This is a genomic window from Rhodovulum sp. P5, assembly GCF_002079305.1.
Lineage (GTDB): Bacteria > Pseudomonadota > Alphaproteobacteria > Rhodobacterales > Rhodobacteraceae > Rhodovulum.
The window spans coordinates 1,950,777-2,058,048 of record NZ_CP015039.1; the positions used below are offsets into that span (position 1 = coordinate 1,950,777).

121 protein-coding genes and 5 pseudogenes (2 of these 126 only partly in view) are annotated in these 107,272 nt (G+C 65.2%); 62 read left to right on the plus strand and 64 right to left on the minus strand.

What is annotated here, in order from left to right:
• From bhcC to bhcA, 3 genes are all read right to left on the minus strand, one after another.
• A protein-coding gene (gene bhcC / locus RGUI_RS09455; protein WP_081532827.1) for a 3-hydroxy-D-aspartate aldolase BhcC crosses the window boundary here: on the minus strand, positions 1–616 show its 5' portion. The gene continues 548 nt to the left of window position 1, outside the view; only the first 616 of its 1,164 coding nucleotides appear in the window; it begins with the start codon at positions 614–616; its stop codon lies beyond the left edge, outside the window.
• A gap of 92 nt (positions 617–708) precedes the next feature.
• Complete coding sequence (gene bhcB, locus RGUI_RS09460) at positions 709–1,680, minus strand: beta-hydroxyaspartate dehydratase BhcB (protein ID WP_081532828.1); 972 nt, start codon at positions 1,678–1,680, stop codon at positions 709–711.
• A 13-nt stretch (positions 1,681–1,693) separates the two neighbouring features.
• Complete coding sequence (gene bhcA, locus RGUI_RS09465; RefSeq protein WP_081532829.1) at positions 1,694–2,872, minus strand: L-aspartate--glyoxylate aminotransferase BhcA; 1,179 nt, start codon at positions 2,870–2,872, stop codon at positions 1,694–1,696.
• 185 nt (positions 2,873–3,057) lie between these two features.
• Here bhcA and bhcR point away from each other — a divergent pair, with 185 nt between their 5' ends.
• Together bhcR and RGUI_RS09475 are read left to right on the plus strand one after the other, a co-directional pair.
• A complete protein-coding gene (bhcR, locus tag RGUI_RS09470) occupies positions 3,058–3,873 on the plus strand; it encodes an HTH-type transcriptional regulator BhcR (protein ID WP_081532830.1) in 816 nt (271 codons plus the stop codon).
• Between the two features lie 144 nt (positions 3,874–4,017).
• The gene (locus RGUI_RS09475) at positions 4,018–4,494 is read left to right on the plus strand and encodes an Lrp/AsnC family transcriptional regulator (RefSeq protein ID WP_081532831.1); all 477 of its coding nucleotides are present in this window, start codon (positions 4,018–4,020) and stop codon (positions 4,492–4,494) included.
• Between the two features lie 40 nt (positions 4,495–4,534).
• Here the strand turns inward: RGUI_RS09475 and RGUI_RS09480 are convergent, their stop codons facing one another.
• The 5 genes from RGUI_RS09480 to RGUI_RS09500 all read right to left on the minus strand — a co-directional run bounded on the left by RGUI_RS09480 (position 4,535) and on the right by RGUI_RS09500 (position 7,991).
• Positions 4,535–5,632, minus strand: a complete 1,098-nt coding sequence (locus RGUI_RS09480; RefSeq protein ID WP_081532832.1) for an FAD:protein FMN transferase — start codon at positions 5,630–5,632, stop codon at positions 4,535–4,537.
• Positions 5,629–6,129, minus strand: coding sequence for a SoxR reducing system RseC family protein (locus RGUI_RS09485; protein ID WP_081532833.1), 501 nt, complete (start codon positions 6,127–6,129; stop codon positions 5,629–5,631). The genes RGUI_RS09480 and RGUI_RS09485 overlap by 4 nt, the downstream gene beginning before the upstream one ends.
• An 11-nt stretch (positions 6,130–6,140) precedes the next feature.
• Positions 6,141–6,338, minus strand: coding sequence for a 4Fe-4S binding protein (locus RGUI_RS09490; RefSeq protein WP_081532834.1), 198 nt, complete (start codon positions 6,336–6,338; stop codon positions 6,141–6,143).
• 62 nt (positions 6,339–6,400) lie between these two features.
• Positions 6,401–6,688 carry a 2Fe-2S iron-sulfur cluster-binding protein gene (locus RGUI_RS09495; protein WP_081532835.1) on the minus strand — a complete coding sequence of 96 codons (288 nt, stop codon included), beginning with the start codon at positions 6,686–6,688 and terminating at the stop codon, positions 6,401–6,403.
• Positions 6,689–6,704: 16 nt separating this feature from the next.
• Complete coding sequence (locus RGUI_RS09500) at positions 6,705–7,991, minus strand: FprA family A-type flavoprotein (RefSeq protein ID WP_081532836.1); 1,287 nt, start codon at positions 7,989–7,991, stop codon at positions 6,705–6,707.
• Between the two features lie 455 nt (positions 7,992–8,446).
• On the opposite strand from RGUI_RS09500, the gene rsxA reads away from it, so the two are divergent.
• Genes rsxA through RGUI_RS09540 form a run of 8 tightly spaced genes read left to right on the plus strand, consistent with a single transcriptional unit; the run spans position 8,447 to position 14,932 of the window.
• Entirely contained in the window at positions 8,447–9,028 is a 582-nt protein-coding gene (gene rsxA, locus RGUI_RS09505) for an electron transport complex subunit RsxA (RefSeq protein ID WP_081532837.1), read from the plus strand.
• Positions 9,029–9,047: 19 nt separating this feature from the next.
• Positions 9,048–9,614, plus strand: a complete 567-nt coding sequence (gene rsxB, locus RGUI_RS09510) for an electron transport complex subunit RsxB (protein ID WP_081532838.1) — start codon at positions 9,048–9,050, stop codon at positions 9,612–9,614.
• Positions 9,611–11,152 carry an electron transport complex subunit RsxC gene (gene rsxC, locus RGUI_RS09515; protein ID WP_081532839.1) on the plus strand — a complete coding sequence of 514 codons (1,542 nt, stop codon included), beginning with the start codon at positions 9,611–9,613 and terminating at the stop codon, positions 11,150–11,152. Before rsxB ends, rsxC begins: the two co-directional genes overlap by 4 nt.
• Positions 11,149–12,219, plus strand: a complete 1,071-nt coding sequence (locus RGUI_RS09520) for an RnfABCDGE type electron transport complex subunit D (protein WP_081532840.1) — start codon at positions 11,149–11,151, stop codon at positions 12,217–12,219. The genes rsxC and RGUI_RS09520 overlap by 4 nt, the downstream gene beginning before the upstream one ends.
• The gene (gene rsxG / locus RGUI_RS09525; RefSeq protein WP_081532841.1) at positions 12,216–12,884 is read left to right on the plus strand and encodes an electron transport complex subunit RsxG; all 669 of its coding nucleotides are present in this window, start codon (positions 12,216–12,218) and stop codon (positions 12,882–12,884) included. The genes RGUI_RS09520 and rsxG overlap by 4 nt, the downstream gene beginning before the upstream one ends.
• On the plus strand, positions 12,884–13,618 hold the full coding sequence (locus tag RGUI_RS09530) for an electron transport complex subunit E (protein ID WP_081532842.1): 735 nt from the start codon (positions 12,884–12,886) through the stop codon (positions 13,616–13,618). The genes rsxG and RGUI_RS09530 overlap by 1 nt, the downstream gene beginning before the upstream one ends.
• Entirely contained in the window at positions 13,615–13,869 is a 255-nt protein-coding gene (locus RGUI_RS09535) for an RnfH family protein (RefSeq protein WP_081532843.1), read from the plus strand. The genes RGUI_RS09530 and RGUI_RS09535 overlap by 4 nt, the downstream gene beginning before the upstream one ends.
• A 40-nt stretch (positions 13,870–13,909) precedes the next feature.
• Positions 13,910–14,932 (plus strand): FAD-dependent oxidoreductase, encoded by a 1,023-nt coding sequence (locus RGUI_RS09540; RefSeq protein WP_253799078.1) that lies wholly within the window; start codon positions 13,910–13,912, stop codon positions 14,930–14,932.
• Between the two features lie 48 nt (positions 14,933–14,980).
• On the opposite strand, the gene RGUI_RS09545 is transcribed toward RGUI_RS09540, so the two are convergent.
• The 4 genes from RGUI_RS09545 to RGUI_RS21200 are packed head-to-tail and all read right to left on the minus strand — an operon-like array spanning position 14,981 to position 17,656.
• Complete coding sequence (locus RGUI_RS09545; protein WP_081532844.1) at positions 14,981–15,121, minus strand: entericidin A/B family lipoprotein; 141 nt, start codon at positions 15,119–15,121, stop codon at positions 14,981–14,983.
• A gap of 47 nt (positions 15,122–15,168) precedes the next feature.
• Positions 15,169–16,962, minus strand: a complete 1,794-nt coding sequence (locus tag RGUI_RS09550) for a sensor histidine kinase (protein WP_081532845.1) — start codon at positions 16,960–16,962, stop codon at positions 15,169–15,171.
• Complete coding sequence (locus RGUI_RS09555) at positions 16,959–17,513, minus strand: RNA polymerase sigma factor (RefSeq protein ID WP_081532846.1); 555 nt, start codon at positions 17,511–17,513, stop codon at positions 16,959–16,961. Before RGUI_RS09555 ends, RGUI_RS09550 begins: the two co-directional genes overlap by 4 nt.
• Positions 17,510–17,656: a NepR family anti-sigma factor gene (locus tag RGUI_RS21200; RefSeq protein ID WP_371587390.1), complete on the minus strand. Its 147-nt coding sequence runs from the start codon at positions 17,654–17,656 to the stop codon at positions 17,510–17,512. The genes RGUI_RS09555 and RGUI_RS21200 overlap by 4 nt, the downstream gene beginning before the upstream one ends.
• A gap of 120 nt (positions 17,657–17,776) precedes the next feature.
• Here RGUI_RS21200 and RGUI_RS09560 point away from each other — a divergent pair, with 120 nt between their 5' ends.
• Positions 17,777–18,595 carry a response regulator gene (locus RGUI_RS09560; RefSeq protein ID WP_081532847.1) on the plus strand — a complete coding sequence of 273 codons (819 nt, stop codon included), beginning with the start codon at positions 17,777–17,779 and terminating at the stop codon, positions 18,593–18,595.
• A gap of 100 nt (positions 18,596–18,695) precedes the next feature.
• On the opposite strand, the gene RGUI_RS09565 is transcribed toward RGUI_RS09560, so the two are convergent.
• On the minus strand, positions 18,696–18,866 hold the full coding sequence (locus RGUI_RS09565) for a DUF1328 domain-containing protein (RefSeq protein WP_081532848.1): 171 nt from the start codon (positions 18,864–18,866) through the stop codon (positions 18,696–18,698).
• Positions 18,867–19,022: 156 nt separating this feature from the next.
• Here RGUI_RS09565 and RGUI_RS09570 point away from each other — a divergent pair, with 156 nt between their 5' ends.
• The gene (locus RGUI_RS09570; protein WP_081532849.1) at positions 19,023–19,340 is read left to right on the plus strand and encodes a YqjD family protein; all 318 of its coding nucleotides are present in this window, start codon (positions 19,023–19,025) and stop codon (positions 19,338–19,340) included.
• Positions 19,340–19,699 carry a hypothetical protein gene (locus RGUI_RS09575; protein WP_081532850.1) on the plus strand — a complete coding sequence of 120 codons (360 nt, stop codon included), beginning with the start codon at positions 19,340–19,342 and terminating at the stop codon, positions 19,697–19,699. The genes RGUI_RS09570 and RGUI_RS09575 overlap by 1 nt, the downstream gene beginning before the upstream one ends.
• A 136-nt stretch (positions 19,700–19,835) precedes the next feature.
• Here RGUI_RS09575 and RGUI_RS09580 read toward each other — a convergent pair whose 3' ends face one another.
• Positions 19,836–20,036, minus strand: a complete 201-nt coding sequence (locus tag RGUI_RS09580; RefSeq protein ID WP_081532851.1) for a PqqD family peptide modification chaperone — start codon at positions 20,034–20,036, stop codon at positions 19,836–19,838.
• 104 nt (positions 20,037–20,140) lie between these two features.
• Between RGUI_RS09580 and RGUI_RS09585 the strand changes: the two genes are divergently transcribed.
• The 3 genes from RGUI_RS09585 to RGUI_RS09595 all read left to right on the plus strand — a co-directional run bounded on the left by RGUI_RS09585 (position 20,141) and on the right by RGUI_RS09595 (position 23,229).
• Positions 20,141–21,190: an AI-2E family transporter gene (locus RGUI_RS09585; RefSeq protein WP_253799081.1), complete on the plus strand. Its 1,050-nt coding sequence runs from the start codon at positions 20,141–20,143 to the stop codon at positions 21,188–21,190.
• A 139-nt stretch (positions 21,191–21,329) separates the two neighbouring features.
• Positions 21,330–22,700 carry a glutamate--cysteine ligase gene (locus RGUI_RS09590; RefSeq protein ID WP_081532853.1) on the plus strand — a complete coding sequence of 457 codons (1,371 nt, stop codon included), beginning with the start codon at positions 21,330–21,332 and terminating at the stop codon, positions 22,698–22,700.
• 94 nt (positions 22,701–22,794) lie between these two features.
• Positions 22,795–23,229: a cyclic nucleotide-binding/CBS domain-containing protein gene (locus RGUI_RS09595; RefSeq protein WP_081532854.1), complete on the plus strand. Its 435-nt coding sequence runs from the start codon at positions 22,795–22,797 to the stop codon at positions 23,227–23,229.
• A gap of 115 nt (positions 23,230–23,344) precedes the next feature.
• Here RGUI_RS09595 and RGUI_RS09600 read toward each other — a convergent pair whose 3' ends face one another.
• From RGUI_RS09600 to RGUI_RS09620, 5 genes are all read right to left on the minus strand, one after another.
• A complete protein-coding gene (locus RGUI_RS09600; RefSeq protein WP_081532855.1) occupies positions 23,345–23,671 on the minus strand; it encodes a hypothetical protein in 327 nt (108 codons plus the stop codon).
• A gap of 167 nt (positions 23,672–23,838) precedes the next feature.
• Entirely contained in the window at positions 23,839–24,447 is a 609-nt protein-coding gene (plsY, locus tag RGUI_RS09605; RefSeq protein ID WP_081532856.1) for a glycerol-3-phosphate 1-O-acyltransferase PlsY, read from the minus strand.
• Positions 24,448–24,450: 3 nt separating this feature from the next.
• The gene (pyrC, locus tag RGUI_RS09610) at positions 24,451–25,725 is read right to left on the minus strand and encodes a dihydroorotase (RefSeq protein WP_081532857.1); all 1,275 of its coding nucleotides are present in this window, start codon (positions 25,723–25,725) and stop codon (positions 24,451–24,453) included.
• On the minus strand, positions 25,722–26,156 hold the full coding sequence (locus RGUI_RS09615) for a hypothetical protein (protein ID WP_081532858.1): 435 nt from the start codon (positions 26,154–26,156) through the stop codon (positions 25,722–25,724). Before RGUI_RS09615 ends, pyrC begins: the two co-directional genes overlap by 4 nt.
• Complete coding sequence (locus RGUI_RS09620; protein WP_081532859.1) at positions 26,149–27,108, minus strand: aspartate carbamoyltransferase catalytic subunit; 960 nt, start codon at positions 27,106–27,108, stop codon at positions 26,149–26,151. The genes RGUI_RS09615 and RGUI_RS09620 overlap by 8 nt, the downstream gene beginning before the upstream one ends.
• Positions 27,109–27,211: 103 nt before the next feature.
• Between RGUI_RS09620 and RGUI_RS09625 the strand changes: the two genes are divergently transcribed.
• The 5 genes from RGUI_RS09625 (at position 27,212) to RGUI_RS09645 (ending at position 34,135) form a co-directional block, all read left to right on the plus strand.
• Complete coding sequence (locus tag RGUI_RS09625; RefSeq protein WP_081532860.1) at positions 27,212–28,000, plus strand: uracil-DNA glycosylase family protein; 789 nt, start codon at positions 27,212–27,214, stop codon at positions 27,998–28,000.
• Between the two features lie 3 nt (positions 28,001–28,003).
• A complete protein-coding gene (locus RGUI_RS09630) occupies positions 28,004–28,630 on the plus strand; it encodes a LysE family translocator (protein WP_081532861.1) in 627 nt (208 codons plus the stop codon).
• Positions 28,631–28,632: 2 nt separating this feature from the next.
• Positions 28,633–29,175, plus strand: a complete 543-nt coding sequence (gene moaB, locus RGUI_RS09635; protein ID WP_081532862.1) for a molybdenum cofactor biosynthesis protein B — start codon at positions 28,633–28,635, stop codon at positions 29,173–29,175.
• A 103-nt stretch (positions 29,176–29,278) separates the two neighbouring features.
• Entirely contained in the window at positions 29,279–30,736 is a 1,458-nt protein-coding gene (locus RGUI_RS09640) for an efflux RND transporter periplasmic adaptor subunit (RefSeq protein ID WP_081532863.1), read from the plus strand.
• Between the two features lie 3 nt (positions 30,737–30,739).
• Positions 30,740–34,135: an efflux RND transporter permease subunit gene (locus tag RGUI_RS09645; protein WP_081532864.1), complete on the plus strand. Its 3,396-nt coding sequence runs from the start codon at positions 30,740–30,742 to the stop codon at positions 34,133–34,135.
• A gap of 457 nt (positions 34,136–34,592) precedes the next feature.
• Here the strand turns inward: RGUI_RS09645 and RGUI_RS22510 are convergent.
• A pseudogene (locus tag RGUI_RS22510) lies at positions 34,593–34,991 on the minus strand (protein-disulfide reductase DsbD domain-containing protein); the annotation flags it as partial.
• Between the two features lie 120 nt (positions 34,992–35,111).
• On the opposite strand from RGUI_RS22510, the gene RGUI_RS09655 reads away from it, so the two are divergent.
• On the plus strand, positions 35,112–35,669 hold the full coding sequence (locus tag RGUI_RS09655; RefSeq protein WP_081532865.1) for a YqgE/AlgH family protein: 558 nt from the start codon (positions 35,112–35,114) through the stop codon (positions 35,667–35,669).
• A gap of 3 nt (positions 35,670–35,672) precedes the next feature.
• Here the strand turns inward: RGUI_RS09655 and RGUI_RS09660 are convergent, their stop codons facing one another.
• Positions 35,673–36,632: an L-threonylcarbamoyladenylate synthase gene (locus tag RGUI_RS09660; RefSeq protein WP_253799083.1), complete on the minus strand. Its 960-nt coding sequence runs from the start codon at positions 36,630–36,632 to the stop codon at positions 35,673–35,675.
• Between the two features lie 123 nt (positions 36,633–36,755).
• On the opposite strand from RGUI_RS09660, the gene RGUI_RS09665 reads away from it, so the two are divergent.
• The 3 genes from RGUI_RS09665 to RGUI_RS09675 all read left to right on the plus strand — a co-directional run bounded on the left by RGUI_RS09665 (position 36,756) and on the right by RGUI_RS09675 (position 40,286).
• A complete protein-coding gene (locus tag RGUI_RS09665) occupies positions 36,756–38,471 on the plus strand; it encodes an acyl-CoA dehydrogenase (protein ID WP_081532866.1) in 1,716 nt (571 codons plus the stop codon).
• The gene (locus RGUI_RS09670; RefSeq protein ID WP_371587424.1) at positions 38,471–39,523 is read left to right on the plus strand and encodes an MBL fold metallo-hydrolase; all 1,053 of its coding nucleotides are present in this window, start codon (positions 38,471–38,473) and stop codon (positions 39,521–39,523) included. The genes RGUI_RS09665 and RGUI_RS09670 overlap by 1 nt, the downstream gene beginning before the upstream one ends.
• A 136-nt stretch (positions 39,524–39,659) precedes the next feature.
• Positions 39,660–40,286, plus strand: coding sequence for a hypothetical protein (locus RGUI_RS09675; protein WP_081532868.1), 627 nt, complete (start codon positions 39,660–39,662; stop codon positions 40,284–40,286).
• Here the strand turns inward: RGUI_RS09675 and RGUI_RS09680 are convergent.
• The 8 genes and pseudogenes from RGUI_RS09680 to argH form a co-directional block, all read right to left on the minus strand.
• Complete coding sequence (locus RGUI_RS09680) at positions 40,276–40,605, minus strand: AzlD domain-containing protein (RefSeq protein WP_081532869.1); 330 nt, start codon at positions 40,603–40,605, stop codon at positions 40,276–40,278. The two genes, RGUI_RS09675 and RGUI_RS09680, sit on opposite strands and share 11 nt — an antisense overlap.
• Positions 40,602–41,309 carry an AzlC family ABC transporter permease gene (locus RGUI_RS09685; protein WP_081532870.1) on the minus strand — a complete coding sequence of 236 codons (708 nt, stop codon included), beginning with the start codon at positions 41,307–41,309 and terminating at the stop codon, positions 40,602–40,604. The genes RGUI_RS09680 and RGUI_RS09685 overlap by 4 nt, the downstream gene beginning before the upstream one ends.
• Before the next feature lie 90 nt (positions 41,310–41,399).
• Complete coding sequence (locus RGUI_RS09690; protein ID WP_081532871.1) at positions 41,400–44,000, minus strand: TIGR02302 family protein; 2,601 nt, start codon at positions 43,998–44,000, stop codon at positions 41,400–41,402.
• Between the two features lie 38 nt (positions 44,001–44,038).
• Complete coding sequence (gene lysA / locus RGUI_RS09695; RefSeq protein WP_081532872.1) at positions 44,039–45,304, minus strand: diaminopimelate decarboxylase; 1,266 nt, start codon at positions 45,302–45,304, stop codon at positions 44,039–44,041.
• 12 nt (positions 45,305–45,316) lie between these two features.
• On the minus strand, positions 45,317–45,640 hold the full coding sequence (locus tag RGUI_RS09700) for a DUF2834 domain-containing protein (RefSeq protein WP_081532873.1): 324 nt from the start codon (positions 45,638–45,640) through the stop codon (positions 45,317–45,319).
• Positions 45,637–45,798, minus strand: a complete 162-nt coding sequence (locus tag RGUI_RS22515; RefSeq protein WP_371587426.1) for a lipoprotein — start codon at positions 45,796–45,798, stop codon at positions 45,637–45,639. The genes RGUI_RS09700 and RGUI_RS22515 overlap by 4 nt, the downstream gene beginning before the upstream one ends.
• 1 nt (position 45,799) lies before the next feature.
• On the minus strand, positions 45,800–46,090 hold the full coding sequence (locus RGUI_RS09705) for a hypothetical protein (RefSeq protein WP_081532874.1): 291 nt from the start codon (positions 46,088–46,090) through the stop codon (positions 45,800–45,802).
• A pseudogene (argH, locus tag RGUI_RS09710) lies at positions 46,087–47,477 on the minus strand (argininosuccinate lyase). The gene RGUI_RS09705 and the pseudogene argH overlap by 4 nt, the downstream one beginning before the upstream one ends.
• A 26-nt stretch (positions 47,478–47,503) precedes the next feature.
• Between argH and RGUI_RS09715 the strand changes: the two are divergent.
• The 3 genes from RGUI_RS09715 to RGUI_RS09725 all read left to right on the plus strand — a co-directional run bounded on the left by RGUI_RS09715 (position 47,504) and on the right by RGUI_RS09725 (position 49,510).
• The gene (locus tag RGUI_RS09715) at positions 47,504–48,064 is read left to right on the plus strand and encodes a TlpA disulfide reductase family protein (protein WP_081532875.1); all 561 of its coding nucleotides are present in this window, start codon (positions 47,504–47,506) and stop codon (positions 48,062–48,064) included.
• Positions 48,065–48,123: 59 nt separating this feature from the next.
• A complete protein-coding gene (locus tag RGUI_RS09720; RefSeq protein WP_172841116.1) occupies positions 48,124–48,594 on the plus strand; it encodes a CIA30 family protein in 471 nt (156 codons plus the stop codon).
• Between the two features lie 229 nt (positions 48,595–48,823).
• Entirely contained in the window at positions 48,824–49,510 is a 687-nt protein-coding gene (locus RGUI_RS09725) for a hypothetical protein (protein WP_081532877.1), read from the plus strand.
• Here the strand turns inward: RGUI_RS09725 and RGUI_RS09730 are convergent.
• The 3 genes from RGUI_RS09730 to RGUI_RS09740 form a co-directional block, all read right to left on the minus strand.
• On the minus strand, positions 49,498–50,019 hold the full coding sequence (locus RGUI_RS09730; RefSeq protein WP_156882930.1) for a hypothetical protein: 522 nt from the start codon (positions 50,017–50,019) through the stop codon (positions 49,498–49,500). The genes RGUI_RS09725 and RGUI_RS09730 overlap by 13 nt on opposite strands.
• Before the next feature lie 109 nt (positions 50,020–50,128).
• Positions 50,129–50,746, minus strand: a complete 618-nt coding sequence (locus tag RGUI_RS09735; RefSeq protein WP_172841117.1) for a VPLPA-CTERM sorting domain-containing protein — start codon at positions 50,744–50,746, stop codon at positions 50,129–50,131.
• 126 nt (positions 50,747–50,872) lie between these two features.
• Positions 50,873–51,604: a 16S rRNA (uracil(1498)-N(3))-methyltransferase gene (locus RGUI_RS09740; protein ID WP_081532880.1), complete on the minus strand. Its 732-nt coding sequence runs from the start codon at positions 51,602–51,604 to the stop codon at positions 50,873–50,875.
• A gap of 13 nt (positions 51,605–51,617) precedes the next feature.
• On the opposite strand from RGUI_RS09740, the gene ubiA reads away from it, so the two are divergent.
• The 3 genes and pseudogenes from ubiA (at position 51,618) to RGUI_RS09755 (ending at position 54,895) form a co-directional block, all read left to right on the plus strand.
• A complete protein-coding gene (gene ubiA / locus RGUI_RS09745; RefSeq protein WP_081536043.1) occupies positions 51,618–52,580 on the plus strand; it encodes a 4-hydroxybenzoate octaprenyltransferase in 963 nt (320 codons plus the stop codon).
• A gap of 65 nt (positions 52,581–52,645) precedes the next feature.
• Entirely contained in the window at positions 52,646–54,583 is a 1,938-nt protein-coding gene (locus tag RGUI_RS09750; protein WP_081532881.1) for an OmpA family protein, read from the plus strand.
• Positions 54,570–54,895 (plus strand): annotated as a pseudogene (locus tag RGUI_RS09755) (hypothetical protein). The gene RGUI_RS09750 and the pseudogene RGUI_RS09755 overlap by 14 nt, the downstream one beginning before the upstream one ends.
• Here the strand turns inward: RGUI_RS09755 and RGUI_RS09760 are convergent.
• The 8 genes from RGUI_RS09760 to RGUI_RS09795 form a co-directional block, all read right to left on the minus strand.
• Positions 54,892–55,335 carry a molybdenum cofactor biosynthesis protein MoaE gene (locus tag RGUI_RS09760; protein ID WP_081532882.1) on the minus strand — a complete coding sequence of 148 codons (444 nt, stop codon included), beginning with the start codon at positions 55,333–55,335 and terminating at the stop codon, positions 54,892–54,894. The pseudogene RGUI_RS09755 and the gene RGUI_RS09760 sit on opposite strands and share 4 nt — an antisense overlap.
• A gap of 4 nt (positions 55,336–55,339) precedes the next feature.
• Entirely contained in the window at positions 55,340–55,588 is a 249-nt protein-coding gene (gene moaD, locus RGUI_RS09765; protein ID WP_156882931.1) for a molybdopterin converting factor subunit 1, read from the minus strand.
• Positions 55,585–56,148 carry a CDP-diacylglycerol--glycerol-3-phosphate 3-phosphatidyltransferase gene (pgsA, locus tag RGUI_RS09770; RefSeq protein WP_081532883.1) on the minus strand — a complete coding sequence of 188 codons (564 nt, stop codon included), beginning with the start codon at positions 56,146–56,148 and terminating at the stop codon, positions 55,585–55,587. Before pgsA ends, moaD begins: the two co-directional genes overlap by 4 nt.
• Positions 56,149–56,165: 17 nt before the next feature.
• The gene (uvrC, locus tag RGUI_RS09775; protein WP_081532884.1) at positions 56,166–58,034 is read right to left on the minus strand and encodes an excinuclease ABC subunit UvrC; all 1,869 of its coding nucleotides are present in this window, start codon (positions 58,032–58,034) and stop codon (positions 56,166–56,168) included.
• 302 nt (positions 58,035–58,336) lie between these two features.
• Positions 58,337–59,119 carry an SDR family oxidoreductase gene (locus tag RGUI_RS09780; protein ID WP_081532885.1) on the minus strand — a complete coding sequence of 261 codons (783 nt, stop codon included), beginning with the start codon at positions 59,117–59,119 and terminating at the stop codon, positions 58,337–58,339.
• A complete protein-coding gene (locus RGUI_RS09785) occupies positions 59,116–60,090 on the minus strand; it encodes a calcium/sodium antiporter (RefSeq protein WP_081532886.1) in 975 nt (324 codons plus the stop codon). Before RGUI_RS09785 ends, RGUI_RS09780 begins: the two co-directional genes overlap by 4 nt.
• Positions 60,091–60,096: 6 nt before the next feature.
• Complete coding sequence (locus RGUI_RS22120) at positions 60,097–60,279, minus strand: hypothetical protein (RefSeq protein WP_081532887.1); 183 nt, start codon at positions 60,277–60,279, stop codon at positions 60,097–60,099.
• 3 nt (positions 60,280–60,282) lie between these two features.
• Positions 60,283–61,086 carry a S49 family peptidase gene (locus RGUI_RS09795; protein WP_081532888.1) on the minus strand — a complete coding sequence of 268 codons (804 nt, stop codon included), beginning with the start codon at positions 61,084–61,086 and terminating at the stop codon, positions 60,283–60,285.
• 278 nt (positions 61,087–61,364) lie between these two features.
• On the opposite strand from RGUI_RS09795, the gene rpsD reads away from it, so the two are divergent.
• The 6 genes from rpsD (at position 61,365) to RGUI_RS09820 (ending at position 66,839) form a co-directional block, all read left to right on the plus strand.
• Entirely contained in the window at positions 61,365–61,985 is a 621-nt protein-coding gene (gene rpsD / locus RGUI_RS09800; RefSeq protein ID WP_081532889.1) for a 30S ribosomal protein S4, read from the plus strand.
• Positions 61,986–62,129: 144 nt separating this feature from the next.
• Positions 62,130–62,666: a TIGR00645 family protein gene (locus RGUI_RS09805; RefSeq protein ID WP_081532890.1), complete on the plus strand. Its 537-nt coding sequence runs from the start codon at positions 62,130–62,132 to the stop codon at positions 62,664–62,666.
• 221 nt (positions 62,667–62,887) lie between these two features.
• Positions 62,888–63,064 carry a hypothetical protein gene (locus RGUI_RS21205; RefSeq protein WP_156882932.1) on the plus strand — a complete coding sequence of 59 codons (177 nt, stop codon included), beginning with the start codon at positions 62,888–62,890 and terminating at the stop codon, positions 63,062–63,064.
• 15 nt (positions 63,065–63,079) lie between these two features.
• Positions 63,080–64,606 carry an aldehyde dehydrogenase (NADP(+)) gene (locus RGUI_RS09810; RefSeq protein ID WP_081532891.1) on the plus strand — a complete coding sequence of 509 codons (1,527 nt, stop codon included), beginning with the start codon at positions 63,080–63,082 and terminating at the stop codon, positions 64,604–64,606.
• Complete coding sequence (locus tag RGUI_RS09815) at positions 64,606–65,610, plus strand: aldo/keto reductase (RefSeq protein WP_081536045.1); 1,005 nt, start codon at positions 64,606–64,608, stop codon at positions 65,608–65,610. Before RGUI_RS09810 ends, RGUI_RS09815 begins: the two co-directional genes overlap by 1 nt.
• Positions 65,611–65,798: 188 nt before the next feature.
• Positions 65,799–66,839, plus strand: a complete 1,041-nt coding sequence (locus tag RGUI_RS09820; protein WP_081536046.1) for a DUF475 domain-containing protein — start codon at positions 65,799–65,801, stop codon at positions 66,837–66,839.
• 218 nt (positions 66,840–67,057) lie between these two features.
• Here RGUI_RS09820 and RGUI_RS09825 read toward each other — a convergent pair whose 3' ends face one another.
• From RGUI_RS09825 to parA, 3 genes are all read right to left on the minus strand, one after another.
• Positions 67,058–67,378: an antibiotic biosynthesis monooxygenase gene (locus tag RGUI_RS09825; RefSeq protein ID WP_081532892.1), complete on the minus strand. Its 321-nt coding sequence runs from the start codon at positions 67,376–67,378 to the stop codon at positions 67,058–67,060.
• 139 nt (positions 67,379–67,517) lie between these two features.
• Positions 67,518–67,925, minus strand: coding sequence for a universal stress protein (locus tag RGUI_RS09830; RefSeq protein WP_081532893.1), 408 nt, complete (start codon positions 67,923–67,925; stop codon positions 67,518–67,520).
• A 64-nt stretch (positions 67,926–67,989) separates the two neighbouring features.
• Positions 67,990–68,625 carry a ParA family partition ATPase gene (gene parA / locus RGUI_RS09835; protein ID WP_081532894.1) on the minus strand — a complete coding sequence of 212 codons (636 nt, stop codon included), beginning with the start codon at positions 68,623–68,625 and terminating at the stop codon, positions 67,990–67,992.
• A gap of 211 nt (positions 68,626–68,836) precedes the next feature.
• Between parA and RGUI_RS09840 the strand changes: the two genes are divergently transcribed.
• Positions 68,837–69,553 carry a hypothetical protein gene (locus RGUI_RS09840; protein WP_081532895.1) on the plus strand — a complete coding sequence of 239 codons (717 nt, stop codon included), beginning with the start codon at positions 68,837–68,839 and terminating at the stop codon, positions 69,551–69,553.
• Positions 69,554–69,763: 210 nt separating this feature from the next.
• Positions 69,764–70,555 (plus strand): Hint domain-containing protein, encoded by a 792-nt coding sequence (locus RGUI_RS09845; RefSeq protein WP_081532896.1) that lies wholly within the window; start codon positions 69,764–69,766, stop codon positions 70,553–70,555.
• A gap of 41 nt (positions 70,556–70,596) precedes the next feature.
• Here the strand turns inward: RGUI_RS09845 and RGUI_RS09850 are convergent, their stop codons facing one another.
• On the minus strand, positions 70,597–71,097 hold the full coding sequence (locus RGUI_RS09850; protein WP_081532897.1) for an Lrp/AsnC family transcriptional regulator: 501 nt from the start codon (positions 71,095–71,097) through the stop codon (positions 70,597–70,599).
• A 193-nt stretch (positions 71,098–71,290) separates the two neighbouring features.
• On the opposite strand from RGUI_RS09850, the gene trxB reads away from it, so the two are divergent.
• Positions 71,291–72,232, plus strand: a complete 942-nt coding sequence (trxB, locus tag RGUI_RS09855) for a thioredoxin-disulfide reductase (protein WP_081532898.1) — start codon at positions 71,291–71,293, stop codon at positions 72,230–72,232.
• A gap of 169 nt (positions 72,233–72,401) precedes the next feature.
• Positions 72,402–74,114, plus strand: a complete 1,713-nt coding sequence (locus RGUI_RS09860) for a bifunctional sulfate adenylyltransferase/adenylylsulfate kinase (protein ID WP_081532899.1) — start codon at positions 72,402–72,404, stop codon at positions 74,112–74,114.
• 86 nt (positions 74,115–74,200) lie between these two features.
• Here RGUI_RS09860 and RGUI_RS09865 read toward each other — a convergent pair whose 3' ends face one another.
• From RGUI_RS09865 to RGUI_RS09875, 3 genes are all read right to left on the minus strand, one after another.
• The gene (locus RGUI_RS09865) at positions 74,201–74,779 is read right to left on the minus strand and encodes a DUF302 domain-containing protein (RefSeq protein ID WP_081532900.1); all 579 of its coding nucleotides are present in this window, start codon (positions 74,777–74,779) and stop codon (positions 74,201–74,203) included.
• 125 nt (positions 74,780–74,904) lie between these two features.
• Positions 74,905–75,132: a DUF1150 family protein gene (locus RGUI_RS09870; protein ID WP_081532901.1), complete on the minus strand. Its 228-nt coding sequence runs from the start codon at positions 75,130–75,132 to the stop codon at positions 74,905–74,907.
• Between the two features lie 19 nt (positions 75,133–75,151).
• Entirely contained in the window at positions 75,152–75,565 is a 414-nt protein-coding gene (locus RGUI_RS09875; RefSeq protein ID WP_081532902.1) for an Hsp20 family protein, read from the minus strand.
• A 172-nt stretch (positions 75,566–75,737) separates the two neighbouring features.
• Here RGUI_RS09875 and RGUI_RS09880 point away from each other — a divergent pair, with 172 nt between their 5' ends.
• The 4 genes and pseudogenes from RGUI_RS09880 (at position 75,738) to RGUI_RS09895 (ending at position 78,012) form a co-directional block, all read left to right on the plus strand.
• Positions 75,738–75,956, plus strand: coding sequence for a YdcH family protein (locus RGUI_RS09880; RefSeq protein WP_081532903.1), 219 nt, complete (start codon positions 75,738–75,740; stop codon positions 75,954–75,956).
• 47 nt (positions 75,957–76,003) lie between these two features.
• Positions 76,004–76,491, plus strand: a pseudogene (gene purE, locus RGUI_RS09885) (5-(carboxyamino)imidazole ribonucleotide mutase).
• Complete coding sequence (locus tag RGUI_RS09890) at positions 76,484–77,560, plus strand: 5-(carboxyamino)imidazole ribonucleotide synthase (protein ID WP_081532904.1); 1,077 nt, start codon at positions 76,484–76,486, stop codon at positions 77,558–77,560. The pseudogene purE and the gene RGUI_RS09890 overlap by 8 nt, the downstream one beginning before the upstream one ends.
• Entirely contained in the window at positions 77,557–78,012 is a 456-nt protein-coding gene (locus RGUI_RS09895; protein WP_081532905.1) for an NUDIX domain-containing protein, read from the plus strand. Before RGUI_RS09890 ends, RGUI_RS09895 begins: the two co-directional genes overlap by 4 nt.
• A gap of 15 nt (positions 78,013–78,027) precedes the next feature.
• On the opposite strand, the gene RGUI_RS09900 is transcribed toward RGUI_RS09895, so the two are convergent.
• Entirely contained in the window at positions 78,028–78,498 is a 471-nt protein-coding gene (locus RGUI_RS09900) for a GNAT family N-acetyltransferase (RefSeq protein WP_081532906.1), read from the minus strand.
• A 247-nt stretch (positions 78,499–78,745) separates the two neighbouring features.
• Here RGUI_RS09900 and RGUI_RS09905 point away from each other — a divergent pair, with 247 nt between their 5' ends.
• Positions 78,746–79,516 carry a sugar transferase gene (locus RGUI_RS09905; RefSeq protein WP_081532907.1) on the plus strand — a complete coding sequence of 257 codons (771 nt, stop codon included), beginning with the start codon at positions 78,746–78,748 and terminating at the stop codon, positions 79,514–79,516.
• Between the two features lie 17 nt (positions 79,517–79,533).
• Here RGUI_RS09905 and RGUI_RS09910 read toward each other — a convergent pair whose 3' ends face one another.
• Together RGUI_RS09910 and RGUI_RS09915 are read right to left on the minus strand one after the other, a co-directional pair.
• A complete protein-coding gene (locus RGUI_RS09910; protein ID WP_172841118.1) occupies positions 79,534–80,439 on the minus strand; it encodes a polysaccharide deacetylase family protein in 906 nt (301 codons plus the stop codon).
• A 246-nt stretch (positions 80,440–80,685) separates the two neighbouring features.
• Entirely contained in the window at positions 80,686–81,516 is an 831-nt protein-coding gene (locus RGUI_RS09915; RefSeq protein WP_081532909.1) for a TIGR00730 family Rossman fold protein, read from the minus strand.
• Positions 81,517–81,606: 90 nt separating this feature from the next.
• Between RGUI_RS09915 and dapD the strand changes: the two genes are divergently transcribed.
• The 4 genes from dapD (at position 81,607) to RGUI_RS09935 (ending at position 84,586) form a co-directional block, all read left to right on the plus strand.
• Entirely contained in the window at positions 81,607–82,434 is an 828-nt protein-coding gene (gene dapD, locus RGUI_RS09920; RefSeq protein ID WP_081532910.1) for a 2,3,4,5-tetrahydropyridine-2,6-dicarboxylate N-succinyltransferase, read from the plus strand.
• Positions 82,434–83,066: a LysE family translocator gene (locus RGUI_RS09925; protein ID WP_081532911.1), complete on the plus strand. Its 633-nt coding sequence runs from the start codon at positions 82,434–82,436 to the stop codon at positions 83,064–83,066. Before dapD ends, RGUI_RS09925 begins: the two co-directional genes overlap by 1 nt.
• Positions 83,067–83,076: 10 nt before the next feature.
• Positions 83,077–83,433, plus strand: a complete 357-nt coding sequence (locus RGUI_RS09930; protein ID WP_081532912.1) for a hypothetical protein — start codon at positions 83,077–83,079, stop codon at positions 83,431–83,433.
• 88 nt (positions 83,434–83,521) lie between these two features.
• Complete coding sequence (locus tag RGUI_RS09935) at positions 83,522–84,586, plus strand: glycerophosphodiester phosphodiesterase family protein (protein ID WP_081532913.1); 1,065 nt, start codon at positions 83,522–83,524, stop codon at positions 84,584–84,586.
• An 82-nt stretch (positions 84,587–84,668) separates the two neighbouring features.
• On the opposite strand, the gene RGUI_RS09940 is transcribed toward RGUI_RS09935, so the two are convergent.
• The 4 genes from RGUI_RS09940 to RGUI_RS09955 are packed head-to-tail and all read right to left on the minus strand — an operon-like array spanning position 84,669 to position 87,423.
• Entirely contained in the window at positions 84,669–84,962 is a 294-nt protein-coding gene (locus RGUI_RS09940; protein WP_081532914.1) for a 4a-hydroxytetrahydrobiopterin dehydratase, read from the minus strand.
• Positions 84,959–86,146, minus strand: a complete 1,188-nt coding sequence (locus RGUI_RS09945) for a GNAT family N-acetyltransferase (RefSeq protein WP_081532915.1) — start codon at positions 86,144–86,146, stop codon at positions 84,959–84,961. Before RGUI_RS09945 ends, RGUI_RS09940 begins: the two co-directional genes overlap by 4 nt.
• A 45-nt stretch (positions 86,147–86,191) precedes the next feature.
• Positions 86,192–86,962 (minus strand): glycerophosphodiester phosphodiesterase family protein, encoded by a 771-nt coding sequence (locus RGUI_RS09950; RefSeq protein WP_081532916.1) that lies wholly within the window; start codon positions 86,960–86,962, stop codon positions 86,192–86,194.
• Positions 86,959–87,423, minus strand: a complete 465-nt coding sequence (locus RGUI_RS09955) for a RidA family protein (protein ID WP_081532917.1) — start codon at positions 87,421–87,423, stop codon at positions 86,959–86,961. Before RGUI_RS09955 ends, RGUI_RS09950 begins: the two co-directional genes overlap by 4 nt.
• Before the next feature lie 165 nt (positions 87,424–87,588).
• Here RGUI_RS09955 and RGUI_RS09960 point away from each other — a divergent pair, with 165 nt between their 5' ends.
• From RGUI_RS09960 to RGUI_RS09980, 5 genes are all read left to right on the plus strand, one after another.
• Complete coding sequence (locus RGUI_RS09960) at positions 87,589–88,368, plus strand: VacJ family lipoprotein (RefSeq protein ID WP_081532918.1); 780 nt, start codon at positions 87,589–87,591, stop codon at positions 88,366–88,368.
• A complete protein-coding gene (locus tag RGUI_RS09965; RefSeq protein WP_081532919.1) occupies positions 88,349–88,963 on the plus strand; it encodes a phospholipid-binding protein MlaC in 615 nt (204 codons plus the stop codon). The genes RGUI_RS09960 and RGUI_RS09965 overlap by 20 nt, the downstream gene beginning before the upstream one ends.
• A 186-nt stretch (positions 88,964–89,149) precedes the next feature.
• Positions 89,150–90,079, plus strand: coding sequence for an AEC family transporter (locus RGUI_RS09970; protein WP_081532920.1), 930 nt, complete (start codon positions 89,150–89,152; stop codon positions 90,077–90,079).
• A gap of 62 nt (positions 90,080–90,141) precedes the next feature.
• Entirely contained in the window at positions 90,142–90,972 is an 831-nt protein-coding gene (gene fghA, locus RGUI_RS09975; RefSeq protein ID WP_081532921.1) for an S-formylglutathione hydrolase, read from the plus strand.
• Positions 90,969–91,418, plus strand: a complete 450-nt coding sequence (locus RGUI_RS09980) for a YaiI/YqxD family protein (RefSeq protein WP_081532922.1) — start codon at positions 90,969–90,971, stop codon at positions 91,416–91,418. Before fghA ends, RGUI_RS09980 begins: the two co-directional genes overlap by 4 nt.
• Here RGUI_RS09980 and RGUI_RS09985 read toward each other — a convergent pair.
• Complete coding sequence (locus tag RGUI_RS09985; protein WP_081532923.1) at positions 91,399–91,989, minus strand: hypothetical protein; 591 nt, start codon at positions 91,987–91,989, stop codon at positions 91,399–91,401. The two genes, RGUI_RS09980 and RGUI_RS09985, sit on opposite strands and share 20 nt — an antisense overlap.
• Before the next feature lie 68 nt (positions 91,990–92,057).
• Here RGUI_RS09985 and RGUI_RS09990 point away from each other — a divergent pair, with 68 nt between their 5' ends.
• The 3 genes from RGUI_RS09990 to zapE are packed head-to-tail and all read left to right on the plus strand — an operon-like array spanning position 92,058 to position 94,726.
• On the plus strand, positions 92,058–92,687 hold the full coding sequence (locus RGUI_RS09990) for an HAD-IA family hydrolase (protein WP_081532924.1): 630 nt from the start codon (positions 92,058–92,060) through the stop codon (positions 92,685–92,687).
• On the plus strand, positions 92,680–93,597 hold the full coding sequence (locus RGUI_RS09995; protein ID WP_081532925.1) for an ornithine cyclodeaminase family protein: 918 nt from the start codon (positions 92,680–92,682) through the stop codon (positions 93,595–93,597). The genes RGUI_RS09990 and RGUI_RS09995 overlap by 8 nt, the downstream gene beginning before the upstream one ends.
• A 49-nt stretch (positions 93,598–93,646) precedes the next feature.
• Positions 93,647–94,726 (plus strand): cell division protein ZapE, encoded by a 1,080-nt coding sequence (gene zapE, locus RGUI_RS10000; RefSeq protein WP_081532926.1) that lies wholly within the window; start codon positions 93,647–93,649, stop codon positions 94,724–94,726.
• Between the two features lie 4 nt (positions 94,727–94,730).
• Here zapE and RGUI_RS10005 read toward each other — a convergent pair whose 3' ends face one another.
• The 5 genes from RGUI_RS10005 to RGUI_RS10025 form a co-directional block, all read right to left on the minus strand.
• The gene (locus RGUI_RS10005; protein WP_081532927.1) at positions 94,731–95,471 is read right to left on the minus strand and encodes a hypothetical protein; all 741 of its coding nucleotides are present in this window, start codon (positions 95,469–95,471) and stop codon (positions 94,731–94,733) included.
• 43 nt (positions 95,472–95,514) lie between these two features.
• Positions 95,515–96,750: a folylpolyglutamate synthase/dihydrofolate synthase family protein gene (locus RGUI_RS10010; protein WP_371587428.1), complete on the minus strand. Its 1,236-nt coding sequence runs from the start codon at positions 96,748–96,750 to the stop codon at positions 95,515–95,517.
• Between the two features lie 32 nt (positions 96,751–96,782).
• Positions 96,783–97,784, minus strand: coding sequence for an acetyl-CoA carboxylase, carboxyltransferase subunit beta (accD, locus tag RGUI_RS10015; protein ID WP_081532929.1), 1,002 nt, complete (start codon positions 97,782–97,784; stop codon positions 96,783–96,785).
• A 75-nt stretch (positions 97,785–97,859) separates the two neighbouring features.
• On the minus strand, positions 97,860–98,735 hold the full coding sequence (locus RGUI_RS10020) for a CPBP family intramembrane glutamic endopeptidase (protein WP_172841119.1): 876 nt from the start codon (positions 98,733–98,735) through the stop codon (positions 97,860–97,862).
• 62 nt (positions 98,736–98,797) lie between these two features.
• On the minus strand, positions 98,798–99,682 hold the full coding sequence (locus tag RGUI_RS10025; protein WP_081532931.1) for a CPBP family intramembrane glutamic endopeptidase: 885 nt from the start codon (positions 99,680–99,682) through the stop codon (positions 98,798–98,800).
• 90 nt (positions 99,683–99,772) lie between these two features.
• Here RGUI_RS10025 and ilvD point away from each other — a divergent pair.
• The 4 genes and pseudogenes from ilvD to RGUI_RS10045 all read left to right on the plus strand — a co-directional run bounded on the left by ilvD (position 99,773) and on the right by RGUI_RS10045 (position 105,440).
• A pseudogene (ilvD, locus tag RGUI_RS10030) lies at positions 99,773–101,526 on the plus strand (dihydroxy-acid dehydratase).
• Positions 101,498–102,247, plus strand: a complete 750-nt coding sequence (locus RGUI_RS10035) for a hypothetical protein (RefSeq protein WP_156882933.1) — start codon at positions 101,498–101,500, stop codon at positions 102,245–102,247. Before ilvD ends, RGUI_RS10035 begins: the two are co-directional and overlap by 29 nt.
• A gap of 97 nt (positions 102,248–102,344) precedes the next feature.
• Entirely contained in the window at positions 102,345–104,369 is a 2,025-nt protein-coding gene (locus RGUI_RS10040; protein ID WP_081532933.1) for an NADPH-dependent 2,4-dienoyl-CoA reductase, read from the plus strand.
• Between the two features lie 171 nt (positions 104,370–104,540).
• Positions 104,541–105,440: a LysR family transcriptional regulator gene (locus tag RGUI_RS10045; protein ID WP_081532934.1), complete on the plus strand. Its 900-nt coding sequence runs from the start codon at positions 104,541–104,543 to the stop codon at positions 105,438–105,440.
• Between the two features lie 9 nt (positions 105,441–105,449).
• On the opposite strand, the gene RGUI_RS22125 is transcribed toward RGUI_RS10045, so the two are convergent.
• The 4 genes from RGUI_RS22125 to RGUI_RS10060 all read right to left on the minus strand — a co-directional run.
• Positions 105,450–105,725 (minus strand): OmpA family protein, encoded by a 276-nt coding sequence (locus RGUI_RS22125; protein WP_253799089.1) that lies wholly within the window; start codon positions 105,723–105,725, stop codon positions 105,450–105,452.
• A gap of 80 nt (positions 105,726–105,805) precedes the next feature.
• Positions 105,806–106,393: a hypothetical protein gene (locus tag RGUI_RS22130; protein WP_253799092.1), complete on the minus strand. Its 588-nt coding sequence runs from the start codon at positions 106,391–106,393 to the stop codon at positions 105,806–105,808.
• Positions 106,390–106,965, minus strand: a complete 576-nt coding sequence (locus tag RGUI_RS10055; RefSeq protein WP_081532936.1) for a peroxidase-related enzyme — start codon at positions 106,963–106,965, stop codon at positions 106,390–106,392. The genes RGUI_RS22130 and RGUI_RS10055 overlap by 4 nt, the downstream gene beginning before the upstream one ends.
• Before the next feature lie 3 nt (positions 106,966–106,968).
• Positions 106,969–107,272, minus strand: the 3' end of a protein-coding gene (locus RGUI_RS10060; protein ID WP_081532937.1) for an N-acetyltransferase. It continues 422 nt past the right edge of the window; the window shows 304 of its 726 coding nt (coding positions 423–726); its start codon lies off the right edge, out of view; the stop codon is at positions 106,969–106,971.

Consider the following 107,272-nt stretch of genomic DNA (forward strand, 5'->3'; position numbering starts at 1 on the left):
TGCGGTCCTCGTACTTGTCCATGTGCTGCATCGCGCCCTGATAGGCCTGGATGCCGGCGAATTTCAGCCCCGGCGCGGCGTCGATGGCCTTGGCGATCTTCACCACGTCCTCGGTCGTGGTCACGCCGCAGCGTCCCGCGCCGCAGTCGATCTCGACCAGGCATTCGATCTCGGTCCCGTGTTTCTCAGCCGCCGCCGAAAGGTCCGACACATTGGCGATGTCATCGACACAACACAGCGCGCGTGCCCCCAGCTTCGGCAGGCGGGCCAGCCGGTCGATCTTGGCCGGGTCGCGCACCTGGTTGGAGACCAGCACGTCCTTGATGCCGCCGCGAGCGAACACCTCGGCCTCGCTGACCTTCTGGCAGCAGACACCGCAGGCCCCGCCAAGGCTTTCCTGCAGTTTCGCCACGTCCACCGACTTGTGCATCTTGCCATGCACCCGGTGGCGCATGCCGTGTTCCTTGCACCAGTCGCCCATCTTCTTGATGTTGCGCTCCAGCGCGTCGAGGTCCAGCACAAGGCACGGGGTCTGAATGTCGGCCTCGTCCATGCCGGGCACGGCGGGGATGTCATAGCCCACCTCGAACCCGTCGAAATCGGTCACGTCCTTCATAGGAACTCTCCCTTGATCTCTTGTCCCAATGGCGCGCGCCGTGGCGCGCTGCCGTCGCTTTCAGGTCTTGTGCGGTTCGGGCGTGGCGGCCCTTACCCCTTGATCCATGGCAGGTTGTCGAGATCGACATTGCCGCCGGTGATCACGACACCGACCCGCTTGCCCGCAAAGATCTCCTTGTTTTTCAGGATGGTGGCCAGCGGCACCGCGCTGCTCGGTTCCATCACGATCTTCATCCGCTTCCAGATCAGCTTCATCGCGTCGACGATTTCGTCCTCGCTCGCCGTCAGGATGTCGGTCACGTGGTTGGACACGAAATGCCAGGTCAGGTCCTTCAGCGGCACCTTCAGGCCGTCGGCCACCGTTTCGGGCGCATCATCGGCGATGATGTGCCCCGCCTTGAAACTGCGATAGGCATCGTCCGCCTGTTCGGGTTCGGCGGCATAGATCTTCGTCTCCGGCGCGATGTTGGAGAGGGTCAGACAGGTTCCAGAGACCATGCCGCCGCCGCCGATGGGCGCGATCACCGCGTCCAACCCCGGCACCTGCTCGTTCAACTCACGCGAACAGGTTCCCTGCCCCGCGATCACCCGCGGGTCGTTATAGGGATGGACGAACTCTGCGCCGGTTTCGGCCTGCACCTCGGCGAACACCGACTCTCGCGAACTGGTCGAGGGCTCACATTCCGTGATGATCCCGCCATAGCCGCGCACGGCATCCTTCTTGGCCTGTGGCGCGGTGCGCGGCATCACCACATGACAGGGAATGCCCCGGCGTCCCGCCGCGTAGGACAACGACAGCGCATGGTTGCCGGACGAATGGGTCGCCACGCCCTTCTTCGCGGTCTCGTCATCCAGACCGAAGACCGCGTTGCACGCGCCACGTACCTTGAATGCCCCGGCCTTCTGGAAGTTCTCGCATTTGAAGAACAACTCTGCCCCGGTCAGGTCGTTCAGGAAGGTCGAGGTCAGGACCGGCGTGCGGTGAATATAAGGTGCCGCCCGCTGGTGCGCTGCCACGACATCGTCATAGGTCGGAATAAACATTGCCACTTCGTCTCTCATGGCCGTCCTCCCTTCAGGCCGCCGCCCGGACATGGGCGGGCTTGTTCTTGCGATAATAATCCTGCGCCGCGGCAACCCCGCTGCCGAGCGTCACATCGACGCCCATATCGGCCATCGCCATTTCCGCCGTGGCGATCCCGGCAAGCGCCATTACGTCGGTCATCATTCCCAGATGGCCGATGCGGAACACCTTGCCCGCAACCGCGCCAAGCCCCGCGCCGTAGGCGACGCCATAGGCATCGGCGGCATGCTGGCAAAGGGCGTTTCCGTCGATGCCCTCGGGCAACATGATCGCCGTCACCGTATCAGAGTAGAGCGCGGGCGAGACCGCGCAAGGGGAGAGCCCCCATGCGGCCACCGCCTGGCGCACGCCCTCGGCGATGCGGTGATGGCGTGCGCGCACGTTGTCCATGCCCTCGTCCAGCAGCATGTCGACCGATTTCGCCAATCCGTTCAACAGACCGACCGCGGGCGTATAGGGATAGATGCCCGTCAGCATGTCGCGGAAATCGAAGAAGCAGCGCGGCAGGCCCCCGGTCTCCATCGCCGCCAGCGCCTTGGGGCTGATCCCGACGATCGCCAAGCCGGCCGGCAGCATGAACCCCTTCTGCGAGCCTGCAACGGCCAGGTCGACGCCCCACTCGTCCATCCGGAAATCGAGCGAGCCGATGGAACTGACCCCGTCCACCATCAGAAGCGCCGGGTGCTTCGCCGCGTTCATCGCGGCGCGAACTGCCCCCACATCCGAGGTCACACCCGTGGCGGTTTCGTTATGGGTGACCAGAACCGCCTTGATCGCGTGGCCCGTATCCGCGGCCAGCGTCTGCGCGAACACCTCCACCGGCACACCTGATCCCCAAGGGGCTTCTATCACCTGCACGTCCAGTCCATGGCGCTGGCACAGGTCGATCCATTTCTGCGAAAACATGCCATGACGCGCCGCAAGCACCTTGTCGCCGGGGCTGAGCGTGTTGGTGACAGAGGCTTCCCAACCGCCGGTTCCGGAGGCCGGAAAGATCACCACCTCCCCCTCGGTCATGCCGATCACCTGTTTCACGCCCGACTTGGCGGCCTCGAAAATCGGCGGGAAGGCCGCGGACCGGTGGTCCATCGTGGGGATGTCGCAGGCTTTTCGGATCGCCTCGGGAATGTTGGTCGGGCCCGGGATGAACACGGGATTCTGGTCGGACATGGGCTTGCTCCTCCTCCGTTGGCCGACACCTCTATCGCGAGAGGCCGCCGCCACGCAATTTTTTTGAAAAATACTTCCGTCCAGCGAAAAATCGGTGCAGGAGCTTGTTTTTCAAAGGGAAAGATTATTTCATATGGTGAAATTGGCTTTCACGGATTGCCGATGACAGGAAAAGAGGCCCCCGGATGCCCCCAGCCCGACCCCGCGGACGCCCGCGCGCCTTCCACGACAAGACCGACCAGAACACCGTCCGCTCACTCGACCGGGCGATGGGCCTTCTGGCGGCGCTGAGCGAAACCACCGGCCTGACCCTGACCGAACTGGCAGAGCGGACCGACCAAAGCACGGCGACGGTCTACCGGGTTCTGGTGACGCTGCAGGGCCACGGGATTGTCGAGTTCGAGGACGGCACGCAGCGCTGGCAGGTCGGGCCCGGCGCGTTCCGGATCGGCTCCGGCTTCCTGCGCCGCACGAATGTGACCGAACGTTCGCGCGAAGCGATGCAGGACTTGATGCGCGCCACCGGAGAGACCGCCAATCTGGGGATCGAGAACCGTGACGAGGTTCTGTTCCTGACGCAGGTCGAAACGCATGAGGCGATCCGCGCCTTCTTTCCCCCTGGTACGCGCAGCCCGATGCATGTCTCCGGCATCGGCAAGGCACTTCTGGCCCATTACCCGGAGCCGCGGATTTCCGCCATCGTGGCGGACAAGGGCTTGCCCGGCTTCACCGACTGCTCGATCACAAGCGAGGGCGATCTGAGGGAGGACCTGGCCCGCACCCGGGACCGCGGCTTTGCCATCGACGATCAGGAACGCGCCGACGGCATGCGCTGCATTGCTGCGCCGATCTTCAACGCCCATGGGGAACCGATTGCCGGTCTGTCAGTTTCCGGCCCGGCCTTCCGCGTCTCGTTGCAGCAAGCCGACGGCATCGGCGCAAAGGTGCGACATGCCGCCGACCGCGTGACCACCGCCATAGGCGGCGCGACGCCCATTTGAAGGATTTCCTGAGCTCGATCTTGTTTTAAAAATGGGCTGCGGCAAAACTGACTTGAGCGAGACATTTTTTCGCTTGCGCTGCCCCCACCCGATCTGGAATATAAGCAGAAAGGCATTTCAAAGACGAGAGCAAAGGACATGCTTATGCCCCGCAACGATGCCGGACCGCGCCTTGATGCGCTGGACCGGCGTATCTTGGCCGAGCTTCAGGCGGATGCGAGCCAGTCTCTGGACGAGATCGCAAAGAAGGTGGGCTCGTCCAAGACCCCGGTCTGGAACCGTATCCGAAAGATGCGCGAGGCCGGCGTGATCCGGCGGCAGACGGTCATCGTCGACCCCAAGGCTCTGAACCGGTCCACCTGTTTCTTTGTCCTGATCCGCACCTCCGAACATGACACGGAATGGCAGGAACGTTTCCTGCACGCGGTGCGCGAACGGCCAGAGGTGATGGAAGCGCACCGACTGGCCGGAGAGATCGACTATATCCTGAAGATCTGCGTGCCGGATGCCGAAGCCTATGACAGCTTCTATCAATCGCTGATCGGGGATGTTCGCATCTTCAATGTCAGCGCCCTGCTGTCGATGGAAGCGATCAAGTCAACCACGATCCTGCCCGTCTGACACCTGACCCCAGGGCGCGCCGGGGCCGGACATGCGGGTGCTACTCCCCGCAGGACGGCGCCGGCACCCCGGCCGGCAAGGGCACGACCTCGACGGGGGCTGGAAACGCATCGCCAACGGGTTCCAGCCGCTGCATCATCTGGGGCGTCGCCAGAAGGGCACCGGAGTCGGTGATCATCAGAACCCCCTGCACCCCCATTGCCACCGCGACCTCGGCCCAGCCTTGCGTGCCCGCCACGCTGAGCGCCGTAGCCGCGGCATCCGCCCGGGCCCCGTTCGTATCGAGCACCGAGACCGACACGATTTCGCGAACGGGATAGCCTGTTCGCGGGTCGATGATATGGGCAAAGCGCTCGCCCTCATGCTCGAAATAGCGCTCATAATTGCCCGAGGTATACAGAACCTCGCCCGGCCGCAGCGCTATCGCGGCGACGGCCCCCCAGACAAACGGGTCGCGAATGGCAACGCGCCAGGGGCGGTCCCCATGGGTACCCAGCACATTGACATCGCCACCGGCGTTCAGAACCGCGTTTTCGATACCCATGGCCTGCAACTCGGCGGCCGCAAGGTCCAGCGCCGCCCCCTTGGCAAAGCCGCCAAGGTCAAGTTGCACCGCCGGGTTGGTGGAAGATATCCGGGCGCCATCGATGCGCAGATCGGTCATCCGCGGCCGCGCGGCGACCAGCGCGGCGACCCGGTCGGCGGACGGCGGCGCGCCCGTAGGCGGGGTGTCGGCATGGAACCCCCATAGCCCGATCAGCCCGCCAATCGCCGGATCGAAAAGCCCCCCGCTTTCGCAGGACAGCCGGCGCCCGTCGCGCAGCACCCCGGCCAACCGGTCGTCGACGGTCAGCCCACGGCCTTCGGCAATCGCGGTGTTGAGATCGCCAAGCAGCCCGGGCCGCCACGCGTGCCAGTCTTCGTGCAGGGATTGCAGCAGGCGACCGACTGCGGCGGTTGCTGCCTGTGCGCGGTCGGTGTCCTCACCGCGGATTTCGACCTCGACGAGGGTTCCGAACACGTAAAGCGTTTCGCGATGAACCCGGTCCTGCCGGGATGCGCGCGCGGCCCAAAGCACCGCCAGAACGCAAACCAGAACAAGGCCGAGGGCAACAAGCTTCGGCCGTCGTTCTGTCATGCACCGCCCCGGGGATGCGCCGGGACCACCTCTTCGATGCGCATGGCAGCCGCGATGCGCCCACGGCGATCCGCAAGGCGAAGGGGAAGGAAGGAAAGCGCCAGAACCGGGATACAAGACAGGGCGACGACCAGATCGGACAGGCCGAGGGCCGAGAACAGTCCCGCCGCCAGAACCAGCGCCGCAGGCGGCAAAAGATAGGCAAGCCCCGCCGCGCCGAGGAAGGCATTGCCCGAGAACGATACGATGACCTCATCGCCGGGCGCGACGGCACCGGTTCGCGGCAGCGCGATTTCAAGCAGGCCGCCTCCGGCCATCTCGGCCAGCGCCCCGGTTCCACAGCCGGCACGGGCCGCGCAATGCGCGCAGCCCGCCATTCGGTTCGCTTCCAGCCGAACGACCGCCTCGTCGACATCCGCCACGCGCAGCTTCTGGCGAAGCGCGCGCCCCTCGCCAGGATCGGCCGGGGACAGGCAGGTATCGCGTTCGTCCGACATCGGCTATCCGGTCACTCGGCCGGAACGATGCAGCCGTCTTCCATGCAGGAATTCAGGCATTGCGGCATGTCGTGGTCCGGCTCGCATTCGGTGCATTTGTCCGCAACGATCGTGAAGACGCCCTTGCTGGGAATGATCGCCCCGGTGGGGCAAACGGATTCGCAATCGCCGCAGGCGGTGCACATGTCGGCATTGATCATCATGGCCATGGGTCTTGGTCCTTTCTTTCGGGTATTTGGTGTTCGAATTCAGTTCACGCCGGTCATCTGTCTCAGCCCGGGCGGACCTTCACGGTGCCGCCGAGCACCTGACACTGGCAGGCCAGCCGGTCGTCATGGCCGGCCATGTTGTCCTTGAGCACACGCTCTTCCAACGCAGAGGGTTGCGAGAGGTTTTCCATTCCCTCGACGATCCGTGTGATGCAGGTGCCGCATTCGCCTTCGCGGCAGCCATAGGTGATGCCGGAGCCGATCTTTTCGGATATTTCGATGATCCGCGTGCCAGAGGGCACGTTCACCGTCAATGCGACATCGGCGAAGGTCAGTTTTGCCGTGGCCATTGGGTCTCCTTTCTGCTCAGCCCCCAAGCAGGGCGCTCATGTCGATTTCCCGCTCCATCGGGCGGCCGGCCAGATGGGCGGCCAGTCGTCGGCCGAAGTCGCGGCATTCTTCCAGTTCGTCCGTCGTGGGATGCATCTTGATGCGCAGGCCCTTTTCCGGCACCCGCATCTTCAGCCCCTGCATCCGTCCCTCGACCATGTTCACCGCCTCACCGGTCCAGCCATAGGACCCGAACGCGGCGCCAAGCTTACCCTTGGTCTCGATGTCGACAAGGCTCGACAACATGTCCCAAATGACACGCACCGCGTCGCCGTTGATCGTGGGCGTTCCAAGGACCAACCCGTCGGCCTCTTCGATCAGGTCGATGAAGGGGGTGACATCGCCGCCCTGGATATCGAACAGCGAAACGCGCACATCGTCGCTTTCGGCCGCGCCCTCGGTGATCGCCTCGGCCATCTGGGCCGTCGCACCATAGGCGGAGACGTAGAAGATCAGCAGCGTCTTCAGATCGCCGGTTTCGCTGGCCAACCGCTTGGTGATGAGCCGGCGATACTGGGTGATGTAGTCGCGGGGATGGGCGCGCAGAACGGGGCCGTGCCCCGGGGCGATCATGTCGATATTCAGCGGTTCGATCAGGTCCAGCGCCTCCCCCACATAGCGTTTGAAGGGGCGCATGATGTGGTCGAAATAGTAGTCGAACGAGAACCGGAAATCACCCACCTTGTCGTTGAAGAGCCGCCCGTCGCAATAGTGACAGCCCAGCAGATCGCAGGTGAACAGCAGGTTCTGCTCTTCCAGATAGGTGCATTGCGTGTCGGGCCAGTGCACATAGGGCGTGGTCAGGAACCGCAGCGTCCGGTCACCCAATGACACCGTATCGCCGGTGCGCACGACGGTTACCTTGTAGTCGTCGAACCTGTCCTTCAACAGCGCCTTGAGCACCTGAAGCCCGCGGGGCGAGACGCAGATTTCGACATGCGGCGCACGGCGCAGAAATTCCGGCACCGCGCCGGTGTGGTCAGGCTCCAGATGGTTCAGAACCAGCGTGGTAATCTCGTCATAGCCGGCGACAGCCTCAACCTTCGCCAGGAAATCCACGGTGAATTCCTGCTTGACGGTGTCGATGATCGCCACGCCCTCGCTGCCGCGCACGGCATAGGAGTTGTAGGTCGTGCCATTTGCCGTTTTCAGAATGATGTCGAAAGTGCGCAAATCCGGATCGAGGGCACCAACCCATGTGACACGGTCCGCAACCGCTTCGGGTCCATGAGACCCGGGGCGAGCACGTCCTGCCTGGGGCATGGCGGGGGCTTCTGACGACACTTCCGGCGCTCCTTCTTACTTCGCGTACACGCTACACGAAGCAATCACCATGCCAACCGCCGCCGCCGCACCGCAGCAAAGGGGCGGCAGGTCGGGCAACGGTTTTCACGCCATCAAGAAAGCGGCGATGTCGCAGCCCACGCGACGTTGCGACGGGGCTGTCTGACAAATGTCGGTTTTCCAACATAGCAAACCGAGCGTTACCCGCGGCGACAGGGCACGCGATGACGGGAACGACACAACGCAGACAAACCGTGCAGGCGCAGCAGACTAGACAGGCGCCCCTAAGGCTGCGCCGGCTGTCCGACCGCCTTGCACCGCAGCATGGCACAGTTCTTGCTTCGACAATGGCAAACATCTCTCCCTCCCGCCGGGCGGCGCTGAACGCGCCCCGTTCTGTTCCGGCGGACGCGCAAAGGCGAAGGAGCCCGCACATGTCAGAGTTCTTCATGATCCTGCTTGGCACGGCGCTGGTGAACAACGTGGTTCTGGTCAAGTTTCTCGGCCTCTGCCCGTTCATGGGCGTCTCCCGCAAGATCGACGCGGCCATCGGCATGGGGCTGGCCACGACCTTCGTCCTGACCCTTGCGGCCGCGGCAAGCTGGGTGATCGAGACGCTGATCCTCGTTCCGCTCGACCTGGGCTTCCTGCGCATCCTCAGCTTCATCTTGGTGATCGCGGCCATCGTGCAGTTCACCGAAACCGTGATGCGCAAGGTGTCGCCGGGCCTTTACCGCGCGCTGGGCATCTACCTGCCGCTGATCACCACCAACTGTGCCGTTCTGGGCGTGGCCCTGCTGAACATCCAGGAAGAACACAATTTCGCGGAAAGCCTGCTTTACGGCTTCGGTTCCGCGCTTGGCTTTACCCTCGTGCTCGCGATGTTCGCCGGCATGCGGGAGAAACTCGCGCAGCTTTCCGTTCCGGCGCCGTTTGCCGGGCCGCCCATCGCCTTCCTCTCCGCCGGGCTTCTGTCCATGGCCTTCATGGGCTTCGCCGGCCTCGTGCCCAACTGACCCAAGGGAGAACGCAAGAATGCTCTATGCCGTCGTGTCGATGACTGTCCTTGGAGTGGGGCTTGGGCTCTTGCTGGGGCTCGCCGCCCGCAAGTTCCACGTCGAAACGCCCCCCATCGTGGACGAGATCGAGAGCCTGCTGCCCGGCACCAATTGCGGCAGTTGCGGCTATCCCGGCTGCCGTGGCGCGGCCGAGGCCGTGGCCGGGGGCGAGGCGCCGATCACGATGTGCCCGCCGGGTGGCGCAGAGCTTGTGCTGCAACTTGCCGAGATTACCGGCGCCGATCCCAACGCTGGCGACGCGGGCGGACTGGCAGAGGCCGAGCCGATGGTCGCCTTCATCTTCGAAGATCACTGCACCGGCTGCACCAAGTGCCTGAAGCGCTGCCCGACCGACGCCATCGTCGGCGCGAACAAACAGATCCATACCGTGATCGTCGACGCCTGCATCGGTTGCGATGCCTGCATTGAGGTCTGCCCGACCGAGGCGATCATTCGGCGCAGCAAGCCCAGAACCCTGCGCAACTGGTACTGGGACAAGCCCGACCTCGAACCGGGGGCCGAAGACATGAGGCTGTCAGCATGAGCATCCAATCCCTCGCCGGGCGGATTAATCCGGCACAGCTTTTCTCCTTCAAGGGCGGGGTTCACCCCGAGACGCGCAAGTTCCTGACCGCGGACTGCGAAATCGAGGACATGCCGATCCCCGCGCTGATCCGCGTGCCGCTGCAACAGCATATCGGGGTCGAAGCCGAGGCCATCGTCGAACGTGACGATCACGTGCTGAAAGGCCAACTGATCGGCAAGGCCCGCGGCCCGGTATCGGCCAACATCCATGCGCCGACCTCTGGCCGGGTGATCGCGGTCGGACATTTCACGGCCCCGCACCCATCCGGCCTGCCGGTGCCCACGATCACCATCCGCCCCGACGGCAAGGACACATGGGGCCCACGTCTGGCCCGCCTGCGCCCGGAAAATGCCGAACCGGAAGAGATCGCCGCCAAGGTGGCCGAGGCCGGGATCGTCGGCATGGGCGGCGCGACCTTCCCCTCCGCCGTCAAGCTGAACCTGCGCGCGAAATACGACCTGCACACCCTGGTCATCAACGGCGCGGAATGCGAACCCTACCTGACCTGCGACGACCGCCTGATGCGCGAACGCGCCGAGGAAATCGCCGACGGTATCGGGATCATGGCCAAGGCGCTTGGCGTGGGAAAGGTCATCATCGCGATCGAGGCGAACAAGCCGCAAGCGATCGAGGTGATGTCGCGCCACAACCGCGCGCTTGGCTATACGTTCCAGGTCAAGGCCGTGCCCACCCAGTACCCGATGGGCTCGGAAAAACACCTGGTCAAGTCGCTGACCGGCAAGGAAACCCCGGCACGCGCGCTGACCGCCGAACTTGGCATTGTGGTGCACAACGCCGCCACCGCCCATGCCGTGCACCTTGCCGTGCGCTATGGCGAGCCGTCGATTTCGCGCGTCGTCACCGTTTCGGGGCGCGGCATCAAACGCCCCGCCAATGTGCGCGCGCTGGTCGGCACGCCGGTTACCGAACTGATCGCCCATTGCGGCGGGCTGACGGAAGAACCCGAGCGGTTGCTCTTGGGCGGCCCGATGATGGGCCAGCCGATCCAGAACCCGCGCGTGCCCATCGTGAAGGGCACCAACGGAATCCTCGCGCTGACCCATGGCGAAAGCCGGGACCGGGACGTCATGCCTTGCATCCGCTGCGGGCTGTGCGTGCAGGTCTGCCCGATGGGGCTGACCCCGTTCGAGTTGAACGGCCGCATCGATGCGGGCGATCTGGACGGCGCCGCGAAGGTCGGATTGCTCGACTGCATCAATTGCGGCTGTTGTTCGTTCACCTGTCCGTCGAACCGGCCGCTGGTACAGACCATCCAGTTCGCCAAGGGCAAGCTGGCCGAACAGGACAGCCGGAAGCACCAACAGGAACAGACCAAACGCCTGGCCGAGGCACGCACCGCCCGACTGGAAGCCATCGCCGAGGCCAAGCGCGCGGCCATGGCCAAGCGCAAGGCCGAAATGGAAGCCAAGAAGAAACGCGAGGCCGAAGCGGCGCAGGCCGCCGAGGCATCGCAGACCGGTGAGGCAGTGAAATGACGGCGCCCCTTCTGGCCAGCGGGCCGCACACCCATTCAAAGTTCAACGTCTCGCGCACCATGATCGCGGTGATGGCCTGCCTGAGCCCAGCCACGGCCTTCGGCATGTACCATTTCGGCTGGCCCTCGGTCTTCCTGTTCCTGACGACCGTCGCGGCCGCCCTTGTGTTCGAGGTCCTGTGCCTTGCCATCGCGGGCAAACCGATCTGGCGCTTTGCCACGGACGGGTCGGCCATCCTGACCGGTTGGATCGTGGCGATGTCGCTGCCGCCGCTGGCGCCCTGGTGGATCGGGGTGATCGGCTCTGGCATCGCCATCGTCATCGGCAAGCATGTCTTCGGCGGGCTGGGGCAGAACCTGTTCAACCCCGCCATGGTGGCCCGCGCCATGCTTCTGGTCGCATTGCCGGTGCAAATGACAATGTGGGTCCCGCCGCTTCGGGGCGATACCGGCCCGACCTTCATGCAATCGCTGGGTATCACCTTCGGTGGCAGCCCCGAATTCGACTTCGTCAGCAGCGCCTCTATCCTGAGCCATGTCAAAAGCCAGCTCGACGCCGGGCTGCCCATGGACCGCATCCTGGCCGAGGCCGGCAGCATCCATGACCAGTTCTTCGGCTTCGTCTCCGGCAGTCTTGGGGAGACCAGCGCGGTGCTCCTGCTGGCCGGCGGGGTCTGCCTGATCATGCTGCGCATCATCACCGTCGTCATCCCGCTCAGCATCCTTGGCACGGTCTATGTTCTGGCCGGGACCGCGTGGCTGATCGCGCCCGACCAGTTCCCGCCGCCCTATCTGCATCTGGCGTCCGGGTCGCTGATGTTCTGCGCGTTCTTCATCGCCACGGACTATGTGACCTCTCCGGTCACCGGCTGGGGCAAGCTGATTTACGGCATCGGCATCGGCGCGCTGATCTTCATCATTCGCACCTGGGGGGCCTTCCCGGAGGGCGTGGCCTTCGCCGTGCTGCTGATGAACGCCTGCACGCCGCTGATCGACGAATATGTCCGCCCGCGGATCTTTGGCCGGGGCCGCTCCGGCAAGCCGCTTGCGCTGGGAGCCAAGAAATGACCGACACGTCCCCCGCGGCTGAAAACGGTGCGCCCCGCAACGGCGGCCTGCGCCAGTCACCGGTCTGGCACGGGCTCCTCCTCGGCCTCTTCTCACTGGCGACGGCGCTGATCCTCTCCGCCTCGAACGAGATGACAAGCGGCCCGATCGCCGACCGCGCGACAGAGGATCTGCTGGCCTCGCTGTCGCAGGTCATTCCGGCGGATCTGCACGACAACGACCTTGTGGCCGACATGCGAACGCTGTCGGACGAGGCTGAAGGGTCGGTGCCCGTCTACATCGCCACGGAAGACGGCCAGGTGACCGGCGTGGCCTTCGTCCTGACGGGTTTTGGCTATTCCGGCGCGATCCGGGTGCTGATGGGCGTCGCGCCCGACGGCAGCTTGCTGGGCGTGCGGGTCCTGTCGCATACCGAAACGCCCGGGCTGGGCGACAAGATCGAAATCGCCAAGGACGACTGGGTCGAGGATTTCACCGGCCGGTCGCTGACCAACCCCGGCCCCGAGGGCTGGAAGGTCCAGAAAGACGGCGGCATCTTCGATCAGTTCTCGGGCGCGACGATCACCCCCCGCGCCGTGGTTGGCACCGTCCACCGTGGCCTGTCGCTGTTCGCACGCCATCGCGGCGCCCTGCTGACCGCCACCACTGAGACGGAGGCCGAGTGATGTCCAACACCTATGTCACCATCGCCCGCAACGGGATCTGGGACAACAACGTCGTCTTCGGCCAGCTTCTGGCGCTTTGCCCCCTGCTGGCCGTGACCGGCACGGCCACCAACGGGCTGGGCATGGGGCTGGCCTCGACCGCGGTCATGGTCGGGTCGGGGTTTGCGGTGTCTGTCCTGCGCAAGGTGATTACACCCGAAATTCGCATCCCGGCCTTCGTGCTGCTGATCGCCTGTCTGGTGACCGTCGTTGATATGGCCCTGAACGCCTGGCTGCACGATCTGCACAAGGTGCTGGGCCTGTTCATCCCGCTGATCGTGACCAACTGCGCGATCCTTGGCCGGGCGGAGGCGTTCGCCTCGCGCCAGAACCCGCTGGCGGCAACCTTCGACGGGCTGATGATGGGGATCGGGTTCACCATCGCGCTGGTCGTGCTGGGGGCCGTGCGCGAAATCCTGGGCTCCGGCACGCTCTTTGCCAATGCCTCGCTCCTGCTGGGCAGCCAGTTCGCGTTTCTCGAAATCACGGTCATTCCCGACTATCAGGGCTTCTTGCTGATGATCCTGCCCCCCGGTGGTTTCATCGTTCTGGGCTTCCTCCTGGCGCTGAAATCCGTGGTCGACAGCCGCAGCACGACCGGTCAGGCACGCGTCCAGAACCCGAATGTCGAAAAGGTGTTCACCGCCGCCGGCGTGCTGAGCCGGCAACAGGCCCAGACCGGAGAGCAGCCATGATCGTCAGCGCCACCTTCGCCAAGGCGACAACACAGGTTTGGAAGAACCTCGACGTGCCGGAAGGCGCCACCGTGCGTGACGTGATCGAACGGTCCGGCCTGTTGGACCAGTTTCCCGAAATCGATCTTGAAACCAACAAGGTTGGCATCTTCGGCACGCTCGCCAAGCTCGACAAGCCCGTGAAGGAAGGCGACCGGGTGGAAATCTATCGCCCGATCCATCCCGACGCCGAACTGCTTGAGAAGAAGTGAGCCCGCGCGGATGCCGGGCCAATGCCATGGAGGCACGATAATGCAGACACTCAACCGCCGCCGCTTCGCCCAGTATCTTGTTGCCGGTGCCGCCGTGACCGGCGCCTGCGGGCTGACGGTCTCGCAGGTGCGCGCCGCGACGCAGGTTGTTGTCGTGGGCGGCGGCCCCGCCGGGGCCAGCGCCGCGCTTGCCCTGCGACAGGCGCAGCCCGATACCTCCGTCCTGTTGGTGGAACGCGATCCGCGCCGTCTGGGCCGGGCGCAGGCCGCCGCGTTCGCCAAGCCGGCCGCGGGCCCGAACCTCGATGCCTTGCGCCGGGCGGGTGTCGACGTGGTCCTTGATGACGTTGTCGATCTGGACTGGACGGCGGCCCGCATGAGCCTGTTCAGCGGCCGCACGCTCGCCTTCGACAGGCTTCTGCTGGCCCCCGGTACGGCGCCCGTCGACGAAGCCATCGCCGGGCTCGACGCACGGGCCCGTCATCTCTGGCCCGCGGCATGGGGCAGCGAGCGCGAGGCGCGCCGCCTGACCGCCCAACTGGCCGCCCTGCCACAGAACGGCCATGTGGTTCTGCGGCTGCCAGAGGTGCTCAGCCATCCCGACGCCGCCCTTGACCGCGCGATGAACCTTGCCCGCCTTCTGGACCGCGCGAAGCCCGGCGGCCGGCTGACCATTCTGGACGGGGCGTCGAACACCGATCTGGCCAACCGTTTTCATCAGGGGCGCGATCGCGAAGGTCTGCGCCTCGATGCCGAATGGCGCATGGCCGAAGATGGCGGCACGGTGCTCAGCATCGATCCTGCACAAGGCAGCCTGGAAACGACGGCCGGGCGCCTGCGTGCGGATGTCGTGAATTTCGTCACGCGTCAGGGGGCGGGGCAAATCGCACGGGCCACCGGTCTGGTCGATGCCAGCGACTGGTGCCCGACCGATGCCCATGGCCGCTCCGTTCACCGGCCCCAGGCGATCATTCTCGGGGATGCCCGCAAGGCGGCCCGCCGTACCGTGGCCGATGCCATGCTGTCCGCCAAGGCGGCCGCGGCAGGGTTCGATCACGCCTGAGCGGGCCGGTTACAAGCGAATGGGGCCGGTTCCCCGGCCCCATCTTGTCTATTGCTGCATCTCGCGGGCTTCCTGCGAAATCGCCGAGCCCGCTTGCTGGATATCCTGACCGGCGCCCTCGACCGTTTCACAGGCCGCAAGGCCCAACACGGCGATGATCGCGAATGCGCGAAGTCCTGTCTTGGTCATCGGAAACTCCTTTCAATTGCCATGACATATCAACGCCTTGGGCGCGATCAGGTTCCTGCTGGCATCAGGGTTTCCTCGTCCTCCTCGTCGTCCATCGACAAATCAGCCGGGGCAAAGGTCAGGTGGACTTCATAGCGGTCGGCGGTCTCCTGGATCTCAAGATCGGCGTCCAGTTGCAGGGCGAACGACTGGATCAGTTGCTGCCCCATGCCCGAACTTTCCAGTTCCGGCCGCCCCTCGACCGGACCGGACCCGCGGGAGTTCACGACGCTGAGACAGATGCGCCCGTCGTCCAGCGTCTGAAGCGCGATGGTGATCCAAGCCGATTCACCCCGCGCTGCGCCGCAATACTTCACCGCGTTGATCGCGGCCTCCGTCGCCAGAAGAGACAGGGAAACCGACTGATCGGGCCCGATTTCGACCGGGCTGAACTGCGTGGAGATGCGCACGCGGTTGCCGTCACCCGCATCGCTGACAATGCCCAGCTTGCCGATGATGTCGTCTAGCAATCGGTCTGCCCGCACCACCGACAGCTTCCGCGCCATGTAGAGATACCGGTGGATTGCCGCCAGCGCCATCACCCTGTCCTGCACGCGGCGCAGCAAGGTTTGCGCCTCTGCGCTGCGGGCGCTGCGGATCTGCATGTTCATGATCGAGGTGATCAGTTGCAGGTTGTTCTTCACCCGGTGATGGATTTCCTTCAGGAGGATCGTCTTTTCCGCAAGATCCTCTTCCAATGCCCGGTCCTGCTCCTCCAGTCGCCGGGTCATGCTGCGAAACGCTTCGGCCACGACCTCCAGCTCGTGCGGGGCGTTGTCCAGCCTCGCGGTCTCGAAACAGGTGTGACCGCTTGCATAAAGGCGCATCCAGGATTGCAGCCGTGCGATATGCCGGATCACCAGCCAGTGCACCGCGAAGAACGCAACCAGAACCCCGGCCACCCACATGACCAGCGGGAAATACAGCGCCATGGTCCGCCCGGCTGCCGGCAGGAAACTCCGCCGTTCCGGCACCCAGCTTCCCAGCACGAAGACCCGATCCTCCACCACCGGGACGACCGCGAAATCGCGGATCTCGCCCAGCCGGTTCTGGCCGCGAAAAGATTGCCGACCGACCGCGGCAAGATCCTCCAGCGTCAGGTCCTGGGGCAGGACCTCCTCATAGGTTTCGGGGGCCGCGCTCTCCTCCCGTCCGGCCGCTTCGGCTGTCACGAAATCGCCGTCGTCGTCGAACACCAGAAGGTCAACCGGTTCGCCGTGATCGTCCAGCGTGTAATAGGCCGCCGCATAGGGCAGCGAAATCAGCACGAACCCGGTCAAGACGTCCCCCTCCAAAACCGGCACGCTGACACGCACGACCCGCGGGTTTTGCAGGGAGGGATTCAGCCGCGTATCGACACGGGCGCGGGGATCGCGCAGCAGTTCGAGGAAATAGGCGTCATCGGCCACGCTGATCCGCTCTCCCGACGAGGAACAGGCAATCTGGCCATCGGCGGTGATGTAGCCCGCGAAGATATAGGCCTCGGTCCCTTCGACCAGACGCGCCAGCACCGCGTCGCAGTTCTGACCATCGCCTGCAAACAGCACATTGGCCGCGGCAACCGACCGGGCCGCCCCGAAGGCCGACTGTATCAGCGCCTGCGTTCCCGCCGCGGCCTGCTGCGTCCGGTCCATCAGCGCGACGCCGGACAGACGCTCTGATTCATGCAGGACCTTCGATGTCTGGTAGACCGAGATCAGACCAAGGGGCAGCATCGCCACGGTCAGGGCCCCGACCAGCCAGATGGCAAGGCTGTTCGTCACGCGGCGCGTTCCAAGACGCGCCTTCAACCGGTCCGTCATGCAAGGGGTTTCCCGGTCAAGGCCGCCAGCGTCGTCCGATCGGTCATCTCTAGATCACTGGGGTCCTCCAGATGCATCAACTCGGCCAGACGCGCCCGGGCGCGGTTGACCCGGCTCTTGATCGTGCCGACAGCGCAGCCGCATGTTGCCGCCGCCTCTTCATAGGAAAAGCCCTCGGCCCCGACGAGGATCAGCGCCTCGCGCTGTTCGTCGGGAAGCTTGGCAAACGCCACCTGGAAATCGCCCATCGCCAGACGGCCGTCGTGATGGGGTTTTTCCGACAGGTGCCCTGCCATCACGCCATCGGGGTCCTCGACCTCGCGCCGACGCTTGCGGTGCAGCGAGTAATAGGTGTTCCGCAGGATCGTGAAGAGCCACGCCCGCAGGTTCGTGCCGGGTTCGAACTTGTCGATATTCCCCCACGCCTTGACCACCGCATCCTGAACCAGGTCGTCGGCCGTGGCCGCATTCCGCGTGAGGCTGAGCGCAAAGGCGCGCATCGCCGGCAAGTGCGAGACAAGCTCGTCCCGTGGATCGGGGTGTTCGCTCACTTCTTTGACCCGTCCTTGTCGTCCGGCTTGCCCGCGCCTTGGTTGCGCAATTGATCCAGAAGCTTCAGGAACCGCTCTGGCACCTCTTCCTCGACCGTCTGTGCATAGGCACGACGAAGGTTTTCATCGATCTGTTCTTGCATTTGCCCTTTGTTCACTTTTTTCGGCATTGTGCCCGCCCGCCAAAAATCGATCAGACTTCGGAACCGAACGCGGCTATGACACGTTCGGTTCCAAACAACATCGAGATTTTGAGGACAGCCATGTCGGATATGCACAGCCAAGAAGACCTTTCCATCCTGATCGGGACGGAACTGCCCTATTTGCGGCGCTACGCCCGCGCGTTGACAGGCAGCCAGACAAGCGGCGACACCTATGCCGTCGCGACGTTGGAAGCGATCCTTGCCGATCCGGACATGTTCGAGCGCGGCCTTTCCCCGAAGGTGGCCCTTTTCAAGGTCTTCAACTCGATCTGGATGTCGTCCGGCGCGCCGACGCCGGAACCCGACAGTCTTGACGGGATCGAGGGGCGCGCGCAGGCGCGGATGGCAAATCTCACCGCGAACACCCGCGAAGCACTGCTCTTGCACAGCGTCGAGGGGTTCATGGTCGAGGACGTCGCCGATATCATGGGCGTTTCGGCCGATGAGGCCGAGACGCTGATCCGCATCGCGCGGGAGGAAATGTCGAAATCGATTGCCGGCCGTGTCCTGGTGATCGAGGACGAGGCCATCATTGCCGTCGATATCTCTACCATCGTTCAATCGCTTGGCCATGAGGTGACGGGGGTTGCGCGCACCCGCAGCAATGCGGTCGAACTGGCCGCGAAGAACCCGCCCGATCTGATCCTCGCCGATATCCAGTTGGCTGACCGTTCCTCTGGCATCGATGCGGTCAACGACATTCTTTCGCAGCTGGGCGAGCGGCCGGTCGTCTTCATCACCGCGTTCCCCGAGCGCCTGCTGACCGGGGAACGGCCAGAGCCGGCCTTCCTGATCTCAAAACCCTATACCGAGGATCAGGTCCGCTCTGCCGTGAGCCAGGCCATGTTCTTTGCAAGCACCGAAACGCTGGGCGCCTGACCAAAGTTCAGCACGGTGCAATTTCAAAGCGGCCCCGCCGACATTCCGGCGGGGCCTTTGTGCTTAACTCCGGCTTATACCGTTCAAGGCGCCGCCCCGATCAGGGCGTCCGGCCGCGAAGCGCGCGCGCAACCAGCGCGACGATGAACAGAACGAGGAACACGAAGAACAGAAGCTGCGCGATACCCGCAGAGGCCGAAGCGATCCCCCCAAACCCGAATGCGCCGGCGACGATCGCAACGATCAGAAAAACAAGTGCCCAATACAGCATTTTCAAGCTCCCTTTTCGATAGCTGATGCAATTACAACTTCACCCCCCAACCAAGGTTCCGGAAAATCGTGAATCTTTGCGAAAATTATCTTGGAACCATTTTTAATATCTCGCGTTTCACACCAGAAAATCCATTCACCACGAAAGGAGATAGACATGGGTCAATCAAGTAACGGTGCAGCGCGACGCGACGACCTTGAACGGCAGATCCAAGACTTGCAGGCGGATATTGCGGGGATCTCCCGCACATTGTCCGAAATGGGCGCCGCCAAAGGCGAGGCATTCCGGAACGGTGCCGAACGGCAGGCTGCCGATCTGCGCGCACGTGGGGAAGACGCCCTGTCTGCTCTGCGCGACAGCGGTATCGACCTCGGTCATCAGGCCAGCGATGCCATCCGGGAGAAACCCGCCCGCGCCATGGGCATCGCGGTGGGCGTCGGCTTCCTCGTCGGGTTGCTCGCGGGGCGGCGCTGATGCTGCAGGCGCCTATTCGCGCGGCCGAACGAAAGGTCCAGGCGTTTTCCCGACGCCTGGCGTTCGGCACGGCCGGTTTCGTTTGCATTTCAGCCGGTTCTGCGTTTCTGACGGTGGCCGCTTGGCTGGTGCTCTCCCGAGAGGGGGGAACGATCTTCGCCGCTAGCGTGATCGGAAGCGCCTATGTCGGGGCGGGGCTTGTCCTGTGGGCCATCGCGCTTCTGTCCGACGGCAATAGCGGCAAACAGAACGACGAAGACGATCCCTACGCCCCCTTCATGCATATGGCAGAAGGCTTCGCTGCTGGTCTTGAGGCAGGGCGTGCGGCCCGTGAGGCGGGCGCCTCGCGGCGGGCTTGACGATCTCCCAAATAGAAAAATGCGGCACGCAAAGGCACAGCCGCATAGCCTCTCTAAAACAGATAAAATCACAACCCCCGAAAACAAAACGCCCCGGCCGTTTCAGCCGGGGCGTATTTTGTCCAAGCACGAAGCGTTACGACAGCTTCTTGAGGAAATGGTCCACTTCCTCTTCGGCCACTTCGCGGGCCTTGCCGTACCGTTCCTGGATCAGGCCGACCAGTTGCTCGCGGTCGCCCTCGGTCTTCTGGATTTCATCGTCGGTAAGAACGCCCCACGCTTCGCGGGCACGTCCGGTAAACTGGCTCCATTTGCCTTTCACTTGGTCAAGGTTCATAATTGTTCTCCCTTTTCTCACTACACCGACCCAACGCCGCCTTTTGATAAATGTTCCGACAATTTTTCACGGAACCAAAAAGAGCCCAAGGACGTTTCCACCGCGTGACTGATCAACCTGTACGCCTTGACCCGCTGTCCCGCACAGCACTTGTGTTTCTGGCCAGCATGGCCGGGCTCACCGCTCTCAAGATCGGCGAAGACATCTTTGCGCCACTGACCCTGGCGCTTGTGGCTGGGATCATCCTTGCCCCCCTCGCCGACCGTCTCGAAACGCTCCGCCTGCCGCGGGCCTTCGTCGCCGCGGCCCTGCCGGCCGCCGGCCTGTTCGGTCTTTTCGCACTGGTTTTCGCGCTGGAACCCGTTCTGGACCGGGTCGTCGATCAATGGCCCATCATCAGGTGGGAGTTGCGCGGCCTGATGAACGAGTTTCGCGGCGTCTTTCAGAACATCGATGAGGTCAACCAGGAAGTCGAACGGGCCCTTGGCGCAGGGGCGGCAGACGTGCCCGCGATGCGCGCCAACCTGCCCTCTCTGACCGATGCGCTGTTCGTGGCGCCCCGGATCGGCGCACAGACCCTGATCTTCCTCGCGGCGCTGTTCTTTTTCCTGCTGACCCGCGACAACATCTATACGTGGCTGTCCCGCACGCTGGGCAAGACCATGGGGCCAAGCGTCATCATCCGGCGCATCCGCACAGCCGAACGTCTGGTGTCGCAGTATTTTCTGACCATCCTGATGATCAATGCGGGCCTTGGCGTTGCCGTCGCACTGGGCTTGACCGTACTGGGCCTGCCGGGGGCAATCGCCTGGGGGGCGGTGGCGGCGCTGCTCAACTTCGTTCTCTATGTGGGGCCGGCGACCATGACCTTGTCGCTGCTGCTGGCGGGCGTCTTCGTGTTCGACGGGGCCGCATCGCTGACCCCTGCGGCCGTCTACCTGTCGCTCAACTTCATTGAAGCGCAGTTCGTCACGCCCAGCTTCGTGGGCAAACGGATAGCTGTGAACCCGCTGCTGGTCTTCGTGTCGCTGGTGTTCTGGCTCTGGCTGTGGGGACCGGCGGGCGGGGTCATCGCGATCCCGGTCCTGGTGACCGTGCTTGCCATGCTGAACGTGTTCGGCCCATCCGCCCCGCACGGCAAGCCGGAGGCTTGAGGCCCCTCTCAGCCGCAGACGGTTGGGGCCGCCCAGCTATACCCCAAAGACGGTGAAAAAAGCCGGGGCCTTGACTTGGGCGCCCCCCCGGCGCACCTCTTGGCCTCACGACACGCGAATGATCCGGAACCCCCTCCCCATGTCCATCCCCCAATCCGGCGGCGGCCCCATCGAGTCCCGCACCCAGCTTGCCGAATACCTTGAAGCGGGCTGCAAACCCCCGGAAGACTGGCGCATCGGCACCGAGCACGAGAAATTCGGCTACTGCAAGGACACGCTGAAGCCGATCCCCTACACCGGCGAACGCTCTGTGCTGACGGTGCTGGAGGGGCTGCGCTTCCGCCACGGCTGGGCGCCCATTTTCGAGGGCGAGAACCTGATCGGGCTGGAAAAGGAAGGGGCCAATATCAGCCTTGAACCGGGCGGTCAGCTTGAACTGTCGGGCGCGCCGCTTGAGACGATCCACCAGACTTGCGACGAGGTGAACACCCATCTGCGAGAGGTCAAGGGCGTGGCCGACGAGATCGGGGTCGGTTTCATCGGGCTGGGCTGTGCGCCGATCTGGAAACACGAAGACATGCCGATGATGCCCAAGGGGCGCTATCGGCTGATGACCGATTACATGGACAAGGTCGGGACCATGGGCAAGACCATGATGTACCGCACCTGTACCGTGCAGGTGAACCTCGACTTCTCGTCAGAGGCCGACATGGTTCAGAAATTGCGCGTGGCGCTAGCGCTGCAGCCCGTCGCCACCGCCCTGTTCGCCAATTCGCCGTTTCTGGAGGGCAAGCCCAACGGGCAGAAATCCTGGCGCTCCCGCGTCTGGCGCGATCTCGATCCGGCACGCACCGGCATGTTGCCCTTCGTGTTCGACGACGGCTTCGGGTTCGAGGCTTGGGTGGACTACGCGCTCGATGTGCCGATGTATTTCGTCTATCGCGACGGGAAATACATCAACGCGCTGGGGCAATCCTTCCGCGATTTCCTTGAGGGCAAGCTGCCCGCCCTACCGGGCGAAACGCCGACGCTGTCGGACTGGGCCGACCACCTGACGACGATCTTCCCCGAGGCGCGGATCAAGAAGTTCATCGAGATGCGCGGCGCCGACGGCGGCCCGTGGCGGCGGCTGTGCGCGCTACCGGCCTTCTGGGTCGGGCTGACCTACGATCAGGGCGCGCTGGACGCGGCATGGGATCTGGTCAAGGACTGGGATGCCGAGACGCGAGAGGAATGGCGCGTGGCCGCGGCGCGCGACGGGCTACAGGCCCATGTCGACGGGCGCAGCATGTTGTCCCTTGCCGCCCATGTCATCGGGATCGCCCGGTCGGGCCTTCGGGCGCGGGCGCGGCCCGGGCTTGGCGGCATGGTGCAGGACGAACGCCATTTCCTGCACGCCTTGGAAGACAGCATCGAGACGGGCATGGCCCCGGCCGACGAACTGCTTGCCCAGTATCGCGGGGAGTGGGAGGGAGATCTGACCCGAATTTACTCCGAATTCAGTTATTGAAGGGCAGACTGCGCCGCAGGCGGATCTTGCGCGGCACGTTGCACGTGTCGCCAAGGTCCGGTTTTGCGAAGCTGGCTCAGGGAGGAAACCGGCCATGACAGTCAAGAAGATCCGCGACCTGCTGAGTGGGCGCAAGCTTTTCAAGGTCTCTCCCGAAACCTCCGTGCGGGAGGTATCGCGCATCATGGCGGCGAACACCGTGGGCGCCGTCGCGATTGTCGAGGGCGGCACGCTGAAAGGCATCGCGACCGAGCGTGACATCGCCTTCCGCGCGGTCGGGGGCGATCTGGACGTGGACGGAACACCGATTTCCGGCATCATGACCTTCGATCCCGTCACCATCGGCATCGACGATCCGATTTCGAACGCGCTGGCGCTGAAACTTGGCGACGTGTTCCGGCACCTTCCGGTGATGGACGGCGAAGATATCGTGGGCATCCTGTCCTACCGGGACATCCCGCTGGATTACGTGATGATGTTCGAACATTTCCGGGAGATGTCCGCGGCCCATGCCGACGATGTCGCCTGACCGGGACCGCGCACGAAGACCCCGAACCACCACGGCCGCGTTCTGACCCCGTCGACATGCGCAGGGCTGGGCCGGCGACGATGCCGAATCCTTGGTCCACCGCCGAGCGGACGAATTATGTCTGGTTGTAGGTCACCGCGACAGCAGCGATCGCAAGCGCGATCCCAAGTGCGTCGCGCCATTCAAGGCGTTCCTCGAATATGATGGCACCCAGCAGGGCGAGGATGATCACCGTGCTGGACGCGTAGAAAACGCCGATCTTCGCCAGTGAATGCTGTTGCATCAGGAAAAACCACGCCACGGCCGGGGCGCCGTACAAAAGGGCCCCCGCGATGAAGGCCGGCGAGGTCATGCCGGCCTCGTCCGACGATGCAACCTTTACCAGAAAGTCCCCCGCGACCGTCAGCGTCGTGGCGAGAAGCAACCAGAAGAACGTTTCCATGAAAACCCCCTCCGCAAGGGTCGTAATAGGCTCCGTCGCCGACAGGCGACGTCAAGAAAGCATGGGAAAACAGAGTAGTGCGGAGAAGGATGCCGAGCAGACCTGTCAGGCGTCAATTAACGAATTCATGACCTTGCCGCCGTGGTTCAACCGGTCCGGGGAGGGGCTTACGTCTTCTTGCCGATCTTCGGTTCGGTCCCGGCCAAAAGCCGCCCAATGTTCGACCGGTGCCGCAAAAAGATCAAAACGGCCAACAGCAGGGCAAGCACGGCCATATCGGCGCGACCGAACACGATGGCCCAGACCGGTGACAGGGCCGCCGCCGTCAGCGCCGAAAGGGACGAGTAGCGCAGGCTGAGCGCCACGGCGAGCCATGTCCCGCAGGCGGCCAGCCCCACGGGCCATGCCAGCGCCAGCACCGTACCAAGGAAGGTGGCAACCCCCTTGCCCCCCTTGAAGCCCAGGTAGACCGGGAACAGATGGCCAAGGAAAGCCGCGAAGCCCGCGATCTGCGCCGCGTCTTCGCCCACCAGCGCCCGCGCGACCAGGACGGCGATGCCCCCCTTGCCCGCGTCCAGCACCAGCGTCAGGAACGCGGCCAGCTTGTTGCCGGTCCGCAGGACGTTCGTGGCCCCGATATTGCCCGACCCGATCTTGCGCAGATCGCCAAGACCGAACAGGCGCGCCATCACGATGCCGAAGGGCACGGCCCCCAGCAGATAGGCCAGAAGGGCTACAAGGCCGAGGATCAGGGGGGCGGTCTCGAATACAGGCATGGCTCAGCTTCCGTCGAATACACAGGCGCCCGCAACCCAGGTGCCAAGCACCCGCCCCTCCATCCGCGCGCCGTCGAACGGCGTGTTCTTGGACTTGGAGCGGAGCGTGAACCGGTCGAGCACGAAGGGCGCGTCGGGGTCGAACAGGACCAGGTCGGCCGGCGCACCTGCGGTAAGGCGCCCGCGGCTCAGCCCCAACCGCCGGGCGGGGTTCAGCGACAGCGCCCGCCAAAGCCGGGGCAGCGAAATCGCCCCCGCATGAACAAGCCGCATCGCCGCGGGCAAAAGCGTTTCCAGACCCACCGCACCGCTCGCCGCCTCCTCATAGGGAAGGCGTTTGGATTCCTCGTCCTGCGGCGTGTGCATGGAGGAGATCACGTCGATCAGCCCGCTGGCGACGGCTTCGACCAGTGCCAGCCGGTCATCCTCACAGCGCAGCGGCGGCTTGACCTTGAAGAAGGTGCGGTAGTTTCCGACGTCCAGTTCGTTCAGCGTCAGATGGTGGATCGACACCCCCGCCGTCACGTCGCGCCCGTTCTGCTTGGCCCGCTCCAGTGCCGGAAGCGCCCGGGCGGTGGTGATCTGGTCGGCGTGATATTTCGCCCCGGTCATCTCTACCAGCGCGAGGTCCCGGTCGAGCCCCATCCGCTCTGCCATCGGCGACACCGCCGGCAGACCGCGGAGCGAGGCGAACTTGCCCGACGTCGCGCAGGCCCCGGCTGACAGCCCCGGATCCTGCGGATGGGCCATGACCAGCGCATTCAGCGACCGGGCATAGGTCATCGCGCGGGACAGGACCTTGGTATTCTCGACCACCCGGTCACCATCGGTAAAGGCGACCGCCCCGGCATCCTGAAGAAACCCGATCTCGACCATCTCGCGCCCCTCGCGCCGCTTGGTCAGCGTGGCCATGGGCTTGATCCGGACCGGCGATGCCTCTCGCGCGCGGCGGGTGACGAATTCCAGCACTTCGGGCGTGTCGATGGCCGGGTCCGTGTCAGGCCGGGTGACCATGGTCGTCACGCCCCCCGCCGCCGCGGCCATCCCGGCAGAGCCAAAGCTTTCCTTGTGCCGCTCCCCCGGTTCGCACACCTTCACGCCGATATCGACGATCCCGGGGGCAAGACATTTGCCCTTGCAGTCGACGGTCTCTGCCGCTTCGGGGGCCTCGCCCGTCCCGGTGCCCAGGATCCGCCCACCCTCCACCAGCAGCCAGCCGGGCGTCTCCGTCAGCGCCTCGGGGTCGATCAGTCGGGCATTGGCGAAGAGAGTCGTCATCCATTCCCCCGTTTCGCCGCCTCGATCCGGTTCACCACCGCGTCCGGCTCTCCAACGAACTTTATCAGGTGCTTGTCGCCGCTGGGCGTGACCAGTTGCACGGCGTTGCCGATCTTGCGGACCTTCGCAAGATTTTCCAACAGCAAGCGCCGACCGCCGGGGCCGTAGATCGCGGCCTCCGTCAGGGTCCATGTCGCGGCCAGTTCCTCGCTCATCAGGAAGGCGCCGCGCACCCCGATGCCGAGCACGCCGGCCACGATCCCGACCCAAGGATAGGGATTGCCGATCAGGCCCAAGGCCAGCGTCGCCCCAAGCCCGGCAACCACCGCCAGAATGGCATGGGACTTGAGATAGGTCGGGCGGTCGGCCTGAAAGGTAGCGACGACGGTCTCGCCCTCTTCGATGAGCGTCTGAGCCTTCGGGTCATACATTGACGCCGCCCTCCTCTGCCCGCGCGGCCCGCAGGTTGCGGGCCAGCAGGTCCATCGCCGCCATGCGCACCGCCACGCCCATCTCCACCTGCTCCTGAATGACCGAGCGGTTGATGTCGTCGGCCAGCGTACCGTCGATCTCCACCCCGCGGTTCATGGGGCCGGGGTGCATCACGATGGCGTCTTCCTTCGCATAGGCCAGCTTTTCGGCATCCAGCCCGAAGCGGTGATAATACTCCCGCTCGCTGGGGATGAACCCGCCGTCCATCCGTTCCTTCTGAAGCCGCAGCATCATCACCACGTCCGCGTCCTTCAGCCCCTCTTTCATGTCGCCATAGACCTCTACCCCCAGATCGGCGGCGCGGGCGGGGATCAGGGTCGGCGGTCCGATCAGGCGCACCCGGTTTTCCATCTTGCCCAGCAGCAGGATGTTCGACCGCGCGACGCGGCTATGGGCGATGTCGCCGCAGATCGCGACGGTCAGCCGCTGGACGCGGCCCTTGGCCCGGCGGATCGTCAGGGCATCCAGCAAGGCCTGGGTCGGGTGTTCGTGCCGGCCGTCGCCGGCATTCAGAACCGCGCAATTGACCTTCTGCGACAAGAGGTCCACCGCGCCCGAATGCGGATGGCGCACGACCAGCAGGTCGGGGTGCATCGCGTTCAGGGTCAGCGCCGTGTCGATCAGGGTTTCGCCCTTTTTGATGCTGGACGCCTGCATCGCCATGTTCATCACGTCCGCGCCCAGCCGCTTGCCCGCGATCTCGAAACTCGCCTGCGTGCGGGTGGACGCCTCGAAGAACATGTTGATCTGGGTCAGGCCCGCCAGCACATCGGAATGCTTGGTAGCACCCCGAGACAGGTCCACATACCTGTCGGACAGATCGAGGATGGCGCGGATGTCCCATTGGGTAAGGGACTCGATGCCCAAAAGGTGACGCGCGCGAAAGTCCATGGCCCCTCCGACCGTTTGCGCCCTGCTTATAGAAAGCGCACTCCCCCCGGGCAAGGGACCGGGGCCCATTGCCGCGCCGCCCGCCGCGCCCTAGCGTTCAGGCATGGATTCGGGGATGGACAGCCACACGGCCCTTGCGCTTCTGCAATGGCAGATCGAACTCGGCGTGACCGAGGCGATCGGCGATGCCCCCGTGAACCGGTATCAGGCCGAAGCCCAGAAACCCGCGGCAGCGCCGCCTGCACCACACGCCGTCGCGGCGCCGGTCCGCCCCCCCGCGATGCAGCTCGACCCGGTCGAAGTCGCGCGGAGCGCCGCGACAAGCGCAAGCGATCTGGAAGGGCTACAGGCCGCGCTGGGGGCGTTCGAATTCTGCGAGTTGAAAAGGGGCGCCCGAAGCCTCGTCTTCGCCGACGGCAACCCGGCCGCGCGTGTGATGGTGATCGGAGAGGCCCCGGGCCGGGACGAGGATATCCAGGGCAAGCCCTTCGTCGGCAAGGCCGGGCAATTGCTGGATAAGATGTTTGCCTGCATCGGCATGACCCGGCAAAGCCCGGCCCCGGAAGCGGCGCTCTACATCACCAATGTCCTGCCCTGGCGCCCGCCGCAAAACCGCGACCCCAAGCCCGAGGAGGTGGCGATGATGCTGCCCTTCCTCGAACGCCATGTGGAACTGGCCGGCCCTGACGTGCTGATCCTGATGGGCAACCATTCCTGCGGGGCGCTTCTGGGCCGCAAGGGCATCACCCGTCTGCGCGGCCATTGGGTCGAGGCATTGGGGCGCCCGGCCTTGCCCATGTTCCACCCCGCCTACCTGTTGCGAAACCCCCATGCCAAGCGCGAGGCGTGGCATGATCTGCTGATGCTTCAGGCGCGCCTGAGAGAGGGGTAGAAAATGCTTGCGGTCGACCCTCTGACCCTTGTGGCCTTTATCCCGGCGGCGGTTGCGCTGAACCTCACACCCGGGGCCGACATGATGTTCTGCCTCGGGCAGGGCCTGCGCGGGGGCTGGCGCGCGGCAATCGCCGCGGCGCTTGGCATCACGCTGGGTTGTTTCGTCCACGTCCTGATCGCGGGGCTGGGGCTGGGCGTGGTGGTGGCCACCGTGCCCTGGCTGTTCGACGTGATCCGCTGGGTTGGCGTGGGCTATCTGCTCTGGCTTGCCTGGGGGGCGATCCGGCACGGGGCGCTGGCGCCCGATCTGCCGCCGGTCTCTCCGCGCCGGGCGTTCCGCGAGGCGCTGGTGGTCAATCTGACAAACCCCAAGGTGATCCTTTTCGTGCTTGCCTTCCTGCCGCAATTCGTGCGCCCCGAGCGTGGGCCGGTGCTGGTGCAGTTCGTTGTCCTTGGCGCAATCCTGGCCTTCGGCGGGCTTATCGTGAACGGCGCTGTCGGGATTTTCGCGGGCGGCGCGCGGCGGCTTTTCATGGGATCGCGCGCGGTACAGCGGGGTCTGGGCGCGGTGTCAGCGGCGATCTTCACGGCCCTTGCGCTGCGGCTCGCCTTTCTGCAAAGGAGTTGAGCATGGCCACGATCGACGAGAGCAAGGCGTTCATCCCGGTCCGCATCGCGGTGCTGACCGTCTCTGACAGCCGCAGCATGGAGGATGACCGGTCAGGGCAGACGCTCGCCGACCGGATCGCCGGGGCCGGGCATGTCCTTGCGGACCGCACGATCCTGCCCGACGAACGGGACCAGATCGCCGGCCAGCTTCGCCAGTGGTGCGCCGACCCGGACATCGACGTGATCATCTCGACCGGCGGCACGGGGCTGACGGGGCGCGACGTGACGGTAGAGGCCCATCGGGACGTCTATGAGAAGGAGATCGAGGCGTTCGCCACGGTCTTTACCATCGTGTCGATGCAGAAAATCGGCACCTCGGCCGTGCAAAGCCGCGCAACGGGGGGCGTGGCACAGGGAACCTATCTGTTCGCGCTGCCCGGCAGCCCCGGCGCCTGCAAGGATGCGTGGGACGAAATCCTCGTCCACCAGTTCGATTATCGCCACCGCCCGTGCAATTTCGTCGAGATCTTCCCGCGGCTCGACGAACACCGGCGACGGAAGTAGTCGAAACAATCGTAACGGATATGTTGATTGGCGGGTACATCTTCCGCCGCTATCTAGCTGTGCGCATATACCAAGAGTTCCGGGCCGGGAAAGGACCTGAAAGATGCGATTTCTTCGCCGAAGCCTTGTCGGGCTGTTCCTGCTGTCCGTGACCGTGGGCATTCTGGCCTATGCCGGGCAGTCCGTGTTCTCTGCCATTCAGGCGCGGCTGTCCAGCGAGCCGATGCAGCGCCCGCCGCGGGAGCGGGTGTTTTCCGTCAATGTCGCGACCCTGACGCCAGAGACGATTTCGCCCGTGCTGACCGCCTTTGGCGAGGTCCGGTCGCGCCGCACGCTGGAATTGCGGGCCGAGGCCTCCGGGCGGGTGGTCGACCTGCATCCCGGTTTCGAAGAAGGCGGCCGGGTCGAGGCGGGGGAGTTGATCCTGCGCGTCGACCCGGCCGATGCGCACTCGGCGCTTGAGGTCGCCAGAACCGACCTGTCCGCGGCAGAGGCGGACGAGCGCGACGCGATCCGCACGCTGGCCCTGGCGAAGGAGGAACTTGCCGCGACCGAGGACCAGGCCAAGCTGCAACGGCAGGCGCTGAAGCGGCAGCAGGATCTGCGCAGCCGCGGGGTTGGCACCGACGCGACGGTAGAAAGCGCAGAGCTTGCCGCCGCCGCGGCGAACCAGGCGGTCGTGTCTCGACGGCAGTCGGTGGCTCAGGCCGAAGCGGCACTGGAAAACGCCCGAACGGCCGTGGCCCGCGCCCGCATTTCACTGGCCGAGGCCGAGCGCGACCTGGCCGATACCGAGCTTCACGCAAGTTTCAGCGGCACGCTCTCCGATGTTGCCCTGGTCGAGGGCGGGCTTGTCTCTACGAACGAGCGCGTGGCCGACCTGATCGATACCGAGGCGCTGGAGGTCTCTTTCCGCGTCTCCACCGTGCAATACAGCCGCCTGCTGGACGACAGCGGGAAACTCAGGCCCGTCCCCGTGGTTGCCGCGCTTGACGTCTATGGCGCCGATCTTGAGGCGACCGGGCGCATCAGCCGCGAAAGCGGCGCCGTGGCCGAGGGACAGGTGGGCCGGCTGCTTTACGCCCGGCTCGACCAGGCGGCCGGGTTCCGGCCCGGTGATTTCGTCACCGTCCGGGTGAAGGAACCTGCCTTGCAAGGGGTCGCGCGGCTTCCCGCCAGCGCGGTGAACGCGGCGTCAGAGGTTCTGGTGCTGGCCGAAGAGGACCGCCTGGAAACCGCACTGGTCGAGGTCCTGCGGAGAGAGGGCGACGACGTGATCCTGCGTGCCCCCGGCCTATATGGCCGCGACGTGGTGATGGAACGATCGCCCCTTCTGGGCGCGGGGATCAAGGTGCGCCCCCTGCGGCCCGAAGCCGCCGGCGTGCCGGAAGAACCCGACATGGTCGAACTGACGCCGGAACGTCGCAAGGCGCTTATCTCCTTCATCGAGGCCAACCCGATGATGCCGAAAGAGGCCAAGGCGCGCGTGAAGGCCAAGCTGGAACAGCCCAAAGTGCCCGCGCAGATGGTCGAGCGCATCGAATCCCGGATGGGGGGCTGACCGATGTCCGGCAAGGTTGCGAGCGCCGCAGGCGGCATCCTGTCCTACTTCACGCGCCACGCCACGGCCGCCAACCTGTTGATGGTCGTGCTGATCGCACTGGGTCTGGCGGCCGCCCCCCGGATGCGGGCGCAGTTCTTCCCCGATGTCGTCATCGACACGGTCACGGTCAGCGTTGTCTGGGATGGTGCCGGGGCAGAGGACGTGGATGCCGGGATCGTTCAACTGCTCGAACCCGCCTTGCGCGCCGTCGAAGGCGTGGAGGAAACGGAATCCCGCGCGGTCGAGGGCAGCGCCCGGATCAGCATCGATTTCGAACCGGGCTGGGACATGGCGCGCGCCGCCGATGACGTGCAGGCCGCCGTCGACAGCATCACCGACCTGCCCGAAGAGGCCGAGGAGCCCGAGGTCCGCCGCGGTGCGTGGCGCGACCGGGTCACCGATATCGTCATCACCGGGCCCGTCGCGGTGGACCAGCTTGGCCGCTTTGCCGACGAACTGGTCGCGCGCCTGTTCGAGGCCGGGGTGACGCGCACGACAATTCGCGGCGTCGCCGCCGCCGAAACCGTGGTCGAGGTCCCGTCGGCGGAACTGATCCGCCATGACGTGACGATGTCGGAAATCGCCGCTGTAATCGCGGCGGAGGCCGACACCTCCCCCGCCGGCGATGTTTCGGGCGGCAATTCGCGCGTGCGAACCGGCGGCGAAAAGCGCAGCGCCGACCAACTGGCCGGGATCGTCCTGCGTGCCAATGACGACGGGTCGAACCTGACCCTTGGCGATGTCGCCACGATCCGGGTCGAGGGCGCGGATCGCGAGCGCAGCTATTTCGTGGGCGCCGAACCCGCGATCTCGATCCGCGTCGACCGGTCGGACAAGGGGGACGCGATCGAATTGCAGCACCGGGTCGAAGATGTCGTGGCCGCGTTGCAGCCGACCCTGCCACCCGAGGTCAGTGTCGAACTGATCCGGACGCGTGCCGAGTATATCTCGGGCCGTCTCGACATCCTTCTGAACAACGGCCTTCTGGGGCTGGGGCTTGTGCTTGCGCTCCTGTTCCTGTTCCTCAACGCGCGCACGGCGTTCTGGGTGGCAGCGGGGATTCCGACCGCGATGCTGGCCACCGTCGCGCTGATGTATGCCGCGGGCATCACCATCAACATGATCTCGCTTTTCGCGCTGATCATCGTGCTGGGCATGGTGGTGGACGATGCCATCGTGGTGGGCGAACATGCCGATTTCCGGGCGCGGCGCCTGCGGGAAAACCCGGTTCTCGCGGCCGAGAACGCGGCGCGGCGCATGTCAGGGCCGGTGTTCTCGTCAACGCTGACGACGATCATCGCCTTTTCCGCGCTGGCGATGATCGGCGGGCGGATGGGCAACATGATCTCCGACATTCCGTTCACGGTGATCGCGGTGCTGACCGCCTCGCTGGTCGAATGCTTCCTGATCCTGCCCAACCACATGGCCCATGCCCTGACCCACACCGCGAAGGAGCATTGGTACGACTGGCCCTCCCGCACCTTCAACCGCGGCTTCCGCTGGTTCCGGGAAACGATCTTCCGGCCCTTCATGGCCGGGGTGATCTGGGCGCGCTATCCGGTTCTGGCGCTGACGGTCCTTTTGCTGGCCAGCCAGATCGCGCTGTTCGTGCGGGGCGATATCCCGTGGCGGTTCTTCAACGCGCCGGAACAAAGCTCGGTCTCGGGCAACTTCATGATGCTGCCCGGCGCCACGCGCGACGACACCATGGCCATGATGCGCGAGATGCAGCGCGCGACCGAGGCGGTGGCCAGCCGCTATGAAGAGCAATACGGCGTCAACCCGCTGGACTACGTGATCGCCGAGGTCGGCGGGAACACCGGGCGCGGCATGTCGGGATCGGACACCAAGGATGCCGATCTCTTGGGCTCCATCGCCATCGAACTGATCGATGCCGATCTGCGCCCCTATTCCTCCTTCGCCTTCGTGGGCGAGTTGCAGGACGAGGTGCGCAACCATCCCAAGGTCGAAACCGTCAGCTTCCGCAGCTGGCGCTCCGGCCCGCAGGGGGATGCGCTGGACGTGCAGTTCTTCGGCGCCGATGCCGATACGCTGAAGGCCGCGTCTGAGAAGCTGAAGACCGATCTGGCGCAATATGGCGAGGTCTCGGCCGTCGAGGACAACATGGCCTATGACAAGGAGGAGTTCATCCTCGACCTCACCGCGCAGGGGGCCGCACTGGGCTTCACCATCGACGACTTGGGGCGGGTCCTGCGCCACCGCCTGAACGGGATCGAGGCCGCGACCTACCCCGACGGCCCGCGCTCTGCCGCGATCCGGGTGGAACTGCCCGAAGGCGAACTGACCGCCGATTTCCTTGAACGCACCCTGCTCCGGGCGCCGGGCGGAGAGTACCTGCCGCTGGCCGATATCGTCACGGTGGAGCGGCGCACGGGCTTTTCCACCGTCCGGCGGGAGAACGGGCTGCGCGTGGTCTCCATCACCGGCGATATTTCCGAGGACGACGCCGCGCGGGCCGAGGAGATCATGACCGAACTGGAAGAGGTGATCCTGCCCGGCATCGAAAGCGATTTCGGCGTCGGCTGGCGCATGTCCGGCCTGGCGGAGCAGGAGCGGGAATTCATGGCCGATGCCAAGCTGGGGCTGATGCTCTGCCTGATCGGCATCTACCTTGTGCTGGCCTGGATCTTCTCAAGCTGGACGCGGCCGGTTGTGGTGATGGCGATCATTCCGTTCGGACTGGTGGGCACGATCTACGGGCATATGCAATGGGACGTGCCGCTGTCGATGTTCACGGTGGTCGGGCTGATCGGGATGGTGGGCATCATCATCAACGACTCCATCGTTCTTGTCAGCACGGTGGACGAATATGCGGAGAATCGCGGGCTTGTACCGGCCATCGTCGATGCGGCCTCTGACCGTTTGCGGCCGGTTCTCCTGACGACACTGACAACGGTCTTGGGGCTGGCCCCGCTTCTGTTCGAGAAATCGCAGCAGGCGCAATTCCTGAAACCCACGGTGATCACACTGGTCTACGGGCTTGGCTTCGGGGTGGTGCTGGTTTTGCTGGTGGTGCCGGCGCTTCTGGCGATGCAGCAGGATGTGGGCAAGCAGCTCCGCGCCGTGCGCCATGCGCTGAACGCGCCAGCCAAGGCGCGCGGAATTGCCGTAATCACCGGGGGCGCCGTGGTGGCGTTGGCCCTGTTGTTCGCGGCGACACTGGGAACGGCAATGGTCACGGGCGCCTTGCCCGGACTGCTGACCGCCCTTTTGCCCGGCCTTGCCGATGCGCCGGCAATGGGCGCTGCGCTGGTTCTGTTCCTGTCCGGGGCCGCGATCGTACTGACGCTGGTCTATTACGGGGCGGCACTGGCCTTTCGCGCCTCAAGGGCGTGACGCAAGCAAAATGAGAGTGGGGGGCGCTACTGCCCCTTGCAGCCCTGAATATCGACGGCACGCTCCTTGCCCAGAACCGTGATCCGGACGGAAGAGCGGTCAAGCACGAAGGGTGCCCCGTCACCGGGACAAGATCGGAGCTGGCCACAAGCCGCCCGCCCCGCCGCGCGATGTCGGATTCCGACACCCAGATCGAGGGGTCGGACAATTCGAATACCGTCGCCTCGCGCGGCCCAAGGGCGGGCACCTCGATTTCCGCGGTCAGGCGCAAGCCATCGGCAATCGGCTCGATCTTGCAGACGACGTCCCCCACCCGCGCCTCGCGCGCGGACATCGGCATCGCGGCCAGCGCGGCCATGATCGGGGCCGGTTTGCCCTCGGCCGGCAGGCGCCCTTCCAGCCGCAGGTCGGTCGGCATGCAGATGTCGTGACAGACCCCCATCTCGACATGACCGCGCAGTTCCATCGGCTCCCCCGCCTTGCCCGGCGTCACCTCGATCGGCAGGACGACGTCGTCCTCATACCCGATGGTGCGCAGCCCGTTTGAGGAGAACACCTTGGGCGTAGGCCAATGCACACGGACGGCGGCGGCGTTCTGTGATCCGCTCCAGTCAAACCGGGGGGGGATGCCGGCATCGCCCGGCGCCCGCCAATAGGTCTTCCAGCCGGGGGCAAGACGGATATGCAGCCCCGCCATGTAGGTGCCCCGCTCTGTCGGCCAGCCGGGCAGGATTTCAGCCGAGACCACCGCGTCGACGGACCCTGCGGAAACCGGCTGCGCCAGCCCCAATGCCAGTGCCGCGACCGCGGCCAATGTCGTGAATCTACCCTTCGCCATGAGAGCCAAGATAGGCATCGGGCGCCAAGCTGGAAATCACATTCGGGCGAGAGGGTTTCGAAAAAATTGTCCCCGCCCACCCTTGCGCGGCGTGGGACAGGGGCACATTCTGGAACCATGCAGGATTTGACTGGCGAAATGCATCTGGGCGGCAAGCTGCTGATCGCGATGCCCGACATGGGCGATCCGCGCTTCGAAAAGAGCGTTGTGTTCCTGTGTGCCCATACCGATGAAGGCGCGATGGGGCTGATCGTGAACAAGCCGATGGCGGAGTTGTCCTTCGCCGATCTGCTGACACAGCTTGATATTGCGCAGGCGCCGGGGGCGCGGGACATCCGCGTGCATTTCGGCGGCCCGGTGGAACATGCCCGCGGATTCGTCCTGCATTCCGGCGACTACGATGGCGGCAACGACACGACCTTGCGGGTGGACAGCCGCTTTGGAATGACGGCGACCATCGACATCCTAGAGGCAATCGCCAGCGGTCGGGGGCCGGAGTCGTCGCTTCTGGCGCTAGGCTATGCTGGATGGGGCCCCGGCCAGTTGGAAGGCGAAATTCAGGAAAATGGCTGGCTGACCTGCGACGCGGTGCCAGAGCTTATCTTCGGCGGAAGCGATTCCAGCAAATGGGAACGCGCGCTGAAAACGATGGGAATCGATCCGCTGCTTCTGTCATCGGCCGCGGGCCGGGCCTGAGGGTCAGCGGCGCGGGGCCGCAGCGCGCCGCAGGCGGTCGTTGATCGCGCGGCCAAGTCCGTGATCGGGGATCGGCGCCACGGCAATGGGCTGGCCCGGCGCGGCACGGGCGTCAAGCTCTCGCAGATATCCGAACAGGTTGGCCGCCGCCTCCACCAGATCGCCCGAGGGCGACAGGTTCAGCGCAGCATCTGAGCAAGCCGGACCGAAACCAAGCCACAACGCCCCTGATGGCGGGCTCGTCACATTGGGCACGACATCAGCCCCCGGCGCGTAATGGGATGACAATTGCCCCGGTGCGGTCACGTTCGCCGTCTTGGCCGGGACCGCAAGCGGGCCACCAAGACAGGCCTCTATGGCCTCCACCGGCAGGCCGCCGGGCCGCAGCAGAACCGGCTCCGGCGTCAACCCGACGATGGTGGACTCCACCCCTACGGGACAGGCGCCGCCATCGACGACCGCCGCGATCTTTTCCCCCAAGCCATCGACCACATGCGCCGCACGGGTCGGGCTGACACTGCCGGACGGGTTGGCGGACGGCGCGGCCACCGGCCCACCGAACGCGGACAGAAGACCCCTTGCCACCGGATGGTCGGGCACGCGCAGCGCAACGGTCGGCAACCCCGCGGTCACCAGCGGCGACAACGCGCTGTCGGGGCGCAGCGGCAGGACAAGCGTCAGCGCGCCGGGCCAGAAGCTGTCGGCCAGACGGTCCGCCATATCGTCGAAAACCGCGATGTCCCGGGCCGCCCCGGCGTCGGACAGGTGAACGATCAGCGGGTTGAACCGGGGCCGTCCCTTCGCCTGAAAGATCGATGCGACCGCATGGTCGTTGCGGGCATCGGCCCCCAGCCCATAGACCGTCTCCGTCGGGAAGGCGACAAGCCGCCCCTCGCGCAGCACCCCGGCGGCCCGCGCCAGCCCCGTGGCATTCGGTTCAAGAAGCTCCGCGGGCAAGGACAATCTCCATGACGTGGCGTTGGGCCTTGATGGCCGCGGGCTTTGGTTTACCCTTTGGCCGTTGACTGTTCGGGTGACATAGCCCCGCGCCAGATCGGGAACAAGACGCGGGGAAGAGAGGGAACCATGCCATATCGCGCGCCGGCGGACGATATCCGCTTTATTCTGACCCATGTGGCCGGGTTCGACCAAGTCACCGCGACCGAGCGGTTCGCAGAGGCCACGCCAGATGTCACTGCCGCGATCCTGACCGAGGCCGGCAAACTGTGCGATGAGGTGCTGGCCCCGCTGCAGCGGGTGGGCGACCTGCACCCTTCGAAACTGGAAAACGGCGTCGTGCGCACACCCCCCGGCTATGCCGAGGCCTATCGCGCCGTGGCCGAGGGCGGCTGGATCGGCGTTGCCGCCACGCCGGACCACGGCGGCATGGGCCTGCCGCAGACATTGGCCATGGCGGTGTCCGAGATGATGAGCGGCGCCTGCCTGTCGCTGCAACTGAACCCGCTCTTGACGCTGGGCCAGATCGACGCGCTGGAACATCACGCCAGCGACGATCTCAAGGCGCTGTATCTGCCGAAACTGATCTCTGGCGAATGGTCGGGCACGATGAACCTGACCGAGGCGCAGGCGGGCACCGATGTGGGCGCCCTGCGGACAACGGCCAAGCCCAACGGCGACGGGACCTACGCGATCACCGGGCAGAAGATTTATATCAGCTGGGGCGATGCGGATTTCATGGAAAACGTCGTGCATCTGGTGCTGGCCCGCCTGCCCGACGCGCCGCCCGGCACCAAGGGGATCAGCCTGTTCCTCGTCCCGCGGCATCTGCCCGGCGAAGACGGGACTGTCGGTGCGGCCAACGGTGTCAAGGTGGTCAGCCTGGAACACAAGATGGGCCTGCATGGCAGCCCCACGGCGGTGATGCAGTACGAAGATGCCAAAGGCTGGCTGGTGGATGCGCCGAACAAGGGCATGGCGGCCATGTTCACCATGATGAACAACGCACGCCTCGCCGTGGGCCTTCAGGGCGTGGGCGTGGCCGAGGCCGCGTGCCAGCAGGCGATGGCCTATGCACTGGATCGGCGGCAGGGGCGGACACCGGTTGGCGACGGTGCGGGCCCGATTGCCGATCATGCGGATGTGCGCCGGATGCTGGCGACGATGCGGGCAGAGGTATTCGCCGCACGCAGCATCGCTCTCGGTTGTGCCGTGGCCATCGACATGTCGACCGCCACGGGCAAGACAGAATGGGCGGCGCAGGCGGGGTTCCTGACGCCCATCGCCAAGGCCTATGGCACCGACACCGGGATCGAGGTCGCCACCACCGGTATTCAGGTCCATGGCGGCATGGGCTTCATCGAGGAGACCGGTGCCGCGCAGTATCTGCGCGATGTGCGGGTGACCGCGATCTATGAGGGAACGAACGGCATTCAGGCGATGGACCTTGTCGGGCGCAAGCTGATGGACGGGGGCGAAGCCGCCTGGCGCCTTCTGGAAGAGGTGGAGAAGACGGCGGAAACCGCCCGCCCGACGCTGCCCGATCTGGCCGAACCGGTCTGGGCCGCGGCGGAATCGCTGCGCGAGGCGACCGAATGGATGGTCGCGCAGCCGATGAATGACCGGTTTGCCGGGGCGGTGCCATTCCTGCGGGGCTGGGCACGGGTGCTGGGGGCGCAGGCGCATCTCTCTGCCGCCATGGCAGAGGGGGGCACGGGCCGGCGCGCGGCCTTGGCCCGGGTCTTCATAACCCGCTTGCTGCCGGAAACAGAGGCGCTTCTGGCCGAGGCGCGCGCCGGGGCGGAGGGTCTTTACGCGCTTTCGGCCGAGGATCTGTCCGCATGATGGATGGTGGCACGCGGACGATCCGCTATCCGTGGCCGGAGCCGCCCGCCGCAGGCGAGGCGATCGAGATCGCCGAGGGCGTGCTCTGGCTGCGGCTGCCACTGCCGATGGCGCTGGACCATGTGAATGTCTTCGCACTCGACGACGGCGAGGGCTGGACGGTGGTCGATACCGGCATCTCCTCCCGCCGCAGCCGCGCGCTTTGGGAAAGCCTGATTGCCCGTCCCCTTGGCGGCAAACCCGTCACCCGCGTGATCCTGACCCATCACCACCCCGACCATGTGGGCCTTGCCGGGTGGTTCCAGTCCGATCACGGGGCAGAGCTTTGGACCAGCCGCGTTGCGTGGCTGTTTTCCCGCATGTTGCAGATGGACGAACAGGATCGTCCCGCGCCCGAAACGCTCGCCCACTGGAAAGGGGCCGGAATGGACCCCGAGTTGTACGAGCGGCGCGCCAATGAACGCCCCTTCAACTTTGCCGACACCGTGGCGCCGATGCCGCTTGGCTTTCGCAACATGGCCGAGGGAGACGTGATCCGTGCCGGCGGCCGCGACTGGGACGTGCGGCTGGGCGACGGGCACGCCCCCGACCATGTCACGCTCTGGAGTCGGGACGACAATCTGGTCATCGGGGGCGATCAGTTGTTGCCCTCGATCTCTCCCAACCTTGGCGTCTATGCGACCGAGCCGCTGAACGACCCGGTCGCGGGCTGGATCGAAAGCTGTACCCGCATGGCCGCCCATGCGCGGGAGGATCACCTTGTGCTGCCCGGTCACAAGCTGCCCTTCACCGGCCTGCCCTTGCGCCTGACGCAACTGATCGAGAACCACCACGGCGCGCTGGCCCGGCTGATCGACCATCTGGCCGAACCGCGCACCGCCTGCGATTGCTTCCTGCCGCTCTTCAAGCGGCGGATCGGCGAGGGCGAATACACGCTCGCCCTTGTCGAGGCCGTGGGTCATGTGAACCACCTGTACCTGACCGGACAGGCCCGGCGCTGGCGACGGGAGGACGGGGCCTGGCTGTTCCAGGCGGTCGAGACCGGATCGTGATCAATCGGCGCTTTGTCGTGACAGTGAAATGAACGCCCCATAAGGTGGCCGGACATGAACGGCCAAGGGTCCGCCCGGCAGTGCGGAACATCCCGTGGCCGTTCGCAGACATGACCGAAACAAAAAGACTTTTCCGATGCTGCGATTTCTTCTGATGCTTCTGTTGCCCCTGACGCTGCTTGGCTGTGCCGAACCGGTCTGGGCCCCGGATGAGGCCGTGGCCCGCGCGGTCTACCGCGCCCCCGGCCCCCCGACGATCACGCTGTTCACGATGGTGTCGAACAATACCGGCAGCGGCGGACATTCGGGCATGATGGTCAATGCCAGCCAGCGGGTGATCTTCGACCCGGCGGGGACATGGTGGCACCGCCTTGCGCCCGAACGCAACGACGTGCATTTCGGGATCACGCCCATCATGCTGGACTTCTACATCGACTACCATGCGCGTGAGACCTACCATGTCGTCGTGCAGACAAAGGAAGTCAGCCCGGAGGTCGCCGAAAAGGCGCTGGCCCTGATCAAGCAGAACGGGGCGGTACCCAAGGCGATGTGCGGCCGCTCTGTCAGTTCGGTGCTGCGCCAGTTGCCCGGGTTCGAGAGCATGCCCCGTGCCCTTGGCCCCAGCCGGATCATGCGCGCCTTCGGCAAGTTGCCGGGTGTCGAGACCAAGAAATACTTCGACGACGACCCCGACGATCACAGCACGCTCTTGCGGGCACAGCAGGCGGCCGCCGGGGCTGGGGATCAGCCGGTCACCCGATGAGAAACAGCAACCCGTAAAGGGTTCCGGCCCCGGCCGCGATGGCCACAAGGACGTTGCGGGACAGATACCCGGCGCCAAGCGTCGCGGCCGCCGCGGCGACCCGGGGCAGATCGAAACTGCCGCCCGTAGCCTCTGGCCAGACGACCAGTGGCGCGACGAGCGCGGGAAGCACGGCCACCGGCGTATAGCGCAGGTGCCGCAGCACCCAGTCGGGCAGCTTACGCTCCCCGATCAGGCCAAGGAACGAATACCGGATCAGGAACGTGCCGACCCCAAGCGCAAGGATGATGCCCCAGATTTCCAGCGCCCCCTGCGTCATGTACGTGCCCCCGTGCGTTTTTCGACCCATGCCCCGACGACCATCGCGGCGGCGCCCGCAATCAGAACCCCGCTGCTGTAGGGCAGGAAGGCCAGCAGCAGCGCCAAGGTCACCGACACCGCTGCGGCGGCGACATGAGCCAGCGTCCGAAGCGCGGGCGCGACCAGGGCAAGGAAGGTGATCGGCACGGCAAAGTCGATGGCGTATTCGGGCGGGATTTCCTGCCCCGCCAACGCCCCGGCCAGCGTCATCAGGTACCACATCGGGCAGACCGGCGTGATGACCCCGAAGAAATAGACCACGCGTTCGGCCAGCGACATCTCCGGATGCGCCTCGTACCGGGCATGGGCGACGGCATAGGACTGATCGACCAGGAAATAGGCCATGATCGCCCGTTGCCACCGCGGCGCGGCGCCCAGATGCGGCGTGATAGAGGCCGAATACATCGCCATGCGCAGGTTCACCGCCAGAGAGGTCGCCAGCACCACGAACGTCGGCGCATTGTCGGCCATCAACTGCACGGCGGTGAACTGCGCCGCGCCCGCGATGACAAGAATGGAAAACCCCATGACCTCGGCAAGGTTCAGGCCGGCCTCGGTTCCGACGACACCGAAAAGGATGCCGAAGGGCGCGATGACCAGCAGGAACGGCGCGCCATGGCGGAAACCGGTCCAGTAGGTGGATGTCAGGCGGGCGTTGGGCACAGGCGGCGGGCTTTCGTTCTCAATCCCCCGCGGCCTACCCTTGCCATCGCCGTGGGGCAAACGGAAAAAAGCGCGCCGGCCCTGCCCGCGTCAGAACCGGTCGAGCAGACGTTTCAGGTAATCCAGTTCGATGTCGGGCCGATCCTGTTCGCCCGACCGGCGGCGGATTTCATCCAGCAATTCCTGCGCGCGGCCATAGATGTCTTCGCCCTGCAACATATGCTCCTGCGTGCCGACGCGACCCATATTGCCCTGCTGCCGTCCCAACGGGTCTTCCCGATCCGCTGTCTGGGCCTGACCCCGGCCCTGCCCCGACTGACCGGGGGCCTGCTGGTTCTGGGCAAGGGCATCGCCCAGATTGCGCATGCCCTCGCGCAGCGCCTCGATCGCCTCGGCCTGACTGTCGAGCGCATCTGCAAGATCGTCGCCGCGCAGCGCGTCTTCCGCGTCATCCATAGCCCGTCCGGCACGGTCCAGCGCATCCCGGGCGGCCTCGCCCTCTGGCGAATTTCCAAGGCCGGGCAGCCCCTCTTTCTGGCGGTCGAGTTCGCGGCGAAGACTGCGCTGGCGGTCGGCAAGGCTTTGGCCCGCACCGCCGTCCTGCCCCTGCAGGCCCGGCTGTTGCCCCTGACCCTGGCCTTGGCCCTGTTGTCCGAACTGGCCCTGACCTTGACCCTCTCCTTGGCCTTGCCCCTGACCCTGCTGGCCCTGTTGTTGCCCCTGCTGCTGACCTTGGCCCTGGCCGGGGTTGAACTGGTCCTGAAGATCCTGAAACGCCTCGTCGCTCAGGCCCTGTTGCTGGCGCAGGGTTTCGGCCAGCCCCTCCATCGCCTGCTGGCCCGGGCTTTGCTGGCCGCCCTGACCTTGGGTGACCTGCATGTTCTCCATCATTTGCCGCAGCATCTCCAGCAGTTGCTGGGCCTCGGCCATCCGGCCTTCTTCCATCAGTTGCTGCAGCCGGTCCAGCATCTGCTGCAACTGGTCGCCGGTGATCTCTTGCGTGTTCTGCTGGTTCTGGGCCTGCTGATCGCCGTCTTGCTGCTGTTGCTGCGCAAGCTGGCGCATGTAGTCCTGCATGGCCTCGCGCAGTTCTTCCATCAGGGCGGCGATTTCTTCGTCGGTCGCGCCGTTCCTCATCGCCTCGGACAGGCGTTCCTGCGCGCGGCGCAAACGTTCGGCCGCATCCGACAGATCGCCATCCTCGATCAAGACGGCAATGTCCCAAAGGGCGGCGGCGATTTCCTCCTGCGCCTCGGCGGTCAGCCCTTCGGCGGTGCCCGATTCCAGTTGTCGGATGGCCACGCGTAGTTGCAGAAACGCCGACTCGTCGCGGAAGATCTCGTCAGGCCGGTAACTGACGGCGCGCAGCAGTTGCGCGACGCGCGGGCCGTTGTCGCGGGTCCACAGCAGGTCACGACGCTGTTCGATGATGGCCTTGGCCAGCGGATCGAAGAACCGGCGACCCGGCAGCAGCATGGTTTCAGGCGTGGACAGGCCCGTCTGCCCTTGCGCATCCTCCGCCGTCAGTTCGATTTCGACCGGCAGACCCGCCCAGGGGTGTTGCGACAGGTTCTCGACCAGCGTTTCCCCGAAATCCCGGCGGTCCCCGGTGATCGACATCGGCAGGTCCAGCACGATGGCCTCTCGCGGCTCCGGGTCGGGGATCAATCCATAGCTGCGGTCCACGGCATCAAGGTCGAGCGTGACGCGCGCCGTGCCCCGCACCACGCCATAGTCGTCTTGCGCGGCAAAGGGTTGGCGCATCTCGCCATTGGCTTCGACCTTCAGCGGGCCGTCAAGACGGATTTCCGGGGGCATGTCGGGGATCAGGGCAATCTGCCAATTGCGCCCGCCCGGCCCCTCGACCGTGATATCGCCCGATTGCCGCACCTCGAAACTGCGGGCCATGGCGTCCGGTCCTGCGGGTGTCTCCGTTCCCACCGGGGTACCCGACACGGTTTCCCGCACGTCCAGTGCGCCAACCTTGCCGTAAAGGCGCATCGTAACGCGGCTGCCGAGGGGAACGCTGACGCCGGCCTCGGTGATATCGTTCAGGTAAAGGCTCGGCTTCGTGGTGTAGGCGGGCGGTTCGATCCAGCCTTCCCATGCCGGGCCTGCGGCCAGCGCCGCCCCCCCGCCCGCGGTCACGTCCGCCACCGTCGTCACCCGCCAGAGGGAGCCGAAGATCACCGCAACCACGAACCCCGTGGCCGCGACATAGCGCAGGGCGTAAGGGTCGCGGGAGGAGACCCGCAAATCGGGGCTCGCCGCCTTTGCCGCCCGGGCCCGTTCGGCCATGCGCAGGATATGGGCGTGCCAGACGGCCTCTGACGCCGGGTCGCCCGCGCCGATGGCCTGACTGTCGGTCAATGCCGCGATGGGGCGTCCGGGCAGGGTGGCATCAAGCCGGTCCAGCGCCTCTGCCCGCGTGGGCCAGCGCAAGCCGCGTATCCCGACCACGAACGCCGCCAGAACCGCAAGCGCCGAAAGACCAAGCCCTGCTAGCACCCAGCCGCGCGACACGACTTCGTGCAGGCCGAAGGAAAGTGCGGTCGCGACGGCCAGCAGCAGGCTCGCCAAGGGCCAGAAGGCGCGCGTCAGGCGTTCGGCAGCTATCCCCCATCGGGTCAGCCGCAGGGGCCAGCGCAACTCTTTCAGGGCAATCTCAGGGCTCGGCTTGGTGTCGGTCATGCTCCCATCCCGAAGGGTCGGTCAGCACGACTGCCGACCTACAACCATTCCGGGATGGTATCGCGGTTTATGATATCGTCAAAGCTTGGCCTTGCCCGGATGACGGCGACGTGATCCCCGCTGACCAGCACTTCGGGCACCAGGGGCCGGGTGTTGTATTCCGACGCCATCACCGCGCCATAGGCCCCGGCGGAGCGGAAGGCGACCAGATCGCCCGCAGCCACCGGGGGCATCATTCGGCTTTTCGCGAAGGTATCGCCGGTCTCACACACCGGGCCGACGATGTCATAGGGTGCCTGTTCCGTGCCGGGGGCGGGTTCGACCAAGGGGACGATGTCGTGATGGGCGGCATACATGGCGGGCCGCACCAGATCGTTCATCGCCGCGTCGAGGATCAGGAAATCGCGCCCCTCTCCGTTCTTCACATAGATCACCTGTGAGACCAGCACACCGGCATTGCCCGCGATCAGCCGGCCCGGTTCGATCTCGATCTCGCAACCCAGATCGCCCAGCACCCGCTTGACCATTTCGCCGTATTCCACCGGCAGCGGCGGCGCGGCGTTGGAGCGTTCATAGGGGATGCCAAGCCCACCGCCCAGATCCAGCCGGACGATGTCGTGCCCATCGGAGCGCAGCGCCTGTGTCAGTTCAGCCACCTTCGAATAGGCCAGCTCGAACGGTTCCAGCGACGTCAACTGGCTACCGATATGCACGTCGACGCCGACGACCTTCAGCCCCGGCAGGGTGGCGGCAAGGGCGTAGACTTCGCGCGCACGGGCGATCGGGATACCGAACTTGTTCTCAGACTTGCCGGTGGCGATCTTCTCATGCGTCTTCGCATCGACATCCGGGTTTACCCGGATCGCGATGGGTGCCTGCACCCCAAGTGACAGCGCAACCTCGTTCAGCGCGGCCATCTCGGGTTCGGATTCGACGTTGAACTGGCGAATCCCGCCTTCCAGGGCAAGCCGCATCTCCTCTTGCGTCTTGCCGACGCCGGAAAACACGATCCGCTCCCCCGGCACGCCCGCGGCCTGCGCCTTGCGGTATTCGCCGCCCGACACCACGTCGATGCCCGCGCCCAGATCGCCCATCAGCTTCAGCACGGCCATGTTGGAATTGGCCTTCATCGCGTAACAGACGAGGTGGTCGGTGCCCGCCAGCGCCTCGTCGAACAGGCGGAAATGGCGGGTCAATGTGGCCACGGAATAGCAGTAGAACGGCGTGCCCACCTGTGCGGCGATTTCGGTCAGGGGGACGTCCTCGGCATGCAGGATGCCGTCGCGATACAGGAAATGATCCATCGGGGTCTCGGGTCAGGCGGCTTTCGCGGGGCGAGAGCGCAGGAAGAGGTAGAGCGGCAGGCCACAGGACAGGCCGATCGCATAGGTCAGCGGCAGGGCAACAAGCGACAACAGATCGCGCCGCTTGAAACTGTCGATAATGATCCAGATCGACAGGCTGATCGCGGCGATGGTCAGGTCCCATGTCAGGCCCGTGGCGCTGTCGTTGACATACCAGGCGTCGATCATGCCGGCCCAGTCCCAGTCATTGGCGATCAGCCACTTGGTGAAATAGAACATCGGGTGGATGGAGCCCCAGATGGCCAGGGCAAGGAAGATCAGTCTCATCGGTGTCATGGGCGGGTCCCTCCGCTAATGCCGATTTCCGCGGTGCCCGATACGGTAACACCGGATTGTTTGACAGGCCCCACGGGGCGTTCCGGCGGGCCCTCGACACCACAGGCTGTCAGCGTCGCGATCAGCATGGCCGCCAGTACCCATACCTGTTTCTTCACCTCAAAAGCCAATGCCGACTCCCCCGGTTCCGATGCTCAGCCGGATTGCACTGCCCAAAGGCCGGACCGAGACCGAAGCGCCATGGGTGCCCACGGTCACATCCGTGGTGCGCGTGTCCACAACGCGGGCCGAGGCATGTGCCCCGCCCGGCCCCCCACCGACCGTGATCGCGCCCGCCGTGACCGCCGCACTCGCCGTGCCGTCCGGCCCGACCGCGGCGCGGCCATGCGGGGCCGGCGCGGCGCAGGCCGCCAGCAGCAGCGGCAAGAGGGGCAGACAAAGGCGTTTCATCCCAACCGTTCTTTCCAGCGCGCGATCTGCGCGCGCACCTGTGCAGGGGCGGTCCCCCATAGCTTTGGCGACTCGCCACCGAATTATGCACGCCGAGGACATCGAAGACATCGGCGTGAATGTCGGCATGGACGGTCTGCATGTCCTCCAGGCTCAGATCCGGCAAGTCGCAGCCCGTCTTTTCGGCCATCGCGACCAGCGTGCCGGTGACGTGGTGCGCCTCGCGGAAGGGCAGGCCCAGTTCGCGGACCAGCCAGTCGGCCAGATCCGTGGCGGTGGAGAAACCGCTGGCCGCCGCGGCCTCCAGCGCCGGGCGGTTGGCGGTCATGTCACGGACCATACCTTCCATCGCGGCCAGCGCCAGCATCAGGTTGTCGGCGGCATCGAAGACCTGTTCCTTGTCTTCCTGCATGTCCTTGGAATAGGCGAGCGGAAGCCCCTTCATCACCGTCATCAGCGCGACATTCGCCCCGAAGATGCGCCCGATCTTGGCGCGGATCAGTTCCGCCGCATCGGGGTTCTTCTTCTGCGGCATGATCGAGGAGCCGGTGGAAAAACGGTCGCTGAGCGTGACAAAGCGGAACTGAGCGGAGGACCAGATCACCAGTTCCTCGGCAAACCGCGACAGGTGCATCGCGCAGATCGAGGCGGCGGAAAGGAATTCCAGCGCGAAATCACGGTCGCTGACCGCGTCCAGCGAATTGGCAGCCGGCCGGTCGAAGCCCAGCGCCTCGGCCGTCATGGCCCGGTCGATGGGGAAGGACGTGCCGGCCAGCGCGGCAGCGCCCAGCGGGCTTTCGTTCATCCGCGCCCGTGCATCGGTGAACCGGCCCATGTCGCGGCCGAACATTTCCACATAGGCCATCATGTGATGGCCCCATGTCACCGGCTGCGCGGTCTGCAAATGGGTGAAGCCCGGCATCACCCAGTCTGCCCCGGCCTCGGCCTGCGCGATCAGCGCGCGGATCAGCGCCTCCAGCCCCGCGACCGCGGCATCGATCTGGTCCCGCACCCAAAGCTTGAAGTCGGTCGCCACCTGGTCGTTGCGCGAGCGCGCCGTATGCAGCCGCCCCGCCGGTTCGCCAATGACCTCTTTCAGCCGGGCCTCCACATTCATGTGAATGTCTTCCAGCGCGGTGGAAAAGGCGAACTCTCCCCCCTCGATCTCTGACAACACCGTGAGCAGACCTTCCCGGATCGCCTCGGCGTCCGTATCGCTTATGATGCCCGTGGCGGCCAGCATGGCGGCATGGGCGCGCGAACCGGCGATGTCCTGGGCGGCCAGCCGCTTGTCGAACCCGATCGAGGCGTTTATCGCCTCCATGATCGCATCGGGTCCGGCGGCGAAACGCCCGCCCCACATCGCGTTGGATTGGTCCTTGGTCATGTGATGGCCCTTTGGAAGGAAGACGAATGCGGCTTGTCAGACTGATCGTCCTCTACACGGCCCTTGTGCTGGGTGCAAATGGCGCGGTTGCGGCGGATACCTCGGCGGCGGAGGCGCTGCGCGAGGGCAGCATGAAGAAGCTGATGTTCCATGGCGAGGCACGGCAAGTGCCCGACACGGCCCTGATCGATGCCGACGGGCAGGAGCGCACCCTGGCAGAACATCGCGGCCAATGGGTCGTCCTGAATTTCTGGGCCACGTGGTGCCCGCCCTGCCGGCATGAGATGCCATCGCTCGACCAGTTGCAGGCGGAACTGGGCGGCGAAAACCTGGCGGTGGTGACAGTGGCCACAGGGCGCAATGCCCCGCAGGCGATCGACCGTCTTTTCGCAGAACTGGGGGTGCAAAACCTGCCGAAATGGCGCGATCCGGACTCGGCGCTGGCCCGGGGGATGGGCGTGATGGGGCTGCCGGTGACGGTGATCCTCGACCCGGAGGGGAGGGAGGTCGCGCGCATGCAGGGCGACGCCCAATGGGCCAGCGACAGCGCCAAGGCGGTTCTGTCGGCCTTGATGGACGGGTCGTGATCCGGTTGGCCGCCGCCCTTTGGGCGCTCTTGGCCGTCCCGTCAATGGCAGGGGAAAGCATGGAACACATAAGCCGGGACACCGTGGCGACGTGGTCGTTTCTCAGCGATCAGGTCATGGGCGGTGTGTCCGAAGGCGGGGCCCGCTATGGCGAGAAGGGTGGCACAGGATTTCTGCGCCTCACCGGCGAGGTCAGCACACAGAACCGTGGCGGGTTTCTGCAGATGCGCCGCGATGTGGCCGTGCCGCCGGCGGCGCAGGGCATCCGGCTGAAGGTTCGGGGGAACGGGCGGCGTTACTACGTACATCTGCGCATGACCGGCCTGAAAATGCCGTGGCAGTTCTATCAGGCGGGGTTCGACACCACCCCCGACTGGCGGGAGGTGCGGCTGCCATTTTCCGACTTCCAGCCCAAGGGCGGGTTTCAACGGGCGGCGCTGCGGCCGGACACGGTGAAAAGCCTTGGCATCGCCGCTTATGGTGAAGCGTTCCACGCCGACATCTCGGTCGCCGAGGTCGGCTTCTACTGATCCGGCCCGGCACGGATTCGTGGTGCGGCCAAATACGGACGCCGTTTTGGCGAAACGCCGAATAGCGCTGGACGCCCGGCAAACAGGCGGCGCGCCCAAAAGGGCCGCGCTTAACCAGTCCGGTGATTGCCGCAGCTCTGGTCAATTCCCCCGCTTGCGCGAATCGCCGACGTGCCCAAAGCTGACGTTGCGAAAACTTCGCATAGTATTTTGCGATTGGGGGAAAACGATGTTTCGTTCATCTTGGAAATTTGCCGCGCTTGCGGGCGCGGGTCTTGTGATCGGCGCTGCAACCGCCGGCCACGCCGCCACCCTGACCGGGCCGGTGTCTTATCTGTCTGCCGCCGATATCCCGGCCAATTTCTACGCGGGCGGGTCACCCTTGTTCCTTGAGGATTTCGAGGACGGCTCGCTTGACGGCGGCATCACCGCGTCGGCCGGTGCGCCCTATGGACCGGCAGGCAACGCGGACTCCGTCGATGGGGATGACGGAACCATCGACGGGTTCGGAACGGCCGGGCGGTCGTTCTTCTATGCCGGCGGAAGCGCGGGCATCACGTTCACCTTTGCTGCGCCGGTCACCGCCGCGGCGGTGGTCTGGACCGATGGCGCAGGCACGACGTATTTCGAAGCCTTCGACACCAACGGAGTGTCGCTTGGCAGCATCGGACCGGTCGCTCTGGCGGACGGAACCTACAGCGGGACGACGTCCGAAGACAGTTTCTTCGGGGTCCAGAGCGCCGATGGCATCGGCTCGATCTTCATCTCGAACAGCTTGGGCGGGATCGAGGTCGACCATGTGCAATATGGCGACATGTATATGGGCAACCCGGTGCCCCTGCCTGCCACCCTGCCGCTTCTGGCCGGGGCGTTCGCCGTGGCGGGGGCAACGCTGCGCCGCCGTCAGCGCAACTGATGCAAGGATGCGCCCCGTCGCCGCCACAAGGTGACGGGGCCATTTGACGGCGCGCGATTGACCGCCGCGATCAGCGGACCGGCGGAGACACCCGGCAGCACCATGAAGGCGTCGAACAACGCCTCTGCCCCCTCGGCATCGGTGGGAATGCGGACCGTCGGAAAGCCGGTCTGGGACAACACCCAATAGCGCCGACCGGCCCCGTCGAACTCCAGCGTGACAGCATTCAGTTCACTGAGCGCAACGAAGCCGCCCCCCTCGGCCGAGAGATAGGTTATCTGTCCCTCGTCAACCTGCACGACGCCCGGCGCGGCGCCACTGCCCCGAAACCGCAGCCGCCAAAGGGCCGATATGGCAAGGCCCAGCCCGACCAGCACGAAAAGAACGCCAAGGCCCCGATAAAAATAGCCGCCGAATCCGAAGACCCAAATGCCTGACGCGGCGATGGCCGCACCGCCCAAGGCCTCTCTCCAGCGGAGCAGGCGTTCCAGAACTTCGGGCCGGATCATCGTCATGGCGCTGTTTCCATCGCTAGCACACCGCCTGACTGTCGGACGGGGCGCCAAAACGCAACAGGCCGCGCGATGCCGCACGGCCTGCCCGTCATGTTGGCCGATTTCAGACCTTGCGACGTGCCCGTGTCAGACCGAGACCGCCAAGGCCCGCCGCCAGAAGCCAGACACTGGCCGGCAACGGAACCTGATTGTCGATCCGCGCGTCGAACTCCACCTCGCTGAGGAACACCCAGCTGTTGCTGCGGGTGATCGTCACCACCAGCGTGTCTGTCGTCAGCCCGGCCAGATCCGCGGTAAAGGCGAACGGCGCAGAACCATCATTGGTCGGCACGGTATAGTCGGTGCCGTTGATGTTCACGCTGCGCGGCTGGCTGACCCCGCCATTGCCGTCTGAATCGTCGAAATGGAAGGTTGCCGACAGGAAGTCATAGGCCGTCGCGAAATTGAACGTGATGACCGGGTTATAGTTCGACCACCCGACATAGGGCCCCGGACCGGCCGGCGCCTCGGTAATGAACCAGTTGTCCGTCGCGATCACGCCGTCCGTCAGATCACCGGTACCACCGGTCAGGCTGTCATAGCTGACGGTGTTGTTGTTGCCGGGATAGGTGTCGTCCCAATACTGGTACGATCCCGTCCCGCCGTCGAGCATGTCATAGCTCACCGGCGAAACGCTGGCGGCATGCGCCATTCCGGCGCCCAGCGCCAGACCGGCAATCATCGAAACTGTCCTTAGAAATGTCATTGAGTCCCCCACTACGAAACACTTCACGGGGAGTTTACACTTTCGGCTTTGCCAATCAAAGAGGCAAAGGGGGCCGGCCGGCAACAGGTTGTGCACAAAGCGTCACCAGTCGCCCAGCGCCTGCTGCCAGACCGTCAGCGCGGCAACCGCCGCCGTGTCGGCGCGCAGCACCCGTGGGCCAAGACTGACGGGATGGGCGAAGGGCAGGCTGCGCAGGCGTGTCCGCTCCGCCTCCGAAAACCCGCCCTCGGGGCCGATCAGAATCGCCCATGGGGCCCGCGGAGCCTCGCCAAGCGCGCGCCCTTCACCGGCCAGCATCTCGTCACAGAACATCAGGCGGCGACCCTCTGGCCATGTGTCCAGCACCGTCGAAAGCCGTTGCAGATCACAAACCTCTGGCACGAAGGTGCCGCCGCATTGTTCGGCGGCCTCGATCGCATGGGCCTGCAGCCGGTCGCGCCGGATCCGTTCGGCATTGGTGAAATCGGTCTGCACCGGGCAGATCCGCGCCGCCCCCAGTTCCGCCGCCTTTTCCACGATGAAGTCCGTGCGCGCCTTCTTGATCGGGGCAAAGTACAGCCACAGATCGGGCGGCACCTGCAGGGGGCGGGTCTGACCCTCGCAAACCAGCGCGCCGCCGCGCTTGCCGGTCTCGCTGACCCGGGCCCGCCATTCGCCGGTTTGACCGTCGAAGACCAGGATCGCATCGCCCATCCCAAGCCGCATGACGGAAAACAGGTAATGCGCCTGATCCCGGGACAGAGGAATGGTTTGCCCCTCCCCCAAGGGCTGCTCTACATAGAGCCTGACTTTTGCCGACTGATGATCGCTCATGGGGGCCATTTCTATGTCCGAGACCGATGAAACGCCAGAGCCTCAGGGCATGGTCGCCGATGCCTACAAGGGCAACTGGGTCGACCGCGACGCGCCCGAATGGACACGGCCCTATCTGCGCCTGTCCCGCGCCGACCGCCCCATTGGCACATGGCTGCTGCTTCTGCCCTGCTGGTGGGGCGTGACGCTGGCCGCGGCCAGCACCGGGTTTCGCTGGATGGATATCTGGATCGTGATCGGCTGCGCCATCGGCGCCTGGCTGATGCGCGGCGCGGGCTGCACATGGAACGACATCACCGATCGCAAGATCGACGCGCAGGTCGCGCGCACGCGGTCCCGTCCGATCCCCTCGGGCCAGGTTTCGGTCGCACATGCGGTTCTGTGGATGGTCGTCCAGTCGCTGGTGGCTTTCGGCATCCTGCTGACCTTCAACACCGCCGCGATCCTGATGGGCATCGCCTCGCTGGGTCTGGTGGCCATCTATCCGTTTGCCAAGCGCTTCACCTACTGGCCGCAGGTCTTTCTCGGGCTGGCCTTCAACTGGGGCGCGCTTCTGGCATGGACGGCGCATACCGGCAGCCTGGGCTGGCCCGCGCTGTTCCTTTATCTGTCGGGCATCGCGTGGACGATCTTCTACGACACGATCTATGCCCATCAGGACAAGGAAGACGATGCGCTGATCGGGGTGAAGTCCACCGCGCTTCTGTTCGGCGCCGACACGCCGCTGCGGCTGCGCCAGTTCATGATGATCAGCGTCGGGCTGATGACGATGGCGGTCATCATCGCGCTGGCAAAAAGCGCCGGGGTTGCGGTGTTCGTGTCGCTTCTGGGGGTCGTGCTGTTCGGCATCCACATGATGTGGCAGCTGCTGCGGCTGGACAGCGACGACGGCGACACCTGCCTGATGCTGTTCCGGTCCAACCGCGATGCCGGGCTGATCCCGGTGCTGGCGTTCGGGCTTGCAATCATGGCGTGATTGCACTTCCGCCGCCACGGGCCTAGGGAAGGGCGATACGCTTTGCCCAACCACGAGATGCAGTCATGCGCCGTCTCCTGACCTCACTTCTTGCGCCGGTTACCATCGCGGTGGCGGCCGGCCTGTGCGTTCTGGCCGCCCTTGTCGCCGTGGACGAGATCGAGCGGCGCACCGCCGCCGCCGTCCACGCCGCCCTGTCGGACGCGGATCATTCGTGGGTCGCGGTCCGGTCGGATGGCATGCTTGTCCATCTCGCGGGCACCGCCCCGGATGAGGCCGCGCGGTTTCACGCCCTCTCTGCCGCCGGGCAGGTGATTGACCCTGCCAACCTGATCGACGATATGCAGGTCACCGCAGCCACCGGGATCGAGCCCCCCGAATTCCGGGTGGAGCTTTTGCGCAACGATGCGGGCATTTCCGTTATCGGCCTTGTCCCCACTACGACGGATCGGGCAGCGCTCATCAAGACGCTCGACCGGGTCGCGCCGGGCCGGGACGTCACCGACATGCTGGAAAGTGCGGACTATTCGGTTCCCGATGGCTGGGGTGCCGCCTTGGCCTTCGGGATCGATGCGCTGAAAGGGCTTGAACGGGCCAAGCTGTCCGTCACCGCCAGCCAGATCGCCGTGACGGCCGTCGCCGACAGCCGGGAAGACAAGGCCCGGATCGAGCAGTCGTTGCGCGAAACCGTGCCCGCGGGGGTCGACCTTGCCCTCGACATCTCGGCGCCCCGGCCCGTCATCGCGCCCTTCACCTTGCGCTTTCTGATGGATCGCGACGGCGCCCGGTTCGATGCCTGTGCCGCCGATACCGAGGCCGCGGCGGCGCGCATCCTCGCCACGGCCCGGCAGGCGGGCATGGTCGGAAAGGGCGAGTGCGTGGTGGCCCTTGGCGTGCCCGCCCCAAGCTGGGGCAAGGCGGTGGAGCACGGGATCTCTGCCGTCGCATCTTTCGGCGGCGGAAGCGTGACCTTTTCGGACGCCGATGTGACGCTGGTGGCCCCGCCGGGCACCGATCCGCGCCTGTTCGACCGGGTCGCCGGCGATCTTGAGGCGGCGTTGCCCGACATCTTCGCCCTGCATGCGGTCCTGCCCGACCCGGTGAAGGTCGACGGCAGCGGAAACGACACCGGCCCCAAAGAGTTCATCGCCACCCTCAGCCCCGAAGGCTTGCTGCAGCTTCGTGGCCGCGTGCCCGACAAACTGGTGCGCGAGGCGGTGGAAAGCTATGCCCGCTCCCGCTTTGGCCGGGATGACATCTACTCCGCGCTGCGGATCGACGACAAACTTCCCGACGGCTGGCCCTTGCGGGTTCTGTCGGGGTTGGAGGCGCTTTCGCAACTGCGTAACGGCGCCGTGATCGTCCAGACCGACTACCTGCGGGTGAACGGTCTGACGCTGGATGAAACCGCGCGGGCCCGCGTGGCGCGGATTCTGTCCGACCGTTTGGGGGATGCCCAGAACTACGATCTGGAGATCGCCTATCGCGAACCGACGCGCGCCGAAGAACGGGTTCTGCCGTCGCCGGAGGATTGCGTGGCCGAGATCCAGGGCATCCTGTCCGAGAACAAGATCACCTTTGCCCCCGGCTCGACCGAGATCGAGGGCGACGCGGTGCGCATCGTGGACCGGATCGCAGATGTGCTGCGCCTGTGCCCCGATGCCCGGATCGAGATCAGCGGCCACACCGACAGCCAGGGGCGCGAACAGATGAACCTTGCCCTCAGCCAGAGCCGGGCCGAGGCGGTGCTGAACGGCCTGATGGCGCGGCGGGTTCTGACCGGCAACCTGACCGCCAAGGGTTATGGAGAAGCCCAGCCCATCGCCCCGAACGATACCGAGGACGGGCGCGAGGCCAACCGGCGGATCGAGTTCCGCCTGATCGTGCCGCCGGGTCAGGACGCCGCCGAAGAAACCGAAGACACCCCAGAAGCGACAGATGAAACCGACGACGTGACCGACACGCCGGCAGAAGAGACTGGAGAGACCGATGGACAGGACTGAATTTATCGCCATTACCGCCCTCGTCCTGTTCGTGGCCTTTCTCGTGGGCTGGGCGCCTCGTGGCTTGTCCATCGCGTGGCCCGCGTAACGCAGTCGGAGATGGGCGATCTTGACGAGATGGCCCATGCCTTGCACGAGGCCGAGGAAGCCCGCGACCTTGCCATCGCCGAATCCCACGATCGCGTGGCGGAGTTGAGAAACCAGCTTCACCAGACCCAGGCCGAACTGGAGGCCGCGATGGACGGCCTGCGCGCCGCCCGACAGGAGGCGGAGGACCTGCGCGGCTACGTCGAACGGATGAACGCGGATTAATACTGCCAGCGGTCGAGGGCTGTTTCGTCCTCGTCCTTCGCGGCAACCCAAGCCGCCCCGTCGCGCCCGAATTCCTTCTTCCAGAAGGGCGCGCGGGATTTCAGGTAATCCATCAGGAATTCTGCCGCGGCGAAGGCATCGGCCCGGTGCGGGGCGGCGGTTGCGACCATCATGATCGTCTCTCCCGTCCGCAATTCGCCGTAGCGGTGGATAACAAGGCAATCTTCAAGCGCCCAGCGCGCCCCGGCCTCGGCCGCGATCTTTTCCAGCGCGCGCTCTGTCATGCCGGGGTAGTGTTCCAGCACCATCCGGTCCAGCCCGCCATCGTCGCGCACGATCCCGGCAAAGGTAACGACGGCACCCGCGGTCGTGCGGTCGCGGGCAAAGGCCCCGCACTCGGCCCCATAGTCGAACGGATCGGATTGAACGCGGATATCCAAGGGCTTACCCCCCGGTCATCGGCGGGAAGAAGGCGATCTCACGCACACCGGCCAACGGCGCGTCGAACTCGGCAAGCTCCTGATCGACCGCCACACGCAGCGCCGACAGGTCCGCAAAGGCGACGGCATAGCGTTCCTCTCGCGCCTTCAGTTCCTCCACCAGATCGGCAACGGTGGCCGCTGTGGTCTCGATCCGCTCCTTGGGCAGCCCGATCCGCTCCCGCACCCACGCGAAATAAAGCACGTCGATCATCGCGGGGTCTCTCGCAGATAGGGCCATGCCTTTATGAAGTAATCGCCCCCGGAAAGCAGCGTCAGCGCCGCGGCGACCAGCAGCAGCGCGCTTCCCAGAAAGGCAACCGCCGCGAACGGCAGCAGGCCATAGGCCAGTAGCACCGTGATCGCCACCATCTGGACGGTGGTCTTCCACTTGGCAAGCTTCGTCACCTTGAGCTGCCCCGCCTGGGCCCCCAGAAACTCCCGCAGGCCGGACACGAAGACCTCCCGAAACAGGATCACGGTCGCGGCAAGGGTCAGCCAGACGGCCATGTCATGGCGCGCCACGATCACAAGCAGAGCGACCAGAACCATCGCCTTGTCGGCGATCGGGTCGATCATCGCGCCAAACCGCGTTGTCAGGTGCCATTTCCGGGCAAGATAGCCGTCGAACCAGTCGGTGACGGAGGCCGCGACGAACAGGGTCACCGCGACCAGATCGGCCACGGGACTCTCCCACAGGAAATAGGCCAGCGGCAGAAGGGGCGCGGCCAGCAGGCGCAGGACCGTCAGGATATTGGGCAGAGTCCATCTCATGGTCCGCTCTTAACCTGTCAGCCGCGCTCATGGAAGAAGCCGTAGATGGTTTCGGCCAGACTGTCCGAGATTCCGTCAACGGCCTTGAGATCGGCCAGCCCGGCGCGGGCCACCGCCTTGGCGCTGCCGAAGTGGGTCAGAAGCGCGCGCTTGCGCGTGGCGCCGACTCCGGGGATCTCGTCCAGCGGCGTCGCGCCGACCGCCTTGGCCCGTTTCTGGCGATGGGCGCCGATGGCAAAGCGGTGCGCCTCGTCCCGCAGGCGCTGGGTGAAGTAGAGCACCGGGTCATTGTGCTTCAGCGCAAAGGGGCGTTGCCCGGGGCGGTGGAATTCCTCTTTGCCTGCGTCGCGGTCGATGCCCTTGGCCACGCCCACAACGGGGATGTCCTCCACCCCCAGGTCGCCCATGATCCCGGCCACGGCCCCCACCTGCCCGGCCCCACCGTCGATCAACAGCAGGTCGGGCCATGTCTCGCCCTCCCGATCGGGGTCTTCCTTCAGCAGGCGATGGAAACGGCGGGTCAGGACCTCTTTCATCATGCCGAAATCGTCGCCGGGGGTCAGATCCTCGCCCCGGATGTTGAACTTGCGGTACTGGCTTTTCAGGAACCCCTCGGGTCCCGCGACCACCATCGCACCCACCGCATTGGTGCCCTGAATGTGCGAGTTGTCGTAGATCTCGATCCGCTTGGGCGGGGCGTCCAGCCCGAACGCCTCGGCCATGCCCGCCAACAGCTTGCCCTGCGCCGCGCTCTCGGCCAGCTTGCGGCCAAGACTTTCACGGGCATTCCGCGCGGCGTTGGCGACCAGTTCGGCCTTTTCACCGCGCTGGGGCATCGCGATGTCGACCTTGCGGCCCGCACGTTCCGACAGGGCCTCGGCCATCAGGTCGCGATCCTCGATGTCATGGGACAGAAGGATCAGCCGGGGCGGTTCCTTGTTGTCGTAGAACTGGCCAAGGAAGCCGCGCAGCACCTCGGCCTCTTCCGCGCCTGCCCCGGTCTTGGGATAGTAGTCGCGGTTGCCCCAGTTCTGGTTGGCGCGGATGAAGAAGACCTGCACGCAGGCCTGACCCCCTTCCATATGCAGCGCGACGACATCGCCCTCCGCCACGCCCCGCGGGTTGATGCCTTGCGCCGACTGCACCTGTGTCAGCGCCCGGATCCGGTCCCGCAGGGCCGCGGCGCGCTCGAACTCCAGCGCCTCGCTTGCCGCTTCCATCTCGCGGGCCAGCGCCTCTTGCACACCGGTCGACTTGCCTTGCAGGAAGCGCTCGGCATCCTTGACCGCGGCGGCATACTCCGCCCTGTCGACACGCCCCACGCAGGGCGCGCTGCACCGCTTGATCTGATACAGCAGACAGGGCCGCGTGCGGCTGTCGAAGACGGAGTCAGAGCAGTTGCGCAGCAGGAACACCTTCTGAAGCTGGTTCAGCGTGCGGTTCACCGCACCCGCGCTGGCGAACGGGCCGAAATAGGCGCCCTTCTCGGTCTTGGCGCCACGGTGCTTCTTGATCTGCGGGAACGGGTGATCCTTGGGGATCAGGATGTTCGGAAAGCTCTTGTCGTCGCGCAACAGCACGTTGTAGCGCGGCTTGAGCTGCTTGATGAGGTTCTGCTCAAGCAGCAGCGCCTCGGTTTCGGTCCGCGTCGTCAGGAACATCATCGCGGCGGTTTCGCGGATCATCCGCGCAATCCGGGGGCTGTGCCCCGACGGTTTGGCATAGTTCGCCACGCGCTTTTTCAGGCTTTTCGCCTTGCCGACATAAAGCACGCGCGCCTGCGCATCGAGCATCCGGTAGACCCCCGGCGAGTTGTCGAGCGTCGCGAGATAGGACTGGATGCAGGCATGGCCCGTGGGCCGCGCCTCTGGCGCACTGGACGTCATGGTCAAGAGATCGTGATTCCGGTCACTGGCTGCAAGAATATGGCACGACGGGCAAGGAAAAACATGTCCACCACTTCTGTGGATAAGTTTGCGGGCAACTTCGGGCTCACTGGAATTTTCCCTTGTTTTTCTTAGGCCTTCAATGACTTGCCTGATTTTTGGGCGACATTTCAAGCCATTGATTTTGCTTTATAATTTTTCGAGGTGCCGGCAAGGCCTTGAATATATTAAAGAAAAATTCATACTTTCGTAACAAATCTTTCATCGGTGGAAAAGTTAACGCCGCACCCCCGGAGTCGGGGTCATTCCACGCCCAGAACGTCCGGCGTCTGCCAAGCAAGATGTTGGCCGCCATCGACGCAGATCAACTGTCCGGTGACGGCCGGGGCGTTGATGAAATAATCCAGCGCGGCACAGATATCGTCCGGGTTTGCGCCGCGTTCCAGCACCGTCGCGGCGCGCTGACGGGCGAAATGGTCCTCCGACTGGCGTCCGCCGCGCAAGGTCGGGCCCGGGCCGATGGCATTGACGCGGATCGCGGGGGCAAGGGCCTGTGCCGCGGTGCGGGTGAACGCCCACAGCCCCATCTTCGCGATCGTGTATGTCATGAATTCGGGCGTGGGCTTCAGAACCCGCTGGTCGATCATGTTGACGATCAGGCCCGAGGCCCGGGGTTCGCCGTTTTCGCAGGCATCCGCGGCCGGGGCCTGCGACGCGAAATGCTGGGTCAGCACGAAAGGCGCCCGCAGGTTGGAGCCGATATGGCGATCCCAGCTTTCGCGCGTCGCGGTATGGATCGTGTCGTATTCGAAGATCGAGGCGTTGTTGACAAGGACCGTCAGCGGCCCGCCCAGCACCTCTGCCGCGCGGCCGATCAACGTGTCGGCCTGGTCCTCATCCAGCAGGTCGGCCTCCAGCGCCTGTGCCTTACGGCCCATGGCGCGCAGGGCAGAGACGACCTCTTCGGCATCCTCGGCGCCACTGGCGTAGTGAACGGCAACATCGAAGCCGCCCGCCCCAAGATGCAGCGCCATGGCACGGCCCAAGCGCCGCGCCCCCCCGGTCACCAAGGCCCGGCCGGTCATACCAGCACCACCACAAGGTAAGCGACGTAGAGCAGGACGAAGACCACGCCCCAAGCCCGGTTCAACGGCCATTTCCAGAACACGAACGGCGTCAGCAGGACCGAAGCCGCCAGCATCACCCAAAGGTCAAAGCGCAGCATTTCGGGCGGAACATCGATCCGGCCCACAAGGCTGGCGATACCCACAATGGCCAACAGGTTGAACATGTTCGACCCGATCACATTGCCCAGCGCCACATCGGCCTGACGGCGCAGCGCCGCCATGACGGTCGTCGCCAGTTCCGGCAGGGACGTGCCGATGGCCACGAGCGTCAGGCCGATCACGGTCTCAGAGACACCGATTTCGCGCGCGATACTGACCGAGCTGTCGACCAGCAGATCCGCGCCCAGCGGCAGGCCGATCAGGCCAAGCAGCAAGAAGACCGAAATCTTTCCCCAGCCAAGGCCGGGATCCGCGCCTTCGACCTCCTCTTCTTCCTCCGCGTCGCGCGCCGCCGCGTCACGGGCGGTCTGTTCGCGCCTGTGGCTCCGCGCGGACAGGAAGGCATCGGCCAGCACGGCCCCCAGCGCCAGAAGAAGGCCCAAGCCGTGGATCCATGTGATCGGACCGATCATGCAGATGAAGATGAAGAAGACCGATGCCATCAGCATCATCACGAAGGTGCGTCTGGTGTCGCATTCCGCGGTCCTCAGCCCCGTGATCAATGCGGGGATCCCCAGAACCAGCAACACGTTGGCGGTGTTCGACCCCACGACATTGCCCAGCGCGATCCCCGGCGCATTGTCCAGAACCGCCTTGACCCCGATCAGCAGTTCCGGGGCGGAGGTGCCGAACGCCACGATGGTCAGGCTGACGATCAGCGCCGGCACACCCAGCCGAAGCGACAGGTTGACCGCGCCCCTGACCAGACTGTCCCCGGCCAGAAGTAGCAGCGCAAGCCCCAGCCCCGCGAAGGCAAGATCGGACGCCATGTGCCCCTAGCCCTTGCCACAGGGGCATGGGCCCCCGCCGATCCTGTGGCGCCCACAATGGGGGCATTTCGCGGGTATCGCGCGACGAAAGGCGATCCGCCGCCCCACGGGACCGGGCAGGCGCAATTTGCCGAACATGGCCAGCACGGCCATCCCGATCAGGAACAGGGAGACGATCTTGATTATCATGTGCTACAGCCCATAGCGCGACCAGAGTTGACGGGCCTCGAACTCCTCGACACTATCGGCCACGATCCGGGCCCCAAGCAAGGGGATGAGGGAGCGCCGCGGCGCATGGCGGGAAAAGCGGACCTTGTCGCCGTACTTCTCTTTCATCACCGGCACCAGATGCCCAACACCGTCGGCCAGCCCCTTGTCGACCGCATGCTGCCCGACCCAGACATCGCCGGTGAACAGGTCGTCGTCCGGCTTCAGCCGGTCGCCCCGGCGGCTGCGGACATGGGCCTTGAACGCCTCGTGGATCGGCGTCTGCAACCGTATCAGCTTGTCCACATCCTCCGGCTTTTCGGGTTTGAACGGGTCGAGGAAGCTCTTGCTTTCGCCGGCCGTGTGCACGCGCCGCTCGATCCCATAGCGGGCGATCAGGTCCTGAAAGCCGAAGCCGGCGTAGATCACCCCGATCGACCCCACGATGGACGAGGCATCGACCCAGATCTCATCCGCGGCGCAGGCCAGCCAGTACCCGCCCGAGGCGGCCACATCCTCGACAAAGGCATGGACCGGGATGTCATGTTCATCGGCAAGCCGCCGGATGCGCGCGGCGATCAGCGCGCTTTGCGCGGGCGAACCGCCGGGGGAATTCACGATCAGGGCCACCGCATCGGGCTTGCCGCGCTTGAACGCCCGCTCGATCGCCGGGGCGAGGCCTGCATCGGACAAGCTGCCGGTGCCGCGTGGATTGGCTGCGATGGTGCCTGACAGGCGGATCACCGCGACAAGCGGGTCGGATTTGACGAAGGGGATCCAGCGTTTCATGTCCCGCCATGTAGAGTGGTGGCCAGCCGCGAACAAGGCACACGAAATAATGCAGGGAATTATTGACAGGGCTGCCCCCGAAAAAGACCACGGGCGTTGACAGGGCGCGCCGCATCTGTATAAGCGCGCCATTCCCGGCCCTGCGGTCGGGCTTTTCATTGGTGTTGGTGGCCCCCGCAAGGGGATACCTGTCAGGCCCGGGCCAGATTGGATCGGTGCCAGAGGACAACGCCCTTCATAGCCGCCCGCGGGCGGCGCCCTGTTGAAGGAGATCAGCCGTGACCAAACGCACGTCTGCCAAGTACAAGATCGACCGCCGGATGGGTGAAAACATCTGGGGCCGTCCGAAATCCCCGGTCAACCGCCGCGAATACGGCCCCGGCCAGCACGGCCAACGCCGCAAGGGCAAGATGTCCGACTTCGGCCTGCAGCTGCGCGCCAAACAGAAGCTGAAGGGCTATTACGGCGACCTGACCGAAAAACAGTTCCGCCGCATCTTTGCCGAAGCGGAACGTGTGCGCGGCGACACCGGTGAGATCCTCATCGGCCTGCTGGAACGCCGTCTCGACACCGTCGTCTATCGCGCGAAGTTCGTCCCCACGATCTTTGCCGCGCGCCAGTTCGTGAACCACGGCCATGTGCTGGTGAACGGCCAGCGCGTGAACATCCCCTCCTACCGCGTGAAGGAAGGCGATGTGGTCGAGGTGCGCGAAAAATCCCGTCAGATGGCTGCGCTGCTTGAATCCGTGCAGCTGGCCGAACGCGACGTGCCGGACTATGTCGAAGCCGATCATTCCAAGATGACCGCGAAATTCGTGCGTACCCCGGGTCTGGCCGATGTGCCCTACCCGGTTCACATGGAACCGAACCTCGTCATCGAATACTACGCGCAGAACTGATCCTGCCGACCACTCACGACGTTACGGCCCGCCGCCCTGCGCGCGGGCCGTTTTCGTTTGTCCTGCGGCCTCCTCACGGCTTGTCAGACCATCCGCGCCAAAGTATCTGCAGCCCCGCAAGCGTGTCTGTCCGGGAGTGCGGCAATGTCTGAAAAACCGTCCGTCGAACGCGGGTTCGAAAAGGGCCTTTTCGCGGCGCGCTGGCTTATGGCGCCAATGTATCTGGGCCTGGCGATTGCCCTCGGCATGCTGACCGTGGTCTTCGTGCGCGAGCTTGCCTATTACCTTCCGCAAGTTCTTGAGATGAACAGCGAGAAGGCGATCCTTGTCATCCTGACGCTGATCGACCTGACGCTGGCCGGCAACCTGCTGCTGATCGTGTTGTTCTCGGGCTATGAAAGCTTCGTGTCGGAACTTGACATCGGCGACCATGTGGATCGGCCGGAATGGATGGGCACCGTCGATTTCTCGGCCATGAAGATGAAGCTGATCGCCTCCATCGTCGCGATCTCCGGGATCCATCTGCTGAAGCGGTTCATGGAGATCGGTCAGGAAAAGGCGGACGCCATGTATGGCAATACCGAGCTTTTCTGGCTGGTGATCATCCATATCGTGTTCGTGCTGTCCGGCGTGCTGTTGGCCGCGATGGACTGGATGTCGGCCCGGGCCAAGAAGGGCTGACACAGCCCGCAGATTCGCGCATCGCGAAATTCAGGCGGCATTCTGACCGCGCGCCGATGGTCCGCGACGGCGAAGGCGTGGTCCCGGTGGCAGTTTCCGTGACCCGATGAAGATCGGAACACTGGACATCCCCGCCCATCATCAGCGACCATCACGCCCGACGAACCCGACCATGAACGAGGTGCCCATCGGCTGCGGCGGCGCCCCCGGCTGTAGACGCCGTGATCCTCCTGCCCGCCCATCTGGCACGACATGTCGGGGCGGTAGTGATGACCGCCTTGCTGGCATTCGCGCCGTCAAAGGTTCGGGCAGGCGAAACGATCACCGGCCACGACCCGGCCACCAAGGACGAGAAGCTCGAAAAATTCGCCGCATGGCACAAGACGAACAACCGCTGACGCAAGGACTTCGATATGCTGGATGACGGAAAATTCACGCCCCACGGGCGTCACCTGATCGCGGGCGACTGGGTTGCCGGGGCGGAGACGTTCACCTCCGCCCCCGCCCATGGGCCGTCGCACGACTTCAGTGTCGGCACGCCCGACTTGGTGGACCGTGCGGCCAAAGCGGCGGAAGAGGCGTTCTGGTCCTACGGGTCGTCCAGCCGGGACGACCGCGCCGCGTTCCTGCACGCCATCGCGGACGAGATCGAGGCGCGGGCCGAGGCGACCACCGAAATCGGCACCCAGGAAACCGGCCTGCCGGAGGCGCGGTTGCAGGGCGAACGGGGCCGAACCACCGGACAATTGCGGCTGTTCGCGGACCATATCGGCAAGGGCGACTACCTCGACCGGCGCCACGACATCGCGCTGCCCGACCGCGCGCCCCTGCCCCGGCCCGACCTGAAAATGGTGCAGCGCCCCATCGGTCCGGTTGCGGTCTTCGGCGCCTCCAATTTCCCGCTGGCCTTTTCCACCGCCGGGGGCGACACGGCCTCGGCCCTGGCCGCCGGCTGCCCGGTGGTGGTCAAGGGCCACTCCGCCCATCCCGGCACCGGAGAGATCGTGGCCGAGGCGATCCATGCGGCCATCGGGAAATGCGGCGTGCATCCCGGCGTCTTCTCCCTGATCCAGGGGGGCAAGCGCGATGTGGGTCAGGCGCTGGTACAGCATCCGCTGATCCGGGCGGTCGGCTTTACCGGATCGCTGGCCGGGGGCCGGGCGCTGTTTGATCTGTGCGCCGCGCGCCCCGACCCGATCCCGTTCTTCGGGGAACTCGGCTCGGTCAACCCGATGTTCCTGTTGCCCGCGGCGCTGGCCGCCCGGGGAGCGGACATCGCGTCCGGCTGGGCGGGGTCACTGACCATGGGAGCGGGACAGTTCTGCACAAATCCCGGTATCGCGGTTGTCATCGACAGCCCCGACGCCGACGCCTTTATCGAGGCCACGACCGCCGCGCTGGAACCGATGGGCGCACAAACCATGCTGACCGACGGCATCGCAACCGCCTATCGGGCGGGCCGCGACCGGGTGGCAGGAACAGCGGGCGTGCAGGAGGTGCTGACCAGCGTCTGCGATCTGAGGAACGCCACGCCCTACCTGTTTGCCACGACCGGCGCGGAATGGCTCGCCAACGAGGTCTTGGGGGAGGAGGTCTTTGGCCCCCTTGGCCTGATCGTGCGGGTGGCCGACATGGACGAGATGCTGAAGGTGGCGCACTCGCTGCAGGGACAATTGACCTGCACGCTGCATATGGACGACGCCGATACCGCGGTCGCTCAGACCCTGATGCCGATCCTTGAACGCAAGGCAGGCCGGGTGCTGGCCAACGGCTTCCCCACGGGCGTGGAGGTTTGTGACGCGATGGTGCATGGCGGCCCCTACCCCGCCTCCACCAATTTCGGCCACACCTCCGTGGGCACCCTCGCCATCCGCCGCTTCCTGCGACCGGTCTGCTATCAGAACATCCCCGACGCACTGATGCCGGGTGACTGGAAATGATGCAGCGCCGCAAGCTTGGCCCGTCTGGCCCCGAGGTCTCCGCCCTCGGGATCGGGGCGATGTCTTTTTCCGATTTCTACGGCGCGACAACCGAGGCAGAGAGCCACGCGATCCTCGACGCCGCGCTGGCGGCCGGGGTGGACCATATCGACACCTCCAACGTCTATGGCATGGGGCGGTCGGAAACCGTGATCGGCCGGTATCTCGACCGCTATCGCGGGCAGGGCGGGCTGCCCTTCCGGATTGCCACCAAGGCCGGCATCACGCGCGGCCCCGACACCGGGGCACGACGCTTCGACAACACGGCCGCGCATCTGGAGGCAGAGCTTGACGGCAGCCTTGCCCGGCTGGGCGTGGAGCGGGTCGACCTGTTCTATGTTCACCGCCGCGATCCCCGGCTGGAGATCGAGGAGGTGACGGAAACGCTTGCCGGCCTGATCGCCAAGGGCAAGATCGCCGCCTTTGGCTATTCCGAGATCGCGCCAACCTCGCTGCGGCGGGCCGCTGCGGTGCACCCGGTCGCCGCGGTGCAATCGGAATACTCCCTGCAAACGCGCCTGCCGGAGTTGGGTCTCGTCCAGACCTGCGAGGATTTGGGCACCGCGCTTGTCGCCTTTTCGCCCGTTGGCCGCGGGCTTCTGTCCGACGATCCGCCCACGGCCGAACGCGTTGCGCAATCGGGTTTCCTGCGGACCAATCCCCGTTTCAGCGGCGGCAATCTGGAGCGGAACCTTGCCGCAAGCGACGCCTTGCGCGATCTGGCCCGCCAGACCGGGGAACCCGCCGCCGCACTGGCCATCGCCTGGCTGATCGACCGCAGCCCAACTGTCCTGCCGATCCCCGGCACCCGCAGCACCGCCCATTTTGCCGAACTTGTCCGCGGCGCACAGATGACCCTGTCGGACGACCTCCGAGAGGAGATCGCACGCCGCCTGCCGCCGGGCTGGGCCCACGGTGCGCGCTATACCGACGACCAGTCCATCGGGCCTGAAAGCTATTGCTGAATGCCGCGGGCATGTCGCCATACCATCAAGGTCGATGGCAGCCCGGTCTATTTCCGCGCGCTCTGCCGCCGGGGCGATCACAAACCGCGACGCAATGGCACAGCCTGCCATTGGCACCCGCGCCGCATATTTCACGGATAACGCGTTTCTGACACATGCCCAAAGGCTTGGGGGATGACACCGGCCACATGACACCGCTTTGGTCCTATTTCCGCTTGCCGGTCTTCTTCACGGTCCTTGGCCTTGTCCTTGCCTTCTGGCTGGGCCTAGCCACCACCGGGACGCTGTCGGGGGCGATGTCATTTCTGCTGATCGGCGCGGTGCTTGCGGTGCTGGAGATCTCGCTCAGCTTCGACAACGCCATCGTCAACGCGAACAAGCTGAAGGACATGACGCCGAAATGGCAGCACCGCTTCCTGACATGGGGGATCATCATTGCGGTCTTCGGGATGCGCATCCTGTTTCCGCTGTCGGTGGTTGCCCTTGCTGCGCAGATCGGCCCGATGGCCGCCGTGGCACTCGCGATGTCGGACCCGCAGGAATACGCCCTGATCATGGAGGAGTCGCAGGTCAGCATATCGGCCTTCGGCGGCACCTTCCTGATGATGGTCGCGCTGACGTATTTCATCGACGGCGACAAGGATGTCGACTGGCTCTGCGCCGTTGAAGAGCGGCTTCGCGCCTGTGCCTCGATCCGCGGGCTGGCGATCGCGGTGGTGCTGGCCGTGGCGCTCGGCTTCACGCTGGTCCTTCCAGAGGAGGAAGGCAGCCGTTTCCTCTTCGCCGCGGTTTGCGGGCTTCTGATCTTTCTGGCGGTGGAACTTCTGGGGCAGATCCTCGATGCCTCTGAAGAGACGCGTCACCTTGCGGCGCGCGGGGGCCTTGGCGCATTTCTTTATCTTGAGGTGCTGGACGCCAGCTTTTCCTTCGACGGGGTCATCGGGGCGTTTGCGCTGACCCAGAACCTGTTCCTGATTGCCATAGGGTTGGGGATCGGGGCGTTCTACGTGCGGACCATGACCATCATGCTGGTGGAGCGGAAGACGCTTGCGCAATTCCGCTATCTCGAACACGGGGCCTTCTACTCGATCATGGTCCTGTCAATCATCATGTTCGCCCAATCGCTGATGCATATCCCGGAGCTGATCACCGGCCTGATCGGCGCCGCGCTGATCGGGCTGTCGCTGGTGTCCTCCATCCGTCACAACCGGTCGCCGGAGGGGCACTGAAGCTCCGGATGTTTGTCCGCCGTGCTATGCCCGGTGATCTCTCCCGTTGCGACGGTCGCGGTCGAGTTGGGGTTGGGCGCCATCTTTGCCAGGTTCACAACGTGATATTCGGCTTCCGAACTGCGGGCCCAGTAGATCGGGTCAGCCCGTATTGGTTCCGCGCCCGGTTCTTCGGCGCGGAACGATTTGCAGCGCGGTCAGGCCGCGGGTCGCCGGTATCAGCCGATACTCGCAAAGACCTCGTACATCACCGGTTCGAAGCTTTTGCACAGGTCCGAGAACCGCCGCGTCCGCACGCGCATCTCGTCCGAGCGCAGCATCGCCTGGAAATCCTCGCGCTTCTGCCACTGGGAATAGTTGGCGATCCGGGTCTGGGCGTCGTTCACATGCAGCCCTGCCCCGATGAAGCCGGGTTGCTTCGAAATGAACGTCTCAAGCGCATCGTTCAGTTCGTCCAGCAGATCCTGGCAGGTGCCCGGCGTGACCTCGAACGTGGTGATCACGGTCTGCAGTTGGGACTCTTTGGATATCTTCGGCATGGTGTCCTCCCGGGAAGAAAAACGGTTTCGGCCGTCTGGAGCGTTTCGCGCTCATTCGTATTCACGCGACACGCTCCACGCCATTGAATTCGCATGTTCGAGGAGCAGAAAACCGGTTCTCACCTTTCCGCAACATGCCCTAGCGCACGACATGGACCGAGCAGGGGGCATGCCGCACCACGCGCGCCGCGGTGGAGCCCAGGAAATAGTCCTGAAGCCCCGGCCGGTGCGAGTGCATGACGATGCAATCCACCCCATGGGTCTTGGCAAAATCGACGATCGTCATGCCCGCATGACCGGTGACGACGCGAACCTCCACATCCGGGGAGTCCTGAAATTCCCCTTCAAGCTCCTCGCGGATCATGTCGCGCGCCTTGGCATCCTGCCCTTCGGGCAGATATTGCGAGACGTAAGGCGGGATCGCCTCTGCGACGGTCAGGACGGTGATGGTCCCACCCTCCGCCCGCACGGCCCGGGCCACGCCCAGCACTTCGCCCAGATGGGGGCCATGATCGACGGCGACGGGGACGAGGATATTCTTGTACATGTTCAGAGACCTCTTTCGGTCCATCTAACATCGCATCGCATGGGAAGGGCAACCTTGACGCAAATCATGCGCGCACAATGCCCAGAACCTCTTCGGCGAGGGCCGTGACCTCATCCATGGCAGGACCCTTTCGGCCGGTTTCCAGCACGCCAAGCCCGTGGCCCAGCGTTTCGGCATAGCTGACCCGGTTGGCCAGCCGCGCGGTTGCAAGATCGGCGTCCATCGCGGCGGCACTCTCGGTGACCTCCGCGGCGAGCCGCGTGTTGGGCCGTAGCCGGTTCAGCACGACCAGTGCGGGCTTTCGTTCGCGCCGCGCGAGGTCAAGCACCCCTTCGGTCGCCCACAGATCGACATGGGACACCGCCACCGGTACCAGCACAAGCTGCGCCGCACGCAGCGCCGGGCGCAGGTCACTGTCGGCCTTTGGCGGCGTGTCGATCAGGACGATATCGTTGTCGCGGGCCAGCTTGGACGTCTCGTAGCCCACGCCCCAGGCGGAGGCGGTGGAGAAATCCATATCCGGCGCCTCCCGCCCCTCCAGCCGTGTCATGAACCAGCGGCCAAGGCTGCCTTGCGGGTCGGTGTCGATCAGGGCCACGCCCAGCCCCTGCCGCGCGAAGGCGACGGCAAGGTTCGCAGCCAGCGTGGTCTTGCCGGACCCGCCCTTCTGTTGTGCGACCGTGATGATCGTGCCCGTCATGTCCCCGCCCTCCGGCCACCTGCTGCGGCGCAGAATAGCGCCAGTCGAAACAGGATGCCCAGCCCCAATCGCCCGATTTCCGGCCGACTGACGCAAGCCTTGCACCGCAATGGCCCGCCGTCGGAAAGCCGGCGGAGGCCAGACCATGTTCACGCAGGTTAACGCGCGATTAACCATTCCCGAAACAGTCTGCCCCCCGAAAGGAGCCGCGATGCGCCCGGTTTGGTATTTCACAATGGCGGCTGGCCTGTGCCTTGCCGGCACGACAACGGCCGATGCCGGCGCGTGGCTGCGCGAGGACGGAACCGGTGTGGTCTATCTGTCTTACGAGGCGATGGAGGATCGCGACTATGGCTCCACATGGGGCTACAGCACACTCTTCGGCGAATACGGCCTGTCGCCGCATCTTACGGTCGGGATCGACGCGGGCCGGGGCGACGGCCCGGACGACTGGAAGGCCAAGGTCTTCTTGCGAAGAGGCCAAGAGTTGGAGCGCCTGAACGGTCGCTATGCCCTCCAGCTTGGCATCGGGATCTCTGGCGCGCCCGGCGGTCTGCGCGAAACCCTGCTGCGCCCGGCGATCAGTTGGGGCAACAGCTTCGAAACCGGGCTGGGCTGGGCCTGGGTAAATGTCGACGCCGCTGGGGAATACCGGCTGACCCAAGGCACGGCCGCCGCCACGGCCGGATATGGCGTGGAAGCCACCTACAAGCTCGACATGGCCCTGGGTCTGACGACCGGCGCCCGCACGCAGATCATGGCAGAACTCCGGTCCGAATTCCCGCCCGGCGAAGGGCGCACCTTGCGCGCCGTGCCCTCGGTTTCGCGCCGGGTGTCCGGCAGGGTCTGGCTGCAACTCGGCGGCATTGTGGGGCTGGACGGCGACGACACCGCCGGGCTGCTGGTCGGCAGCCGGATCGAGTTCTGAGCACCACGGTGCGAATCACCGCCCCTGCAGAAATGTGTCGTTTACCGTCTTTCGCGAACAATCCCGGATTGATTGCAGGATAGCCCTGCGCAACCTGAACAAACTCGACCGCAATTTGACAGTCGGACGGCTCTGCGGCCAAGATACCCTCTGTCTTTCTGCACCGGTGGGGGCCTCCGCAGATGTGACCGGACTGGGAGGTTTGATCGCATGGTGTCCCACACCGACCCGGCAGGCTTTGCCGCGGCCATGGCGAAGGGCGCGTCCGCCCTTGGGCAAGCGCACGACGGCACACATCATTCGCTGTCACAGCCCCTGATGCGCCGCTACGAGATATCGGCACTCACCCCCGATGGGCAGGAGGTCTCTGCGACCCGCGGCCTGATTGCCGAACCGCTGATCGACGAGGCCTTTACCGCGTTCGCCCGCGGAACCCTGTTTACGACGACCGAAGGGCCGGTTGCCGTCGAAGACCTGTACCCCGGGATGATGCTGGATACCGCCGATGCCGGGCCGCAGCGCCTGTTGTGGGTCGGGTCCACCCTGCTTGCCCCACCGCGCGGGCCAGAGCCGCCCGAGACGCCCCTGCTGACGCGCATTTCGGCCGACAGTCTGGGGATCGGCCGGCCAATGCCGGACCTGGTGCTGGGCCCGCGCGCCCGGATGCTGGTCCGCTATCCCGGCTGCGCAACCGTTCTGAATTCCGACGCGGCCTTTGCACCGGCGTCCTCCTTCATCGACGGCGTGGCCTTTGTCGGCCTGAATGTGGTGCAACCGACGCGGGTCTATCACCTTGCGCTGGCGTCGCAGCACATCCTGCTGGCCAACGGGGTCGAGGTCGAAAGCTACCACCCCGGCGAAAACGTGCTGCCGCTGATGAACCGCGACAGCCTTGGCCGGTTCCTGTCGCTGTTTCCCCATCTGCAAAGCCATACCGGGTTCGGCACCATGGTCCTGCCCCGGCTGACCACGTTCGAGGCCGAACGGCTCAGCGCCGCCTGACAGCAGTTCGGGAACGGGCCGCAGGTCTTGCGGCCCCCGCCTCAGGCGGACCGGCCCAACCGTTCCTCCAGCACGTCGAAGGGCACGCCCGGTGCGTCCTTCGCGCAGCGGATCACAAGCGAGGTCTTTACGCTGACGACGTTTTCCGCCGCGGTCAGTTCCTCGGTCAGGAAGCTTTGAAAGGTGGACAGATCGGGGGCCACGCATTTCAGGATGAAGTCGACCTCGCCGTTCAGCATGTGGCACTCGCGCACCAAGGGCCAGTTGCGGCAGCGTTCCTCGAACTTGGACAGGTCCGCCTCCGCCTGGCTTTGCAGGCCGACCATGGCGAACACCTGAACTTCGAAGCCCAGTTCGCGGATGTCGACCTTGGCATGGTAGCCGCGGATATAACCGGCCTCTTCCAGCGTACGCACGCGCCGCAAACAGGGTGGCGCCGATATCCCCACGCGCCGGGCAAGTTCGACATTCGTCATGCGCCCGTCGGTCTGCAATTCGGACAGGATTTTCCGGTCGATTGCATCGAGTTTACTGCTGGGCATTCCTGCTTCCCCTGGAGTTTTGCGGATAATATGCGCACGGGCGAGGCATGCGCAATAATCTTTCACAGCCGCGCAAGATTTTAAACGCACCTCCGTCCGATGGCCCCGCGGCGATTGGGCACGCCGGGGCTTTCGCGTCTCCCCCCCCGCGCCTATATCGGGCGCGACACGGCGATTCAGCGAGGAGACAGCCATGGGCGACACCCGTCACTGCAAGGTTCTGATCATCGGCTCCGGCCCGGCGGGCTATACCGCGGCGGTCTATGCCTCGCGCGCGATGCTGGACCCGGTGCTGATCCAGGGCCTGCAACCCGGCGGACAGTTGACCATCACCACCGAGGTCGAGAACTGGCCCGGCGAGACCGAGATCCAGGGCCCCGACCTGATGCAGAAGATGGAGGCCCACGCCCGCGCCATGGGCGCCGATATCGTGTCCGATTACATCAGCAATCTGGACCTGTCCAAGCGCCCCTTTACCGCCACCGCCGACAGCGGCACGGTCTACACCTGCGATGCGCTGATCCTTGCCACGGGTGCTCAGGCGAAATGGCTGGGCCTGCCCACGGAAGAGAAATTCAAGGGCTTCGGCGTGTCGGCCTGTGCCACCTGCGACGGCTTCTTCTATCGCGGCCAGGAGGTCACGGTGATCGGCGGCGGCAACGCGGCCGTCGAAGAGGCCCTGTTTCTGACCAACTTCGCCTCGAAGGTCACGCTGGTGCACCGCCGGGACGAGTTGCGCGCCGAGAAGGTTCTGCAACACCGGCTGCTGAAGCACCCCAAGGTGGAGGTCGTCTGGGATCACGTGCTTGACGAGGTTCTGGGAACCGAGGACCCTCTGGGGGTGGAGGCCATCCGCGTGCGCCATGTCCACACCGGCGAGACGCGCGAAATCCCCTGCAAGGGGGTCTTCATCGCCATCGGCCATGCGCCGGCCTCGGAACTGGTGGTCGACCAGCTTGAGACGCATATGGGCGGATATGTGGTCACCCAGCCCGACAGCACCGCAACCTCCATCCCCGGTGTTTTCGCGGCCGGCGACCTGACCGACCATAAGTACCGGCAGGCGGTGACCTCCGCGGGCATGGGCTGCATGGCGGCGCTGGAAGCGGAACGGTTTCTGGCCGAGCAGGACTGACGGGCCCGGGCAGGATCCTGCGCGCCTGTTGCAGGCAAGCCCGAGTCTTTACCAGAATCCACAGCTATGGGTTGCGTCATGCTGCGGATGCAAGATATGGCGACCGCGCTGCGCACCGCGTTGTGTATTTTTATAATCCTATCCAGCAACCAGAGAATCAGGCGCCCCCATGTCCCAGCCCTATCTTGCCCCCGTTCCCGAACTCTATGTTTCCTATGAAAGCGCGCAGAAACTGAAGGCCGATGCCGCCGAACTGCCCAGCTGGGACCTGTCCCCGCGCCAGATCTGCGACCTGGAACTGCTGATGAATGGCGGGTTCAACCCGCTGAAGGGCTTCCTGAGCGAGGAAGACTACGACAGCGTGGTCGAAAAGATGCGGCTGGCCGACGGCACGCTTTGGCCGATGCCGATCACGCTGGATGTGTCCGAAGAATTCGCGCAGTCGATCGAACCGGGCCAGGACATCGCGCTGCGCGACCAGGAGGGCGTGATCCTCGCCATCCTCAGCGTCACCGACCGCTGGACGCCCAACAAGGCGCGCGAGGCCGAAAAGGTGTTCGGCGCCGACGATCTGGCCCATCCGGCCGTGAACTACCTGCACCACACCGCCGGCAAGGTTTACCTTGGCGGTCCCGTCACCGGCATCCAGCAGCCGGTGCACTACGATTTCCGCGGCCGCCGCGACACGCCGAATGAGCTGCGCGCCTATTTCCGCAAACTCGGCTGGCGCCGGATCGTGGCGTTCCAGACCCGCAACCCGCTGCACCGCGCGCACCAGGAACTGACCTTTCGTGCCGCGAAGGAAGCGCAGGCGAACCTGTTGATCCACCCGGTCGTCGGCATGACCAAACCGGGCGATGTCGACCACTTCACCCGCGTGCGCTGCTATGAGGCGGTGCTGGACAAGTACCCGCAGGCCACCACCACGATGAGCCTGCTGAATCTGGCGATGCGCATGGCCGGCCCGCGTGAGGCCGTCTGGCACGGGCTGATCCGCAAAAACCACGGCTGCACCCATTTCATCGTCGGCCGCGACCATGCGGGCCCGGGCAAGAACTCCGCCGGTGAAGACTTCTACGGCCCCTATGACGCGCAGGAATTGTTCCGCGAGCACGAGGCGGAAATCGGCCTCGAAATGGTCGACTTCAAGCATATGGTCTATGTGCAGGAGCGCGCCCAGTACGAACCCGCCGACGAGATCGAGGATGGCGTGACCGTCCTCAATATCTCTGGCACCGAACTGCGCCGCCGTCTGGCCGAGGGGCTGGAAATCCCCGACTGGTTCTCCTTCCCCGAGGTTGTGAACGAACTCCGCAAGACCCGCCCGCCGCGGTCGCAGCAGGGCTTTACCGTGTTCTTCACCGGCCTGTCCGGTTCGGGCAAATCGACCATCGCCAACGCGCTGATGGTCAAGCTGATGGAGATGGGCGGCCGCCCGGTGACGCTGCTGGATGGCGACGTGGTGCGCAAACACCTGTCGTCGGAACTCGGCTTCTCGAAAGAGCACCGCGACATCAACATCAAGCGGATCGGCTATGTCGCCTCCGAGATCACCAAGAACGGCGGTATCGCGATCTGCGCACCCATCGCGCCCTACACGGCCACCCGCCGCGCGGTACGCGAGATGATCGAGGCATACGGTGCCTTCTGCGAGGTGCATGTCGCAACCCCGCTGGAAGAGTGCGAAAAGCGCGACCGCAAGGGCCTCTACAAGCTGGCGCGCGAAGGCAAGATCAAGGAGTTCACGGGCATCTCCGACCCCTATGAGGCGCCCGAAAAGCCGGAACTCTGCGTCGACACCACCGGCGTCGACGTCGACAACTGCGCCCATCAGGTGCTGCTGAAACTGGAGCAGATGGGCCTGATCTCCGGCAGCTGGTAACCCCGGTTTCCAAGCGAACCTTGACGGGCCACGCACAACGCGTGGCCCGTTTGCGTTGCCATCCCAAATCGGAATGCGAGGCCCCCTCAGAAATCTCCGGTCGAGGCCTTGTCCAGAATGGCGAGTATGATGTCGCGGACGCGCTGGGCCTCTTCGCGCAGATCGTCGGGCAGCGGCCGGCCGCCATGAACCATCATGTCCATGTTGAGCGTGTAGAGCCAAAGCGCCCCCTCGCCATCCTCGACCAGCGTCACACGGCAGGGCAGATAGGCGGCGAAAGCCTCTGAATACTCGATCATCTTCGCCGCGGTCAGCGGGTTGCAGTAAAGATAGATCTTGAGCACCCGCCAGGGCTCTCCCCGCATCGCGGCGACCTCGTCGCCCAGGGGCAGCGTTCCGACAGCCTTGATGTTCATGTCATTCGCGACGGACTCGATCGACAGTTCGACATCGTCGAAGGTCAGCCCATCGGCCACCTTGCGCTTCCAGATCGTCGCCTCGGCGATATCGCCGGTCTCCAGCAGGGTCTGGGCCATGTCCCAGTAGATCGCCCCCGCCTTGCCATCGAGGCTGCGCATCGACGGCCCGAACATGACGGCGACAGCGACAAGCGCGATCACCGAGACGGCCCCGACAATCGCCAATAGGGTCTTGATAAATGACACGGCAGCGCCCTCCCTTGCGTTCCGGTCTGATGTCCGGAAATCTTAACGTCGGAGGGGCGATCCGGGCAACGATTCCGTCCCAGTCGGCGGCGGTTGCCCGGGTCAGGGTCGCAAACAGCGGTTTTTCAGTGAACATTCACCGGCGCAAGGTCGTTCTGGCGTGCCAGAACGAAGGCAAGACGGCGGTCGCTGACAAGGGCCAGCCGTTCGCCGCGCGCATCATGCAGGGCATAGACCTCATCCAGACCCTTGGCCTGCCCGCGCACGTCCTCGGGCAGATCTGCCACCTTTACCGGCCTGACATAGACGATCCGGTCGCCGCTTTCGGGCAGATTGTCGTATTTCGTATCCATGCAACGGCTCCCTTCTATCTCATGCTTTCCTAATCTGGATCGTTTGCAGCACGCTTTCCGGCACCGCACGCTTCAGATCGACATGCAGCAGACCATTTTCCATCGTGGCGCCCGACACTTCCACACCGTCGGCCAGCACGAAACTGCGGTGGAACTGCCGTGCCGCGATCCCGCGATGCAGGAACACACGGTCTTCGCCCTCGTCGGCCTGCCGTCCGCGGATCACAAGCTGGTTGTGCTCCACCGTGATCGAAAGATCGTCCTCGCGGAACCCGGCAACGGCCAGCGTGATCCGATAGCTCGTGTCCGATGTCTGCTCGATATTGAACGGGGGGTAGCCTTCGTTGCCGGACTTCGCCGTCCGCTCCACAAGGCGTTCGAGTTGCTCGAATCCCAGCAGATAGGGATGCGAACCAAGGGTCAGTTTCGTCATATGTGCAAGTCCTTGAACAAGCGACCTGAAAGAGTTCTCACCCCGCTTCTGCGGCGGCTTGCGACAAATATGGGCATACGTTTACCCCCTCGCAAGACCGGCTTCCCGGATGGCCCCAAAAAGGCTATGTTAACAGCCTACCATTAGACGGCGACTCACCCGTTGGAGACCCATGAACATTGCAAACACAATGAATTCCGAAGAGGTTCTGCGCGTGAAGCTGGAAGTTCTGCGGCGCGAACACCGCGATCTCGACGATGCGATCCGCGCGCTTCAGGAACGCGGCACCGGGGATTCCTTCACCCTGATGCGGCTGAAGAAACAGAAGCTTGCGCTCAAGGACCAGATCGCCCTGATTGAGGACGAGTTGACCCCCGACATCATTGCGTAGGCGCCCTGCCCGGCTATAGTGGCCGCTCATTGATCTGAGGGGACCACATGGCGGATATTCGCGTCGGGATCATCATGGGCAGCCAGTCGGACTGGCCCACCATGAAAGAGGCCGCGGACATTCTGGATGCGCTGGACGTACCGTATGAATCCCGCATCGTATCGGCCCACCGAACGCCGGACCGCCTGTGGGAGTATGGCCGCACCGCGGTGGAGCGGGGGCTTCAGGCGATCATCGCCGGGGCCGGGGGGCGGCGCATCTGCCGGGCATGATGGCGTCCAAGACACGGGTGCCGGTCATCGGGGTTCCGGTGCAGACGCGCGCGCTGTCCGGCGTGGACAGTCTTTATTCCATCGTGCAGATGCCCCGCGGGTTTCCCGTGGCCACCATGGCGATCGGCGCCGCAGGGGCAACCAATGCGGGCCTGATGGCCGCGGGCATCCTTGCCCTGAACGACCCGGCCCTTGCCGACCGGCTTGACCGCTGGCGCCGCGACCTGTCGGCCTCGATCCCCGAGGAGCCGGTCGATGACTGACCGGTTGGCCCCCGGCGCGCGGATCGGCATTCTCGGCGGCGGCCAGTTGGGGCGCATGCTGTCGGTGGCGGCCTCCCGTCTCGGCTTTGCCTGCCACATCTTCGAACCGGGTGCGGAACCGCCCGCCGGCCATGTCGCACACAAGGTCACGACCGCCCCCTACGACGACATCGCCGCCCTGACCGCCTTTGCCGAGGACGTCGATGTCGTCACCTATGAGTTCGAGAACATCCCCACCTCGGCCCTCGACGCGATCGAGGCCGTGGTGCCAATCCACCCCGGGCGGCAGGCCCTGGCCGTCAGCCAGGACCGGCTGACCGAAAAGACCTTTCTGACCGACCTGGGGCTGAAGACGGCCCCCTTTGCCGCGGTCGACAACGCCGACGATCTGGCCCGCGCCCTGCAGACCATCGGAACGCCCGCGATCCTGAAGACACGCCGGCTGGGCTATGACGGCAAGGGGCAGGCCCGCGTCGCCATACCCGACCATGCGCAATCGGCGCTTGACGCGATGAACGGGGCACCGGCCATTCTGGAAGGCTTTGTCGATTTCGCATGCGAGATCTCGGTGATCGCCGCCCGCAGCCTGACCGGAGAGGTCGCCTGTTTCGATCCCGGTGTGAACACCCACCGCGACGGCATCTTGCGCACCACCCATGTGCCGGCACCGCTATCGGGTGCCCAACGCACCGACGCCGTTCTTCTGGCTGGCCGCATCCTGAATGCCCTCGACTATGTCGGCGTGATGGGGGTGGAGTTGTTCGTCACCAGCGGCGGCCTCCTGGTCAACGAGATCGCGCCGCGGGTCCACAATTCGGGCCACTGGACGCAGGACGGCTGTGTCATCGACCAGTTCGAACAGCATATCCGGGCCATCGCCGGCTGGCCGCTGGGCGACGGCACCCGCCATTCCGACATCGAGATGGAAAACCTGATCGGCGATGACATGGACAAGGTGGCCCGCCTTGCCTCCCAACCCGATGTCGCCCTGCATCTTTATGGCAAGGCGGAAACGCGCGCCGGGCGCAAGATGGGCCATGCCAACCGCCGCCTTGGCCCGGCGGCGTGATCCCGACGCAGGGCAAAGGCCCGCGCCTTGCCGTGCGGGCGGTCATCTTGCACGAAGACCGGTTGCTTCTGGTCAATGCCTGGCCCGACGGGGTCAGCGACCTGTGGGGCGCACCGGGGGGCGGGGTCGAAACCGGAAGTTCCTTGCCCGACAACCTGCGCCGCGAGGTGCATGAGGAAACCGGGCTGCGGATCGATGTGGGCGCCCCTTGCCTTGTGAACGAATTTCACGACCCCGACCATGGCTACCATCAGGTCGATATCTTCTTCCGGGCCCGTATCGTTGATGGATCGCTGTCACCGGACTGGGCAGACCCCGCCGGTGTCGTAACGCAGCGGCGCTTCTTTGCGCAGTCCGACCTTGCGGGAATTCGGTTCAAGCCCGACAGCCTGCCAAGGGCCGCTTGGGGGCGGGGGCTGCTTTACGATCCGCTGGAACGCATCGTCCGATAGGGCTTGGATCAGCCGCTACACGCCGAAGGCGCTCGCATAGACCAGATGCTGTTCCGGCGGAGGGCCGGACGTGTCGGGTTCCCGCAGGGCCGTATGGTCCAGCGGAAAGGGCGACACAAGGTTCTGCGCGCGCGCGACCGAGAACCCGAAGCGCGCATAGTAGCCCGGATCGCCCAGAACAACGACGGGGCCATCGGCGACCCCAAGCGCGGCATGGATCAATCGCCCCCCCAGGCCCAGACCTTGCGATCCCGGTGCAACGGCCACGGGCGCCAGTGCCAGCCATCCCGCCGGGGCCTTCATGTGGACCAGCGCGAGATAGGCCCGGATCTCCTCCTTGTCATTGGCGATGACAAGTTCCCGCGCCATGGCCTTTTCCGATCGGAGGGCTTCTACCAGCCGCGCTTCGTCGGGCTGCCTGAAGGCCTCTTCCAAGAGGGAGGAGATGGCACGGTAGTCGGTTGCTGTCGCGGGTCGAATCGTCATGTTTGCAACGTATCAATCCCGGGCGCCGGCCAACAGACCGAGCGCGTCCGATGGCACCGCAACGGGCCGTCTTGTGTCAGATCGTCGCCCTGCCGCAATGCCGGAAATTTGGGCAAAAATCGGGCACTGGTCGCCACAGCTTTGCCAAGAAGCTTCCTCGAATCGATCCGATATGTTAATAATTCCCTGACGTTGATCGAATTCACTAAGCTTGAAGTGTCCAAGCGTTTTGCTTGAGGGGAATGGCATGAAACATTTTTCGGATCCGGTTGCTGCCGGAGTCGTCCATGGGTTCGAAGGGGTAGAACCAGCGACGGAATACGGGACAGACAGAGAGAGGACATCATTCGGACATTGGGTAGAGCGCGGCTTCGCCGCCATTGTGGTTCTGATGCTGCTGCCGCTTATGTCCTCCATCGCTCTTGTGAGCATCCTCGGCGGTCAAAAGCCGATTTTCTTCCAAAAACGCGTCGGCCAGTATGGTCGTGACTTCTGCATCTTCAAGTTTCGGACCATTCCCGACGGCGGATGGCAGTTGGCCGAGCTCAAAGCCACCCATTCCCGCGTTGCCCGTATCCGCCTCGGCCTGTTTGGCAAAATCTCCGCAATTCTGCGTGCCACCGGTCTGGATGAATTGCCCCAGTTCGTGAACATCATGCGAGGCGATATGCGCCTGATTGGCCCTCGACCGCTGATGCGCGAAGATTTCATGGCCCTTCCCGAGGCGCGCGCCGCGCGCTGTGCGGTTCCGCCGGGGATCACCGGCCTCGCGCAGGTGAATGGCGGTCAGGATCTTGACCCCGCCTCGAAGCTGGCCCTCGATATCTACTTCATTGACCATGCATCCTTCGCCATGACGGCAGAAATCGTTGCGCGCACATTCTGCCGCCTGACTGGCATCACGATCGCGATCTCGTCCACCAATCAGTGTGATCTGGCCAAGGCGATGCAGAATCTGTCGTCCAAGGCGCCGCGCCGGGAGATCAACCAGCGTCAGGAAATCGCGTCGGCCGCCTGATCGGCGCCCGGCCCGTTTCAGACCTTTACAAGAACTTGTGGCGCCGCTTCCCGAAAGGAACGCGGCGCTTTCGCTTCGCGGGCAAGAAGAAGAACGTTCTCGCAGGTGTCGAAAGCAAAGTTGTCCAGCAAGGCGCGAAACTTGCTCATCGTGGATGCGAGACCGACCCGCGTCTTGAACTTCCGCGCCATCGACATCGGCACATGCGGCCGGTCGGTGGCGAAGTCTGCCGGGTGGAGATAGACAACCGCCGGACGGCCCTCGGCATTCATGCGCTTTATGCTTTGCCGGATCAGCGGCTCAGGCAGCAGGCGCAAGTAGCCGCCCCCGGAGAACCCGATACGTTGCCCGAGGATCCGTGTGATGCTCATCGGCAGTTCAGGGATCTTTCGGCCGCTCGGGGCCGTGAACATGTGCCGGTCCAGCGGACAGGGGTAACCACCATGCGCCCGCGGCGCCGGAAACAGGCTGGCATCGTAAACGAGCCCGGCATCCAGAAGCACGTCGAAGGCCCATTCGCTGCCCGGCGTGATCGAGAACGAAGGCGCGCGAAACCCGCGCGGCCGCACACCGGACGCCGTCCCGATCGCCTCGATCGAACGGTCGAGGTCGGCGGCAAACTCCTCTGGCGTCAGGGTGTTCACGGTCCGATGCCAATAGGAATGCGTCGAAATCTCGTGCCCGCGATCGGCGATATCCTTGATCACATGCGGGTACTTGTCGGCGATCCAGCCAACCACGAAGAAGCTTGCCCGCACACCTTTCTCTTCCAGGGTATCGAGGATCTCCATCGTGCGCCGTTCGAGGATCGACGGAAGCGCATCCCACGTCGCCGGGTCGTCCACACCTGCGATTCCCACCATGTGGAACCAGTCCTCAATATCGAAGGACAGGGCGTTGACGACTGCGGTACTGCGTTCCATGGGAAACATGCCCTCTGAAAATATGTTTATGGTTCCATCGCAGGGCGCGAAACCAAAAGGTTTATAGAAGCACAATTAGACATTGTCAGGGCATAGGCTACCCTATTTCCAATCGTTCACGCAGTCGCTATCGACGCAACCCGGAAAAATGGGCAGGTTTGGGCAAATTCGTGCCTTTTTGCCCGAAGACGGCCATATTTCGCCGGCTTACAGGCGGTCGGCCTTGGCCAGGGGACTGCCGCCCCCTCAGCCGCGCGACTCCGTTTCATGCGACCAGTTTTCGATCACCTGCACCGCCTCCTCGGCCGTCTCGACATAGGTGAAGAGCGACAGGTCCCGTTTCGAAATCGTCCCCGCCTCTGCCAACGCCTCCCAGTTGATCACACTCTCCCAGAAGCGGCGCCCGAACAGGAGGAACGGAACCGGGTCCATGCGCCGGGTCTGGATCAGGGTCAGGGCCTCGAACATCTCGTCCAACGTTCCGAACCCGCCGGGAAAGATCGCGATGGCCGAGGCGCGCAGCAGGAAGTGCATCTTGCGCATCGCGAAGTAGTGGAAATTGAAACACAGGTCCGGCGTGACATAGGGATTGGGCTGCTGTTCATGGGGCAGGACGATATTCAGCCCGATGGACACGCCGCCCGCATCGGCCGCGCCGCGGTTGCCCGCCTCCATCACGCCGGGGCCGCCGCCGGTGACGATCACATGCTCCAGCCGCTCGCCGGTCTGTCCCTTCTGCGTCATCAGCCGGGCGAATTCCCGTGCCTCGCCATAGTAGCGGGTCAACTCCGCAAGCGTCCGGGTGGCGGCCTTGTCCCGATTACGCGGGGCGGGGATGCGTGCGCCACCAAACAGCACGATGGTGCTTTCGATCCCGTAGTCGCGCATCATCAGGTCGGGCTTCAGCAGTTCAAGCTGAAGCCGCACCGCCCGCAACTCGTCCCGGCACAGAAAATCCGGATCGGCAAAGGCCAGCCGGTAAGACGGCGACCGCGTCTGGGGGGTGTCCGGAATGTCGCGCGCCGTCCGGATGTCGTGCTGGGCGTCGCGGAACGGGCGGCCTGAATCGTCATTCATGGGGCAGCTTGCCTTGCATTGCGCCGGTTGTGTTCTGCGTCTATAGCGTCTCGCCAAGCGAAACCATAAACCTTTTGCGAGGGGATCCGCATGTCCAACGCCCAGCTCGAAGCCGCCATCGAAGCCGCATGGGAGGCCCGCGACACGATCACGCCCGCGACCGGCGGCGAGACGCGCGAGGCCATCGAGGACACCCTGAACGCCCTTGACCGGGGTGAGTTGCGGGTGGCCGAAAAGCTGGAAAGCGGCGACTGGCATGTCAATCAATGGGCGAAAAAGGCGGTGCTGCTGGGCTTCCGCCTGAAGGACATGGAGAGCCAGGACGGCGGCCCGCAGGGCGGCCATTGGTGGGACAAGGTCGACAGCAAGTTCAAGGGCTGGGGCGACAATGAATGGGGTGCTGCGGGCTTCCGCGCCGTGCCCAACTGTATCGTCCGCAAATCCGCCTTTATCGCGCCGAATGTCGTGCTGATGCCGTCCTTCGTCAATCTCGGCGCCTATGTGGACGAGGGCACGATGGTCGACACCTGGGCCACCGTCGGCTCGTGCGCGCAAATCGGCAAGAACGTGCATCTGTCGGGCGGCGTCGGCATCGGCGGCGTGCTGGAACCGATGCAGGCCGGCCCGACGATCATCGAGGACAACTGCTTCATCGGCGCCCGGTCCGAGGTCGTCGAGGGCTGCATCGTGCGCGAAGGCTCGGTCCTGGGGATGGGCGTGTTCATCGGCAAATCGACCAAGATCGTCGACCGCGAGACCGGAGAGGTCATGTATGGCGAGGTGCCGCCCTATTCCGTCGTGGTCTCGGGATCGATGCCGTCCAAGGGCGGCGTGAACCTCTATTGCGCGGTCATCGTGAAACGGGTGGATGCGCAGACCCGGTCCAAGACCGGCATCAACGACCTTCTCAGGGACTGATGTTCGACTATTCGCTCGCCCACTGGCTGGCGTTCGGCACGGCGGCGGTTCTCTTGAACCTGTCGCCCGGGCCGGACCTTGCCTTCATTCTTGGCAAGGTGGCGCAAGGCGGGCGGCGCGCGGGATTTGCCGCGATGTTCGGGATCTGGACGGGCGCGACGGTCCATGTCGCGCTTGCCGCGGCGGGTCTGTCGGTCCTCATCGCCTCATCGCAGGTGGGCTTTTCCATCGTGAAATGGGTCGGCGCGGCGTATCTGGTCTGGCTGGGCGTACAGGCGTTCCGCGCCCAGGGCAGCGGCCTGCGGGTCACGGACCTGCCCAAGGTCTCGCTCTGGAAGACCTTCCGCGATGGGGCCCTGGTGAATATCATGAACCCGAAGATGGCGGTGTTCATGATGGCCTTTCTGCCGCAGTTCGTGGTGCCCGGGGCGGGGCCGGTGGCCGCGCAACTCGCGCTCCATGGCGTGTTGATCATCGCGGCGGCGGCTGTGATCGAACCCCTTGCGATCGTGCTGGGCGATGCTGCGATGGGCCGCGTGCGGCGCTCTCGCCGGGCCGCGATCTGGATGGAACGGGCACTGGGCGGGCTGTTCATCGCGTTGGGTGTTCGCCTTGCCAGCGAAAAGCTCTGAGGAACAGTCGATGAAAGACAAGCCGGAAGAGCCAAAGCCGCGCCGCGCGCAACAGGTCTTCACCCTTGTGGTGGAGGTCGGCCGCAAGCCCGAGGATGGCCTGCCCGAGGGCGCGACGGGCGCGGGGCTGATCTGCTATGCCGCCGGACGGGATGAGGCAGAGGCAGTCCGTGAAACGGTGGCCGTCTTAAAACAGGCGGGCCTTGCACCGCTTGACGTCACCGGCCACGGCACCGCGGACGAAATGAGGGCACAAGGCTTCGAAATCGGCGAAGAGGAAGCGGTGTTGATGGCCCGTGCCCTGGAAGAAAACGCAGTGATCGTCGCGCAGATGGAACCGTTTTTCGGCGAAGACGGGACTGAGTGAGCGCAGATGCGCCCGCTGTCACGACGCCGTTAACAAACTCGGGGAAGAGGGGCAGGTCGGCAAACGCCCCAAAGCCCGAGGAGTCAGAATGCCCCGCTTCATCCCAGCCGCTGCCACGCTCGCCATCTGCGGTCTCACAGCGCCCTGCGCCATCGCTGCGACGGTGTCATGGCAAACCCTGTCCGGCGACGCACCGATTGTGATCGGCCATCGCGGTGCCGCCGCCTATCTTCCCGAGGATACGATCGGCGGGAACGAACTGGCCGCAACGATGGGCGCGCAATATGTCGAAACCGACGTGCAACTGACGCGCGACGGGCAACTCGTCGTCATGCATGATGAAACGCTTGACCGCACGACCAATGTCGAGGATCTGTTCGCGCCCCGGAACGGTGGCTATGCGGTCGCGGATTTCGACCTTGCAGAAATCCAGATGCTGACGGCAGAACCGACCGGCCTGGCATCGGACACCTATCCGGGCTTCACGCCCCGGGCCGCCGATCCCTACCGGGTTCCGTCGCTGGCCGAGATGCTGGACGCACTGAACGCCTATAACCTGGCGACCGGCAGCGATGTCGGCATCCTTGTCGAGGTCAAGGGAGCCTACAGTGAAGAGGCCAACAAGCTGGCGGTGGAAACCCTGATCGAAAAGGGCTTCACCTCCGGCGCGATGCCCGGTTCGGTGCAGTCCTTCAACCTTGAGAATGTCGAGGAAATGGCCGGCCTGATCGCAGCGGCCGGCGCCGATATCGACCTCTTTCAGCTCGGTGGCGCGGGCTATGCCTACGGCCAATGGTTCGTCGGCCCGGCCGTCGACGACCTCCGCCCGCTCAGCCTTCTGGCAACCTATGTCGACGGGATCGCGATCCTCGACAGCTATATCAGCGAAGAGCTGATCGAAGCCGCCCACGGATATGGACTTGAGGTCTATGGCTGGACCTTCCGCCCCGCCGACGAGGCCGACGCGGATACGATGACGGCCCCCTATCTGGCGTGGGGGCTGGACGGTTTCATCACCGATAACACCGATCTCATTCTGGCGGCCATTTCCAGCTATGGGATTGCCGCTGTACCACTGCCGGCCACGCTGCCGATGGCGCTGGCCGGGATGGCGGGTTTCGGTCTGGCTGCGCGCCGCCGTCGCAAGGGCTGATCCAACCTTCGGGCCGCCGGCATCCCGCCGGCGGTTCCCGGCGCGATGCAAACTCGACCGCTGTCAGGCGCGCCGCATCCTGTCAGACCAGACCGTCGATGCGCCTCGCCAGTTCGATATCCTTCATCGACAGTCCACCGGCATCATGGGTGGTCAGCGTCACCTCAACGGTCTTGTAGACATTCGACCATTCCGGGTGGTGGTCCAGCTTTTCCGCCCAGAGCGCCACGCGCGTCATGAAGCCGAATGCCGACACGAAATCGGCAAAGACGAAGGTCCGGCAAATGGCGTCCCGCCCGTCGACCATCGCCCAGCCGCAGTCATGCAGGGCCTCCAAATCGGTCTCGCGCTGCACCTCGGTCAAGGGGGCGGTCATGGCTGCTCCTCGTTATGGACTTTCCGGAAGGGGCCGTAGTCGGTCAGCACTTCGATTTCTTCCTCCACCGCGCCGCGTTCGGCGACCAGATACCGGTCAACGGCCGCGCGCAGACCGGGGTCGGCGATCCAGTGCAAGGAATGGGTCTGCACCGGCAGGTAACCGCGGGCGAGCTTGTGGGTGCCTTGCGCCCCGGCCTCGACCGTCTCCAGCCCGTGGGCGATGGCATAGTCGATGGCCTGATAATAGCAGCACTCGAAATGCAGGCAGGGGTGGTCCTCTAGACAGCCCCAGTAGCGGCCGTAAAGCCGCGTTCGCCCGATGACGTTCAGCGCACCCGCCACGGGTTCGCCCTTGCGCATGGCCAAGACCAACAGGATGTCATCGCGCAAGGTATCCTGCGCCCGGTCAAAGAACGCCCGCGTCAGATAGGGCGTGCCCCATTTGCGCATGCCCGTGTCCTGATAGAAATGCCAGAACGCCTCCCAATGGGCGGGCGTGATGGCGTCGCCGGTCAGTTGCACGATCTCACCGCCGAAACCCTTCGCCGTTGCCCGCTCCTTGCGGATATTCTTTCGCTTGCGCGAGGACAGGTCGGACAGGAACGCATCGAAATCGGGATAGTCGCGGTTTTCCCAATGGAATTGTTGGGAAACCCGGTGCATCAGGCCCATCGCCGCGCCGGCGTCGGCTTCCTCTTCCGTGCAAAAGGTAATGTGGACCGATGACGCCCCGCCCTGCGCGGCCAGTTGCACCGCCCCCTGAACCAGCGCCGCCTGACCGAGCTCGGCCTTGTCCGGACGTACCAGGAACCGCCGGCCGGTTGCGGGGGTGAACGGCACCGCGATCTGGAGCTTGGGGTAATAGCGCCCCCCGGCGCGTTCGTACGCATGGGCCCAGTTGTGGTCGAAGACGTATTCCCCCTGGCTGTGGGTCTTCTGGTAGAGCGGCGCGACGCCGATCACCGCGCCCATCCGCCGGGCAACAAGGTATTTCGGCGTCCAGCCCGTCCCCGGCCCGACCGATCCGCTGTCCTCCAGCGCCATCAGAAAGCGGTAGGTGGTGAACGGGTCCTCCGGGCGCCCGCCGTGTGCGGCCTCCGGGCAGGCACAGGCATCCCAGTCGGCCGCGCCGATCTGCGACAGCGATGTCAGCACCTCGATCTCAACGGCTTCGGCGTCCATGGCCCACCTCCTTTGGCGAAGCAGATGGGTCGGTGCGCAGAGGGGTCAAGCGTCGGGGGCTGGGTGGCGGGCGGGATACCCCTCAAAGGTGATGTTGTGGGCAACGCTGCGGGCGATCGCCTCTTCCCGGGCGCTCCGAACCGTCCAGCAGAAGATGGCGAAACCGGCACTGCGCAACTCTGCCACGCGGGGCCGGGCAAGATCGGACCAGCGATGCGAGATGAAACTGGCGCCCAGCCGGTCGAAATCGGGAATTGCGCGAAGAACCTCGCGCACCGGGCCGTGCAGCGTCGGCCAATGCTCCGGCTCATAGGCGCAGGTGGTCAGCCCGCGCGGAATGTCGGGCGCGGCCTCGGCGATCTCCGCGATGGCATGCGGGTTGAAGGACATCACTGCAACCGGCCCGTCATAGCCCGACAGCACCGCGGCCACCGCCCGTTCCAGCGGGCCCACATCCATGCCCATCGCACCGTCCTGATCCTTGATTTCGATCAGCAGCGGCACGCGGCCCGAAACCTCCTCCAGCACCGCGTCGAGCGTCGGGATCGTCTCCTCCCCGCCCAGCAGGGTGATCTGCTGCAAGGCCCTGGCGCGCCGCCCCGACACCGGCCCGGCCTCTCCCGTCAGCCGGTCGAGGCCATAGTCGTGAAAGACCATCGGCACGCCGTCGGCAGAGGGCTGGATATCGATCTCGATCCCATAGCCCCCGTCGATGGCCGCGCGCACCGCAGCCATCGAATTCTCGGGCCGCCCGGCCCCATGATAGGCCCGGTGGGCAATCGGCGCTGTCAGGAACGCCTGCGGCAGCGGTGTCATGCGATTTCGAATATGCCCTCGATCTCCACCGCCACCCCAAAGGGCAGCGACGCAGCACTGACGGCAGAGCGGGAATGGCGCCCCGCGTCGCCCAGCGCCTCGACCAGGAAGTCCGAGGCGCCGTTGACCACCTTGGGCTGATCGCCGAAGTCCGCCGTGGAATTGACAAAGCCGGTCAGCTTGACCACCCGCTTCAACCGGTCAAGATCGCCGCCACAGGCCGCCTTGACCTGCGCAAGCAACCCGATGGCACAGGTTTTCGCCGCGGCGGCACCGGCGTCGACATCCATATCCGCCCCCAGCTTGCCGGTGATGAAGGCCCCATCGGCCATCGAGATCTGGCCCGACACGAAGACCAGATTGCCCGACACAACGTAAGGCACGTAATTCGCCGCCGGCGCGGGCGCATCAGGCAGGCTTACACCCATTTCGGCCAGTCGGGCCTCGTATCCACCGCTCATCGACTTCCTCCGGTTTGGCTGGACTCGGTTGCGACGCTACCTTTGCGCAAAACTTCGCGAAACCGAAAAATGCAGGCGTCTCTTCCCGGCTCTGCGCGGCCTTTGGTCTTGTTATCATGGGCGAGCCATGTTTCCGTATTCGCGCTTGGAATTTCTCATTGGATAATGGTCTTGCTTACACCACGACATGCGCGGAACGGACAGTCGGGCCGAGCGGCGGCGCTTTTCGCGCTTGTGCTGCTGTCGGCTTGCGCGCGCCCTGACGCTCCGGCGGGCATCAACGACCCGGACGAGGCGCGCAACCGGATCATCCACGAAGACAACGTGACACTCGACCGGGCGGTCATTCGCCCAGTGGCCAACGCCTATGGCACCGTCGTCCCGGGCCCCGTGCGGACGGGGATCGACAATTTCGCTTCGAACCTCGGCCTGCCGAGTGCGATCCTGAACAGCCTGCTGCAGTTCCGCCCCGGCGACGCGGTGAAGAATACCGGGCGCTTCGTGGTCAACAGCACCGTCGGGATCGGGGGCTTGTTCGACCCCGCCTCTGCCATGGGTCTGACCGAGGCCGAGGCCGATTTCGGCGAAACGCTCTATGTCTGGGGGGTGCCGGAAGGCGAATATGTCGAACATCCGGTACTTGGCCCATCGACAACGCGCGATTCGGTCGGCGGGCTGGTCGACATGGTGCTGGACCCGCTGGGATTTGTGAACGCGGCAAGCGTGGCGCGCAATGCGAAAGCCTCGGCCGGGGTGATCAAGGTGTTGAACTTCCGCTACGAAAGCGAAGGGCTGATCGACTCGGTCCTTTACGACAGCGCCGACAGCTATGCGCAGTCACGCCAGATTTACCTCGACAACAGGCGGTTTGAGCTAGGTCAGGGGCGTGACCCGACCTATTTCGATCCATATGAGGACCCTTACGATGACCCCGCATTCGAATAACCCCTCCCGTCGTGCGATCCTCGGTGCGGGCCTTGGCGCCGGCGCTATGCTGCTGCTGCCCCGCACCGCCCGGGCGCTGACGACGGATCAGGCCGCCAAGCTGGTGAACACGGTCGTGGACGAGATCAACGGCCTGATCAATTCCGGCCGGTCACTGGGCCAGATCCAGTCGGGGTTCGAGCGGATCTTCTCGCGCTATGCAGACGTGCCGATCATTGCACGCTCGGTCCTCGGGCCGGCGGCGCGGTCCGCCAGTTCGGCGCAGTTGAACGCCTTCACGAACGCCTTTCAGGGCTATATCGCGCGCAAGTACAGCCGCCGGTTCAACGAGTTCAAGGGAACCGCCATCAAGGTCCATTCCGCCCGCCCCTACAAGAACTTCTACGAGGTCAAGAGCACGGCCTATCTGAAGGGCCAGTCCCCGGTAGAGGTGGTGTTTCTGGTCTCGGACAAGTCGGGCAAGGACAAGTTCTTCAACATCTTCATCGAGGGTGTGAACATGCTGGCCACCGAGCGGACAGAGATCGGCGCCCTGCTGGACAAGCGCCGCGGCGATGTCGATGCGTTGACCAGCGATCTGCGCACGATGGGCTGATGTCCTGGTGCCCCCGTCATGGGCCGGCCGCCTTCGGCCGCGGGCCCATGACTTAAGTACAAACTTGGCCTGCAATGCCGCAGAACAGGCAAATCCCGCGTTCCGAAGCTTGCAGGCCGGCGGTCACATCCGACGACGGTCCATTGCCCATTTCCAACTGCCCCGACGGATGCTAGCCCAGCGCCCATGCTGCCGGTCCTGATCGAAACGCTTCCCTTCTTCGCCCTGATCGGCCTTGGCTACGGCGCCGGGCGAACGGGCTTCTTCACGGCAGAGGCCACGGCGTGGCTGACGAAATTCGTCTTCTACTTCGCGCTGTCGGCAATGATCTTCCGCTTCGCCGCCAACCTGCCGATCGGGGACATGCTCGACCTGCCGTTTCTCGGGGCCTATCTCTGCGGCACGCTGGCGGTCTACCTGCTCGCCACAGCCGTGGCGTTCCTCCGCCGCATCAGCGTGGCAGAGGCCGCGGTCGAGGCGCAATGCGCGGCCATCGGGAACACCGGTTTTCTTGGTCTGCCGATGCTGGCGATGCTGATGGGCGAGGCCGCGATAGCGCCGGTGATGATGGTGCTGGCCACCGACCTGATCGTTTTCAGCAGCCTGATCGTGATCCTGATCACCGGCGCGCGAGAGGGGCGCATGTCGCCCGCGATCCTGAAAACCCTCGCGCTCGGGCTGATGAAGAACCCGATGATCGTGTCGATCCTGCTGGGCCTGGCATGGTCTGCCCTTGCCGTTCCGATGCCCACGCCGGTCAATGCGTTCCTGACCCTTCTTGGCGCGGCGGCCACCCCCGGGGCGCTGTTCGCCATCGGCGCCTCGCTGGCCACCAAGACGGCAGAGCGTGTGTCGGTCGCAAGCTGGCTGTCCTTCGCCAAGCTCATCCTGCATCCCGCGGCGGTCGCGGGGTCTGCCCTGTTGCTGTTCGATGTGGACACATTCGCCGCCGGTGTGATGATCGCGGCGGCCTCGCTTCCCGTGGCGGGCAATGTCTACATGCTTGCCCAGCATTACGGGGTCGCGCCGCACCGGGTGTCATCGGCCATCCTGCTGTCCACCACGGCCTCCATCCTGACGGTGCCTGCGGTGATTGCATGGGCCGCCGCGCTCTAGCCTTGCCCCATCGCCGCCCGCGCGCTACGCCATTGCCTAACGGATCTCAGGAGGGTGGGCCGATGGAAACGGTATCGGAAAACAAGTGCTTCGACGGGATGCAGGGGGTCTATCGACATGCCTCCGACGCCTGCGCCTGTGACATGACCTTCGGCCTGTTCCTGCCGGCGGAGGCCAAGGACGGCCCGGTTCCGGTGCTGTTCTACCTGTCGGGCCTGACCTGCACCCATGAAAACGCGATGACCAAGGCCGGTGCGCAGCAATGGGCCGCCGAACAGGGCATCGCGCTGGTGTTCCCCGACACCTCCCCCCGGGGAGAGGGGATCGCCGATCACGAGATGTACAACCTTGGCACCGGGGCGGGGTTCTACGTCAACGCCACGCAGGAGCCTTGGGCGAAGAACTACAAGATGTGGGACTACGTGGCCGAAGAACTGCCCCGGTTGCTGGTCAACAACTTCGCCATCGATGAAGAACGCCAGTCGATCTGCGGCCATTCCATGGGCGGGCACGGGGCACTGACCATCGCGATGGCCTATCCCGGCCGGTTCGCATCCGTGTCGGCCTTCGCCCCGATCACCCATCCCAGCGCGTCGGACTGGGCCAAGAAACCGATCCACGCCTATATGGGCGAAGGCAATGTCGACTGGACGCGCCACGACGCCAGCCTGTCGCTGCGCGCCAACGGGTTCGACGGACCGATCCTTGTCGATCAGGGGACCGGGGACCAGTTCATCGACGCCCTGATGCCCGAGGCGCTGGCCGCGGCCATCACCGAAACCCGGCATGCGGGCATCATCCGTATGCAAAAGGGCTATGACCACAGCTATTTCTTCGTCTCCACCTTCATGGAGGATCACATCGCCTTCCACGCCGAGGCGCTTTACGGGTGAGCCGCGTCTTCGTCGACGCCGATGCCTGCCCCGTCAAGGCCGAGGCCCTGCGCGTGGCCGAGCGGCACGGGGCAAAGGTCACCTATGTGGCAAACGGGGGCCTGCGCCCGGTCGATCACCCGCTGGCGCGCATGATCTATGTGCCCGAAGGCCCGGACGAGGCCGACAAGTGGATCGCCGAACAGGCCGGGCCGGGCGACGTGGTCATCACCGCCGATATCCCCCTGGCCGCGAAATGCGTCGCGGCCGGCGCACAGGTGCTGAACCATACCGGAGAGGCGTTTACCCCCGCCAATATCGGGCAGAAACTGGCCACACGCGATCTGATGGCCGATCTGCGTGCCGCCGACCCGTTCCGGCAGGGCTCTGGCAAGGGCTTCTCCAAGGCTGACCGGTCGCGCTTTCTCGATGCGCTGGAACGTGCCCTCAGGACGGCGGCGACTTGACCAGCGTCCACAGGTCATCGCCCCTGCGGCTTGTCGCGCGGCGAACGACCCCCTTTCCTTCCAGGCTTTTCAGCAGGGTACTCACCTCGGCCACGTCCGGCTTCTTCAGATCGCTGGCGATTCCACTTGGGGTGCGAAAGGCGTAGGCAGACTGCGAAATCGCGCGCAGGACGTCGATTTCCTCTGGCTTCGCATCGGCGGCGTCAACGGCGCTTTCCGGGGCCACGGCCGGTTCGGATACGGCCTCGCGCGTGTCCTCTGCGGTTTCTTCGGCCTGTTTCGCCAGCTTCTTTGCCTCCTGCACCTGCCGCTGCAAATCGCGCATCTGAACCTCGGCCCCGCCGAACTTGAAGCTTTTCACGAAGGGCAGGATCCACGGCAGGAAGATCGCCGCGAACAGCGACAGCCCGACGGCATCGACCTTCACCGCCGCTATGAACAGATGGGCATAGGCCAACCCCGCCGCCGCGAGGCTGAACAAGACCGCCATCACGGCGGCAACGTTGCCCAGGGGCGCGGGGGCCTGCCCGCCCGTCGCCGCCTCTTCCCGTTGGTCATTCGCCTGCGCCATGGCAACACTCCTGTTTCCAACATGGACAGGATAGCCTAAGCCGCCTGCAAACGGAACGGAGGCGACAGATGCCCATCGACGCAGTGGTTTTCGACATCGGACGCGTGATGATCGAGTGGGACCCCGACCGTTTCTACGACAGGACGATCGGACCGGCGCGGCGCGAGCGGCTGTTCGCCGAGGTCGACCTGCGGGGCATGAACCTGTCCGTCGATGCGGGTGCGGATTTCGAGCAGGCGGTGGAGGGACTGGCCGCTCAACACCCCGACTGGGCCAACGAAATCCGCCTCTGGCGCAGCCACTGGATCGAGATGGCAAGCCCTGCAATTCCTCACTCCACCCATCTTCTGAAGGCGCTGAAGGCCAAGGGCGTTCCCGTCTTCGCGCTGTCCAATATGGGGGGTGAGCCGTGGCAGATCGCCTGCGCTGCCTATCCGGACTTCGCCCTCTTCGACCGCACCTATATCTCGGGCCAGTTGCGCCAGATGAAGCCCGGCCCCGATATCTACCGGACCGTGGAAGAGGACAGCAGCATCGCGCCCGAGCGGCTCTTGTTCACCGACGACACCGCCGCCAACATCGACGCCGCCGCCGCCCGGGGGTGGCAGACGCATCTGTTTGACGGCCCCGAAGGCTGGGCCACGCGGCTGGTTGCCGCTGGCCTTCTGACAGCGAAGGAGGCGACGCCCGATGCCTGACATCATTCCGTTCGACGAGGGGGAGCGCCTTTTGAACTGGCAGGCGCTGTGCACAGCGCTTGAACGGGGGCACAGCCTGCCCCGCGCCGAAACCCGCGATACGTTCCTGTATCGCGGTGCAGATACGCTGTTGTCCCGCGCGGCGTGGATCGACGGGCTGGGCATCGCCGTGAAGTCGGCCACCATCTTCCCCGGCAATCCCACCCATGACAAACCCGCAGTCAATGGCGGGGTCAGCCTCTATGGCGACGGGGACGGTCTGCTAGAGGCGATCATCGACTTTCACCTTGTCACCAAATGGAAGACGGCGGGCGACAGCCTGCTGGCCGCCACGCATCTTGCCCGCCCCGACAGCAACTCGATCCTGATCGTGGGGGCGGGGACGGTGGCCCATGCACTGTACCAGGCCTATTCCAGCGCCTTCCCCGATGCCCGCTTCACCGTTTGGAACCGCTCCGCCGCGGGGGCCGCACGGCTGGCGACACGCTTTCCCGATGTCGCCGTCGCAGACGACCTGGAAACCGCAGTGCGGGCCGCCGACATCATCACCAGCGCCACGATGAGCACCACGCCCTTGATCCGCGGCGCATGGCTGCGCCCCGGTCAACATCTCGACCTGATCGGCGCCTTCCGTCCCGACATGCGTGAGGTCGACGACGACGCCCTGCGAAAGGCGCGCCTATACGTCGACAGCCGCGAGACAACGCTGGACCATATCGGGGAGCTTAAAATCCCGCTAGAGGCCGGCGTCATCACCCGCGACGCCATCCTCGCCGATTTCTACGACCTGCCTGCCGGGGCCTTCGCCCGCACCTCCGATGACGACATCACGCTTTTCAAGAACGGCGGCGGCGCGCATCTGGACCTGATGACCAGCCACTACATTCTAGGGGCGTGGCGCGGGCGCTAGGCAGTCGCTCCGATCTTCCATTCTGCGCTGCAGCATAATAGAAGACGCCATGGGAACGAGTCTGCGCCAGCTATACGAGGCCCGCGTCGATGCCGGGGAGCTTCGGCCCGACCCGGCGCAGATCGCCGCGCTGGACCCGCTTGACCGTATCCGTGAAGAACTGGAAAATCCGCCCCCCTCGGCAAAGCGCGGCCTGTTCCGCAAGCCCCTGCCGCCCGACCCCGTGCGCGGCCTTTACCTGTGGGGCGGTGTCGGGCGGGGCAAGTCCATGCTGATGGATTTCTTCTTTGCCCATGTCGGGATCGAGGGCAAACGCCGCGTCCATTTCCACGCCTTCATGCAAGAGGTGCAAACGGGCCTGCATGCCGCGCGAAAGAAGGGCGCCGACGACGCGCTGAAACCCGTGGCCGCCGAGATCTGCAAGGACCTGCGGCTTCTGTGTTTCGACGAGATGCAGATCACCGACATCGCCGACGCGATGATCGTGGGGCGCTTGTTCGAATTGATGTTCGCCGCCGGGGTCACGGTCGTCACCACCTCCAACCGGGTGCCGGACGACCTGTATAAGGACGGGCTGCAGCGCGCCCGCTTTGTCCCCTTTATCGAGATGATCAAGGACCGGCTTGAGGTGATGCATCTCGGCTCCCCCACCGACTACCGGCAGGGGCGGCTGAGCGGGGCGGATGTCTATTTCACCCCCGCCGACCGTCTGGCGCGTGAGGCGATCGAGACGATCTGGCAGGACCTGACCGACGGTGCAGGGCATCCGCTGGTGCTGCGGGTACAGGGGCGAGAGGTCGAACTGCCGCGCTATCACAACGGGGTGGCACGGGCGAGTTTCTGGGATCTGTGCGCGAAACCGCTTGGCCCGGCAGACTATCTGGCGGTGGCCGGGGCCGTGCGGGTGCTGATCCTTGAGGACATCCCGACGCTGTCGGCCGAGAACTATAACGAGGCCCGCCGCTTCGTGACCCTGATCGACGCGCTTTACGAGGGCCATGTCCGGCTGATCGCCTCTGCGGCCTCCACCCCGGAAATGCTGTATCTGGAAGGCACCGGCGCGTTCGAGTTCGAACGCACCGCCAGCCGGTTGCGGGAAATGCAGGGGGCGGACTGGGGGAAGGGTTGAGTGCCTAGACCAGGTCGGCAAGACCGGCGAGGATGGGCCGCGCGACCTCCCATCCCGGTTGCACAACCAAAAGGTTGAAAAGCTGCGCGGCCACGCCACCGACGACGAACGCACCCAGGGTGACCGGCCAGCCACGCCCAAAGAACCGCCGCGCCCAGACAATCCAAAGGACATGCACGGCAACGAACAGGCCAAATGCGGGATAAAGGGCGGCGCCAAGCACCCAGTCCATGGCGGGGCTGTACAGGAAGGTCGCGTAATCGGTTGCCTCGATCGTCGCAAGGTTCACGCGCAACGGGCCCACCGCGTGCAGCCCGAAAAGCAGGGAAAACGGGTACAACGCCAACCCCGATGCCGGCAGCACCAGACCGATGGACAGGCACCAGAACCGGACACTGGCGCCCGCCGCCGGTCGCGCCCCAAGCATGCGAAAGACAAGGTCGATGCAAAGGGAAAAGCCGGCCATCGTCACGGCGGCATGGGCCAGATAGGCCCCTGTCGGGGCGGCGGCATCGGCGGACGGCAGCGGCAGGCTGAGAAGATACTGCACGAAGCATCCGGCGAAGAGGATTTCAAGTGCCGCCACGGCGGTGTTGTCGCCGGATTTCGCCCAGTCGGGCACTTCGGACAAAGGGCGGCGCAGGACATCCCGTACCGTCATCAGGAAGAGCGGTATGGCATGGGCGATCCCACCCACGATGGGCAAGGTCTGCAGGATCTTCAGCAGGCGACGGAGCGGTTCCACGACAACAGGTTCGCCACCGTTGCAGGCCCGGTCAAGCCCGACGTCAGGCGTCGCGCAGCACCCGCCCCGCCAAGTATAGGGACCCGCAGATCAGGATGCGCGCGTTGGGCACCTCGGCCGCGATGCGCCGAACCGCGTCCGCCACGCTTTCTGCGGTGCTGGCTGAAAGGCCCGCGCCCTTGGCGATGGCCGCGGTTTCCTCGGCCGGCAGGGTCGCTGTCTCTCCCGGGATCGACACGGCGGTCAGGGTTTCGGCACGCGCGGCCAGCGGCGCCATGTAGCCCGCAACATCCTTGGTGTTCATCATCCCGCAGATCAGGTGCAGCGGTCTGGGGGAAAGCCGCCCCAGCGCCTCTGCCAGCGCCACGCCAGCCGCCGGGTTGTGCCCGCCGTCCAGCCACAACTCGGCCCGGCCTGCGGCCTCGACCAGCCGGCCCTCGGTCAGGCGCTGCAACCGGGCGGGCCATTCAGCCCGGGTGACGGCGGCCTCGCAGGCGGGTTCCTCCATCTCAAGCGCGCGCAAGGCCGCCAGCGCGGCCCCCGCATTCTGCACCTGATGCGCGCCGATCAAACGCGGCAAGGGCAGGTCCAGCAAACCCCGTTCGTCCTGATAGACCAGGCGTCCCCGTTCTTCCCACACATGCCAGTGCTGACCGTAGGCGAGAAGCGGCGCCCCCAGACGCGCTGCACGATCCTCGATCACCTCCAGCGCGGCGTCCTCTTGCGGGCCGACGATGCAGGGCACGCCGCGTTTCAGGATGCCTGCCTTCTCGGCCGCGATCTCCGCCAGCGTATCGCCGAGAAACGCCTGATGGTCGATGGAGACCGGGGTGATCACCGTCAACCGCGGCTGATCGATGACATTGGTTGCATCGAGCCGCCCGCCAAGGCCGACCTCCAGCAGGCAGAAATCGGCCGGGTCGCGGGCAAAGGCCAGAAAGGCGGCGCAGGTCGTGATCTCGAAATACGTAATGGGCGCCCCGCCATTGGCCCGTTCGCATTCGTCCAGCACCGCGGCCAGGGCTTCCTCGGAGATCAGACCGCCCGACAGGCGGATCCGTTCGTGAAAGCGCGCCAGATGCGGCGATGTATAGGCCTGCACCCACAGCCCGGCGCCTTCCAGTCCCGCGCGGATCGTGGCGAGCGTCGATCCCTTGCCGTTGGTCCCGGCCACATGGATCACCGGCGCCAGCCTGCCTTCGGGATGGTCGAGCGCGGCGAGCAGGCGCCACACACGGTCCAGCGTCAGGTCGATGACCTTGGGATGCAGCGCCATCATCCGCGCAAGCAGCGCATCGCTGCCCGCCGCGCTCACGCCTTGGCGTCCTCTCCGGCCGGTTCGGCATCGGGGGCGACGGGTTGCGGCGGCTGCGGCATGGCCTCGACGTCCGGCGCCTCTCCGGCGACCGTTTCCGGCCCGTGGGAGAAACTGGCCGGCGGCGGCAGTTCTGCCTTGATCGCCTGGGGCATACCCATCAGCAGGCGGATGATGGTAATCAACTCGTCCCGCATGTCGGTCCGCTTGGTCACCCGGTCCAGCATGCCGTGCTCAAGAAGATACTCGGCCCGCTGGAACCCCTCGGGCAGCTTTTCGCGGATCGTCTGCTCGATCACCCGGGGCCCGGCGAAACAGATCAGCGCATTCGGTTCGGCGATATGCACATCCCCCAACATGGCGTAGGAGGCGGTTACACCGCCCGTTGTGGGATGGGTCAGGACCACGATATATGGCAGCCCCGCCTCCCGCAGCATCTGGACCGCGACCGTGGTCCGCGGCATCTGCATCAGGCTGAGGATACCTTCCTGCATGCGCGCGCCGCCCGCAGCCGAAAACAGGATAAAGGGCCGGCCACGCTGCACCGCGCGTTCGACGCCCGCGATGATGGCGTTGCCGACATACATGCCCATGGACCCGCCCATGAAGCTGAAATCCTGCGCGGCGGCCACGACCGGTGTGCGCCCGATCTCCCCCTCGGCGACCAGCATCGCCTCTTTCTCGCCGGTCAGCTTCTGCGCCGATTTCATCCGGTCGGGATATTTCTTCTGGTCGCGGAATTGCAGCGGGTCGGCCAGCGGCGTGGGCACCTCGATCTCGGTGAAGATGCCGCCGTCGAAGAGCGTCAGGAACCGGTCGCGGGGCAGGATCGGCATGTGATGACCGCACGACGTACAGACGTTGAGGTTGTCCGACAGTTCCCGGTGGAACAGCATCGTCCCGCAGGCATCGCATTTCTGCCAGAGATTGTCCGGCATCTCCCTACGGGAGAACAGCGAATTGATCTTGGGCCGGACGTAGTTGTTGATCCAGTTCATGAAGCGGGCACCCTTCGCACGATCTGGCTGCCCAGATAAGACGCAAGGCCGCGAAATGCAATCACGTGGTCAGGGTCAGATCAGCGCGCGCAAGAGACGCCACATGATCACGATGGTCAGAACATCCAGCCCAAGCGACAGCGGCACCATATGCGTATCGGTCATGTCGAAGGGCGTGACGAACAACGACAGCCCGGTGATCGTGTCCTTGACCGACACCACAAGCAGCGCGTTGCAGTTGTTCACGAAATGCCACCCCATGGCGAGGCCGAGGCTGCCGGATTTCTCGGTCAGGTCCGCCGCGGCCAACGCATAGACCAGAACCCCCAGCAGGATGAACCACGCATTGGTGCCCGCCGCGGGGTTGAAGTGCAACGCGGCGAAGACAAGGGCGGGAAGGCCCATCCAGATGGCCCGGGCCGCGAACCGCGCGGCCAGTTGCTGTTGCAGATAGCCGCGAAACAGCAACTCCTCCGACCCGGTCTGGACGAGCACCAGCACCAGCGCAACGGGCAGAAGTCTCAGCCACAGCCCGAAATCGAGATTGGCCTCGACCGGCGACAGCAGCAGCCCGATAACGAACAACACCCCATAGACCGGGATCAGAACGGCCAGCGCCGTGCCGAAACCCCTGAACGTGTCGCGCGCAGGCCCGAACAGCGTTCCCGGCGCGCGGTAGTGCAGCGCAGGCGTCGCGATCAGCACCGCAAGTCCCAGCCCGAGGAAGCTGGCCAGCACGAAAAGCGTTCTGGACGCCGTGTCGGGCGTCGCCAGCCCCCGCATCCAGCCAAAATATTCCAGCGGGCCAAGAACGGGGTAGGCGCCCACCACCATCAGCGCGAAAAAACCGCAATAGATCAGCAGGATCACCCCGACTGCGACGAAAACCCGCCAAAGTTCGGGGTAAAGCCGGGCGGGCGCGACATAGGCCTCGAAAAGCGGAGCGTGCATGAATTGTCTCGGCTGATGGACGAACGCTCCGAAACGTAGCGTGCGCGCACCCATGCTTCAACTTACACGCGCAGGGCCACGCGGCACGCCAGCCAGGACAATCCGATGACGGCAAGATCGACGACCAGATAAGGGAACAGTGCCGGATCGTCCGCGCCAAGCGGATAGGTGTAAAGCGCCAGTCCCGACAGCGGCCCGGGCAGGGCCACCATCAAGACCGCGGTCGCGTTATTGACGAAGTGAAACGCCATCGCCGCACCAAGGGTCCCGGTCCGGGCGGTCAGGTCCGACGCGGCAAGCGAAAAGATCCCGGCCCACAGCACCACCGCCGCGGTGTTTGCCCCGGTCAGGTCCGGGTCGAAATGGCCCCAGGCGAACATCACCGCAGGCACCCCCATCCAGATCGCCGGATGGGTAAACCGCGCCGCGAGTTGCTGTTGAAGATAGCCGCGAAACAGCAACTCCTCCGACGCCGTCTGGATCAGCAGCGCCGGAACCGCCAGCGGCAGAAGCGTCAGCCACCGCCCCGCAGCCAGGTTGGGCACGATCCCGTCATCCATCGGCAGCAGGACCCAGAGCGCGGCGTGCAACAGTGTCAGCGCCCACAACACGCGCGTGAAATGCCGCACCGCAAGGATCGGCGGCCCCGTCATGGAAAAGAGCCCCCGGTCCTGCAACAGGTTCGCCGCCGTCACGATGCCCACGATCAGCGCCGCGAAGGAGAAGAGCAGCCACAGCGCATCGTGGGTGGTCAGGGTGGTGACAAAGATCCCCTCGAACACCGCAGCGGCGATCGAGGCCCCGGAAAGCGCCGCCACGACACCATAGACCGCGTAGATCAGCCCCATATAGACCGTGAAAGCCAGCAGCACGCCAAGGATCGTCCGCCAAACCGCCGATCCGGCCCGCGCCGATGCCACCAGTCTGTCATGTGGGCGATACCGCATCGGCCTTTTCCTTCCGCTGGCGCAACCTAGACCGGGCGGGCAGGACCATCAATCGCTTGTCACATATCCCCGCCGCGTCTATTCCGAAACATGACCAGGCGGGAGGCCCCCTTGCAAAAACCCCTGATTGACAAGTCCAACCTGCCCAGCCGCCACGCGACCGAGGGCCCCGCCCGGGCGCCGCACCGGTCGTTCTACTACGCGATGGGCCTGTCGGAAGACGAGATCCACCAACCCCTTGTGGGCGTCGCCACCTGCTGGAACGAGGCCGCCCCTGCAACACCGCGCTGAACCGGCAGGCGCAGGCCGCCAAGATGGGCGTGAAAGAGGCGCACGGCACCCCGCGAGAGTTCACCACGATCACCGTGACCGACGGCATCGCGCAGGGGCATGAGGGCATGCGCTCCTCCCTTCCCAGCCGGGAGGCGATCGCCGACACGGTGGAACTGACGATGCGCGGCCACTGCTACGACGCGCTTGTCGGGCTTGCGGGCTGCGACAAGTCCCTGCCGGGGATGATGATGGCGATGGTCCGGCTGAACGTCCCCTCCGTCTTTGTCTATGGTGGGTCGATCCTGCCCGGCCGGCACGAAGGGCGCGATGTCACCGTGCAGGATGTGTACGAGGCCGTGGGCGCGAACCAGGCGGGCAAGATGTCGGAAGCCGCGCTTGTTGCGCTGGAAAAGGTCGCCTGCCCTTCCGCGGGCGCCTGTGGCGGGCAATTCACCGCCAACACCATGGCCTGCGTGTCCGAGGCCATTGGGCTTGCCCTGCCCAACTCCTCTGCCGCGCCCGCGCCCTATGAATCGCGCGATCAGTATTGCGAGGCATCTGGACGCGCGGTGATGGACCTGCTGGCAAAGGGCATCCGCGCCCGGGACATCGTCACCCTGAAAGCGCTGGAAAATGCCGCAAGGGTGGTCGCCTGCACGGGCGGGTCGACCAATGCCGGGCTGCATCTGCCCGCCATCGCCCATGAGGCGGGGATCGACTTCGACCTCTTCGACGTGACCGACATTTTCCGCGACACCCCCTATTTCGTCGATCTCAAACCCGGCGGGCGCTACGTCGCCAAGGATTTGTACGAGGCCGGCGGCGTGCCGGTGATCCTGAAGGAATTGCGCAAGGCCGGCCTGATCCACGAGGACTGCCTGACCGTGACCGGCCGCAGCATCGGGGAAGAGATCGACCTGGTGGAGCGTGAGGCCGACGGCAGGGTCATCCACCCCGTGGCCACGCCCTTGTCGCCGACCGGAGGCGTCGTGGGCCTGAAGGGCAACCTTGCCCCGGATGGCGCGATTTCCAAGGTCGCAGGCATGACGGCGGAGCAGCAGGTCTTTTCCGGCCCCGCCCGCGTATTCGAGTGCGAGGAAGACGCCTTTGCCGCGGTGCGGGACCGAGCCTATGCCGAGGGCGATGTTATCGTCATCCGGAACGAGGGCCCGGCAGGCGGCCCCGGCATGCGCGAGATGCTGGCGACCACCGCGGCCCTTGCCGGGCAGGGCATGGGCAAGAAGGTCGCACTGATCACCGACGGGCGTTTTTCTGGCGCGACGCGCGGTTTCTGCGTGGGCCATGTCGGCCCCGAGGCAGCCCATGGCGGCCCCATCGCGCTGATCGAGGACGGCGACCGGATCACCATCGACGCAGTGAAGGGCGAGTTGTCCGTAGAGTTGTCAGAGGACGAGCTGGCCCGGCGCAAGGCCGATTGGAAAGGCCCGAAAGACACGATCTACGGCGCGGGCGCGTTGTGGAAATACGTGCAGCTTGTGGGTCCCACACGAAAGGGCGCCGTTACCCATCCCGGGGCGGCCGGTGAAAAACATGATTATATGTCGCTTTAGGCTCGGCCTTCCGGGCGGACTTCTGGCCGCAGCGCTCAGCACCATGATGCTGTCGGGGTGCCTGGCCGCGGGGCCGGAGGCATCGGCTGGGCTCGGCGGGCTCGCCTTCAGCCGGGCCGCCCCGCAAAAGGTGCAGGTCGCCGACGACACGGTGGTGATCGCGGGGCCGCGTGGTTTCTGCGTGGATGTGCGGGCGACCCGTGACGGGCAGCAGGGGGCGTTCGTCCTGATGGCCAGTTGCGCGGCGCTGACCGGGCGCGAAAACGCCCCGATGCCCGCCGATCCCGCGATTCTGACCGCCTCCGTCGCCTCGCGCCCCGGAACCGGCGGCCGCGAGGAAGACCGCGCCATACGGCTGGCCCAGTTCTTCACATCCGAGGCGGGGCTGGCCGCACTGGCCCGCGATGGCCGCGCCGACAGCGTCGTGGTGCATCGGATGTACGAACGCGACAGGCTGTTCCTCATCCACCTGACCGACAGCAGCGAAAACGCCGGCGAGGGGCTGAGCACGACCTATTGGCGGGCCCTGTTCGAGGTGAACGACCGTCTGGTCACGGCCTCTGTCGTCGGGTTCGAGGACCGGGCCATCGACGACAAGACAAGCCGGGCGGTGCTGCGCGACTTCGCCGCCCATATCCGGGCCGAGAGCAAGACGCTGGCCCCCGCCCACAGCGTTGAAGACCCGGCGCCGGAACAACTGGTGATGAAGAAGGAACCCTGAGCGGCCCGCGACACGGGCGACGGCCTGACGCCGCGTCGCCGGTGACATCGAGACGACGCCATCGCAAGGTGGCCGCCGCAGGCTGGGGGAGGACGCCATGGCCGACTATCCGCATCTTCTGGCCCCGCTTGATCTGGGGTTCGTGACCCTGCGCAACCGCGTCCTGATGGGCTCGATGCATACCGGGTTGGAGGAACGGGGCGACTGGAACCGGGTGGCCGCGTTTTATGGTGAGCGCGCCCGCGGCGGTGCGGGCCTGATCGTCACCGGGGGCATGGCCCCAAACGCCGAGGGTGCGGTGTTTCCCGGGGCCGCAGGTCTGTTCACGGCCGAGGACATCGCCAATCACCGCACCGTCACGTCCCGCGTCCATGCCGAGGGCGGGCGCATCGCGATGCAGATCCTGCATGCGGGCCGCTATGCCTATGGCCCCGACTGCGTGGCGCCCAGCGCGATCAAATCCCCGATCTCGCCCTTCCCCCCGCGCGAACTGGACGAGGCCGGCATTGAAAAGCAGATCGCCGACATCGCCACCGCCGCCGCCCGGGCCCGCGAAGCCGGCTATGACGGGGTCGAGGTGATGGGGTCCGAAGGCTATTTCCTGAACCAGTTCCTTGTGCGTCACACCAACCGGCGCGAGGACCGCTGGGGCGGGTCGTATGAAAACCGCATGCGGCTGCCGCTGGAGGTCGTGCAACGGGTCCGGGAGGCCGTGGGCCCGGATTTCATCGTGATCTACCGTCTGTCGATGATCGATCTTGTGCCCGACGGATCGAGTTTCGACGAGGTGGTGGAGCTTGCCCAACGCGTCGAACATGCGGGCGCCACGATCATCAATACCGGCATCGGCTGGCACGAGGCCCGGGTTCCCACCATTGCGACCTCTGTCCCGCGGGCGGGGTTCGCCTGGGTGACGCGAAAGCTGATGGGCAAGGTGGGTATCCCGGTCATCACCTCCAACCGGATCAACACGCCCGAGGTGGCCGAGCAGGTGTTGGCCGAGGGCTGCGCCGACATGGTTTCGATGGCGCGGCCATGGCTGGCGGACGCGGCGTTCGTGGCCAAGGCCGCCGCGGGCCAATCCGATGAAATCGCCCCCTGCATCGCCTGCAACCAGGCCTGTCTGGACCACACCTTTTCGGGGCAGGTCTCCACCTGCCTTGTCAATCCGCGCGCCTGTTTCGAAACAGAGCTGCAGTTTGTCCCCGCCGCGGTCCCGAAAGACATCGCGATTGTGGGCGCGGGCCCCGCGGGCCTCTCTGCCGCGCTGGTCGCGGCCGAAAGGGGCCATCGCGTGACGCTCTTCGACAAGGCCGCGCAAATCGGGGGCCAGTTGCGCATGGCCAGCCGAATCCCCGGCAAGGAGGAGTTCAACGGCCTGATCGCGTGGTATGAGACGATGCTGACCCGGCAAGGGGTAACGCTGCGTCTTGGCACCGCCCCCACACCCGAGGAGCTAGCGCCGTTCGACGAGGTGGTCATCGCGACCGGGGTCATCCCCCGCGATCCGCAGATCCCAGGGCAAGAGATGGATCATGTCCTGAGCTACGTCGACGTTCTGGCCAAGGGGGCCGAGGTCGGCCCGCGCGCCGCGATCATCGGCGCGGGCGGGATCGGCTTCGACATGGCAGAGTTCCTTGTGACCGGCGACAGCCCCACGCTTTCCCCCGACGACTGGCGCCGCGAATGGGGCGTTGCGGATCCGTCAGAGCATCGCGGCGGGCTGGCTCCCGAAGGCCCCCGCCCGGACCCGCCCCTGCGGCAGGTGACGTTGTTGCAGCGCAAGGCCGGGAAACCCGGAAAGGGTCTTGGCAAGACGACCGGATGGATCCACCGCGCCGCGCTGAAGATGAAGGGGGTGCAGATGATCGGGGGCGTGAACTACGACCGCATTACCGAGGCTGGTCTGGACATCTCCTTCGGGCCCGAGCGGAAGGAGCCGCGTCTGATCGAGGCTGATACGATCGTGTTGTGCGCCGGGCAGGAACCGGACCGCAGCCTTGCCGATGCAGCGGCGACGCGGGGCCTGCGCCCCCATGTGATCGGTGGTGCGGATGTTGCCGCGGAACTCGACGCGAAACGTGCCATCCGGCAAGGGGCGGAACTGGCCGCAACCCTTTGAACGCCACCCCCGCGTGCCCCGACGCCCCGGGTGATTACCTTGTGGTTACCTGTTGCCGCTAGGGTGACGATCTTTCCCTTTTCCCAACTATTGTCGGGCGCCGATCAAAATCCTGCCCGATTTCCGCAGCATTTTAGGCGCCAGCGCAGATCGCTACCCAAGGAATATCAGATGGACCGACTGACCGAAATGGAAGCCTTCGCCACCGTGGTGGACCAGGGCGGCTTCACCGACGCGGCCAAGAAGATGGGCATTTCCAAATCCGCGGTGTCCAAGCATGTTTCCTCGCTCGAGGCGCGTCTTGGCGCGCGCCTGCTGAACCGCACCACCCGCCGGGTCAGCCCCACCGAAATCGGCCTGGCCTATTACGACCGGGCCCGCCGCGTGCTGAACGATGCCGGAGAGGCCGATGCGCTTGTCACCTCCATGCAATCGGCGCCTTCGGGCCTGTTGCGGGTGTCGGTGGCCACCGATTTCGGGGTCAATCACCTCTCGCCGCTGTTGGGCGATTTCCTGACCAACTATCCCGATATCTCGGTCAACATGGTGCTGAACAACCGCTATGTCGAACTGATCTCGGAAGGGTTCGATATGGCGATCCGCGTGGGCGAGTTGGAGGACAGCACGCTGCGCGCCCGCAAACTGACCGAGACCAGCAAGCGCATGATCGCCTCGCCCGCCTATTTCGAGAAATTCGGGCGTCCGCAGAAGATCGACGATCTGAACGAACACAAGCTGCTGCACTATTCCAACCAGGCCAGCGGCAATGTCTGGAAGATCACCGCGCCCTCCGGCGAAAAGCGGCAGGTGCGCACCGCCGGCTGGCTGACGGTCAATGACGGGCAATCGCTTCTGAACGCAGCGATTTCCGGGCTTGGCATCGCCTATCTGCCCAGCTTCCTGTTCCGCGACGCGATGGAACAGGGTCTGGTACAGGAAGCGATCCCGGGCCTGCCGGCCGAAACGCTCGGGATCTATGCGGTCTATCCGCCGGGGCGGTTCACCCAGCCCAAGGTGCGCGCCTTCATCGACTTCCTTGTCGATCGGTTCTCCGGCACCGAGGTGATCTGAGCGCCAGCCTCACCTTGACAGACGCAGAACCGCCTCGACCCGGCGGTTTTGCTGACGCCCCTCCTCGGTCAGGTTGCCGCTCAGCGGGGCAAGAAAGCCGACGCCCTCTGCGCTCAACCTCTCCGGCGCCACGCCCAACCTGTCGATCAGGTAGCGGCGCACCGCCTGCGCGCGTTTGCGGGACAGCGCGACATTGCCGTCCAGCCCGCCGACATCGTCGGTATGCCCGACCAGAAGGATGTCGCGCTCGGGGTCGTCCTCAAGACAGTCGGCCAGCGCCTGCAAGGACGCAAAAGGCCCCTCGCCCAGATCGGTGGAGCCTGTCTTGAAAACCAGATCGTCAAGAACGACATGGCCGTCACGCGTCAGCCGGTCGGAAAGCGTCCCGCCCCCCCCTTGGCGGGTCCACCTTGCGGGGGCATGGCGTCCGGTTCTGCCTTGATTTCCGGCGCCTCGGCCCCGGTCACACGCGTGATCTGGATAAACGCCCGGTTGGAGGAGCGGCTGACCATCAGGCACAGGAAATCGGGGCCGTCCGGCGCGGTGCGCCGCGCCGTAAGATACAGGAAATCGCCCAAATCCACATGCATCTGCGGTTCCGGCAGCGTCGGCGTCGCGAAGCGGAAGTCGAACCCGCCGCAATCGGCATCCGCACATTCGAAGATGATCAGGTAGCCCTCGGACAGGAGCGCCTCCCGCAAGGGGGTAAGGATCTGAAGACTGGTCAGGCCGTCCTGCGGATAGGTCCAGACCTGATGCAGCACCTGCCCTTCAACGGCAAGCGTGGGGACGCCTTCCCCCTCGAACGGGCCTATGGGCACGGACAGGCGCAAGGGGCCCTCGCGTGTCTCGACCGTCATCCGTGCCGGCGACGGCACCTCAAGCGCGGGGGCCGGCGCAGCGGCGGAAAGACCGAACAGGACAAGGGCCGCGATACGCCCAGCCCGCATCATCGGTGGGCGCCGTGATACGCCTCGTTCGGTTCCATCCCCGAGGCCGACGCGATCCGGTTCGACATCGCGAAGAAGCCCGCCACCGCCGCGATGTCCCAGATATCGCGGTCGCTGAAGCCTTCTTGGCGCAAGGCTTCCCGGTCGGCTTCCTCGACCTTGTGGCTTTCCTCGGTCAGCTTGGCCGCGAAATCCAGCATCGCGCGCTGGCGCGGCGGCAGGTCCACGGCACGATAGTTCATCACCATCGCCTCACCCAGTTTCGGGTCGCCCGACAGCTCCCTCACCGCGGCGCCGTGGGCCACCTGGCAGTACCAGCACCGGTTGATCGAGGAGACGACGACCGCGATCATCTCCCGCTCCAGCTTGCTCAGCCCGCTTGGGCCCAGCATCAGGTCGTTATACATCGCGCCGAAGGCGTTCAGCTTGGTGATATCAAACGCATAGGCCCGGAGCACGTTGGGCACGAGGCCCAGCTTCTCGGTACACAGATCGAAATAGCGCTGCGTTTCGTCCGGCAGCGGATCGACCATCGGCAGGTCCAGCGCGATTGGCGGGCTGTCATCGTTGGGCATGTCTCACCCCTTTTCCGGCGGGATCATCCGGTAATGGTAGCGGGCGGCCGGCGTCATTCCCAGCGAAGAATAAAGCGCATGCGCGCCCGTATTGGCCTCGGTCACCAGAACGACCAGCGTCTCGGCCCCCTCAGCCTGCCCCCATATCGCGGCGGCGTGCATCATGTTCCGGGCCGTGCCCTTGCGGCGATGCTCTGGACTGACGGCCATGGCATGGACGAAACACATGTCTTCATGCACGGCCGCAAAGGCGACCCCCGCGGCCCGGTCGCTCTGTCGGCCCAGAACGGCGGTCTTGGGGCCTGTC

What these genes read in the sequence shown, in the direction of transcription:
- bhcB (WP_081532828.1), bottom strand. Translation starts at nt 1,680, where the DNA reads ATGAGAGACGAAGTGGCAATGTTTATTCCGACCTATGACGATGTCGTG.
- bhcA (WP_081532829.1), bottom strand. Translation starts at nt 2,872, where the DNA reads ATGTCCGACCAGAATCCCGTGTTCATCCCGGGCCCGACCAACATTCCC.
- bhcR (WP_081532830.1), top strand. Translation starts at nt 3,058, where the DNA reads ATGCCCCCAGCCCGACCCCGCGGACGCCCGCGCGCCTTCCACGACAAG.
- RGUI_RS09475 (WP_081532831.1), top strand. Translation starts at nt 4,018, where the DNA reads ATGCCCCGCAACGATGCCGGACCGCGCCTTGATGCGCTGGACCGGCGT.
- RGUI_RS09480 (WP_081532832.1), bottom strand. Translation starts at nt 5,632, where the DNA reads ATGACAGAACGACGGCCGAAGCTTGTTGCCCTCGGCCTTGTTCTGGTT.
- RGUI_RS09485 (WP_081532833.1), bottom strand. Translation starts at nt 6,129, where the DNA reads ATGTCGGACGAACGCGATACCTGCCTGTCCCCGGCCGATCCTGGCGAG.
- RGUI_RS09490 (WP_081532834.1), bottom strand. Translation starts at nt 6,338, where the DNA reads ATGGCCATGATGATCAATGCCGACATGTGCACCGCCTGCGGCGATTGC.
- RGUI_RS09495 (WP_081532835.1), bottom strand. Translation starts at nt 6,688, where the DNA reads ATGGCCACGGCAAAACTGACCTTCGCCGATGTCGCATTGACGGTGAAC.
- RGUI_RS09500 (WP_081532836.1), bottom strand. Translation starts at nt 7,991, where the DNA reads ATGCCCCAGGCAGGACGTGCTCGCCCCGGGTCTCATGGACCCGAAGCG.
- rsxA (WP_081532837.1), top strand. Translation starts at nt 8,447, where the DNA reads ATGTCAGAGTTCTTCATGATCCTGCTTGGCACGGCGCTGGTGAACAAC.
- rsxB (WP_081532838.1), top strand. Translation starts at nt 9,048, where the DNA reads ATGCTCTATGCCGTCGTGTCGATGACTGTCCTTGGAGTGGGGCTTGGG.
- rsxC (WP_081532839.1), top strand. Translation starts at nt 9,611, where the DNA reads ATGAGCATCCAATCCCTCGCCGGGCGGATTAATCCGGCACAGCTTTTC.
- RGUI_RS09520 (WP_081532840.1), top strand. Translation starts at nt 11,149, where the DNA reads ATGACGGCGCCCCTTCTGGCCAGCGGGCCGCACACCCATTCAAAGTTC.
- rsxG (WP_081532841.1), top strand. Translation starts at nt 12,216, where the DNA reads ATGACCGACACGTCCCCCGCGGCTGAAAACGGTGCGCCCCGCAACGGC.
- RGUI_RS09530 (WP_081532842.1), top strand. Translation starts at nt 12,884, where the DNA reads ATGTCCAACACCTATGTCACCATCGCCCGCAACGGGATCTGGGACAAC.
- RGUI_RS09535 (WP_081532843.1), top strand. Translation starts at nt 13,615, where the DNA reads ATGATCGTCAGCGCCACCTTCGCCAAGGCGACAACACAGGTTTGGAAG.
- RGUI_RS09540 (WP_253799078.1), top strand. Translation starts at nt 13,910, where the DNA reads ATGCAGACACTCAACCGCCGCCGCTTCGCCCAGTATCTTGTTGCCGGT.
- RGUI_RS09545 (WP_081532844.1), bottom strand. Translation starts at nt 15,121, where the DNA reads ATGACCAAGACAGGACTTCGCGCATTCGCGATCATCGCCGTGTTGGGC.
- RGUI_RS09550 (WP_081532845.1), bottom strand. Translation starts at nt 16,962, where the DNA reads ATGACGGACCGGTTGAAGGCGCGTCTTGGAACGCGCCGCGTGACGAAC.
- RGUI_RS21200 (WP_371587390.1), bottom strand. Translation starts at nt 17,656, where the DNA reads ATGCAAGAACAGATCGATGAAAACCTTCGTCGTGCCTATGCACAGACG.
- RGUI_RS09560 (WP_081532847.1), top strand. Translation starts at nt 17,777, where the DNA reads ATGTCGGATATGCACAGCCAAGAAGACCTTTCCATCCTGATCGGGACG.
- RGUI_RS09565 (WP_081532848.1), bottom strand. Translation starts at nt 18,866, where the DNA reads ATGCTGTATTGGGCACTTGTTTTTCTGATCGTTGCGATCGTCGCCGGC.
- RGUI_RS09570 (WP_081532849.1), top strand. Translation starts at nt 19,023, where the DNA reads ATGGGTCAATCAAGTAACGGTGCAGCGCGACGCGACGACCTTGAACGG.
- RGUI_RS09575 (WP_081532850.1), top strand. Translation starts at nt 19,340, where the DNA reads ATGCTGCAGGCGCCTATTCGCGCGGCCGAACGAAAGGTCCAGGCGTTT.
- RGUI_RS09580 (WP_081532851.1), bottom strand. Translation starts at nt 20,036, where the DNA reads ATGAACCTTGACCAAGTGAAAGGCAAATGGAGCCAGTTTACCGGACGT.
- RGUI_RS09590 (WP_081532853.1), top strand. Translation starts at nt 21,330, where the DNA reads ATGTCCATCCCCCAATCCGGCGGCGGCCCCATCGAGTCCCGCACCCAG.
- RGUI_RS09595 (WP_081532854.1), top strand. Translation starts at nt 22,795, where the DNA reads ATGACAGTCAAGAAGATCCGCGACCTGCTGAGTGGGCGCAAGCTTTTC.
- RGUI_RS09600 (WP_081532855.1), bottom strand. Translation starts at nt 23,671, where the DNA reads ATGGAAACGTTCTTCTGGTTGCTTCTCGCCACGACGCTGACGGTCGCG.
- plsY (WP_081532856.1), bottom strand. Translation starts at nt 24,447, where the DNA reads ATGCCTGTATTCGAGACCGCCCCCCTGATCCTCGGCCTTGTAGCCCTT.
- pyrC (WP_081532857.1), bottom strand. Translation starts at nt 25,725, where the DNA reads ATGACGACTCTCTTCGCCAATGCCCGACTGATCGACCCCGAGGCGCTG.
- RGUI_RS09615 (WP_081532858.1), bottom strand. Translation starts at nt 26,156, where the DNA reads ATGTATGACCCGAAGGCTCAGACGCTCATCGAAGAGGGCGAGACCGTC.
- RGUI_RS09620 (WP_081532859.1), bottom strand. Translation starts at nt 27,108, where the DNA reads ATGGACTTTCGCGCGCGTCACCTTTTGGGCATCGAGTCCCTTACCCAA.
- RGUI_RS09625 (WP_081532860.1), top strand. Translation starts at nt 27,212, where the DNA reads ATGGATTCGGGGATGGACAGCCACACGGCCCTTGCGCTTCTGCAATGG.
- RGUI_RS09630 (WP_081532861.1), top strand. Translation starts at nt 28,004, where the DNA reads ATGCTTGCGGTCGACCCTCTGACCCTTGTGGCCTTTATCCCGGCGGCG.
- moaB (WP_081532862.1), top strand. Translation starts at nt 28,633, where the DNA reads ATGGCCACGATCGACGAGAGCAAGGCGTTCATCCCGGTCCGCATCGCG.
- RGUI_RS09640 (WP_081532863.1), top strand. Translation starts at nt 29,279, where the DNA reads ATGCGATTTCTTCGCCGAAGCCTTGTCGGGCTGTTCCTGCTGTCCGTG.
- RGUI_RS09645 (WP_081532864.1), top strand. Translation starts at nt 30,740, where the DNA reads ATGTCCGGCAAGGTTGCGAGCGCCGCAGGCGGCATCCTGTCCTACTTC.
- RGUI_RS09655 (WP_081532865.1), top strand. Translation starts at nt 35,112, where the DNA reads ATGCATCTGGGCGGCAAGCTGCTGATCGCGATGCCCGACATGGGCGAT.
- RGUI_RS09665 (WP_081532866.1), top strand. Translation starts at nt 36,756, where the DNA reads ATGCCATATCGCGCGCCGGCGGACGATATCCGCTTTATTCTGACCCAT.
- RGUI_RS09670 (WP_371587424.1), top strand. Translation starts at nt 38,471, where the DNA reads ATGGATGGTGGCACGCGGACGATCCGCTATCCGTGGCCGGAGCCGCCC.
- RGUI_RS09675 (WP_081532868.1), top strand. Translation starts at nt 39,660, where the DNA reads ATGCTGCGATTTCTTCTGATGCTTCTGTTGCCCCTGACGCTGCTTGGC.
- RGUI_RS09680 (WP_081532869.1), bottom strand. Translation starts at nt 40,605, where the DNA reads ATGACGCAGGGGGCGCTGGAAATCTGGGGCATCATCCTTGCGCTTGGG.
- RGUI_RS09690 (WP_081532871.1), bottom strand. Translation starts at nt 44,000, where the DNA reads ATGACCGACACCAAGCCGAGCCCTGAGATTGCCCTGAAAGAGTTGCGC.
- lysA (WP_081532872.1), bottom strand. Translation starts at nt 45,304, where the DNA reads ATGGATCATTTCCTGTATCGCGACGGCATCCTGCATGCCGAGGACGTC.
- RGUI_RS09700 (WP_081532873.1), bottom strand. Translation starts at nt 45,640, where the DNA reads ATGACACCGATGAGACTGATCTTCCTTGCCCTGGCCATCTGGGGCTCC.
- RGUI_RS09705 (WP_081532874.1), bottom strand. Translation starts at nt 46,090, where the DNA reads ATGAAACGCCTTTGTCTGCCCCTCTTGCCGCTGCTGCTGGCGGCCTGC.
- RGUI_RS09715 (WP_081532875.1), top strand. Translation starts at nt 47,504, where the DNA reads ATGCGGCTTGTCAGACTGATCGTCCTCTACACGGCCCTTGTGCTGGGT.
- RGUI_RS09720 (WP_172841116.1), top strand. Translation starts at nt 48,124, where the DNA reads ATGGAACACATAAGCCGGGACACCGTGGCGACGTGGTCGTTTCTCAGC.
- RGUI_RS09725 (WP_081532877.1), top strand. Translation starts at nt 48,824, where the DNA reads ATGTTTCGTTCATCTTGGAAATTTGCCGCGCTTGCGGGCGCGGGTCTT.
- RGUI_RS09730 (WP_156882930.1), bottom strand. Translation starts at nt 50,019, where the DNA reads ATGATCCGGCCCGAAGTTCTGGAACGCCTGCTCCGCTGGAGAGAGGCC.
- RGUI_RS09735 (WP_172841117.1), bottom strand. Translation starts at nt 50,746, where the DNA reads ATGATTGCCGGTCTGGCGCTGGGCGCCGGAATGGCGCATGCCGCCAGC.
- RGUI_RS09740 (WP_081532880.1), bottom strand. Translation starts at nt 51,604, where the DNA reads ATGAGCGATCATCAGTCGGCAAAAGTCAGGCTCTATGTAGAGCAGCCC.
- ubiA (WP_081536043.1), top strand. Translation starts at nt 51,618, where the DNA reads ATGTCCGAGACCGATGAAACGCCAGAGCCTCAGGGCATGGTCGCCGAT.
- RGUI_RS09750 (WP_081532881.1), top strand. Translation starts at nt 52,646, where the DNA reads ATGCGCCGTCTCCTGACCTCACTTCTTGCGCCGGTTACCATCGCGGTG.
- moaD (WP_156882931.1), bottom strand. Translation starts at nt 55,588, where the DNA reads ATGATCGACGTGCTTTATTTCGCGTGGGTGCGGGAGCGGATCGGGCTG.
- pgsA (WP_081532883.1), bottom strand. Translation starts at nt 56,148, where the DNA reads ATGAGATGGACTCTGCCCAATATCCTGACGGTCCTGCGCCTGCTGGCC.
- uvrC (WP_081532884.1), bottom strand. Translation starts at nt 58,034, where the DNA reads ATGACGTCCAGTGCGCCAGAGGCGCGGCCCACGGGCCATGCCTGCATC.
- RGUI_RS09780 (WP_081532885.1), bottom strand. Translation starts at nt 59,119, where the DNA reads ATGACCGGCCGGGCCTTGGTGACCGGGGGGGCGCGGCGCTTGGGCCGT.
- RGUI_RS09785 (WP_081532886.1), bottom strand. Translation starts at nt 60,090, where the DNA reads ATGGCGTCCGATCTTGCCTTCGCGGGGCTGGGGCTTGCGCTGCTACTT.
- RGUI_RS22120 (WP_081532887.1), bottom strand. Translation starts at nt 60,279, where the DNA reads ATGATAATCAAGATCGTCTCCCTGTTCCTGATCGGGATGGCCGTGCTG.
- RGUI_RS09795 (WP_081532888.1), bottom strand. Translation starts at nt 61,086, where the DNA reads ATGAAACGCTGGATCCCCTTCGTCAAATCCGACCCGCTTGTCGCGGTG.
- RGUI_RS09805 (WP_081532890.1), top strand. Translation starts at nt 62,130, where the DNA reads ATGTCTGAAAAACCGTCCGTCGAACGCGGGTTCGAAAAGGGCCTTTTC.
- RGUI_RS09810 (WP_081532891.1), top strand. Translation starts at nt 63,080, where the DNA reads ATGCTGGATGACGGAAAATTCACGCCCCACGGGCGTCACCTGATCGCG.
- RGUI_RS09815 (WP_081536045.1), top strand. Translation starts at nt 64,606, where the DNA reads ATGCAGCGCCGCAAGCTTGGCCCGTCTGGCCCCGAGGTCTCCGCCCTC.
- RGUI_RS09820 (WP_081536046.1), top strand. Translation starts at nt 65,799, where the DNA reads ATGACACCGCTTTGGTCCTATTTCCGCTTGCCGGTCTTCTTCACGGTC.
- RGUI_RS09825 (WP_081532892.1), bottom strand. Translation starts at nt 67,378, where the DNA reads ATGCCGAAGATATCCAAAGAGTCCCAACTGCAGACCGTGATCACCACG.
- RGUI_RS09830 (WP_081532893.1), bottom strand. Translation starts at nt 67,925, where the DNA reads ATGTACAAGAATATCCTCGTCCCCGTCGCCGTCGATCATGGCCCCCAT.
- parA (WP_081532894.1), bottom strand. Translation starts at nt 68,625, where the DNA reads ATGACGGGCACGATCATCACGGTCGCACAACAGAAGGGCGGGTCCGGC.
- RGUI_RS09840 (WP_081532895.1), top strand. Translation starts at nt 68,837, where the DNA reads ATGCGCCCGGTTTGGTATTTCACAATGGCGGCTGGCCTGTGCCTTGCC.
- RGUI_RS09845 (WP_081532896.1), top strand. Translation starts at nt 69,764, where the DNA reads ATGGTGTCCCACACCGACCCGGCAGGCTTTGCCGCGGCCATGGCGAAG.
- RGUI_RS09850 (WP_081532897.1), bottom strand. Translation starts at nt 71,097, where the DNA reads ATGCCCAGCAGTAAACTCGATGCAATCGACCGGAAAATCCTGTCCGAA.
- trxB (WP_081532898.1), top strand. Translation starts at nt 71,291, where the DNA reads ATGGGCGACACCCGTCACTGCAAGGTTCTGATCATCGGCTCCGGCCCG.
- RGUI_RS09860 (WP_081532899.1), top strand. Translation starts at nt 72,402, where the DNA reads ATGTCCCAGCCCTATCTTGCCCCCGTTCCCGAACTCTATGTTTCCTAT.
- RGUI_RS09870 (WP_081532901.1), bottom strand. Translation starts at nt 75,132, where the DNA reads ATGGATACGAAATACGACAATCTGCCCGAAAGCGGCGACCGGATCGTC.
- RGUI_RS09875 (WP_081532902.1), bottom strand. Translation starts at nt 75,565, where the DNA reads ATGACGAAACTGACCCTTGGTTCGCATCCCTATCTGCTGGGATTCGAG.
- RGUI_RS09880 (WP_081532903.1), top strand. Translation starts at nt 75,738, where the DNA reads ATGAACATTGCAAACACAATGAATTCCGAAGAGGTTCTGCGCGTGAAG.
- RGUI_RS09890 (WP_081532904.1), top strand. Translation starts at nt 76,484, where the DNA reads ATGACTGACCGGTTGGCCCCCGGCGCGCGGATCGGCATTCTCGGCGGC.
- RGUI_RS09900 (WP_081532906.1), bottom strand. Translation starts at nt 78,498, where the DNA reads ATGACGATTCGACCCGCGACAGCAACCGACTACCGTGCCATCTCCTCC.
- RGUI_RS09905 (WP_081532907.1), top strand. Translation starts at nt 78,746, where the DNA reads ATGAAACATTTTTCGGATCCGGTTGCTGCCGGAGTCGTCCATGGGTTC.
- RGUI_RS09910 (WP_172841118.1), bottom strand. Translation starts at nt 80,439, where the DNA reads ATGGAACGCAGTACCGCAGTCGTCAACGCCCTGTCCTTCGATATTGAG.
- RGUI_RS09915 (WP_081532909.1), bottom strand. Translation starts at nt 81,516, where the DNA reads ATGAATGACGATTCAGGCCGCCCGTTCCGCGACGCCCAGCACGACATC.
- dapD (WP_081532910.1), top strand. Translation starts at nt 81,607, where the DNA reads ATGTCCAACGCCCAGCTCGAAGCCGCCATCGAAGCCGCATGGGAGGCC.
- RGUI_RS09925 (WP_081532911.1), top strand. Translation starts at nt 82,434, where the DNA reads ATGTTCGACTATTCGCTCGCCCACTGGCTGGCGTTCGGCACGGCGGCG.
- RGUI_RS09930 (WP_081532912.1), top strand. Translation starts at nt 83,077, where the DNA reads ATGAAAGACAAGCCGGAAGAGCCAAAGCCGCGCCGCGCGCAACAGGTC.
- RGUI_RS09935 (WP_081532913.1), top strand. Translation starts at nt 83,522, where the DNA reads ATGCCCCGCTTCATCCCAGCCGCTGCCACGCTCGCCATCTGCGGTCTC.
- RGUI_RS09940 (WP_081532914.1), bottom strand. Translation starts at nt 84,962, where the DNA reads ATGACCGCCCCCTTGACCGAGGTGCAGCGCGAGACCGATTTGGAGGCC.
- RGUI_RS09945 (WP_081532915.1), bottom strand. Translation starts at nt 86,146, where the DNA reads ATGGACGCCGAAGCCGTTGAGATCGAGGTGCTGACATCGCTGTCGCAG.
- RGUI_RS09950 (WP_081532916.1), bottom strand. Translation starts at nt 86,962, where the DNA reads ATGACACCGCTGCCGCAGGCGTTCCTGACAGCGCCGATTGCCCACCGG.
- RGUI_RS09955 (WP_081532917.1), bottom strand. Translation starts at nt 87,423, where the DNA reads ATGAGCGGTGGATACGAGGCCCGACTGGCCGAAATGGGTGTAAGCCTG.
- RGUI_RS09960 (WP_081532918.1), top strand. Translation starts at nt 87,589, where the DNA reads ATGGTCTTGCTTACACCACGACATGCGCGGAACGGACAGTCGGGCCGA.
- RGUI_RS09965 (WP_081532919.1), top strand. Translation starts at nt 88,349, where the DNA reads ATGACCCCGCATTCGAATAACCCCTCCCGTCGTGCGATCCTCGGTGCG.
- RGUI_RS09970 (WP_081532920.1), top strand. Translation starts at nt 89,150, where the DNA reads ATGCTGCCGGTCCTGATCGAAACGCTTCCCTTCTTCGCCCTGATCGGC.
- fghA (WP_081532921.1), top strand. Translation starts at nt 90,142, where the DNA reads ATGGAAACGGTATCGGAAAACAAGTGCTTCGACGGGATGCAGGGGGTC.
- RGUI_RS09985 (WP_081532923.1), bottom strand. Translation starts at nt 91,989, where the DNA reads ATGGCGCAGGCGAATGACCAACGGGAAGAGGCGGCGACGGGCGGGCAG.
- RGUI_RS09990 (WP_081532924.1), top strand. Translation starts at nt 92,058, where the DNA reads ATGCCCATCGACGCAGTGGTTTTCGACATCGGACGCGTGATGATCGAG.
- RGUI_RS09995 (WP_081532925.1), top strand. Translation starts at nt 92,680, where the DNA reads ATGCCTGACATCATTCCGTTCGACGAGGGGGAGCGCCTTTTGAACTGG.
- zapE (WP_081532926.1), top strand. Translation starts at nt 93,647, where the DNA reads ATGGGAACGAGTCTGCGCCAGCTATACGAGGCCCGCGTCGATGCCGGG.
- RGUI_RS10010 (WP_371587428.1), bottom strand. Translation starts at nt 96,750, where the DNA reads ATGATGGCGCTGCATCCCAAGGTCATCGACCTGACGCTGGACCGTGTG.
- accD (WP_081532929.1), bottom strand. Translation starts at nt 97,784, where the DNA reads ATGAACTGGATCAACAACTACGTCCGGCCCAAGATCAATTCGCTGTTC.
- RGUI_RS10020 (WP_172841119.1), bottom strand. Translation starts at nt 98,735, where the DNA reads ATGCACGCTCCGCTTTTCGAGGCCTATGTCGCGCCCGCCCGGCTTTAC.
- RGUI_RS10025 (WP_081532931.1), bottom strand. Translation starts at nt 99,682, where the DNA reads ATGCGGTATCGCCCACATGACAGACTGGTGGCATCGGCGCGGGCCGGA.
- RGUI_RS10040 (WP_081532933.1), top strand. Translation starts at nt 102,345, where the DNA reads ATGGCCGACTATCCGCATCTTCTGGCCCCGCTTGATCTGGGGTTCGTG.
- RGUI_RS10045 (WP_081532934.1), top strand. Translation starts at nt 104,541, where the DNA reads ATGGACCGACTGACCGAAATGGAAGCCTTCGCCACCGTGGTGGACCAG.
- RGUI_RS22130 (WP_253799092.1), bottom strand. Translation starts at nt 106,393, where the DNA reads ATGATGCGGGCTGGGCGTATCGCGGCCCTTGTCCTGTTCGGTCTTTCC.
- RGUI_RS10055 (WP_081532936.1), bottom strand. Translation starts at nt 106,965, where the DNA reads ATGCCCAACGATGACAGCCCGCCAATCGCGCTGGACCTGCCGATGGTC.